Raw genomic sequence first — 105,065 nt, 5'->3', positions numbered from 1 at the left:
TGGTTCCGCGCCGACAATGTAGCGGGGCTCAAGCACACCGCCGAAGCTGTGGCATTCACATTTCAACCTCGCTTGGACTTGATTCCTTGTGCAGGTGTGTGGATGGGTAGGGGAGCGTCGTGCCGGGGGTGAAGCAGCGGGGTGACCCAGCTGTGGACGCGGCACGAGTGAGAATGCAGGCATGAGTAGCGAAAGAAGGGTGAGAAACCCTTCCGCCGGATGACCAAGGGTTCCAGGGCCAGGCTAATCCGCCCTGGGTGAGTCGGGACCTAAGGCGAGGCCGAGAGGCGTAGTCGATGGACAACGGGTTGATATTCCCGTACCCGCGAAAGAGCGACCCTGATGAACCTCGTTGTGCTAACCATCCGAGCTGCCGGACGTCTTCGGACTGATGGTGGTGAGCGTGGGAACCTGACGGGTAGTAGTCAAGCGATGGGGTGACGCAGGAAGGTAGCTGATCCCGGCCGGTGGTTGTGCCGGGGTAAGCGTGTAGGCCGTACCGTAGGCAAATCCGCGGTGCACATAGGCTGAGACGTGATGCCGAGCCGATTCAGGTGAAGTCAGTGATCCTATGCTGCCGAGAAAAGCCTCTAGCGAGTTCTTAGCGGCCCGTACCCCAAACCGACACAGGTGGTCAGGTAGAGAATACCGAGGCGATCGGGCGAACTGTGGTTAAGGAACTCGGCAAATTGCCCCCGTAACTTAGGGAGAAGGGGGGCCGGAGACGTGAAGCCCCGCGCGGGTGGAGCGTTGTATGGCCGCAGAGAGCAGGGGGAAGCGACTGTTTACTAAAAACACAGGTCCATGCGAAGAAGTAATTCGATGTATATGGACTGACGCCTGCCCGGTGCTGGAACGTTAAGGGGACCTGTTAGCTCTTCGGGGCGAAGCGGAGAACTTAAGCGCCAGTAAACGGCGGTGGTAACTATAACCATCCTAAGGTAGCGAAATTCCTTGTCGGGTAAGTTCCGACCTGCACGAATGGCGTAACGACTTCCCCACTGTCTCAACCACAGGCCCGGCGAAATTGCATTACGAGTAAAGATGCTCGTTACGCGCGGCAGGACGGAAAGACCCCGGGACCTTTACTATAGCTTGACATTGGTATCTGAATTAGCTTGTGTAGGATAGGTGGGAGCCGGTGAAGTCCATACGCCAGTATGGGTGGAGGCAATCTTGAAATACCACTCTGGTTGATTTGGGTATCTAACTTCGGACCGTTATCCGGTTCAGGGACAGTGTCTGGTGGGTAGTTTAACTGGGGCGGTTGCCTCCTAAAGGGTAACGGAGGCGCCCAAAGGTTCCCTCAGCCTGGTTGGCAATCAGGTGTTGAGTGCAAGTGCACAAGGGAGCTTGACTGTGAGACTGACAGGTCGAGCAGGGACGAAAGTCGGGACTAGTGATCCGGCACTGGCATGTGGAAGCGGTGTCGCTCAACGGATAAAAGGTACCCCGGGGATAACAGGCTGATCTTCCCCAAGAGTCCATATCGACGGGATGGTTTGGCACCTCGATGTCGGCTCGTCGCATCCTGGGGCTGTAGCAGGTCCCAAGGGTTGGGCTGTTCGCCCATTAAAGCGGTACGCGAGCTGGGTTTAGAACGTCGTGAGACAGTTCGGTCCCTATCCGCCGTGCGCGTAGGATACTTGAGAAGGGCTGTCCCTAGTACGAGAGGACCGGGACGGACGAACCTCTGGTGTGCCAGTTGTCCCGCCAGGGGCACGGCTGGTTAGCTACGTTCGGAAGGGATAACCGCTGAAAGCATCTAAGCGGGAAGCTCGCTTCAAGATGAGGTATCCCACCCACATTTGTGGGGTAAGGCCCCCAGCTAGACGACTGGGTTGATAGGCCGGAAATGTAAGCCCGGTAACGGGTTCAGTTGACCGGTACTAATAGGCCGAGGACTTGACTACCAAGCTGCTACGCGTCCACTGTGCAACTCTGAACAAACACCACCCATCGGGTTGGTTGACATGTTCATAGAGTTACGGCGGTCATGGCGGAGGGGAAACGCCCGGCAACATTCCGAACCCGGAAGCTAAGCCCTCCAGCGCCGATGGTACTGCACTCGGGAGGGTGTGGGAGAGTAGGACACCGCCGGACAATCTTCAGCTCAGGGCCACCCCTCACGGGGTGGCCCTGACGCATTTCCGGGCACCGGCACCGATACCGCGACCTCCGAAGTGGGGAGACGGCCCCGCGAGAGGTCGGGCTGCCGGTGAGCCGGCCCGACCTTCCCGGGTCACCGGGTCTGGATGCCCTCGCGGAGCCGGCGGAACAGCGCCGCGGAGTCGTCCACCGCTCGGCCGGGGAACATCCCCATCACCACGCTGCCGTGGTCGGCCCAGCCGCACACCGCGAAGTCGCCGCCGTCGCCGCTGGTCGTACCGCACTTCATCACGCCGCCCAGCTGGCCCGCGTCCACCTCACGCAGCCCGGCGACCTTGCCGGTCTCGTCGGCCATCAGGCCGAAGAGCGTGTCCAGGTCCCGTTCGGGTTGCCAGAGCAGGGTGGTGCCGCCGAAGAGCAGCACCGACCGCTTGGCGTCGGCCGGGTCGGTGTAGACCGCGCCGAAGCTGCGATCCAGCTCGATGTCGGCGGCGAACCCGTCGCGCAGGTAGTCGGCGGTGCTGCGGGCCCGGTCGCTGTCGTCACGGGTGAGGCCCGCCACGTCGGCCGGCGGGGTCAGCCGGGTGTCCTTCTCCTGGACCACCCGCCATCCGCCCAGCCCGATGGCGCCGGCGCCGGCGAGGCCGGCCGCCAGCAGGGCGGCCAGCACGATCTTCCGGCGCCGTGACACGGGTCGCCGTTCGGGCTCCAGCGCGGGGTCGCGGCGGCTCAGCTGGATCGGCTCCTCGGTCAGTTCGACCGGACCGTGACCCCCGTCGACCGGACGCTCGGTGAGATGCGCGTCGGACATGCCCGCCACCGTACGCGAATCACCGGTGGCGCACGTCAGGTCTCCGAAAGCGCTCCGTAGACTTTCAGGGTGACCGAGAGACTGGATGCCCACCGCCCCGACGCCCCGACCCTTGCCGGCCAGTACCAGCCCGGCGAGGTAGAGCAGCGACGGTACGAGCAGTGGGTAGCCGGCGGGCACTTCCGGGCGTCGGCGAGCAGCGACAAGCCGCCGTTCACGATCGTCATCCCGCCGCCGAACGTCACCGGGTCGCTGCACATGGGCCACGCGTTCGAGCACACGCTGATGGACGCGCTCACCCGGCGCAAGAAGATGCAGGGATACGAGGCCCTGTGGCTGCCCGGCATGGACCACGCCGGCATCGCCACGCAGAACCTGGTCGAGCGGCAGCTCGCCGGTGAGGGGCTGTCCCGGCACGACCTGGGGCGGGAGAAGTTCGTCGAGCGGGTCTGGCAGTGGAAGGCCGAGTCCGGTGGCGCGATCCTGGGCCAGATGCGCCGGCTCGGCGACGCGGTCGACTGGGACCGCGAGCGCTTCACCATGGACGAGGGCCTCTCCCGGGCCGTGCAGACCATGTTCAAGAAGCTCTTCGACGACGGCCTGATCTACCGGGCCAACCGGATCATCAACTGGTGCCCGCGCTGCCTCACCGCGCTCTCCGACATCGAGGTCGAGCACACCGACGACGAGGGCGAGCTGATCTCGATCCGCTACGGCGACGAGGTCGTGGTGGCCACCACCCGGGCCGAGACGATGCTCGGCGACACCGCGGTCGCGGTGCACCCGGACGACGAGCGCTACCGGCACCTGATCGGCACCGAGGTGGCCCTGCCGCTCACCGACCGGCGCATCCCGATCGTCGCCGACGAGCACGTCGACCCCGCGTTCGGCACCGGCATGGTCAAGGTGACCCCGGCGCACGACCCGAACGATTTCGAGATCGGCCAGCGGCACGACCTGCCCTCGCTGACGATCATGGACGAGCGCGGTGTCATCACCGCGCCCGGTCCGTTCGAGGGCTTGGACCGGTACGAGGCCCGGCCGGCGATCGTGGCGGCGCTGCGCGAGCAGGGCCGGATCGTGGCCGAGAAGCGGCCGTACCTGCACGCGGTGGGGCACTGCTCGCGGTGCAAGACGACGGTCGAGCCGCGGCTGTCGCTGCAGTGGTTCGTCAACACCGGTCCGCTGGCCAAGGCCGCCGGCGACGCGGTGCGCGACGGTCGGGTGAAGATCGAGCCGGCTGAGCTGGCCAAGCGCTACTTCGCCTGGGTCGACAACATGCACGACTGGTGCATCTCCCGCCAGCTGTGGTGGGGCCACCGCATCCCGGTCTGGTACGGCCCGGCCGGCGAGATCGTCTGCGTCGGCCCGGACGAGACGCCGCCGACCGGCGAGGGCTGGCGGCAGGACGAGGACGTGCTGGACACCTGGTTCTCCAGCGGTCTCTGGCCGTTCTCCACCCTCGGCTGGCCGGAGCACACTCCGGACCTGGCGAAGTTCTATCCGACCAGCGTGCTGGTCACCGGCTACGACATCCTGTTCTTCTGGGTCGCCCGGATGATGATGTTCGGCCTGTACGCGATGGACGGCGTGCAGCCGTTCGACGTGGTGGCGCTGCACGGCATGGTGCGCGACGAGCACGGCAAGAAGATGTCGAAGTCGTTCGGCAACGTGGTCGACCCGCTGGACTGGATCGACCGGTTCGGCGCCGACGCCACCCGGTTCACGCTGGCCCGCGGCGCCAACCCCGGCCAGGACGTGCCGGTCAGCGAGGAGTGGTGCCAGGGCTCCCGCAACTTCTGCAACAAGCTCTGGAACGCGACCCGGTTCGCTCTGCTCAACGGGGCGCACACCGACGGGCCGCTGCCGGCCGCCGCTGACCTCTCCACCGTCGACCGGTGGATCCTGTCCCGGCTGGCGCACGTCACCGCCGAGGTGGACGAGCAGTTCGAGGCGTACGAGTTCGCGAAGGTCTGCGACCTGCTCTACCACTTCGCCTGGGACGACGTCTGCGACTGGTACGTGGAGCTGAGCAAGCCGGTGCTCGCCGAGGGCGGCCCGGCGGCGGACGCCACCCGCCGGGTGCTCGGGCACGTGCTGGACCAGCTCCTGCGGCTGTTGCACCCGGTGATCCCGTTCGTCACCGACGAGCTGTGGGTCGCGCTCAACGGCGGCGAGACGGTGTTGACGTCGGCCTGGCCGGTCGCCGACCGTACCCTGGTCGACGACGCCGCGGAGGGCGAGGTCGGCACCCTCCAGCGGGTGGTGACCGAGGTCCGCCGGTTCCGGTCGGACCAGGGCCTGCGCCCGACCCAGCGGGTCGCCGCGCGGCTCGACGGCCTGGCCGGCGCGGGCATCGCGGCGCACGAGCCGCTGGTCCGCTCGCTGGCCCGGCTCGACGCGCCCGGCGACGACTTCCAGGCCAGCGCCACGCTGGCGATGCCCGGCGCGGTGAGCGTCGCGCTGGACACCCGTGGCTCGATCGACGTGGCCGCCGAGCGTGCCCGGCTCACCAAGGACCGGGCGGCGGCCGAGAAGGAGGCCACCCAGGCGCGGGCGAAGCTGGACAATCCGGCCTTCGTCGGCAAGGCGCCCGAGCCGGTGGTGGCGAAGATCCGTGAGCGACTGGCGGTGGCCGAGGCGGACCTGGTCCGGATCGACGCCGCCCTGGAGGCGCTGCCCTCATGAGCGACCGTGCCGACCACGCCGCGTTCGCCGAGGTGGAGGCCGCGCTCAACGCGCGCGGCTTCACCCGGATGCACTTCGAGCTGGAGAAGATCGAGAGCCTGCTCGACCTGCTCGGCAGCCCGCAGCGGGCCTACCCGTCGATCCACCTGACCGGCACCAACGGCAAGACCTCGACGGCCCGGATGATCGACTCGCTGCTGCGGGCGTTCGGGTTGCACACCGGCCGCTACACCAGCCCGCACCTGGAGACCGTCCGGGAGCGGATCAGCCTGGACGGCGAGCCGGTGAGCGAGGAGCGGTTCGTGGCCACGTACCGCGAGATCGCGCCCCTGGCCGAGCTGGTCGACCAGCGGTCCGCCGAGCCGCTGACCTACTTCGACATGACCACCGCGCTGGCGTTCGCCACGTTCGCCGACGCCCCGGTCGACGTCGCGGTGGTGGAGGTCGGGCTCGGCGGCGCGGAGGACGCGACCAACGTGATCCAGGCCGGTGTCGCCGTGATCACCCCGATCGGGCTGGACCACACCGAGTGGCTCGGTGACACGATCGAGGACATCGCGCTGCACAAGGCGGGCATCATCCACGCCGGCGCCACGGTGATCGCGGCGGCGCAGGAGGAGGAGGCGGCCCGGCCGATCCTGGAACGCTGCGCCGAGGTCAACGCCACCGTCGCCCGCGAGGGCGCCGAGTTCGGGGTGCTGCGCCGGGCGGTCGCCGTCGGCGGCCAGGTGTTGACCATCCAGGGCCTGGGCGGGGTGTACGAGGAGATCTTCATCCCGCTGCACGGGGCGCACCAGGCGCAGAACGCCGCCGTGGCACTGGCCGCGGTGGAGGCGTTCCTCGGCGCCGGGGCGCGGCGGCAGCTGGACATCGAGGCGGTCCGCGAGGGCTTCGCCGCGACCAGCTCGCCGGGCCGCCTGGAGCGGGTCCGCACCGCGCCGACGGTGCTGCTCGACGGCGCCCACAACCCGCACGGGATGGCCGCGACGGTCGCCGCGGTGCAGGAGGAGTTCGCGTTCAGCAAGCTCGTCGGCGTGCTGGCGGTGCTCGGCGACAAGGACGCCGCGAGCCTGCTCGAACTGCTCGAACCGGTGCTCGACTCGGTCGTGGTGGCGGAGAACAGCTCGCCCCGGGCCATGCCGGTCGACGAGCTGGCCGAACTGGCCCGGGAGGTCTTCGGGCCGGACCGGGTCCAGGTGGCCCGGGAGATGCCCGACGCCATCGAGGCGGCCGTGGCGGAGGCCGAGTCCGACGTGCCGGGCGAACTGTCCGGGGTGGGCGTGCTGGTCACCGGATCGGTGGTGACCGTGGCCGACGCCCGCCGGCTGCTCAAGCGATGACGGACCCGCAGCGGCACCCGGACGCCGAGCCGGGGCCGTCCGGCCCGGACGCGCGGCGGTCGTCCCGGCCGGGCGCCGGGGCGCAGCCGGCCGGTCCGGAGCAGCCCGGCGGGCCGACGTCGGAGGGCGGGCGCCGCTCCGGCCTGCGCAACCCGGACAAGGCGGTACGCGGGCTGGGCGCCGGCACGCTCTCGTTGGAGGCGTTGGTGCTGCTGCTCGCCATCCAGCCGATCCGGGTGGTCGGCGGCGACCTGGGCGGCGCGGCGATCGGCGTCATCGTCGCGCTGGCGGTGGCCTGCGTGGTGCTGGCCGGCATGATGCGCCGTCCCTGGGCGTGGCACGCCGGGACCGTGCTCCAGGGACTGCTGCTGCTCTCCGGGCTGCTGCACTGGTCGCTGTTCGCGCTCGGTGTGATCTTCGCGCTGGTGTGGGCGTACGCGCTGCACGTCCGGCGGGTCATCCTCGGCTGAGCGCCGTCCCCGTTAAGAGGGGCCCCTTCCTATCGCTCAGGCGTTAAGAAGGGGCCCTTCCTTGGGTTCGGTGAGGGTGCGCCACTGGGTGAGCGCCACGCCGTGACCGTCCGGGTCGCGGAAGGCCGCCGCCCACACCTCCAGCTTGGTGCCCCGGTTGACCACACGTGGGGCGTAGGTGAACCGCACCCCGGACTCACGCAGCCGCTCGTACGCCGCCTGGATGTCGTCGACCTCCAGGTTGACGTGCACCAGCCGGCGGCTGATCGGGGCGGCGCCGGTCACCCGACGCAGCACCAGCCGGGTCGGCCCGGAGGAGAGCACGGCGTTGCCCTCGCCCCGGTCCAGCTCGTCGAAGCCCAGCTCGCGATAGAAGTCGAGGGACCGGTCCAGGTCGGTGACGAGCAGCGTGATGCCGACACCGCTGATCGGGCTGGCCAGCTCGTCCGGCTCCGGGTCGGCGGACGGACCGAAGATGGCCTCGTCCAGCTTCTCGGCCGTGGGCGGGGCGTCGGCCCGCGCGGTCGGGTCCGACGGCTCGTCCGGCGCGTCCAGCGGGACGTCGATCGGGTCGACCGGCACGGTGCCGACCGGCACGGTGTCGCGCTCCTCCGCCGGTGCGCGGGGCGCCGGGGCGCGGCGGGGGAGCGGATTGGCGGCGGCCGGCTCGACCAGCTGCCCCTCCAGCACGACCGGGCCGCCGGGGCGCTGGTGCACCACCACCGGCTCGCGGTCCTCCGGGCGGGGCGGGACGTCGTCCAGGAACGGGTCCGGCGCGGGTGGGTAGTCGTCGCGGAACTCGTCCTCCGGGGCGCGCCCGGCCCACGGCGGCGCCTCCTGCGCGATGAGCGGCTCGTCGAGCGGGTCCGGGCCGGCGTACTCGGGCGGGAGGTCGGCGACCGCGGCGGCCGTCTCCGCGTGGGTCGGCACCTCGTCCCAGAGCACCCGCACGTGCCGCTGGTCGTCGAGGGCCACCCGGACCGGCAGCGCCTGGCCCAGCGAGGGCCACTTGGCGACCGGCACCCGGGGCTCGATGATCTTCTTGGAGCGGGGCGGCAGCCCGGGGGCGTCGATCACCAGTTGCAGCTCGCAGCGCCCGAACGCGTACTGGGTGGGTGGTTCGGAGGCGCTGTGCACGTGCCCCAGGCCGACCACCCAGGTGCGGCCGCCGCCACGCACCGTGGCCAGGGCGATCGCCAGCACCAGCAGCGCGACGCCGAGGGCCACGATCGCCCAGCTGGTCATGCCGAGACCGAACACGGTCACGAAGGTGGCCACGGTGCCGAGCACCGCGCCGATCAGTTTGCGTACCGGCGCGATCGTGCGGTTCCCGCCATTCGCCACAGTGGACCTCCCAGGGGTTCCAGGGCCAGGCTAGGCCGCCGCGGCGGGCCAGGGAAGACGCAGCCGCCGCGCCGGCGCCGGGACCGGGTCGCTACGCTGACCGTACCCAGCCCGACCCCGTTTGAGTGCGCAGGAGGAAACCAGCGTGTCCAGCAGCAGCCCGGACGAGCGGACGCTCGTACTGATCAAGCCCGACGCGGTGCGCCGTGGTCTGGTGGGCGAGATCCTGTCCCGTTTCGAGCGCAAGGGCCTGCGGATCGACGCGATGGTGAGCCGGACCATGGACGGCGACTTCGCCGACCAGCACTACGCCGAGCACGTCGACAAGCCGTTCTACCCGCCGCTGAAGACGTTCATGACCGGTGGCCCGCTGGTGGCGCTGGTGCTCTCCGGCGACCAGGTGATCGACGTGGTGCGCGGGATGATCGGCAGCACCGACGGCCGCAAGGCCGCCGCCGGCACCATCCGCGGCGACCTGTCGCTGTCGAACCGGGAGAACCTGGTGCACGCCTCCGACTCGACCGACAGCGCCAAGCGCGAGATCGCCCTCTGGTTCCCCGAGCTGGGCTGACCGGAACCGCCGACGGCCCCGGCCCGCACCTCGCGGACCGGGGCCGTGGCACGTCCGGCGTCAGTCCAGCGCCGGCGGCTGGGTCCGGCAGGTCACCGAGACCCGGTTCCACACGTTGATGGTGGCGATCGCCGTCACCAGGTCCGCGAGTTCCTTCTCCGACCAGACCTTCGCCGCGGCGTCCCAGACGTCGTCCGGCACGCCGTGGTCGCCCAGCCGGGTCACCGACTCGGTGAGGGCCAGCGCGGTCCGCTCCCGCTCGTCGAAGAACGGCGCCTCCCGCCACGCCGCGACGGCGAACAGCCGCCGGCTGTTCTCCCCGGCCTCCAACGCCTCCCGGCTGTGCATGTCCACGCAGAACGCGCAGCCGTTGAGCATCGACGCCCGGAGCTTGACCAGCTCCAGCACCGTGTGGTCCACGTTCGCCCGGACGTACTTCTCCAGCCCCAGCACGGCCCGGTACGCCTCCGGCGCCACCGCCGCCATGTCGATCCGGCTCATCGCCGCCTCCTCGAAATTCGGGTACGCGGACAGGACGGTCCACGGCCGGCCGGGTGTGACGCGGTGTGACGCCGCTCATGCCGGGCTCTGGACAGCCGTCGTTGAGGTGCCGGTCACCTCGGGCCACGTCCCCGGCCATGTCGGGTCGGTAGACCGGTCTGGCGAGTTCGTCGAGACCGGGAGGACCCATGACGCACATCGACCGACGTACGCTGCTCCGCGCCGGACTGGTCGCCGGGGCGGGGGCCGCCGGCGGGGCGCTGCTCGGCGGAGCCGGCGCGCCGGCCGCCCCGGCGTGGCGGCCGAGCGGGCGGCCGTCGCTCACCCACGGCGTGCAGAGCGGCGACGTGACCGCCGACTCGGCGCTGGTCTGGACCCGGGCGGACCGCCCCGGCCGGATGCTCGTCGAGGTCAGCCGCCGGCCCGACCTGCGCGGCGCGCGGCTGGTGCGCGGCCCGGTGGTCGACCCGGACGGCGACTTCACCGGCCGGGTCCGGCTGCGCGGCCTGCCGGCGGGCGAGCGGCTGCACTACCGGGTACGGGTGGAGAGCCTGGACCGGCACGGCGTGTGCAGCGAGCCGCTGACCGGCTCGTTCGCCACCGCCCCCGGGCGGCACCAGCGGCGGGACGTGCGGTTCGTCTGGACCGGTGACATCGTCGGGCAGGGCTGGGGGATCAGCCCGGACTTCGACGGCCTGGCGATCTTCCGGGCCATGCGCGAGCGGCGCCCCGACTTCTTCCTGTGCAGCGGGGACACGGTGTACGCCGACGGCCCGCTCGCCGAGCGCGTCACGCTGCCCGACGGGCGGCTCTGGCGCAACCTGGTGACGCCGGAGAAGAGCAAGGTCGCCGAGACGCTGGCGGAGTACCGGGGACAGTTCGCCTACAACCTGCTCGACGAGCACCTGCGGGCCTTCGCCGCCCAGGTGCCCCAGATCAACCAGTGGGACGACCACGAGGTGGTCAACAACTGGTACCCGGGGGAGATCCTGGTCGACGACCGGTACACCGAGAAGCGGGTGGACGTGCTCGCCGCCCGGGCCCGGCAGGCGTTCCACGAGTGGCTGCCGACGCCGGCCGGCGGGCCGCTGTACCGACGCCTGTCGTACGGGCCGCTGCTGGACGTCTTCGTGCTGGACATGCGCACCTGGAAGGACCCGAACGACGGCAACACGTACGCCGACCCGGAGCGCGGCCTGCTCGGCCGGGCCCAGCGGGAGTGGCTGGTCCGGGAACTGCGCGCGTCCCGGGCGACCTGGAAGGTGATCGCCAACGACCTGCCGATCGGTGTGGTGGTGCCGGACGGCCCGGGCGCGCAGGAGGGGGTGGCCCAGGGCGACCCGGGCGCGCCGGCCGGCCGTGAGCTGGAGTTCGCCGAGGTGCTGCGCGCGGCCCACCGGGCCGGGGTGACCGGCCTGGTCTTCCTCACCGCCGACGTGCACTACACCGCCGCCCACCACTACGACCCGGCCCGCGCGGCGGTGGGCGACTTCAGCCCGTTCTGGGAGTTCGTCTCCGGCCCGGCGCACGCCGGGGCGTTCGGCCCGAACGCGCTGGACGGTACCTTCGGCCCGAAGGCCGTCTTCGTGCACGCCCCGCCGGCCGCGAACACCTCGCCGGCGGAGGGCTTCCAGCACTTCGGCGAGGTCGACATCGACGGGGAGTCGGGCGCGTTGACCGTGCACCTGCGCGACCGCGCCGGCGCCTCCCTCTGGAGCACCACGCTGCCGGCGCCCACCCGCCGCTGAGTGTGAGGAGGGGCCCCTTCCTATCGCGTGGGCGATAAGAAGGGCCCCCTCCTTACTCGGAGGCGGAGCGGGGGGCGGGGCGGGTAAGCTTGGGCGCACAGGCGACGACCCGGCCATCACCGGTGAGCCTCCGGAAGAACAGCCGGGCAACCGGCCCAGTAGAACCGGACGGGACGGCCCGTCACAGCCGACCGATGAGCGGGCGGTCGATCCTGACCGCCAAGCGGGGTGGTACCGCGGACCACCCGGGAGCGCCGTTCCAGGCGTACCCCGGACGGTTCGTCCTCGCAGACCCACCGACGAGTGAGCTGCGCGAGGAGAGCGACCCCCGATGGCCTATCCGTTGCACGACCCGACCGGCGCCGGCGTCCCGGCGAGCCCGGACCTGCCCGCGGTCGAGCGCCGGGTGCTGGAGCACTGGACCGCCGACAAGACCTTCGAAGCGTCCGTGGAAGCCCGCCCCGCCGGGGCCGACGGCAAGAACGAGTACGTCTTCTACGACGGCCCGCCGTTCGCCAACGGCCTGCCGCACTACGGCCACCTGTTCACCGGCTACGTCAAGGACGTGGTGCCGCGCTACCAGACCATGCGCGGGCGGCACGTCGAGCGCCGCTTCGGCTGGGACTGCCACGGGCTGCCGGCCGAGGTGGTGGCCGAGAAGCAGCTCGGCATCACCAGCAAGGCCGAGATCCTGGACCTCGGCGTGGCCCGGTTCAACGACGCCTGCCGCACGTCGGTGCTGGAGTTCACCCACGACTGGGAGCGGTACGTCACCCGCCAGGCCCGCTGGGTCGACTTCGCCAACGACTACAAGACGCTCGACCTGGACTACATGGAAAGCGTCATGTGGGCCTTCAAGACCCTGCACGACAAGGGCCTGGTCTACGAGGGCTTCCGGGTGCTCGCGTACTGCTGGCGGTGCGAGACCCCGCTGTCCAACACCGAGACCCGGATGGACGACGTCTACCGGGACCGGCACGACCCGACGCTCACCGTCTGGTTCGAGCTGACCGCCGACGAGACCGCGCCGGAGCCGCTGCGCGGGCCGGTCAAGCTCGGCGTCTGGACCACCACGCCGTGGACGCTGCCGTCGAACCTGGCGCTCGCCGTCGGCCCGGACATCGAGTACGCGGTGCTGGAGCGCGACGGCGACCGCTACGTCGTCGGCGCCGCCCGCCTCGGCGCGTACGCCAAGGAGTTGGAGGGATACGAGCAGGTCGGCACCGTGTACGGCCGCGACCTGGTCGGACGCCGCTACACGCCGCTGTACGACTTCCTGGTCGAGCCGGCCGGGCCGAACGCCTACCAGGTGCTCGGCGCGGACTTCGTGACCACCGAGGACGGCACCGGGATCGTCCACCTGGCCCCCGCCTTCGGCGAGGACGACCAGAACACCTGCAACGCCGCCGGCATCCCCACCGTGGTCACGGTGGACGACCACACCCGGTTCACCGCGCTGGTGCCGCCGTACCAGGGCGAGCAGGTCTTCGACGTGAACAAGCCGGTGATCCGGGAGCTGAAGGAGCGGGGGGTGGTGCTGCGGCAGGACGTCTACACCCACTCGTACCCGCACTGCTGGCGCTGCGACACCCCGCTGGTCTACAAGGCGGTGTCGTCGTGGTTCGTCGCGGTGACGTCGTTCCGGGACCGGATGGTCGAGCTGAACCAGCAGATCAACTGGACGCCGGGGCACATCAAGGACGGCTCGTTCGGCAAGTGGCTGGCCAACGCCCGGGACTGGTCGATCAGCCGGAACCGGTTCTGGGGCTCGCCGATCCCGGTGTGGAAGTCGGACGACCCGAACTACCCGCGCGTGGACGTGTACGGCTCGCTCGCCGACATCGAGCGGGACTTCGGCGTACGCCTGACCGACCTGCACCGGCCGGCGGTGGACGACCTGGTCCGCCCCAACCCGGACGACCCGACGGGCCGGTCGATGATGCGCCGGGTGCCGGAGGTGCTGGACTGCTGGTTCGAGTCCGGCTCGATGCCGTTCGCCCAGGTGCACTACCCGTTCGAGAACCGCGAGTGGTTCGAGCACCACTACCCGGGTGACTTCATCGTCGAGTACATCGGGCAGACCCGCGGCTGGTTCTACACCATGCACGTGCTGGCCACCGCGCTGTTCGACCGGCCGGCGTTCCGCAACTGCCTGAGCCACGGCATCCTGCTCGGCTCGGACGGGCGCAAGATGTCCAAGAGCCTGCGCAACTATCCGGACGTCTACCACGTGTTCGACTCCTACGGGTCGGACGCGATGCGCTGGATGCTGATGTCCTCGCCGGTGCTGCGCGGCGGGGACATGGCGGTGACCGAGACGCTGATCCGGGACGCGGTGCGCCAGGTGCTCCTGCCGCTGTGGAACGTCTGGTACTTCTTCTCGCTCTACGCCAACGCCGACGGCCACACCGCGCGTCGTCGCACCGACTCGGCGAACGTGCTCGACCGGTACGTGCTGGCGAAGACGAACGAGCTGGTGGCGACCGTCGGCGCGCAGATGGACGCGTACGACATCTCCGGCGCCTGCGCGACCGTGCGGTCCTACCTGGACGCGCTGACCAACTGGTACGTGCGCCGCTCGCGGGACCGGTTCTGGGCCGGCGACGCGGACGCGTTCGACACGCTCTGGACCGTGCTGGAGACGCTCTGCCGGGTGGTGGCGCCGCTGGCGCCGCTGACCGCCGAGGAGATCTGGCGTGGGCTGACCGGCGAGCGGTCGGTGCACCTGACCGACTGGCCGTCCGCCGAGGAGTTCCCGGCCGACCACGAGCTGGTCTCGGCGATGGACAACGTGCGGGCGGTCGCCTCCGCGGCGCTGTCCCTGCGCAAGGCCAAGGGCCTGCGGGTGCGGCTGCCGCTGGCGAAGCTGACCGTGGCCTCGCCGGTCGCGGCCCAGCTCCGGCCGTTCGCCGACCTGGTCGCCGACGAGGTCAACGTCAAGGAGGTCGTGCTCGCCGACGACCTGGACGCCTACTGCCAGCAGGTGCTGACCGTGGTGCCGCGGGCGCTCGGCCCGCGCGTCGGCAAGGCGGTCCAGCAGGTGATCAAGGCGGTCAAGGCGGGGGACTGGGAGCTGCGTGACGGCGCCCCGGTGGCGGCCGGGGTCACCCTCGCCGAGGGCGAGTACGAGCTGCGCCTGGTCGCCGCCGACGCGGAGCACTCGGCGCCGCTGCCCGGCGGTGAGGGCGTGGTGGTGCTGGACACCGAGGTCACCCCGGAGCTGGCCGCCGAGGGTCTGGCCCGGGACGTGGTCCGGGTGGTGCAGCAGGCCCGGCGGGACGCCGACCTGGACGTCTCGGACCGGATCGCGGTGGCCGTCTCGGCCTCCGAGGAGGTGCGCGCGGCGGTCGCCGCGTACACCGGGTTCGTGGCCCGGGAGGTGCTGGCCGACACCGTCGACTTCGCCGACGGGCTCGAGGGCTTCGTCGGCGAGGCGGGCGACGGTGAGCGCGTGGTGGTGAGCGTCCGCCGCGTGTGAGATGTAAGGAAGGGGCCCTTCTTAACGCTTTCGGTATAGGAAGGGCCCCTTCCTAACACGTGCACCGGCGGGTGGACTGCGGGCCACCCGCTCGGCCGGGGGTGGCAGCGTCGGCTACCGTGACAGCGCCTGTCTCACGTACGACCGCCGGAGGACCCGTGCCCCTGCTCTACACCATCGGCAAGCTCACCGTGGCGCCCGCGCTCCGGTTGGCCTTCCGTCCGCACGTGGAGGGGTTGGAGCACATCCCGGCGACCGGCGGGGCGATCTTCGCGGGCAACCACCTCTCCGTCGCCGACGAGCTGCTCCTCGGCACGGTGGTCCCCCGGCACCTGGCGTTCTGGGCCAAGTCGGAGTACTTCAACGGCACCGGGATCAAGGGCGGCTTCTCCAAGTTCGTGCTGACCGGGCTCGGCGCCATCCCGGTCGAGCGGGCCGGCGGGCGGGCCGCGTTGTCCGCGTTCGACGCGGCGATCCCGGTGCTCAAGGCCGGCGACCTGGTCGCCGTCTACCCGGAGGGCACGCGCTCGCCGGACGGTCGGCTCTACCGCGGCCGTACCGGCGCGGCCCGGCTCGCGGTGGCCGCCGGAGTGCCGATCATCCCGGTCGGCGTGACCGGCACCGACAAGGCCCAGCCCATCGGCACGCGGGTGCCCCGGCCCGGTCGCGCCAAGATCACCATCAGGTTCGGCAAGCCGCTGGACTTCACCGGCCGGCCGGACGACCGCACCTCACTGCGCGCCATGACCGACGAGATGATGTCGGAGATCCAGAAGCTCACCGGCCAGGAGTACGTCCCGCGCTACGCCCCGAAGCGCAGCGAGCAGACGCCGGGTGAGGCGGCCGCCTGAGCGAGACGCTCAGGACTGCTTCGGGACCACGACCCGCTGGCGCAGCTCGTCGAGGAGCCGGCCGCTGTCGTCCACCGACAGTCGGGTGAACACGCCGGTGGTGAGGCTGCCGTGGTCGACCGAGGTGCACACCACCACCGCGTCGCCGTCCGCCCGGCCCACCGCGCAGCGCTCGTGCCGGCCGCGTACACCGGTGTCCACGGTCACCGAGGGTTGCAGGTCGTAGTCGCCGGCGAGGCGCTTCAGCTCGGCCTCGGCGTCGGACTCCGGGGTGAACCGGAAGCCGGTGCTGCCGAACAGCGTCACCCGCTTGCCGTCGTTCGTGGTGTAGATGCCGGCGAACGTGTCCTCGGCGAGCCAGTCCGCCTGGCGTACCCGGCTCTTCAGGTCCTCGGCCGCCGCCTGGCTGCCCTGGTCCTGGCGCAGCCGCATCGAGTCGAGCTGGTCGGGGAGGCTGGCGCTGGCCGGGTACTGGCTGGACAGCGGCTGGGCCCACCACAGCGGCACGCCGCAGCAGCACGCCACGGAGAGCAGCAACAGCCAGGGCCAGCGACGCCGCCGGCGTACCGGCACCGGCACGTACCCCTTGGGGGCCTGCCAGCCCGGCGGCGGCGTCACCGGGGGCGGGGTCCTGCCCCGGCGCTGTTTCGGCGGGCGCGTCTGCTTCGGTGGCCGCGGCGGGGCGACCGGGGCCGGCGGCGGGGTGTGCGCCGGCGGTGACACCGGCCGGGCGGCCGGCGGACCCGGGTACGGCGGGGTGTGCGCGGGTGGTGACACCGGTCGGGCGGCGGTCGGGTGCGGCGGCGGCCCCGGGTGGGCGGCGGCCGGGTGCGGCGGCGCCGGGTGGGCCGGCCAGGGCGCGGTGTAGGGCAGCGTCGGCGGCAACGCCGGAAGCTCGACCGAGTGCAGGTCCCAGCCGGTGGTGTCCACGCCCGCCCACGGGTCGACCGGGGTGGCGTGCTCGGGGGACTCGACCGGCGGCACCGGCGTGGGCTCGGCCGACTCGCCCCAGGCACGCCGCCGGGCCGGCGGGGGCGGGACCGCGGCGGAGCCGCTCCAACGGGGCGCGGTCTCGACCCGGGTGGGGTTCGGCCCGTGCTCGACCTTCGTCCGGTCCGGCGCGTCCTCGGCGCGGGTGGGGGCCGGCGCGTCCTCGACCCGGGTCGGGTCGGGGGTCGACGGGGTCGGCGCGGCGCGGCCCGGCACGGCGGCGGAGCCCCGGGCGCGTCCGGCCGGCGCGGGCGGGGTGTCGTCAGCGTCCGTCCCCCGCGGCGCGGCGACGGGGTCGTCCGATACCGCGGGCGCCTCGGCGGCGTCGGCCGCTCCCGGCGGGGCGGCGTCGTCCGGGTCGGGGCGGCCGGTGTCCTGCGGACCCGGACGGGCGGTGTCGTCCGGGTCGGGCAGCTCAGGGGTGGCGTTCGGGTCCGGCGGTGCGGTGTCGGCCGGGGGTGCGGTGGCGGCGTTCGGGTCGCTGTCCCCGTCCGTCGGCGGCTCCGAGCCCGGCGCGTCGCGCTCCGGCGCCGACCTGTCCGGGGCGGGGTCGGCGAGCTGGCCGGCGGCCTCGGCGGAGCCCTCGGCGTCGACCTGCTTCGGCACGGGCGACGGCGGCTCGGCGACGACCCGTTCCTCGGTCCCGTCGGCCGGCCGGCCCGCCCCCGGCTGCGGCTGCGACATCGCGGCAATCTCCTCTCGCGCCCGTTGCGAGGTTAGTACCGCCCCGCCACCTCCGCCGAATCCCCGCCCACCCCCGACCCTCGCCCCCGCTTCCGCTCCCGCCGGTGACCAAGGAGTTCGCGTGGGCCGGGAGCGCGGATCGGCGCGCCAACTCCTTGATCAACGGGCGTGGGGTGGGGGAAGGGTGGCGGTGGGGGAGGTCGGGGCGGGGGACCGCGTACCCTTGGGCATCATGAGTGCCCCGTCCACGACCCCACGTCCCACCGCCGACAACTCGGTCTGGCCCCGGCTGGAGCCGCTGCTGCCGCAGGTGACCAAACCCATCCAGTACGTGGGCGGGGAGCTGGGCGCGGTGGTCAAGGACTGGGACGCGGCGACCGTGCGCTGGGCGCTGATGTACCCGGACGCGTACGAGGTGGGCCTGCCCAACCAGGGCGTGCAGATCCTCTACGAGGTGCTCAACGAGCTGCCCGACGTGCTGGCCGAGCGGACGTACGCGGTCTGGCCGGACCTGGAGAAGCTGATGCGCGCCCACGGCGTGCCGCAGTTCACCGTCGACGCCCACCGGCCGGTGCGCGACTTCGACGTGTTCGGTGTCTCGTTCTCCACCGAGCTGGGCTACACCAACCTGCTCACCGCGATCGACCTGGCCGGCATCCCGCTGCTCGCCGCCGACCGCACCGACGCCGACCCGGTGATCGTCGCCGGCGGGCACGCCGCGTTCAACCCGGAGCCGATCGCCGACTTCGTCGACGCCGCCGTGCTCGGCGACGGCGAGGAGGCGGTGCTGGAGATCACCACCATCGTCCGGGAGTGGAAGGCCGAGGGCTCCCCGGGTGGCCGGGACGAGCTGCTGCTGCGGCTGGCCCGCACCGAGAGCGTCTACGTCCCGCGCTTCTACGACGTCGACTACCTGCCCGACGGCCGGATCCAGCGGGTCGTGCCGAACCGCCCGGACGTGCCGTTCCGGGTGCACAAGCGCACGACAATGGACCTGGACGCCTGGCCGTACCCGAAGAAGCCCCTGGTCCCGCTCGCCGAGACGGTCCACGAGCGGTACGCGGTGGAGATCTTCCGGGGCTGCACCCGGGGCTGCCGGTTCTGCCAGGCCGGCATGATCACCCGCCCGGTGCGGGAGCGGTCGATCACCACCGTCGGCCAGATGGTGCAGCAGGGGCTGGAGTTCTCCGGCTTCCACGAGGTCGGCCTGCTGTCGCTGTCGTCGGCCGACCACTCCGAGATCGGCGACATGTGCTCCGGCCTGGCCGAGCAGTACGCCGGCACCAACGTCTCGCTGTCGCTGCCCTCGACCCGGGTGGACGCGTTCAACATCGACCTGGCCCAGGAGCTGTCCCGCAACGGGCGCCGGACCGGCCTGACCTTCGCCCCGGAGGGCGGGTCGGAGCGGATCCGCAAGGTGATCAACAAGATGGTGTCGAAGGAAGACCTCATCCGTACGGTGGTCACCGCGTACTCCAACGGCTGGCGGCAGGTGAAGCTCTACTTCATGTGCGGCCTGCCCACCGAGACCGACGAGGACGTCCTGGAGATCGCCGACATGGCGCACGAGGTGATCCGGGCCGGCCGGGCCGCGACCGGGTCCAAGGACATCCGCTGCACGGTCTCCATCGGCGGGTTCGTGCCGAAGCCGCACACCCCGTTCCAGTGGGCCTCGATGGAGCGGCCGGAGGTCATCGACGGCCGGCTCAAGCTGCTCAAGCAGGCCATCAACAGCGACCGGTCGCTGGGCCGGGCGATCGGCTTCCGCTACCACGACGGTGAGCCGTCGCTGATCGAGGGCCTGCTGTCCCGGGGCGACCGCCGGGTCGGCGCGGTTATCCGCAGGGTCTGGGAGAACGGCGGCCGGTTCGACGGCTGGAGCGAGCACTTCTCCTACCAGCGCTGGGTCGACGCCGCGACCGAGGTGCTGCCGGCGTACGGGGTGGACCTCGACTGGTACACCACCCGCGAGCGCGAGGAGCTGGAGGTCCTGCCCTGGGACCACCTCGACTCCGGCCTGGACAAGGACTGGCTCTGGCAGGACTGGCAGGACTCGCTGTCCGAGTACGAGCAGGACGACTGCCGCTGGACGCCCTGCTTCGACTGTGGCGTCTGCCCGTCCATGGACACCGAGATCCAGATCGGCCCGACCGGCCGGAAGCTGCTGCCGCTGACGCCGGTCGGCGGGTTGAAGCAGCCCGCCGCCGCGCAGGGCTGACGGCGCCGAACCACCGCGGAGCGCGGGAACCCCTCGGGGTTCCCGCGCTCCGTCGTCTTTCGCGGCAACCGCGCGCCGCCCCGGGGTGGGGGTGCCCGCAGTGGTGCATCCTCGATACGCTGCGTCCGTATTGGACCGGCCGGGGGCCGGTAGCGGGGAGGACAGCAGCATGGGCATCACGCCGCCGGACACCGGCGATCTGCACGTCAGCGTCGAGGACCTGGACGCCGCCGCGGAATACGTCGAGCGCCTCAAGCAGTACGTCGACGACACCATCGGCTACGAGATGGAGCGCATCAAGGAGCGGATGAAGGGCGACGGCACGAACGCCCAGACGGTCGCCAACGGCACGCCGTTCGGCGCGTACGAGGACGCCCGGATGCAGTGGGCGGCGCTGACGAAGTCCACGGCCAACATGGAGGCCCACCTGAAGGACATCTCCCGCAAGTTGGCCGGCCTCAAGCAGGGCACCGAGGACATCGCGAAGGCGTTCCGCGACGCGGAGGCCCGCAACGCCGCCAACGGCAAGCAGATCGAGCGGTTGCTGGAGTCCGCGGCGCCGCCGCCGGAGGCCGGGCAGCAGCCCACCTACCCGTACACGGCCTGAGGGGGAGACGGTCATGGCAGGAGGCACCTGGGAGCGCTGCGTCCGTGAGGTGACGCTGTCGGCGGACCCGGAGACCGTCGGGTCCGTGGGGGCGGGCTGGAGCAATCTCTCCACCGCGCTCGGCTACCTGCGCGACTCGCTGGTCGGGCGCTCGTTCGTCGGCCCGATCGCGCCCGGTCAGGAGCGCCCGCACAGCGGCGGGCTGCCCGGCCTGCTGGCCGGGTGGAAGGGCAGCGGCGGCGACGCCTACCGCGAGCACCTGACCACCATCGGCAAGGACATCGAGGAGCTGATCACGCACGCCAGCGGCGTCAGCGGCGCGCTGTCGCGGATCGAGGGCGACATCCGCACCGCGGTGGCCAGCATCCCGATCCCGTTGATGGACGACTTCGGCTGGAACGAGTGGAGCCTGCCCGGCGGCACCGAGCTGGACGACGCCCGCGACGGCGAGAGCCAGTCCGGTTTCCTCGCCGCGCTGCGTAAGGACTACCAGGCCAACCAGGCGCTCTACGCCGACGGCGCGTTCCGCGACAAGGCCGACGACCTGGAAGCCACCATGAAGGTCGACGGCAACGCCGGCGACCAGAAACGTGGCGGCTGGTGGGACACGAAGTCGCATCTGGACAACTGGTACCGGGACAACCAGGAGGCGGCCAACAAGGCGATGTCGCCCCTGCCGGTCGCCGTGGAGACCGAGCGCCCCAAGCTGGCCGTACCCGATCCCGGGGGCCACTCGGACGGCTACCGTCCGGACACCCGGGTTCCCCCGTCCGGAGTGCCGGACACCGGCCTGCCCGGTGGTGGAGGTGGTGGTGGCGGCGGTGCCGGCGGCAAGATGCCCTCGCTCGGCAGCACCGGCATCGGCGGTGGCGCCGGCGGCGGAGGTGGTGGCGGCTCGTTCACGCCCCCGCCGACCATCGGCGGCGGCTCCGACCTCGGCGGTGGTTCCGGCTCGTACACCCCGCCGGTCACCGGCGGCATTCCCGGTTCCGGCAGTGGCTACCCGGGCTCCGGCGACCACGACTACGGCACCGGCCTGGCCGGCGCGGGCGGTCCGGGCACCATCACGGCCGGCGGCCCGGGCAGCGGCTTCGGCGGCGCCGGTGGCGGGCTGAGCGGCGGTGCCGGTGGCGGCTTCGGCGGCGGTGGGGCCGGTCTCGGCTCCGCCGGCGGCATCGGTGGCGGCGGCCTCGGCGCGGCCGGCGGGATGGGTGTGGGCGCGCTGCCCGGCATGGTGGGCGGCGGCAACGGCAAGGTCCCGCCGCTGACCAGCGCGGCCAACGCGTTGCGCAGCGCCACCGGCGCGGGCGGCATGGGCGCGGGCGGCGCCCGCGGCGGCACGGCCGGCGCCGGGATGATGGGCGGCGGCATGATGGGCGGGCACGGCGGCGCCGGGCACGGTGGCGGCGGTGGCGAGCACTCGTCGTGGTTGACCGAGGACGACGATCCGTGGGGCGCCGGTGACGGCGCGACCCCGGGCATCCTGCGATGAGGACGGGCGGATGAGGGTCAACGTCGGCGCGCTCCGGCCGGTGGCGGCCGGGGTGCTGGCCGGTCTGATGGTGCTGGGGGCCGCCCAGCCGGCGGCCGCCGCGCCGCGCCGGGCCGAGCAGTGGTACCTGGACGAGCTGCGGATCGACCGGGCGCACCAGATCTCCACCGGTCGGGGTGTGGTGGTCGGGGTGGTGGACACCGGCGTCGACGCCGGCCACCCGGACCTGCGCGGCCGGGTGCTGCGCGGGGCGAGCACCCGCGACACCGGCGACGGCCGGCGCGATCCGGACGGCCACGGCACCCACATGGCCGGGATCATCGCGGCCAACGGCGCCGGAGTGGACGGCATCGCGCCGGACGCTCGGATCCTGCCCATCCGCAAGCCGCCCGGCGACTCGTTCACCGTTGAGGACTCCGCGACCGGCATCCGGATGGCCGTCGACGGCGGCGCGAAGGTGATCAACCTGTCCTACGGGCACGCCGGAGCCTCCGACGAGAATGAGCAGGCCGCGGTCCAGTACGCCCTGGACCATGACGTGGTCGTCGTTTCCGCGGTCGGCAACGTCAGGCAGCTCGGCCCGGATGTCACCGCGCCGGCCCGGTACCCCGGCGTGATCGCGGTGACCGGCACCAGCCAGGGCGGCGGCTTCTGGAACGGCTCGGCGCAGGGCCCGGAGGCGGTGATCGCCGCGCCCGGGGACGAGGTCTACAACATCGGCCGGGACCGGGGTTACGGCTGGGGCGACGGCACCTCCGACTCCAGCGCCATCGTGGCCGGCGTCGCGGCGCTGATCCGGTCGAAGTACCCGAAGCTCTCCGCGCCCGACGTGATCAACCGGATCATCCGTACCGCGCGGGACGCCGGCCCGCCCGGCCGCGATCCGCGGTTCGGGTTCGGTCGGATCGACCCGGTGGCGGCGCTGACCGCCGACGTCCCGTCGGTGTCGGCGAACCCGTTGCTCGGCGCCGCCGCGGCCGCGCCCAGCGCGGCCGCGCCACCGGCCGCGGCCGAGGACGACAACTTCGACGTGACCAAGTACGGCGACCGCGGCGGACCCACCGACCAGCAGGTGATGGTCGTCGGGATCGGCATCGCGGTGGCGCTGGTGGTGCTGCTGGCACTGGTGGGGTTCCTGATCTGGAACCGGCGCCGGCACCGTCGTGAGCTGGCCCGGGCGGGTGACATTCCGGACGAGGTGCTCGACCGGATGGGCGGCGGCGGGCACGGCCCGCCGGTCCCGGCCGGTCACCCGGCCGCCCCGTCGGCCGGCTACGCCCTGCCCGGCACCCACTCCGCTCCGGGCACCCACCCTCAGCCCGGGCAGTACCCCCGGCCTGGCCCCTACGCCCAGCCGGGTCCGGACGCCCACCCGCAGCCGGCTCACGGGCAGCAGTTCCCACCCGGCCAGAACCCGTGGGCCCCACCGCCCGCCGCCCCCGGCCCCACCCCGCCGGACACCCCCCGCTGACCCCCGCACCCCGCACCCCGCCCCCACCCCACCCCACCTCCCGCCCACCCCTCCCGCGTCGATCATGAGGTTGACGGCACCAATGGAGATCCACTTCGCCGCCAACCTCATGATCGACGCCGGGAGTGGGGGACGGAGGCCGGACGCCGGAGGCCGGACGCCGGGGGCGGGGGTGGGAGGGTTCGGGGGGGTTTGACCCGGGGTGTGGTGGCCCCGGTCGCGGGGTGCGGCCGGGGCTGCGCCAGGATGGGGCGGACACGCAGGCACAGCCGAGGAGTTCACGATCGCCAGAAAGCCTCAACCCGAGGGCGGCCAGGCCCCCGTCGTCCAGCGGGTCCGCATCCGGTACGCCAAGCGGGGGCCGCTGCGGTTCACCTCGCACCGGGACTTCGCCCGGGCCTTCGAGCGCGCGTTGCGCCGGGCCGGCGTACCGATCGCCTTCTCCCAGGGTTTCACCCCGCACCCGAAGATCTCCTACGCCTCCGCGGCGCCGACCGGCGTGGCCAGTGAGGCCGAATACCTCGAGATCGGGCTGCGGGAGCCGGTCGATCCGGCGGCGCTGCGGACCGCCCTGGACGCCGCGCTCTCACCCGGGCTCGACGTGCTCGACGCGGTCGAGGCCACCGGCGGCAGCCTGGCCGACCGGATCGAGGCGTCGCGCTGGCGGATCGAGCTGCCCGAGGTGGAGCCGAGCGTGCTCGGCGCGGCCGTGGCGGCGTTCACCGCCGCGGAGGAGATCCAGGTCGAGCGGATGACCAAGCAGGGCCGGCGGACGTTCGACGCCCGCGCTGCGGTGATCGCCATCGATGCGGCGACGTCGTCTGAGACGCCTTCCGGGGCGGCGGCGGCGCCATGTGCGATACTCGAACTGGTCGTGCGGCAGGTCACCCCGTCCGTACGGCCCGATGACGTCCTTTCCGGCCTCCGCGTGGTGGCCGACCTGGAGCCGCCGGTCACCCCGAAGGTGATCCGGCTGGCGCAGGGCACGCTGACCGCGCAGGGCGAGATCGTCGATCCGTTGGACGCGGATCGCGACGGGGCAGCCATCGGAGAGCACTGACCGACGGTCAGCGCTCTGGCAGGCAGACTTCGGCGGTCGCGCACCTGCGCGCCCGGCGGAAACACCTTTGCGGCAACCCTGCGTGGCAGCGCTCAACCGCGCCCGGGGCAGCCAGAACTGGAGAACGTCCATGCTCGAGAACGAGCCCGAGGGCGGCGAACGGACCGGCGCAGAGCCGGCCGAGGCGTCCGCCGCGACCACCGACAGCACCGCCACCACGGACGGCACCGCCGAGGCGAAGCCGCCGGCCCGCAAGCGGGCCACCCGCCGCAAGGCGGCCCCGCTCAACCAGCCGGAGCAGACCGACGCGCCGGTCGAGGCGTCCGCCGCGGCCGTGGGCAGCGGCGAGTCGCCGCAGGCCGAGGTGTTCGCGCCGGTGGCGGGGGAGTTGGACACCGCGCCGAAGACCACCCGCCGGCGCCGCAAGGCGACCCCGGCGAAGGCGGTCGAGGAGCCGGTGGCGGCTGCCGGGGTAGAGGCCACCTCGGCCGAGGTCGTGCCGCCGGTCAAGGTGACCCGTACCCGTCGTCGCAAGACCACGCCGCCCGCGGCGGAGGCCGCGCCCGCGGTCGAGTCGCCGACCGAGGCGCCCGCCGAGGCCGTCGGGCCGGCGGTGGAGCCGCACGCGGTGGCCGAGCCGCAGCCCGACGCCGTGGTCGACGGGCCGGTCTCGGCTCCCGGGAGCGCGGGTGAGATCGCCGAGGGCCGGGCCGCCCTCGCCGCCGAGGAGGACGCGATCGGCGAGGACGCCGAGGACGAGCCCACCCCGGACGAGGCCGCGCTGCCCCGCACCGACGAGGCCACGCTGGCCCGGGCCGGTGGGCTGTCGGACGCCACCGGCGCGGTGTCGACCGGGGCCGCCGTTCCGGGCGCCGCCGAGGAGCCGGCCGAGGCGCTGGCCGAGGAGCGGCCGACCACCGGCCGCCGTCGTCGGGCCGCGCTCAGCGCGCCGACCGTCCTGTTCATGCCCCCGCAGCCCGACGAGGTACCCGCCGTCCGGGTCACGTACCCGGTCGCCGAGGAACCGGTGGAGGAGCCGGCCGAGACCGGTCGGCGCCGGCGGCGTGGCCGCCGGGAGGCCGAGCCGGTCGAGGCCGAGGTCGAGGTCGAGGCCGCCGAGGAGGAGGCCGCCGAGGCCGAGGAGATCGACGAGGACGACGAGGCCGCCGCGGCCCGTCGCCGTCGTCGCCGCGGTCGTCGCGGCCGGGGCCGGGGCAAGGGCGGCGCCGAGGAGTCCGAGGACGAGGACGTCGAGGAGTCCGGTACGGCGGAGACGGCCGAGGCCGAGGAGGCCGCCGAGGACGAGGAGGCGGAGGGCGAGGGGATGACCCGTCGCCGTCGTCGCCGCCGTCGTCGGGGCGCGGGCGAGGCGGAGACCGCCACCGAGGACGGCGTGCCCACCGTCGTCAAGATCCGTGAGCCGCGCAAGCCGGTCGACGAGGTGCAGGGCGTATCCGGCTCGACGCGGCTGGAGGCCAAGCGGCAGCGTCGGCGGGACGGTCGCGAGCAGCGGCGCACCCGGCCGCCGATCCTGAGCGAGTCGGAGTTCCTGGCCCGCCGCGAGGCGGTCGACCGGGTGATGGTGGTCCGCCAGCGCGGCGACCGTACCCAGATCGCCGTGCTCGAGGACGGCGTGCTGGTCGAGCACTACGTCACCCGCAACTCGTCCGGCACCATGGCCGGCAACGTCTACCTGGGCAAGGTGCAGAACGTCCTGCCCAGCATGGAGGCGGCGTTCGTCGACATCGGGCGCGGCCGCAACGCCGTCCTGTACGCCGGCGAGGTCAACTGGGACGCCACCGGCCTGGAGGGCCGGGCACGCTCGATCGAGCAGGCGCTGCGCTCCGGCGACTCGGTGCTGGTGCAGGTGACCAAGGACCCGATCGGACACAAGGGCGCCCGGCTGACCAGCCACATCGCGCTCTCCGGCCGGCACCTGGTCTATGTGCCCAACGGCAACGCCTCCGGGATCAGCCGCAAGCTGCCGGACACCGAGCGCAAGCGCCTGCGGGACGTGCTGAAGAAGCTGGTGCCGGACGGCGCCGGGGTGATCGTCCGGACCGCGGCCGAGGGCGCCAGCGAGGACGAGCTGGCCCGCGACGTCAAGCGCCTCCAGGCGCAGTGGGAGGACATCCAGGCCAAGGCGGCCTCCGGCGGCGCCCCGGTGCTGCTCTACGAGGAGCCGGACCTGGTCATCCGGGTGGTGCGGGACCTCTTCAACGAGGACTTCCGCGAGCTGGTGATCGAGGGTGAGCCGGCGTACGACGTGGTCGAGTCGTACCTGTCGCACGTCTCGCCCGACCTGGTGGCGCGGCTGCGCCGGCACGTCGGCGTCGCCGACGTGTTCGCCGAGTACCGGATCGACGAGCAGATCCTCAAGGGCCTGGACCGCAAGGTGTTCCTCCCCTCCGGCGGTTCGTTGGTGATCGACCGGACCGAGGCGATGACGGTCGTGGACGTCAACACCGGCAAGTACACCGGCTCCGGTGGCAACCTGGAGGAGACGGTCACCCGCAACAACCTGGAGGCGGCCGAGGAGATCGTGCGCCAGCTGCGGCTGCGTGACCTCGGTGGCATCGTGGTGATCGACTTCATCGACATGGTCCTGGAGTCGAACCGGGAGCTGGTGCTGCGCCGGCTCACCGAGTGCCTCGGCCGGGACCGCACGAAGCACCAGGTCACCGAGATCACCTCGCTCGGCCTGGTCCAGATGACCCGCAAGCGGATCGGCGCGGGCCTGCTGGAGGCGTTCAGCGAGACCTGCGAGTGCTGCAAGGGCCGGGGTGTGATCATCCACACCGAGCCGGTGCCGGAGAAGCCGCGCGGCGGTGGCGCGGGGGACAAGGTCAAGGCGGTCGCCTCGGCGGTCGCCACCGCGCCGGTCGAGGAGAAGAGCCGTCGCCGGGGCCGCAAGGCCGCCGCGGAGAAGCCGGCCGCGGAGGCCGCTCCGGAGCCGCCCGCCGAGTCGCCGGCCGCGCCGGAGCGGACCGTCGCCGAGGTGGTCGAGTCCACCGACGACGACTACTACGACACCCAGGGTTACGACCTGTCCCGGTTCGAGACGGACACGCCGGCCGCCCCGGCGGTCGCGGACAGCCAGGAGGGCGACTCGGCCCGGCTGGCCGCGGCCGACGACCCGGACGCGATCGGTGACGGGGAGAGCGACGACGAGGGCGCCGAGGGCGGCACCTCGCGGCGGCGGTCCCGCCGTGGCGGCGCCCGGCGACGTACCCGGCCGTGAGCCGCTGACCTGCGTGGCGTTTGACAGGGCCCCCGCTCCGGCAACAGAGTGCCGAGCAGGGGCCCTGCCGTTTCCCCGTCGACCCCCGGTCGGGCCGGCTCGCCCCGGAGGGAGGACCCATGCGTCGGGTGTTCGTGGTCACCGCGCTGACCGGACTGCTGCTGGCGGGCGCGGGCTGCGCCGACCGGAGGGACGACCCCTTCGCGGTCGGCTTCGCCTCGCCGGCCCCGGCCGCCACCTCGCCCGCTCCGGCTCCGACCGCGACCGGCGACGCCGGTGTCTGCGCCCGGGCCAAGCAGGCCGGCTCCACGGCGGTGCAGACGTACGTGTTCAAGCTGGCGGAGATGCTGCGGGCGGGCGGCACCGGGGACCGGAGCCGGGCGGACGCCGCCGAACGGGACGCGGAGGCCGCGCTGGCGGGTTGGCGGGACGTGCTGCGGGAGCAGTCGGGGCGGGCCACCGACCCGCGGCTGCGGACCCTGCTGGCGGACCTGGCCACCGAGGTGGGCGGGCTCGGCACGGACGTGCGGGCGATCGACGAGACGGAGTTCGACCGACTCCAGGGGCGCCTCGACCAGCTCTGCCCGGCCTGATCGGCGGGCCCGGTTTGGGCGGCGGGCCGGGTATGGCGTACGCTTGCCTGCGGCGCACTTTGGTGTGCCGAGTTCCCGCGTGCCCGCGCCGCCGGTGTCACGGCTCCCGGCGAGACGCCGTGGGAACGACCGGCCGGTGACGGTCGGTGAAGACGCCAGTAGCCTCAACGACAGGGAGTCCGCCTCCGATGTACGCGATCGTCAAGACCGGCGGCAAGCAGTACAAGGTCGCCGAGGGCGACGTGATCGAGGTCGAGAAGCTCACCGGTGCCCCCGGTGACGCGGTGAAGCTCACCGCGGTGCTCCTCGTCGACGGTGACGACCTGGTGACCGACGCGGCGAAGCTTGCCAAGGTCGCGGTGTCCGGCGAGATCGCCGCGCACACCAAGGGCCCGAAGATCCGGATCCACAAGTTCAAGAACAAGACCGGCTACCACAAGCGTCAGGGTCACCGGCAGCCGCTGACCCAGATCAAGGTGACCGGCATCTCCAACAGCGGGAAGTAGGTCGTCCTCCAATGGCTCACAAAAAGGGTGCGTCCAGCTCGCGTAACGGTCGTGACTCCGCGGCCCAGCGGCTCGGCGTGAAGCGCTTCGGTGGTCAGGTCGTCAGCGCGGGTGAGATCCTCATCCGTCAGCGTGGCACCAAGTTCCACCCCGGTGACCTGGTCGGCCGTGGCGGCGACGACACGCTGTTCGCCCTCGCCGCCGGTTCCGTGCAGTTCGGCACCAAGCGCGGTCGCAAGACCGTCAGCATCGTGCCGCAGCAGTAGTTCGAAGGCGAAGCGGGCCGCGGACCTCGGGTCCCGGCCCGCTTCGCTTTTCCACGTGCGGGGCGGACCCCGCTGGAAGGATTGGCGTCGTGACGACGTTCGTTGACCGGGTCGTCCTGCACATGCAGGCCGGCGACGGCGGGCACGGCTGTGTCTCGATCCACCGGGAGAAGTTCAAGCCCTTCGGCGGCCCGGACGGCGGCAACGGCGGCCACGGCGGCAGCGTGTCGCTGGTGGTCGACGCGCAGGTCACCACGCTGCTCGACTTCCACTTCCGGCCGCACCTGAAGGCCGAGAACGGCAAGGGCGGGGCCGGCTCGAACCGGGACGGCGCCAACGGCCGCGATCTGGTCATCAAGGTGCCCAACGGCACCGTGGTGCAGAGTCTCGACGGCGAGGTGCTGGCCGACCTGGTCGGGGTGGGCACCACCTTCGAGGCGGCCCGTGGCGGCCGGGGCGGACGGGGCAACGCCTCGCTGGCCAACGCCCGCCGCAAGGCGCCCGGCTTCGCCGAGCTGGGTGAGCCCGGCGACAAGCTCGACGTGGTGCTGGAGCTGAAGAGCGTCGCCGACGTCGGCCTGGTCGGGTTCCCGTCGGCCGGCAAGTCCTCGCTGATCTCGGTGATCTCGGCGGCCAAGCCGAAGATCGCCGACTACCCGTTCACCACGCTGGTGCCGAACCTGGGCGTGGTGCGGGTGGACAACCACACCTTCACCGTCGCCGACGTGCCCGGCCTGATCCCGGGCGCGGCCACCGGCAAGGGCCTGGGCCTGGAGTTCCTCCGCCACGTCGAGCGCTGCGCGGTGCTGGTGCACGTGGTCGACACGGCGACGCTGGAGCCGGGTCGCGACCCGCTCGCCGACATCGACGCCATCGAGTTGGAGCTGTCCCAGTACGGCGGACTCGCCGACCGGCCCCGGCTGGTCGCGCTGAACAAGGTCGACGTGCCGGACGGCAAGGACCTCGCCGACATCGTCCGCCCTGACCTGGAGGCCCGCGGCTTCCGCGTCTTCGACGTCTCCACCGCGACCCGTGAGGGGCTGCGCGAGCTGACCTACGCGATGGCCGAGCTGGTGGAGGAGGGCCGCCGCGCCGCCCCGCCGGCCGAGCCGACCCGGATCGTGATCCGGCCGAAGGCGGTCGACGACGCCGGCTTCACCATCGAGGCCGAGGTGGACGGCTCCTACACCGTCCGGGGCAGCCGGCCGGAGCGCTGGGTCAAGCAGACGAACTTCGACAACGACGAGGCCGTGGGCTACCTGGCCGACCGGCTGGCCCGCCTCGGCGTGGAGGAGAAGCTGGCCAAGGCCGGCGCGCAGGCCGGTGACCTGGTGCGCATCGGCGAGCGCGAGTTCGACTGGCAGCCGACGCTCTACGCCGGCGTCGACTTCGTTCCCGGCAACCGGGGCACCGACGTGCGCCTGGAGGAGAAGTCGAACCGCCCCTCGGCGTCCGACCGGCTGGCCGCGCGCAAGGCCCGCCGGGTACGGCCGGAGGACGAGATCGAGGCGGCCCCCGCGCCGGCGGAACCGGACTCCGAGTAGCCGTTTCGGGGTCGGTGGCGGGAAACCTCCGCGAAATCCGGCCGACCTACCGTGGCCGGATGCTGATCGAATCCCGACCCGCCACCGATCCGGAGATCGCCGCGCTCGTCGTCGCGCAGCAGCGTGAGCTGCGCGACGCCGACGGCGGGTTGGACGGGCAGGTCACCGTCGTGCACGGCGACATCCGCTACCTCGCCGTGGTGGTGGGTGGCCGGGCGGTCGGCTGCGGCGGCCTGCAGGCGCTCGACGCCGACACCGGCGAGCTGAAGCGGATGTACGTGCGACCGGCGTACCGGGGGCGGGGCATCGCCCGGCAGTTGCTGGGCGCGCTGGAGGAGTTGGCGTTCCGGCACGGGCACCGCACGGTGTGCCTGGAGACGGGCACCTACCTGCCGGCCGCGATCGCGCTCTACCGCTCCAGCGGCTACCAGCCCGTTCCGGTCTACGGCGAGTACGTCGACAACCCGTACAGCGTCTGCTTCGCCAAGCAGCTCCCGGTCGCCGCCTGACCCGCGAGGTCAGGCGCTGGTCTCGGCGTGCGCCGCGGTGACCGGCTTGGACTCGGGGCTCGCGTGCTGGCGGAGCACGATGCTGAGCAGGATCAGCACACCCACGGCCAGGAACTCGCTCTGCCAGTTCTGCATGGACTGGAACCAGAAGTCGCTGGTGCCGAGGAACTGCCAGGCGGTGATCGGGGCGGCGCCACTCTCCAGCGCCTGCTCCTGGTTGTAGGCCGCCACCCCGCCGACGAGGTGGCCCAGGAACGAACCGGTGAAGATCATCAGCAGCGCGATGGAGAGGCTGTTCCGGTAGACCACGAGGGGCAACCCGCCGACCCGGACCGGCCACGGCGAGTCGGGACGGGCGTGGTCGCGGTTGTCCTCCGGACGGTCGGTCTGCCCCTCCGGCTTCGACTCGGCCGAGCCCTTCTGCACCAGGTACGCGGTGAGCAGCACGTAGCCGCCCATCTGGAGGAACTCCGACTCCCAGTTCTCGAACACCGCCTCGGCGAAGTGCCCGGTGCCCAGGTAAGCCGACCAGCTCAGCGGCGCGACGCCGTACCGGCTCAGCTCCTCGTTGTGCACCTGCCAGCCGAAGACGCTCTGCAACAGCAGGAAGACCAGGAACGCGCCGAACATGGCGACCGAGAGCGCATTGTTCCGCAACCACCGTGGCATAGCCGGACCTCCTCGTCCCGCCGGGTGTGCCACCCGTGGTGGCCCTCCTGCCCCCGGTGGATGCCCGACAAACGCCGGCTCGGCGTGTCGCCCCTGGTCAGGGCCGGTCGATCGGGGTGTCCAGACGGCTGCCGGTGCCCATCTCGTTGTTCAGCAGCAGGCCCGAGGCGAGCATGCCGAAGCCGAGGAACAGGTGCAGCCAGTTGTCGGCGTCGTTGAGCGGGATGACGTTCGCGGAGGTCTCCCGGTCGATGACGAAGCCGTAGAGCCACAGCACCAGGTAGAGCGCGCCGCCGCCGGCCAGGAACACCCGCGCGCCGGCCAGCCGCCGCGCCATCACCAGGCCGACCAGCCCGAACAGCAGGTGCAGCAGGTTGTGCAGCACCGACACCTGGAACAGGCCGAACAGTTTCGCCTCCGAGTGGTGCCCGGCGAACGCCAGGTCCCCGTAGTGGGTGGTGACGCCGGGCACGAAGCCGAGCACGCCGATCAGCGTGAAGACGGCCGCCGCCGCGAGCGCCACCTTCTGCACCGCCGGCCGGGCCGACGGACGTCCGCGCACGTCACGTGCCATCCCTGTCACCCCCGTGAGCCCACGCCGCCCGGGCGGGCAGGCACCCCATTCTGTGACCGGGGCGGGTCGGTTCCGCAGAGAAATGACGAATCAGGCATGGACCCGACGACCGGGGGTAGGGCCCTTGTCACGCGGAAAGCAATTCGCGTGACCCCCCGAAGACAACCGCGAGGAACGCACGAGCGGAAGGGACACCATGACTCACGATCTTTCCCCCACGTCCGCCACGTACGAGTCGACGAACGGCGGCGGCGTGCGCGACCAGGCCCGGCAGGTCGGCTCCGACGCCGCAGGCGCCGGTGGCGCGGTCGCCCAGACCGCCAAGCAGCAGGGCCGGGAGGTGGTGGGCGAGGCCAAGCGGCAGGCCCGCGACCTCTACGGCGAGGCCCGCAACCAGGTCACCTCCCAGGCCGGCCAGCAGCAGCAGCGCGCCGCCAGCGGCCTGCGGTCGCTGGCCGACGAGATGCGCTCGATGGCGCAGCAGGGCGGCGGCTCCGGCCCGGTCACCGAGCTGGCCCACCAGGCGGCCGAGCGGGTGCACGGCGTCGCCGGCTGGCTGGAGCAGCGTGAGCCGGGCGACCTGCTCAACGAGGTGAAGGGCTACGCCCGCCGCAACCCGGGCACGTTCCTGGTCGGCGCCGCGCTGCTCGGCGTGGTCGCGGGCCGGCTCACCCGGAACATCGCCGCTGTCGGCAACGACGACGGTGGCGTGCGGCCGGGGTACGACCCGGACCGCACCGCGGTCCTCCCGACCACGCCGACCGTGCCCGCCCAGACCCCGCCGGGCGGCTACCTCGACCCGACGCCGGGCAGCTACGCCGAGCCGGACCCGGGCTACTCCGCGCCCGGCGCGGCCTACCCGGGTGGCGGCGCGCCGAACACCTGGGCCGACCCGGCCGGCGGCACCGGCCAGCCGCTGCCGCCGCCGAGCCAGACCGACCCGCTGCCGGGCGTGCCGTCGACCGGCGCTCCCCGCCCGTGAGCGGCCGGACCGGCAGAAGGGAGACCACGGCATGACCGTGCCGACGCAGGACCCCGGCTACCAGGCGACGGGCGCGCCGCACCACGCCGACGAGGTGCGGAGCAGCTCGATCGGTGAGCTGATGAGCCAGGTCACCGGCGACCTGTCCACGCTGATGCGACAGGAGGTCGAGCTGGCCAAGGCCGAGATCCGCCAGGAGGGCAGGAAGGCGGGCAAGGCCGCCGGCTTCTACGGCGGCGCCGGCTTCGGCGGCTACATGGTGGCGCTCTTCGTCTCCATCGCGGTGTGGCAGTTCCTCGACAACGTCATGGACTCCGGTCTGGCCGCGCTGATCGTGGCCGTGATCTGGGCCGTGGTCGCCGCCGTCCTCTACTCGAAGGCGAAGCGGAACGCCGAGCAGATCCGTGGCCTGAAGCAGACCAACGACAGCGTGCAGCGCATCCCCGACGCACTCAAGCCGCACCCGGAGGGAGTCACCCGATGAGCACCGATCCCGACCAGATCCGCCGGGAGATCGAAGCCACCCGCAACAACCTCAGCTCGGACGTGGACGCCCTGGCGTACAAGGTCAGCCCGGGCCGCATCGTCGACGACCGCAAGCAGCGCGTGCGCAGCGCGCTGACGAACGTGAAGGACAAGGTGATGGGAACCGCTTCCGACCTCGGCCACAGCACCGGCCACGCCGCCCACTCGGTGGGCGACCACGCCTCCTCGACGGCGTCCACGGTGGGCGACAAGGCCCACTCCGCCGCCTCCGCGGTGAGCGACGCCGCGCACCGCGCGCCCCAGGTGGTGCGGCAGAAGTCCGAGGGCAACCCGATCGCCGCCGGCGTGATCGCCTTCGGTGTGGGCATGCTGGTCTCCTCGCTCATCCCGGCCACCCGGCGGGAGCAGCAGCTCGCCGCGCAGGTCAAGGAGAAGGCGACCGAGCACGGCGGCGTGGTCAAGGAGAAGCTCGGCGAGGTCGCCGGGGAGCTCAGGGAGGAACTGCGCGAGCCGGCGCAGCACGCCGCCGAGTCGGTGCGGTCCACCGCGCAGGAGGCCGCCCAGGCGGTCAAGGACGACGGCCGCAGCGCCGCGCAGGACGTGCGGGAGAGCGCCCACCAGGCGCGCTCCTGACGGAAGCTCCCGCGTCAGGCGGGGGTCCTTCCTGTCGCCCAGGCGACGGGAGGGGCCCCCGCCTGTCTCGTCGATGTCGTCAACGCGGCGCGGCCCCGTTCTCCACCCAGAGCACCAGGTCGTCCGGGCGCCGCCGCGCCGACCGCCGGCGCAACGTCCGGGTGGAGTGGGCCGCCACCCGCAAGCGGCTGTCCGCGTAGGGCACCCCGCCGCGCAGCCGCCGGCCGACCGCGAGCCACGCGCACACGCCCCGTTCCAGCAGCCAGACCGGCGCGGCGAGCGTCGTGTGCGCCGGGAAGACCTGGGCGCCGCCGGCCCGGCGCCGGCCGACCTCCGCCACCGCCACGGTGACCAGCCCGGCCCGCAGCAGCAGCCCCGGCCGCCGGGCGGCGAGCGCGACCGCCGTCGCAGGCAGCACCGCCAGCGCGGCCAGCAGCCACGCCGGTCGGGCCGTCTCGTCGTACGCCTGGCGCACGCGCTGCCCGAGGAAGTGCCCGGCGGCGGGCGGGAGTCGCCGCACGTACAGCCAGGCGGGGGCGGCCTCGCTGCCCCCGTACGCCCGGACTGTCCGGACCAGCTCCAGGTTCTCGAAGAGCACGTCCGGGTCGTAGCCGCCCATGGCCAGGAACGTGCTCCGGCACACCGCCAGGGTGCCCGGCCAGTCCCCGCCGAACGCCCGGGCCAGCAGTGTCCTTCCGGTGTCCCACCAGGCGTGCCAGGGCAGCGGGTCGAAGTGGTTCTGCGGCCGGACCAGGTCCACCCGGTCGAGCAGGTCGTGCACGGCGCACAGCGCCGGCAGGTCGTAGCGGACGTCGTCGTCGGCGACCACCACGTGCTCGTGCCGGGCCAGCGCCACCCCGGTGAGCACCCCGAGCACCTTGCCGTTGCGCCCGCGCAGCGCCGGATCGGGCGGAACGTGCCGGACCAGCCCCCGCCAGGCGGCGGCGTGGCGGGCGAACAGCGCCGGCGCGGACCCGTCGACCGCCACCACGTCGACCCATCGGCTCAGCTCGCGCAGGTAGCCGGTCAGCTCGTCCAGACCCCGGTCGTCGTGGGCGCGCACCGGCAGGACGTACGCCATCGGCAGCCGGACCGGCGCGGACCGCACGTCGGTCCGGTCCGGTCGGCGCGGGTGCGCAGCGGTGTCCGTCACGTCGTCTCCCGTCCCGAGAGGGATCAGCCGGGTGCCCGGAATGCGGCTCCTGAAACCGTTTCGGCCGCCCTGGGCCGGGTAGCGCAGCCGGATACGGGCGGGCGAGTCGTCCGAGGTGGAGGAGACGTGATGAGCAGCAACGGAACGAGGTGGGCGCTGGCCGGCGCCGCCGCGCTGACGGCGCTCGGGATCACCCGGACGGTGGCCCGGCGCCGGCACCGACACCAACCCGACCGGGAGGACGGCTGGTACGTGGTGCGCCGGGGCATCACGGTCGACCGGCCGGTCGACGCGGTGATCGGCTTCTGGACCGACCGGGAACGGCTCGACCGGGGCCTGGCCGAGTGGGCCACCCTGGAGCAGTTCGACGACAACCGGTGGCGCTGCGTGGCCGCGGACCCGGCCGGCGGCGGCACCGAGTGGCGGGCCGAGATCACCGTCGAGGGCCCGGGCCGGTTCAGCTGGCGGGTGACCGACGGGCCGGTGGCCCAGCGGGGCCGGGTCGAGCTGGTCGCCGCGCCCCAGGACCGGGGCACCGAGATCCGCGCCGAGCTGCGGTGGCGCTCCGGCCCGCTGCGCCGGGCCGTCGGCCTGGTCGGCGGGAACGAGCCGGACTTGGCGCTGCGCACCGCGTTGCGCCGGATCAAGTCGCTCGTCGAGACCGGTCAGGTGCTGGACACCCGGCACGACCCGTCGGGGCGCAGCCCGCGCCAGGAGCGGGCGACGGACAAGGTACGCGAGAAGCTGATCGTGGGAGGACGGCCGTGAGGGCGCTGTGCTGGGAGGGCGTCGGCAAGCTCGCCGTGCGCGACGTGCCGGAACCGACCGTCCGGTCGGCCGGCGACATCATCGTCAAGGTCCGGGCCAGCAGCGTCTGCGGCTCCGACCTGCACCTGATCAACGGCTACCTGCCGGCGATGCGCGAGGGGGACGTGCTCGGCCACGAGTTCATGGGCGAGGTGGTGGAGGTTGGCCCCGAGGTCCGGCGGATCTCCGTCGGCGACCGGGTCGTGGTCGGCTCCGTGGTGGCCTGCGGCAGCTGCTGGTACTGCCGCACCGAGCAGTACTCGCTCTGCGACAACTCCAACCCCCAGCCGGTCTTCACCGAGAAGCTGTGGGGCCACTCGCCGGCCGGCATCCTCGGCTACTCGCACGCGGCCGGTGGCTACTCGGGCAGCCACGCCGAGTACATCCGGGTGCCGTTCGGCGACGTCGGCGCCTTCACCGTGCCGGACGGCGTGCCGGACGACTCGGTGGTGTTCGCCTCCGACGCCATGCCGACCGGCTGGATGGCGGCCGACTTCTGCGCCCTCAAGGGCGGCGAGGTGGTGGCGGTCTGGGGCGCCGGCGGCGTCGGCCAGATGGCCGCCCGGTCCGCGCAGATCCTCGGCGCCGAGCGGGTCGTGGTCATCGACCGGCTGCCGGAGCGGCTCGACACCGCGGCCCGGCGCCTCGGCGTGGGGACGATCAACTACGCGGAGACCGACGTGCTGGAGGCGCTGCGCGAGCTGACCGCCGGCCGCGGCCCGGACGCCTGCATCGAGGCGGTCGGCATGGAGTCGCACGACGTCGGCCCGGCCTACGCGTACGACAAGGCCAAGCAGACGGTACGGCTGCAGAGCGACCGTCCGACGTCGGTCCGGCAGGCGATCATGGCGTGCCGCAAGGGCGGCACGGTGAGCATCGTCGGGGTGTACGGCGGTCTGGTGGACAAGTTCCCGCTCGGCGCGGCCATGAACAAGGCGCTGGTGCTGCGGATGGGGCAGATGCACGCGCAGCGCTACATCCCGATGCTGCTGGACCGGGTCGCGGCCGGCGAGATCGACCCCGGCTACCTGGCCACCCACCCGATGTCGCTGGAGGAGGGGGCACGGGGCTACGAGATCTTCGAGAAGAAGGAGGACGGCTGCCTGCGCACCGTCCTGCACCCGCAGGCCGCCTGAGCGTGGACGGGGGTGCGGACGCGCCGCTCAGGCGGCCGGACGCACCCCGTCCACCAGCAGCCCGCTGGGCGGCAGCGTCGGCATCCGCGCGAGGTCGAGCGCGAGGTCCTGCGGCGGGACGCGGTAGCTCATCGTGCCGGTCAGCTGGGCCACCGCCCGCTTCATCAGCTCGATGGTGATCCACTCGCCGGCGCAGCGGTGCCCGGTGAGGTGGTCGCCGCCGCCCTGCGGGACCAGCCCGAACGGGTCGTCCCGCCAGCCGGCGAAGCGCTCCGGGCGGAACCGCTCCGGCTCCGGCCAGATCCGCGGGTGGTGGTTCGTGCCGTACAGGTCGAGCAGCACGCGGCGGCCCTGCGGGAACGCGTACCCCCGCCACTCGAACGAGCGACGCACGCGCGCGGCGGCGAGCGGGAAGAACGGGTAGTAGCGGCGTACCTCCTGCACGAACTGCTCGGTCGCGGCGTCGTCACCGGCCAGCCGGTCGCGCCAGTGCGGGTGGTCGTGCAACGCCAGCGCGGCGAAGACCACGTACCGGTCCACGGCGACGGTGGGGCGCAGCACGTTGAGCAACTCCACCGCCGCGATCCGGCGGGGCAGCGGCGTGCCCCGCTCGTCCCGGTGCTCGGCGACGACCCGCAGCGCGCTGCCCTCGGGCGCCGGGAGCGCGCCGGCGCGGACCCGGTCGACCTGCTCGCCGGCCCAGCGTTCGGCCCGGCGCCGGCCGAGCAGCCCGCGCCAGTGTTTCGGCCCCAGGACGGCGGGAGCCTCGATCATCGCGTGCATCTCGGCGGTCCGGCGGGCCACGTCGGCCTCGACCAGGGGCACGCCGGCCCAGGCCCAGACCGCCCTGGTGAGGATCCGGCCCACCTCGTCGTAGAGCACGACTGGGCCGTCCTGCGCCCAGGCCGGGATCCGGGCCCGCCACTCGTCGTCGAAGAGCTGCCCGAGCCGGCGGATCGCGGCCGGTGTCATGATCGACATGAACATGGCCTTGCGGGCCCGGTGCGCCTCGCCGTCGAGACCCTGGACGCCACCGACGCCGGTCAGCGTGCGTTGCCCGCGCATCGGCATGGCGCCGCGCCGGACGAACCGCTCCTCGTCGTAGAACAGCTCGGCGGCCTCCCGGCCGCGCAGGCAGATCGTCGGCTCCAGCAGCAGCCGGGTCTGGAAGACGTCGGTGCCGAACCGGTCGCAGCGGGCGCCCACGAAGCGGTAGCCCTCGCGCAGGAAGGCCAGCGTGCTGTCCGGGCTCCGGTCGCTCGGCATGGTGCTCATCTCGGCGGCTCCTGACCGGCTCGGTGGCCCTGCTCGACGTTGCGCTACCTACCCGGGCCGACGCGGCCGAATCCTCCATTACCGCAGGTCCGGCCGGTCGGGGGAGGGGCCGGCCACGCGGCCGGCCGCTGGCCCCTCCCCGGGTGCGGAAAAGCTGGTTGGCTCGGAACGCGGGTCGGCGGGCGCCGGTCCGGCGCCCGCCGGCACGGCGTCCGGTGGGCGGTCACCGACGACGGGGGAGGACCCGGATGCGCGACGAGAGGGCGGAGCGACGGCGGCGTGGGGCGGTCGCCGGGCTGCGGGGCGGCGGTCGGGAGGATCCGCTGATCGGCGGTCCCCGCCGGCCCGCGCCCCGCCCGCCGCGGTTCTTCACCGTGCACCTCGGATTCGCGGCCGCCGAGCCCGCCGTCGCGCGGGAGTTGGCCGTCGCGTACGCCGAGGCTCTCGGCCTGCTCCGCCCGGAGCTGGCACTCGGCGCGGCGGCGCTGTCCCCGGCCGACGCCTGGCACCGGGCCGAGCGGTTGTTCTGCGGGGCGGTCGGGCCCGACGGCGAGCGCTGCGCCGACGTGGCCGACCACCCCGGGTTCCACCACGCGCCCGGGCCGGGCGGGCTCGGCTGGGGTGACGGTGACTGACCGCGCGGGTTCAGTCCAGGTCGAACTCGCCGTCCTGGGCGCCCGCCACGAAGGCGTCCCACTCGGCCTGGGTGAAGACCAGGACGGGCCCCTCCGGCTCGGCCGAGTTGCGCATCCCGATCAGATCGTCGACGAAGGCCACCTCGACCGCACCCTCGGAGGTGTCTCCCTCCGCGCGCTGCCACACCGCCCGAGAGAGGTCGAAATCGCCCTTGGGGTGCTGACCCATCGTTGTTCCTCCATCGCGACGCGTAACGAGAAGGTCCGTGCGGACCTCATCGGGCAGGATAAGCGGATGCCGAGCCTCACCCGTGCAGAGGCGACCGCGCGCCGCGCGTCGATCACCGTCGAGTCCTACCAGGTGGACCTCGACCTGACCGGCGACGCCGAGCGGTTCCGCTCCGCCGTCACCATCCGGTTCCGGGCCAACCCCGGCGCCGAGACCTTCGTCGACGTCAAGCCTCGCCGACTCCTGCGGGCCCGTCTCAACGACCGCGACCTCGACCCGGCCCTGCTGTCCGACGAGCGGTTGCCGCTCACCGGCCTGGCCGCGAGCAACACGCTCACCGTCGAGGCCGAGATGGCCTACTCCAACACCGGCGAGGGGTTGCACCGCTTCGTCGACCCGGCCGACGGCGAGACCTACCTCTACGCCATGTCCTTCCTGGACGACGCGCCGCGCATCTTCGCGGCGTTCGACCAGCCCGACCTGAAGGCGCCGGTGACGCTCGCCGTCACCGCGCCGCCGGAGTGGACGGTGGCGGCCAACGGGCAGCTCGCCGACCGGCCCACGCCGGGGCGGTGGGAGTTCGCCCCCACCGCGCCGCTGGCCACCTACTTCGTCACGCTGGTCGCCGGGCCCTGGCACGTGCTGCGGTCCGAGCACGACGGCATCCCGCTCGGCCTCTACTGCCGGCGCTCGCTCGCCGCGCATCTCGACGCCGACGCCGACGAGATCTTCACCGTCACCCGGCAGTGCCTCGACCGCTTCCACCAGCTCTTCGCCGAGCGCTACCCGTTCGGCAAGTACGACCAGGCGTTCGTGCCCGAGTTCAACGCCGGCGCCATGGAGAACCCCGGCCTGGTCACGTTGCGCGACGACTACGTCTTCCGGTCCGCGGTCACCGACACCCAGCGCGAGCTGCGCGCCACCACCATCGCCCACGAGATGGCGCACATGTGGTTCGGCGACCTGGTCACCATGCGCTGGTGGGACGACCTCTGGCTGAACGAGTCGTTCGCGGAGTACCTGGGCACCCGGGTCACCGCCGAGGCGACCCGGTTCGACCGGGCGTGGACCACGTTCGCGAGCCGTCGCAAGGCGTGGGGCTACACCGCCGACCAGCGTCCGTCCACCCACCCGGTTGCGCCGCAGGAGGTGGCCGACGCCGCCCAGGCGCTGCTCAACTTCGACGGCATCTCGTACGCCAAGGGCGCCAGCGTGCTGCGCCAGCTCGTCGCCTGGCTCGGCGACGGCGCCTTCCTGGCCGGGCTGAACGCGCACTTCGCCGCGCACCGGTTCGACAACGCCACGCTTGCCGACCTGCTGGCCGGCCTCGGCGCCGCGAGCGGACGCGACCTGACCGGCTGGGCCGAGCGCTGGCTGCGTCGGGCGCAGGTGAACACGCTGCGCATCGAGACCGCGGTGGACGGCGACGGCCGGTGGACCGAGGTGGCGGTGGTGCAGACCGCCCCGCCGAGCCACCCGGTGCTGCGGCCGCACCGCATCGGCGTGGCCCACCTGACCGCCGACGCCCCGGCCCGGCGGTTCGAGGTCGACCTCGACCCGGACGCCGACGGCGGCCGTACGCCGGTGCCCGAACTGGTCGGGCAGCCGGCCACCGGCCTGCTGCTGCCCAACGCCGGCGACCTGACCTTCGCCAAGATCCGACTGGACCCGGCCTCGTCGGACGCGGTGCCGATGCTGCTGCCCGGCCTCGACGACCCGCTGGCCCGGGCGTTGCTGTGGGGTGAGGCGCTGGACGCCGTCACCGACGGGGAGCGGCCCACCGCCGCGCTGGTCGGCCTGATCGCCGCGGCGCTGCCGGCCGAGACCGAGGTGACCATCATCGAGGACGTGCTGCTGCTGACCCGGCGGCTCGTCGACCGCTACCTCGACCCACTGGCCCGCGACGCCGCGTTGCTGCGGGTGTCCGCCGCCTGTGCGGCGTTGCTCGCCGCGGCGCCGGCGGGCGGCTCGCGTCAGCTCGCCGCGGCGCGGGGGTTCATCGCCGCCACCACCGACACCGGGCTCCTCGCCGACTGGTTGGCCGGCAAGCAGGTGCCGTCGGGGCTCTCCGTCGACACCGACCTGCGCTGGGCGGTGCTGCGCCGGTTGGTGGTGCTCGGCGCCGCCGGCGCGGCGGAGATCGACGCCGAGGCGGCCGCCGACCGCAGCGCCACCGGCGCCGAGCAGGCCGCGGCCTGCCGGGCGGCGCTGCCGGACCCGGACGCGAAGCGGGCGGCCTGGGAGATCGTCACGACCAGCACCGAGCTGTCCAACCGGCTGGTCGAGGCGACCGCCGAGGGCTTCTGGCAGCCCGAACAGGCCGAGTTGACCGCCGGGTACGTCGAGCGCTACTTCACCGACATGCCGGCGGCGGCACGTCTGCGTACCGCCTGGGTGGCCGACTCGGTCACGGTCGCCGCGTTCCCGCGCTACGCGGTGGCGCAGCCGACCCGGGAGCTGGCCGCGGCGCTGCTGGCCCGCGACGACCTCACGCCCGGCCTGCGCCGGTGGGTCACCGACCTGGACGACGACCTGCGCCGGGCGCTGGTGGCCCGCACCGCGGTGGCCGCCGCGGCCGCCTGACCGGTGCCCGTGCCGGGCGGGTCGGGGCGCCCGCCCGGTACGGGCCCCGGTGACCCCGCCCGGGGGTCGCCGTCGCGCGGCCTACGATCGCGGGGTGGAGGAAGACATCCGGCGGATCGGCATCATGGGCGGCACGTTCGACCCGATCCACCACGGTCACCTGGTGGCGGCGAGCGAGGTGGCCGACCGGTTCGGCCTGGACGAGGTGGTCTTCGTGCCGACCGGACAGCCGTGGCAGAAGGCGGACGAACCGGTCAGCCCGGCCGAGGACCGCTACCTGATGACCGTGATCGCCACCGCCTCCAACCCCCGCTTCCAGGTGAGCCGGGTCGACATCGACCGCGGTGGCCCCACCTACACCGTCGACACGCTGCGGGACCTGCACGCCGAGTACGGCCCGAAGTCGCAGTTGTTCTTCATCACCGGCGCGGACGCCCTGGAGCGGATCCTCTCCTGGAAGGACCTCGACGACGTCCTCGAACTGGCCCACTTCATCGGGGTGACCCGTCCCGGTTTCGAGCTCTCCGACCAGCACCTCCCGGCGGACACGGTCAGCCTGGTGCAGGTTCCCGCCATGGCCATCTCCTCCACCGACTGCCGCGCGCGGGTGGGTCGGGGCGAGCCGGTCTGGTACCTGGTGCCCGACGGTGTGGTGCAGTACATCGCCAAACGGCGGCTCTATCAGCGGTGATCCCGCCCGTTACGTACCCGTATGCCCCGGTAACCAGCCAGAACTGCCAAGTCGCCGCGTCGCCGGGTGTGAGAGGCTTGGAGGGTCGCACGGTTGATCGAAGGAGAACGGTGACAGTTTCCGAACGCGCGCACGAGCTGGCGATGGCCGCCGCCCAGGCCGCGGCCGACAAGAAGGCACAGGACATCGTCATCATCGACGTGGGCGATCAGCTCGCGATCACCGACGCGTTCCTGGTGGCCTCGGCGCCCAACGAGCGTCAGGTGCTCGCCATCGTCGACGCCGTCGAGGAGCGCCTGCTGGAGCTGCCGGAGAAGGCCAAGCCGATCCGCCGCGAGGGCGAGCGGGGTGGCCGCTGGGTGCTGCTCGACTACGTCGACATCGTGGTGCACGTGCAGCACACCGAGGAGCGCGAGTTCTACGCGCTCGACCGGCTCTGGAAGGACTGCCCGCAGATCCCGTTCGTGGATCGCGACCTGGCCGACTCGGCCGCCGGCACCGCCACCGCCGAATGACCCGCCTGATCATCTGGCGGCACGGCAACACCGACTGGAACGCGCAGAGCCGGGTCCAGGGCCAGACCGACGTGCCGCTCAACGACCTCGGCCGGGAGCAGGCCCGCGCCGCCGCACCCGTGCTGGCCGCGCTGCGCCCCGACGCCATCGTCGCCAGCGACCTGCGCCGGGCCGCCGACACCGCCGCCGCGCTGGCGGCGGTGACCGGGCTGCCCATCCGCGCCGACGCCCGGCTGCGCGAGCGGCACTTCGGCCAGTGGCAGGGCCTGGCCCTCACCGAGGTCGCCGAGCGCTTCGGAGACGAGTACGCCCGCTGGCGGGCCGGCGATCCCGACCCCGGCGCCGGCATCGAGAACCTGGACGACCTCGGCAAGCGGCTCGGCGCGGCGTTCCGCGACGCGGCCGACCTGGCTCCCGGCGGCACCGTGGTGGTGACCACCCACGGCGGCGGGGCCCGGCAGGGCGTCGGTCACCTGCTCGGCTGGGACCACGCGGTGCTGCGCAGCCTCGGCTCGCTGGCCAACTGCCACTGGACCGAGCTGCGCCACGACGAGGTCCGGGGCTGGCACCTGCGCGCGCACAATGTCGGGCTGATCACCCAGCCGGCGCTCACCGACGCGGTCTGAGGCGTCCGGCCCCGGCACGGCACCGCCACATCGGCTAGCGTGCCGGTCATGCCCGTAGCGGTCGTCACCGACTCCACCGCCTACCTGCCCCCCGAGCTGGTCCGCGCGCACCGGCTCACCGTCGTCCCGCTGACCGTCGTGCTCAACGGCGCCGAAGGGCTGGAGGGCGTCGAGACCTCCCCGGCCGACGCCACCCGCGCGCTGAGCGCCCGCCGGGTCTCGGTGAGCACCTCCCGCCCCGCCCCGGAGCAGTTCGCGCAGGTCTACCGCACGCTGCTGGCCGAGGGCGCCGACGGCGTGGTCTCGGTGCACCTGTCCGCCGAACTCTCCGGCACCGTCGAGGCGGCCCGGCTGGCCGCCGCCGAGGTCGGCGACCGCGTCGCCGTGGTCGACAGCCGCTCCACCGGCATGGGCCTCGGCTTCCCGGTGCTGGCCGCCGCCAGGGCCGCCGCCGGGGGAGCCGACCTGACCGGGGTACGTGCGGCGGCGCTGGACGCGGTCGGCCGGACCACCATCTTCTTCTACGTCGACACGCTGGAGTTCCTGCGCCGGGGCGGCCGGATCAACGCGGCCGAGGCACTGCTCGGCACCGCCCTCTCGGTCAAGCCGATCATGCACATGCCGGACGGCGCGATCGTGGTGAAGGACAAGGTCCGGACCGCCAGCCGGGGCGTCGCGCGCCTGGTCGACCTGGCGGTCGAGGCGGCGGGGGACGCCGAGGTCGACCTCGGGGTGCACCACCTCGCCGCCCCGCAGCGCGCCGACCAGCTGCTGGTCGCGTTGACCGAGCGGTTGGGCGACCGGCTGCACGACACGTACGTCAGCGAGGCCGGCGCGGTGGTCGCCGCGCACGCCGGACCCGGACTGGCCTGCGTGGTCGTCCACCGCCGCCCGTGAGCCGGTGTCCGGGCCCCGTGCCCGCCACCCGGTGCGTCCGATGAGGGCCCGGTCGTACGTCGTCACCGGGGGCGGCCGGGGCGTGGGGCGGGCCGTCGTGGAACGGCTGGTCGACGACGGCGGCACCGTGGTCGTCGTCGAGCGGGACGCGGACGCGCTGGACTGGCTGGCCGGACACCCCGCCACCGAGCGGTTGCGCGCCGTGACCGGGGACGCCGCCGACGAGGCGGTCACCGAACGGGCCGCCGACCGGGCCGAGGCAGCGGCCCCGTTGGCCGGCTGGGTCAACAACGCCGCCGTCTTCCGTGACGCCGCGCTGCACACTGCCCCGGCGGGCGAGGTGTTCGACCTGATCGCGGTCAACCTGCGTCCCGCCGTGGTCGGCGCCGGCACCGCCGTACGCCGGTTCCTGGCTGCCGGCAGCGGCGGCGCGATCGTCAACGTCTCCTCCCACCAGGGCCGCCGGGCGGTCCCCGGCGCGTTGCCGTACGCCACCGCCAAGGCGGCGGTGGAGGGGCTGACCCGGGCGCTGGCGGTCGACTACGGTCCGCACGGCATCCGGGCCAACGCGGTAGCGCTCGGCTCGATCCACACCGAGCGGCACGCCGCCTTCCTCGCCGGGCTGGACCCGGCCGGGGCGGACCGGGTGGAGGCCGAGCTGGCCCGGCTGCACCCGGTGGGCCGGATCGGGCGCGCCGCGGAGGTGGCCGACGTGGTCGCGTTCCTGCTGTCGACGCGGGCCTCGTTCGTCAACGGCGTGACGCTGCCGGTCGACGGGGGCCGGGCCGCGCTCGGCCTCGACCCCGAGGCACGCTGACCCCCACCCCGACGGCCGGTAACACATCGACGGCATGATCGGGTAGCCGTCCACAGGTCGCCGTTGTCCACAGACGAGGATCCGTTGGTCGTTCCTCGGCGCGTCCTCGCCGCTAGCGTCCCGAGCCGTGTCAGACGACGAGGTGGCGACGGTGCGGCGACGGCTCGCCCGGTTGTTCACGCCGGTGGGTCGCGCGACCGTCGTACCGGCGCCCGCCGGCGGTGTGCCGCCCGCCGTCAGAGCGGCGGCCCCCGGCCCACCGTCGGCCCACCCGTTCCCGGTGCCGGAGCACGGCGGACCGCGACGCGCGCCGGCCCACCCGTTCCCGGTGCCGGAGCACGGCGGACCGCGACGCGGCCGCCCGGAGCCCGGCCCGATGCCGCTGTCCGGGGCGGACCCGGCGTCGGTCGAGGCCGATCCCGACAGCTCCGAGGCAAGGTCACCCGGCGAGCCCACGCGCGGGCCGGCGTCCCGGTTGCCGGGGCCGGGCGCGTTCGACCCGGGCCGTCGCGGTGTCCGTGCCCTCGCCGCCGTGGCCGCGCTCGTCGTCCTGGGGGCCGCCCTCTGGGCGTGGCGCTCTCGTCCGACCGCCGAACCGGTGGGTCCGGTCGCGCCGGCTGGCGTGGCCGGGGAGGCGACGCGGGAAGCGGCCGCCGCGACGACCGGGGCGGCGGCTTCGGCCGGCCCGTCCGGGCAGGTGGTCGTGGCGGTGGCCGGCAAGGTCCGCCACCCGGGGCTGGTGCGGCTACCGGCCGGCGCCCGGCTGGCCGACGCGGTGGAGGCGGCCGGCGGCGCGCTGCCCGGGGTGGACGTGGCGCTGCTCAATCCCGCCCGCAGGGTCACCGACGGCGAGCTGATCCTGGTCGGCGTCACTGCCGCGCCGGGGCAACCCGCACCGGGGCCGGCGGCCGGCGGCGGCCCGCCCGCGGGTCCGGTCAACCTGAACACCGCCACCCTGGCCCAGCTCGACGCGCTCCCCGGCGTCGGGCCGGTGCTCGCCCAGCGGATCCTCGACCACCGCGAGCAGCACGGCGGGTTCCGGTCCGTCTCGGACCTGCGCCAGGTCGAGGGCATCGGGGACGCCCGCTACGAGCAGCTCAAGGACCTGGTGACGGTGTGAGCGTCGACGGCGCGGACGCCGCGTTGGACCTGCGGCTGGCCGGGTTCGCGGTGGCCGCGTGGCTCGCCGCGCTGGCCGGGCTGCACCTCGGCGTCCGGACCCTCGCGGGGCTGTCCGCCGTCGCCGTCGCGCTCGCCCTCGTCGTGGCCCTGGGCCTGCGCGCCGGGCGGCACCACCCCGTCGAGCCGCTCCGCCGGTACGGCTGGATCGCCGTCGCCGTGCTGCTGGGCGCGCTCTGCGGGGCGGCGGCCACCGGGGCCCGGCTCGCGGTCCGGGACGCCGCCCCGGTGCGGCGCGTTGTCGGTCTGCGCCACCGGCGGGCTGCTGCTCTTCGCCCCCGGCTGGCGGGACGCGCTGCGTCGCCGAGGCGTGCCGGTGGGCCTGGCCGAGGCGCTGGCGGTCCCGGCGGCCGCGCAGCTCGCCTGCGGTCCGGTGATCGCCGGCATGTCCGCGACGGTCAGCCTGGTGGCGGTGCCGGCGAACCTGCTGGCGGTGCCGGCCGTCGCGCCGGCCACGGTGCTCGGCGTGCTGGCCGCGGTGCTGTCGCCGGTGTGGCCCGGCGGGGCCGAGTTCCTCGCCTGGCTGGCGAGTTGGCCGGCCCGCTGGCTGGTGACCGTGGCGGCCCACGGGGCCGTGCTGCCGGCCGGGACCCTGCCGTGGGTGGGTGGGGTGGTCGGCGCGCTGCTGCTGGCGGTCGTGAGCGTGGCGCTGCTGCTCGCCGCCCGCAGGCGTCGGGCCCGGCGGCTGGTCGCGGCCGTCGTGGTGGCGGTGGTGCTGGGCGCGCTGCCGGTCCGGCTGCTCGCCTCCGGGTGGCCGCCGCGCGGCTGGGTGGTGGTGGCGTGCGCGGTGGGGCAGGGTGACGCGCTGGTGCTGCCGGTGGCGACCGGTCGGGCCGTGGTGGTCGACGCGGGCCCGGAACCGTCCGGCGTGGACGCCTGCCTGCGCCGTCTCGGCATCCGTGAGGTGCCGTTGCTGGTGGTCAGTCACTTCCACGTGGACCACGTGGGTGGGGTGGCCGGTGTGTTCCGGGGTAGGCGGGTGAGCGCGGTGGTGAGCCCACCCTGGCCCGAGCCGGCCTACGGCGTCGCCCAGGTGCGCGAGGCGGCCCGCCGGGGCGGCGCCTCGCTGGCCCCGGCGCCGGCGGGATGGCGTTGGGGGCAGGGCGCGGTGCGGCTGGTCGCGGTCGGGCCGCCGTACCCGCTGCGCGGCAGCCGGTCCGATCCGAACAACAACTCCCTGGTCCTGACCGCCACCGTGTCCGGGGTGCGGATCCTGCTGGCCGGGGACGCCGAGACCGAGGAGCAGCGGGCGGTGCGGGAGACGCTCCCGACCGACGCGATCCGCGCCGACGTGCTGAAGGTGGCGCATCACGGGTCGGCGTACCAGGATCCGGAGTTCCTCGCCGCGGTCCGCCCGGCGGTCGCGCTGATCTGCGTGGGTGTCGACAACGACTACGGGCACCCCCACCCGGCTCTGCTGGGCCGGTTGGCCCGGGGCGGTGCGCGGGTGGTGCGGACCGACACCGACGGGGACGTGGCGGCGGTCCGGACCGCGACCGGCCTGGCGGTGGCGGTACGCGGCGCCGCCCCCGGACGGCCCCGGTGACCCGATGACGGACAGGAGGGAATCTTGGTGGGATAGGCGAGGATCAAGGCAAATGTCTGGATTTGCGTTGAGTGCGGGCTGTGCCGTCACAGTCCCCGATGAGCAGGCACGATCGGGTCGGAGGGCGTGCGAGTATGGGCGACGTGACCCCCGCCAGCCTGCCTCCTATTCTGCTCGTCCTCGGTGACGAGGAGCTGCTCGCCACGCGCGCGGTCACCGAAGCCGTGGCGCGGGCCCGTGAGGTGGACGCCGACGTGGACGTCCGGGAATACCAGGCCGGCTCCCTGACGGTCGGCGAGATCGACGAGATGTTGAGCCCGTCGCTGTTCGGCGGCCGGCGCGTGTTGGTGCTCCGCTCCGGCCAGGACGCCCGCAAGGACCTGTCGGCCGCGCTGCTGGCGTACGCGAAGAATCCCGACCCGGACGTGCAGCTGGTGGTGCTGCACCTCGGCGGGGCCAAGGGCCGGGCGTTCGCCGACGGGCTGCGGTCCGCGGGCGCCACCGTGGTGCCGGCGGCCAAGCTCAAGGGGCACCGCGACCGGGTGGCCTTCGTGCGGGAGGAGATCCGCCGCAACGGTGGCACGTGCACCGAGGACGCCGCCGAGGCCCTGATCGCGGCGGTCGGCGCCGATCTGCGCGAGCTGGCGGCCGCCTGCTCGCAGCTCGTCGCCGACACCGACGGACGGATCGGGGCCGACACGGTCTCCCGCTACTACCGGGGTCGGGTCGAGGTGACCGGCTTCACCGTGGCCGACGCGACGATGGTCGGCGACGTTCCCGGCGCACTGGAGGCGCTGCGGTGGGCGCTGCACGTCGGGGTGGACCCGGTGCCGATCGCCGACGCGCTCGCCGACGGCGTACGGACCGTGGCCCGGGTCGCCTCGGCCGGCCGGGGCAGCGCCTACCAGCTCGCCAGCAGCCTCGGCATGCCGGCGTGGAAGATCGAGCGGGCCCAGCGCCAGGGTCGGGGCTGGACGCCGGAGGGCCTGGTCGAGGCGATGCGCGTGGCCGCCGAGTGCAACGCGGCGGTCAAGGGCGGCGCCGACGACCGGGCCTACGCGCTGGAACGGGCCGTCTTCTCGGTGGCCGCGGCCCGGCGGGGCGGCGCCCGGTGACCCGAGCGTGGTCGACCGTGCCGACGGACGAGGAGCGGTTCCGGCCGCTCTACGCCCGGGTGCTGGGCCTGCGCTTCGTCAACCCGGGCGGGGTGCTCTGCTTCCTCTTCTTCGAGGGGGCGGCGGCGCTGGCCGTGCTGCTCGCCCTCGCCGAGCTGGTGAGCTGGTGGGCGGTGCTGGTCCTGCCGACCGCGGTGGCGGTGATGGTCAAACTCAACGACGTCGTGGCCGAGATGGTCGTCCGCACCGCCGCCCAGGTCCCCGAACAGGAGCGGGACCGGTTCCGCCGGCAGATGGAGCCGGTCGTCGGGCGGGCCCCGGTGCCGACCACGGCCCGGGCGCTGCCCGGCGGCCCGGGCCTGGCCGAACCGGGGGCGCCGCGCCCGGCCGTTCCCTACCACCAGCCGGGACGATCCACGCTGCCGTTCGACCGGGCCGGTGAGCGGAGACGTGGGACCGAGCCGGGCGTGACCTGGCCGGACTCCTTCCGTTGACGACGGCACGCGCGGCACCGCAGGGCCGAACGTCGGGTGCGGGGACAGCTCGCCCGCATGCCGGCGAGCTCCGCTGACGTCGGTGCCGGTGGCCCGTGCGCCCGGGCCGACGAGGACCCCCACGGCGCGGACGTGACCTGCCACCATGGATCTCCACGCGGGCAGCGGAACGGCCGGCGTGCGGGGCAGGGGAGGCGACACGGTGCAGGTGGCGGCGAGCGACCGTTCGGGGCTGGCCGGGGGCCATGGCTGACGAGCGTCGGTTTCGCTCGTTGCAGGAAGCGGCCCGCTTCATGGAAGCCGAGATCGACCGGCCGGTGACACCTCGGGTGACCGACCTGGGCAACTCTCTCGTGTTGCGCACCCGATCATTGGCCTTGACCGGCGGCCAGTTCACCAACGTCTACGACCTGAGCTGGGCGTCGAGCAGCAGCACCGCGGCGCTCCGTTTCACCCCTCGCCCCACCGCGGCCGTCGATGCGGCGCAGCACGCTCCGGCCACGTCCAGCGCCGCGTTCTTCACCCTGCTCGACGAGGCCTCCGGCCTGCCCGCGCAGACGAGCCTGAACCTCGCCATCGAGCAGGGCCGGGTGCTCAGCATGCCGGTGGTCGACCGTGAGGCGTTGGTGTCTCGGGCCGGGGCACTGTCGCTGTGCGATCTCACCGCAGCCGGCCACGTCGCCCTCAACGGTACCCAGCTGACCTGGACGGGCAGCCTGACCGACCGGCAGGCCGAGTGCTACGTCTTCGGTAACGGCAACATGGTGATCGACCGCCGGAACGATCCGGAGAAGGGCAGCGTGCGCGTCCTGGACGAGGCCTCACGCGTGACGCCCGCGCTGCCGCCGCGGGCCGACCGGGTCGATGTCGGTTTCACGCTGACCGGCGGCCGCGAGTTCCGGTCCACGGGCGTCGCCGTGGACGGCGGGCTCGACATCTTCGCCCACGACCTCGTGCTGAGGTGCTCGGCGCGGCACGTCGACCTGCGCGGTGACAACCTTCTGGAGATCCGCAGCGTCGGTGAGCTGCACGCGGACGCGTGGCCCGACTCCGCGGTCACGGTCGGGCCGTCGCTGGACGTCACCGACTTCGCCGCACACCCCATCAACACGGACCGGTCACTCGATGTCGCGCCGCCGTTCGCGCCCAGCAGGAGGGCGCGCATGGTGGTCTTCGAGGACCGGGTGGGCCGCACCCACCTGCGGCTGTTCGACGGCCGGCCAGGATCGCGGGTGTTCCAGGGTGTCACTCCGCAGGAGGTGCGGGACTCCGTCGCCGCCGATCCGGGATTCCGCTGGGGCTGCTTCATCGACGGTGGGCAGACGGCCAAGATGTGGGTCGCCCTCGACGGCGAACTGACCAGCTTCGGCAACCGGCACTACCTCCGGTGGCCGAAGGCCGACGAGGACGAGTTCGTCTGGGTGCCGGACACCGGCCGTCCGATCTCCAGCATCATCACCCTCCAGCACCGGAGCGAGACGCAGCGGGCGGTCGACGCGGCCAGAGCGGCGTCCCTGGCCCTTCCCCCACGCCCTCCCGTGGCCCGGACCGACCCGGACCTCTCCTCATCCTCCCGCCCGTCCGCGGCGGGGCCACCTCACCGGGGTCGGGACCGTGACGCCGGCAGGGGCAGGTGACACCCCCGGCTGACGGCGGGCGGGCGGCGCCGGGTGCTCAGATGATCGGGTGCCGATAGCGGTCGGACAGGAGGCGGAGATCGGGCTCGCCGAACCTCTCCACCAGCGCCGCGAACCGGGCCACCTTGTCCGCACCGAACCGCCGCACCCCGGCGGCGTAGGACGCCGCGGTCACGAACGTGGGCGGTGTCGTCTTGCTGTGGAACTTGTCCGCGTACAGCACCAGCTCTTCTTCCGGCGTGTCGGCCGTGTAGTCGGCCACCGGCAGTGGCAGGCACTGCCGCAGCACGTCCTCGCGAGTGAGCCCGACCCCGGTGTGGTGGGAACAGAACCTGCTCACCCGCTCGGAGAACCCGAGGTCGCGCAGGAGCGCATGCCCGAGCACCCCGTGGCGGACGTAGTTCGCGTGATCGAGTTCCCCGGTCGCCCCGTACAGGCGGTAGACACCGATGTCGTGCAGGAGGCTGCCCGCGCGGACCAGCTCGACGTTCAGATCCGGAGGGCACCTGTCGAGCAGCTGCTCGACCACGGCGCACACGATCCGGCAGTGGGTGTAGACGAGCGTGAAGGCTTCCTCGTGGGGTGCGATCCGTTCGTGCAGCGCCCGAATCTGCTCGTCCGTCGGGACTGCCAGCGCGTGCTCGACGGTCACGTGTCGACACCTGCCCGGCAGGGCCGCCACCAGTAGCCCGCGGCGCCGTTCGGGCCGAGGTTGCGGTAGCGGCTGCCCTGATCCGGTGTCGCCATGCGCAGCACGTCGAGCCAACGCACCTGGTGCAGGGTCTCCAGCAGGGACACGGGGGTCTCCGGATCGATCCACCAGATCTGACCGGGCCCGGCTACCCGGGGCTGGTCCCGATCCCCGAGCGGCCGGTAGAACGAGGTCACCAGCACCAGAGGCACGACACCGTTCCAGACCTCGGGGCCGGCCGCGCCCTGATCCCCGAGGAGGACCTGCCGCTGCTCATCGGTGCTCCGCTCGAACACCTCACCGGCATTGAGCAGTGCCTGGACCACTTCCCGGGCGTGCAGCGCCAGCGAGAGACGGGCCCGCATCCGCTCGGGCCCCGGCGCGAGATCCGGATAGCCGTCGATGATGAGGCCGAGGGCATCCTCCGCGCTGGGGGCGGAGACGAGCCGTCCGTCGTGGCGCAACTCCAGCGGCGACGAGGAGTCGCCCGGAGGCGAACCAGCAACCCGTACGACCACGCACTCTCCTGACAACCGTCGACCACAGCGCCGGGCTCAGGCCGCCAACTCTAACGGCAGCGCGCCGCGTCGACGGTCCCGCCCGGTCCGTCCCGGGCGGAGGACTCCGGGGAACGCCGACAGCCGGAAGCCCCGGGGCGTTGCCCCGGGGCTTCCGGTCGGGTCTACGGCGTTGGTCAGGCCGAGAACGACGCGACGCGCTTGGCGATCGCCGACTTCCGGTTGGCCGCCTGGTTGGCGTGGATGACGCCCTTGCTGGCGGCCTTGTCCAGCTTCCGGGTGGCCTCGCGCATGAGAACGCTGGCCTTCTCGGTGTCGCCGGCCTCGGCAGCCTCGTTGAACTTCCGGATGGCGGTCTTCAGCGACGACTTGACCGACTTGTTACGCAGCCGGCGCTTCTCGTTCTGCCGGTTGCGCTTGATCTGGGACTTGATGTTCGCCACGCGACAGCCTCGTCTTGATAGCTCGGGTTGGTCTGCATTCGCGCACGACGAGCATGCGTCATCGCCGCGCGAATAGCCAGGCTACCAGGTCGGTCCCGGACGAGCCAAAACGCCTCCGGGCGACCCCGCCACCAGCATGCCGTCGCAACCCGGGATCACGCAGATCGGCACCACCTCGGGGAGGTGGTGTGGTCCGGGCCCGTGCGACACCGCCACTTCCCCGAGCTGGTGTGGATCAATGAGCTGGGGTGGATCCAGCGGGGCGCGCCCAGGACCAGCCTTGCCGCTCGGCCAGCCAGGTGAGCGCCTGCTCGCCGCTCCAGCGCCGGTGGGCGCGCAGGTGCGCAGACATCGTCGACGGCCCGGCGGCGGCGCCGGTCAGGTGGTAGCCGGCCAGCGCGGCGAGCGTCACGTCCAGCGCGTCCTCGGGCGCGCCCGCCACGGCCGGGTGGCGGGCGAAGGCGGCGTCCGCGTCGAGGCCGCTGGCGTACGCGGTGAGCAGCAGGCCGGCCAGGTCGAACCAGGCGGGCCCGTGGCAGAGCCAGGTCCAGTCGCACAGCCAGGCGCGACCGGCGGGGTCGAGCAGGAGGTTGTCCACCCGCAGGTCGCCGTGGGCCAGCCCGGGGGCGGCGTCGGCGTAGCCGGGGAGGCGGGACTCCAGCGCGACCAGCTCCGCCAGCGGGGCCCCGGCCGCCGGGGCGGGGAGTGGTTCGCGGCCGGCGGCCACCTCGCCCCACCAGAGGATGTCCTCCCGGGCCAGGTCGGCGAGGCGGGGCAGCCCGAGCGCGGCGAGGTCACCGGGCGGGTCGGCGAGCGCGGCGGCCACCTCGGCGTACGTGGTGAGGGCGGCGTCCAACTCGGCCGGGTCCCAGGGCAGCCGGGGGACGCGCCCGTCGATCGCGTCGAGGGCCAGGGCGTACCAGCCGGCCGCGGTCAGCGCCCAGCGCGGCCGGGGCACCGGCAGGCCGGCGGGGAGCCGGGCCAGGACGGCGGCCTCGTGGGCGTGCCAGTCGACCAGGTGCCGCTGCCCGTCCAGCGCCGCCGCCTTGACGAACACCGGGTCGCCGCCCGGGCCGGTCAGCACGGCGGCGAAGCCGCGGGTGAAGCCGCCGCCGGCCACCCGGACCGCCGCCGGCGGGCCGCCGAGCCGGGCGGCCAACGCGTCGCGCAGCCCCGGCGGCAGGTCGACCCAGTCGGGCCGCTCGGCCGTGGCCCCGTACGCGACGGGGGGTAGCGAGATCGCACGCACCGCACCATGCTGCCGCACCGACGGCGCCCGGTGTGGGCCGCGGCGTCGGTGGGCTCTGCCAGACTGCCTGACCATGAGGACCGACGAGTTCTGGCAGTTGATCGACGACGCCCGGAGCGGGGCCGGGGGAGAGCCCGACGCGGTCGCCGCCCGGGCGGTCGCGCTGCTGGCCGAGCGCGACCCGGAGGAGATCGTCGGGTACGCCCACCACCAGCGGCGGGTGCTGGCCGCCTCCTACCGGGTCGACCTGTGGGGCGCGGCCTACCTGATCAACGGCGGCGCGTCGGACGACGGCTTCGAATACTTCCGGGGCTGGCTGATGACCCAGGGCCGGTCGGTCTTCGCCCGCGCGGTCGCCGAGCCGGACTCGCTGGCCGAGCTGCCCCGGGTGCGGGCGGCCGCGCTCAGCGGCGAGGAATTCGAGTGCGAGCCGATGCTGGCGGTGCCGTGGGAGGCCCACCGGAAGGCCACGGCGAGCGAGTTGCCGACCGACCGCGACCCGGTGCCGGAGCCCGACCTGAACGACTTCTGGGACTTCGACGACGAGGAGGAGGCCCGGCGTCGGTTGCCGAGGCTCGCCGCGCTCTTCGTCGAGCCGCCCCAGGAGTGACGGGGGAGCCCGGGCGAGCGCCGGGCGACGTGGGAGCATAGAGGGGGCCGGCGACGCGCCGGCCCGCTCACGTCAGCCGACCAGAACGGACCGCTGTGCCACCGACGCTCGATCCCGGCGCGAACGCTCCTGGTGCCACCGACCCGGCGCGCATCCGGAACTTCTGCATCATCGCCCACATCGACCACGGGAAGTCGACCCTGGCCGACCGGATGCTGCAGCTCACCGGCGTGGTCGATCCCCGGCAGATGCGCGCGCAGTACCTGGACCGGATGGACATCGAGCGCGAGCGCGGCATCACCATCAAGAGTCAGGCCGTCCGGATGCCGTGGACGATCCGGGAGGGCGACCGGGCCGGCGAGACCGCCGTGCTCAACATGATCGACACCCCCGGCCACGTCGACTTCACCTACGAGGTGTCCCGCTCGCTGGCCGCCTGCGAGGGCGCGATCCTGCTGGTCGACGCCGCGCAGGGCATCGAGGCGCAGACGCTGGCCAACCTCTACCTGGCGCTCGAGAACGACCTGCGCATCATCCCCGTGCTCAACAAGATCGACCTGCCGGCCGCCCAGCCGGAGAAGTACGCCGAGGAGCTGGCCCACCTGATCGGCGGTGACCCGGCGGACTGCATCCGGGTCTCCGGCAAGACCGGTGAGGGCGTGCCCTACCTGCTCGACGAGATCGTCCGGCAGTTCGTGCCGCCGGTCGGCGCGGCGGAGGCCCCGGCCCGCGCGATGATCTTCGACTCGGTGTACGACGTCTACCGCGGCGTGGTCACCTACGTCCGGGTGGTCGACGGCCGGATCTCGGCGCGGGACCGGATCAAGATGATGTCCACCGGCGCCGTGCACGAGCTGCTGGAGATCGGCGTCATCTCGCCGGAGATGGTGAAGGCCGACGCGCTCGGCGTCGGTGAGGTGGGCTATCTGATCACCGGCGTGAAGGACGTCCGCCAGTCCCGGGTCGGTGACACGGTCACCATCAACGGCAACCCGGCCAAGGAGGCGCTCGGCGGCTACAAGGACCCGAAGCCGATGGTCTACTCGGGTCTCTATCCGATCGACGGCTCCGACTACCCGAACCTGCGTGAGGCGTTGGACAAGCTCAAGCTCAACGACGCCGCGTTGGTCTACGAGCCGGAGACGTCCGGGGCGCTCGGCTTCGGTTTCCGCTGCGGCTTCCTCGGCCTGCTCCACCTGGAGATCATCCGGGAGCGGCTGGAGCGGGAGTTCAACCTGGATCTGATCTCCACCGCGCCGAACGTGATCTACCGGGCCCTCACCGAGGACGGCCAGGAGATCGTGGTGACCAACCCGAGCGAGTACCCGACCGGAAAGATCGCCGAGGTGTACGAGCCGACGGTGCGGGCCACCGTGCTGACGCCCAACGACTACGTCGGCGCCGTGATGGAGCTGTGCCAGGGCCGGCGGGGCAACCTGCTCGGCATGGACTACCTTTCCGCCGACCGGGTGGAGCTGCGCTACACCCTGCCGCTGGCCGAGATCATCTACGACTTCTTCGACCAGCTCAAGAGCCGCACCAAGGGCTACGCCTCGCTCGACTACGAGACCTCCGGCGAGCAGGCTTCCGACCTGGTCAAGGTCGACATCCTGCTGCACGGCGAGCCGGTGGACGCGTTCAGCGCGATCGTGCACAAGGACAAGGCGTACAACTACGGCACCACGATCGCGGCGAAGCTGCGTTCGCTGATCCCGCGCCAGCAGTTCGAGGTGCCGATCCAGGCGGCCATCGGCAGTCGGGTGATCGCCCGGGAGACGATCCGCGCGATCCGCAAGGACGTGCTCGCCAAGTGCTACGGCGGTGACATCAGCCGTAAGCGCAAGCTGCTGGAGAAGCAGAAGGAGGGCAAGAAGCGGATGAAGATGGTGGGCCGGGTGGAGGTCCCCCAGGAGGCGTTCATCGCCGCGCTCTCCTCCGACTCCGGCGACGCCAAGCCCGCCGGCAAGAAGTAGCCGCAGAGCCGTACCGCCGGCCGGTGTCCTCGTCCGAGGGCGCCGGCCGGTGCGCGTACTCAGGAAATTTTCAGCTGCGGACGACGCTCCCACCTGCGGTTTCGGGCCGCCGCGGCGGCTGGAGGGGCTCGGACGGCACGGAGGTCGGTTTCGGTTTTCGGCGGGTCGGGAACTTAGCGGTCACGACAGGAACCGCACAGAACGTGCGAAACCGCTTATAGGAGGACCGACCGTGGAGTTCACCGTCTGGGGCATCATCACCGCGCTGATCGTCGGCCTGATCGTCGGCGCGCTGGGCCGCCTGGTCGTGCCGGGCCGTCAGAACATGCCGATGTGGCTGCACATGCTGATCGGCGTCGGCGCCGCGCTGCTGGGCACGATCGTCGCCCGGGCCTCCGGCTTCGCCGAGACCGCCGGCATCGACTGGCGCGAGCTGCTGCTGCAGGTGCTCTTCGCCGCCATCGCGGTCGCGCTGGTGGCGGGCGTCGGTCGTCGGCGGGGCGTCACCCACCACTGATCGCGCACCCCTGCGCCTCGACGGGCGCCCGGCCTCATCGGCCGGGCGCCCGTCGGCGTTTCCGCATTGAACCCGGTCGGTTCCTTCGCGCTCTCGTCGGGGGCCGTCGGGCTGGGGTTTTGGGGGAGAAACCCCAGCTCACTGCCCGTCCGAACAATTAGTCACCGAAGTCGGTTTGGATTTTTGGCGGGTCGGGAACCTATCGATCACGACAGTGAACACACGACATCGTGTGACTTGATCCGAAGGAGGAGGGCGACCATGGAGCTCACCGTTTGGGGCATCATCACCGCGCTGGTCGTTGGTCTGATCGTCGGCGCGCTGGGCCGGCTGGTCGTGCCGGGCCGGCAGAACATGCCGATGTGGCTGCACATGCTGATCGGCGTCGGCGCCGCGCTGCTGGGCACGATCGTCGCCCGGGCCTCCGGCTTCGCCGAGACCGCCGGCATCGACTGGCGCGAGCTGATGCTGCAGGTGCTCTTCGCCGCCATCGCCGTCGCCCTGGTGGCCGGCGTCGGTCGTCGGCGCAGCGTCTCGCGTTACTGACCCCCGCACCACAGCGCTCGACGGGCGCCCGGCCACCGGCCGGGCGCCCGTCCGCGTACGCCCCCTCTGAGCTGCCCGGACGGCACCCCTGCCGGCCGGGCGTCCGGCTGCGATACGGTCGCCTCGGCCGCCCGCCGCGAACACCCCCTGTTGTAAAGGAAATTTTCCTACTAAGGTGCGGCGGAGAAGGTTAGTGCCAAACGGCCCTGAGGGAGATATGGCGTGAACAGGTGGAAGCGGCTGGCTCCGGTCACCGCCATCGTGGCGTCGGCCGCGCTGGTGCTGACCGGTTGCGGTGGCTCCGGCGACGACGACAAGGCCGCCGACAACAGCAAACTGACGGTCTGGATGATGGGTGAGGGCGGCGACGCCCAGACCGCGTTCCTCGACACGGTCGAGGCGGAGTTCAAGAAGAAGCACCCCGAGACCGACGTGGTGGTGCAGTACATCCCCTGGCTCGAGGCGCCGAAGAAGTTCCAGGCCGCGCTCGCCGGTGGGGAGGGCCCCGACGTCACCGAGCTGGGCAACACCGAGACCCAGGGCTGGGCGGCGCAGGAGGCGCTCGCCGACGTCACGGACAAGTTCAACGGCTGGTCCGAGGGCAAGGACATCCTGCCCGACCTGGTGAAGAACGCCCAGCTCGACGGCAAGCAGTACGGCGTCCCGTGGTACGCCGGCGTGCGCGCCGTCTACTACCGCACCGACTGGTTCGCCGAGGCCGGCGTGAAGCCGCCGACGAACTGGGACGAGATGATCGCCGCCGCCAAGGCCGTCCAGGCCAAGAAGCCCGGCACCTACGGCATCGCCCTGCCGGGCAACTCCGAGCTGCCGTTCTACTCCTTCCTGTGGGGGGCCGGCGGCGAGATCGCCACCAAGGAGGGCGACACCTGGAAGTCCGGCTACAACACCCCCGAGGCGCAGAAGGCGGTCAAGTTCTGGACCGACCTGGTGACCGTGCACAAGGTCGCCCCGCCCGCCGCCGCCGGCTGGAACGAGGTCGACGCCCGGACCCAGTTCGCCACCGGCAAGGCCGCCATGGCCTTCGCCGGTAGCTGGCAGGGCGGCGCGATGAAGAAGGACAACCCCGACATCGAGAAGGTGTGGGGCACGTTCCCGATCCCCGGCCCGGACGGCAAGGCCGCCCCGGCGTTCGCCGGCGGGTCCGACATCGCGGTCTGGAAGGACAGCGAGCGGCAGGCGCTGGCCTGGGACTACATGACCGTGCTGCTGAGCAAGCAGAAGGACCAGGAGTTCGCCAGCAGCCTCGGCTTCTTCCCGGTCTACAAGGACCTGGTCAGCGGCGGCAACTACGCCGACGACAAGGTGATGGCCGCGTTCGCCACCGCCATCCAGAACACCAAGCTGACCCCGCTCACCCCCAAGTGGGTCGAGGTCAGCCGGACCAAGACGGTGACCCAGGCGATGAACAGCTCGGTCATCAAGGGCCAGAAGACGGTCGAGAAGGCAACCGCCGACGCGGCCACCGAGATGGAAAGCATCCTCAACGCCAAGTGACCACGCTGACCGAGGCCACCGACGAGGCCGCCGTGCGGGAGAAGACCCCCGCGCGGCGGCCCCGCCGAAAGGTGGACCGCCTCCCGTACCTGCTGCTCCTGCCCTGCCTGGCGATCATCGCCGTGCTCCTGCTCTGGCCGCTCGGCCAGGTCGTGATGATGTCCTTCTACAAGTTGGACAGCGTCCGGCAGCTCCGGGGGGACCGCGAGTGGCCGTGGGTCGGCCTGGCCAACTACGCGCAGATCCTCGGCGACCCGTTCTTCCGTACGGTGTTGCGCAACACCGTGCTGTTCGCGGTCGCCAACGTGGCCCTCACCATGGTGCTGGGCACCCTGGTCGGGCTGCTGCTCAACCGGCTGGGCAAGAAGATGGCCACGTTCGTGGCGAGCTGCGTGATGCTCGCCTGGGCCACCCCGGCGCTCACCGGCACGATCGTCTGGAAGTGGATCTTCGACGACACGAGCGGGCTGGTCACCTGGCTGTTCAACAAGCTCCCGGACGGGCTCTCCACGACACTGTTCGGGCGCAGCGACTGGACCGGCTACGGCTGGTTCAACGACCCGCTGATGTTCTTCGGCATCCTGACGCTGGTGGTGGTCTGGCACTCGTTCCCGTTCATCGCGGTGAGCGTGCTGGCCGGGCTCAAGAGCGTGCCGACCGAGCTGCAGGAGGCGGCCCGGGTCGACGGCGCCGGACCGTGGAAGGTGTTCTGGTCGGTCACGTTCCCGATGCTGCGGCCGGTCTTCGGCATCCTCGTGGTGCTCTCCACGATCTGGGACTTCAAGGTCTTCACCCAGCAGTTCGTGCTGGCCGGCGGCACGCAGGACCGCTCGACGTTCATGCTGTCGATCTACTCGTACGCGGAGGCGTTCTCGCCACCGCCCAAGTACGGCCTCGGCTCGGCCATCGCCGTCATCCTCACCGTGATCCTGCTCGTGGTGACCGCCCTGTACGTCCGCATGGTGCTCAAGCAGGAGGACGAGTCGTGAAGAAGATCGCCCTCAACGGTGCCGGCCTGCTGGTCGCGCTCTTCGCCGCGTTCCCGGTCTACTGGATGGTGGCGACCTCGCTGAAGCCCAACCGGGAGATCTTCTCGTCCACGCCGCGCCCGGTGCCGGCGGAGCCGACGCTGGAGCACTACCGGGAGATCCTCACCGGCAACCTCATCCCCGGCGTGACGTTCGTCGACTTCTTCCTGAACAGCGTGCTGGTCGCGGTGGCCACCGTGCTGCTGAGCGGTCTGGTCGCGCTGCTCGCCGCGACCGCGGTGGCCCGGTTCCGGTTCAAGCTGCGCACCAGCTTCCTGATCCTGCTCCTGGTGGTGCAGATGATCCCGCTGGAGGCGCTGGTCATCCCGCTGTTCCTGATGATCCAGCGGCTCGGCCTCTACAACACGCTGCCCAGCCTGATCCTCACCTACCTCGGCTTCTCGCTGCCGTTCGCGGTCTGGATGCTGCGCGGCTTCGTCGCCGCGGTGCCCAAGGAACTGGAGGAGGCCGCCGCGATCGACGGGGCCAGCCGGGCCCAGACGTTCCGCAAGGTGCTCTTCCCGCTGGTCGCACCCGGCCTGGTGGCGACCAGCATCTTCTCCTTCATCACCGCGTGGAACGAGCTGATCTTCGCGCTGACCTTCATCAACGACCAGGAGAAGTACACCCTGCCGGTGGCGATGACGTTCTTCTTCGGTCGGGACGACACGGCCTGGGGCTCGGTCATGGCCGCGTCCACGCTGTTCACCCTGCCGGTGATCGTGTTCTTCCTGCTGGTCCAGCGTCGGATGGTCTCCGGCCTGGTCGCCGGCGCGGTCAAGGGCTGAGCCTAGGCTGATCGCCATGACGGGCAGGCTGGTGGCGGTGAACCTCGGCACGGTCACCGAGGCGGAGTGGGCGGGCGACGCGAGCGGTCGCAGCGGCATCGACAAGCGTCCGGCCGAGGGCCGGGTGCCGGTCACGGCCGCCGGGCTGGCCGGCGACTTCATCGGCGAGCCGGCCCACCACGGCGGCCCCGACCAGGCGGTCTACGCGTACGCCGAGGAGGACGCCGCCTGGTGGGCCGCGGAGCTGGGGCGGCAGCCCCGCCCGGGCGTCTTCGGGGAGAACCTCAGCACCTGGGCCGTGGACGTGACCGGCGCGGTCGTCGGCGAGTGCTGGGCGGTCGGCTCCGCGTTGCTCCAGGTGACCAAGCCGCGCACGCCGTGCCGGACGTTCGCCGGCTTCTGGGGCGTACCGGACCTGATCAAGCGGTTCACCCTGCGGGGCGCGCCCGGCGCCTACCTGCGGGTGCTGCGCGAGGGTGAGATCGGCGCCGGCGACCCGGTCGAGGTGGTCGACCGGCCGGCGCACGGGGTGACCGTCGGCGAGGTGTTCCGCGCGACCACGCTGGAGCCGGAGCTGCTGCCCCGCCTGCTCGACGCGCCGGAACTGCCCGGGCCGCTGCGGGAGAAGGTCCGCCGCCGGCTCGCCGGCTGACCGGCGCCGGCCGGATCACGTCGCGGCGAAGACCTCGGCCAGCACCTGCGTGGCCGGGTCACCCTTCACCCGGTCCCAGGTGCCCTGCTCGGCCGTCCACTCCAGGTTCGCGAAGCGGACCCGCTTCACGCCGTGGTCGTCGGCGTGCGACACCAGCCAGTGCGCGTAGCGCCAGCCGTCGCGGTCGTCGCCGGCCGGCACCGTCAGCCCGGTGAGGTCGGTCCCCGCGGTCAGCCGGGGCAACCCCCAGTCGAGCGTGAGCCCCTCCAGCAGCGCACTGGCGGCGGCCGGGCCGCGCATGGTCGGCGTCGAACCGACGGTGCAGGCCACCGCGCCGGTCGCCTCACCCAGCAGGGCGCGGGTCAGGACCTGCGACTCGTCCGCCCACTTCTGGTACGCCTCGGGGTAGGCCGACCGCTGCACCCGCTGGGCGGCCTCGGTGACCCGCATCCGCTCCCAGCCCCTGACCTTCTTCAACGCGGCGTAGAACTTGTTCGCCGCGTAGCGCGGGTCCTGGATCTCCTCCGGCGTGCCCCAACCCTGGCTCGGGCGCTGCTGGAACAGGCCCAGGGAGTCCCGGTCGCCGTGCGCGATGTTGCGCAGGTGCGACTCCTGGTAGGCGGTGGCCAGCGCCACCACCACCGCCCGCTCGGGCATCCGGCGCTGCACGCCGATGGCCGCGATGGTGGCCGCGTTCGCCATCTGGTCGGCGCCGAGCACCACCTCGCCGTCGGCCTGCACCGTGCAGGTCCGGCTGGCCACCGGCAGACGCAGGTGGTGACCGAACTGCTTGGTGACGAACCAGATCGCGAGCAGGGCCAGCACACACACCGCCACACCAGATGCCACGATCGCCGCTCGCGTCCGCACCCGCACCCCCAGTCCCGACAGTCCGACCAGCGTACGTCGGCCACCTCACCTCCCGGCTCGGCCGACCGGCTGTCTCACCCCGGCGTCACCGGGCCGCCACGTACCGCGCCGATGTGGCCGCCGGTGAGCGGCGCTCCCGCCCCTCAGTCTCCGGCCGGCACCCACGACGCGGGACGCTTCTCCCGGAACGCCAGGACCCCCTCGCGCCCTTCGTCGGAGAGGAAGTACCCGGTGGAGAGCGCCGCCAACTCGGCGATCTCGGCCCGCAGGTCGGTGGCGGCCGGGCGGCGCAGCAGCTCCTTCGCCCCGGCCAGGGCACGAGGCGCCCCCCTGACCAGGGAGGCGCAGTACCGCTCCACGGCGGCGTCCAGCCCGTCCGCCGGCACCGCGGCGGTGACCAGGCCGATCTCGGCGGCCCGCCGGCCGTCGAAGGTGTCCCCGGTCAGGTACAACTCGGCCGCCGCCCGGGGGCTCAGCCGGGGCAGCACGGTCGCCGAGATCACCGCCGGGATCACCCCGATCCGCACCTCGGTGAACGCGAACGTCGCCTCCTCGGCGCAGACCGCCAGGTCGGCGGCCGCGATCAGGCCCAGCCCGCCGGCCCGGGCCGGCCCGGCGACCCGGGCCAGCACCGGCTTCGGGCACTCCCGCACGGCGACCAGCACGTCGCCGAGCATCCCGGCGGGCACGGTCCCGCTCGCGTACGCGGCGGCGGTCTCCTTCAGGTCGGCGCCGGAGCAGAAGACCGGACCGGTGTGGTCCAGCACGATCGCCCGGACCGTGTCGTCGGCGACCGCGGCGGCCAGCCCGGCCAGCAGCTCGGTCATCAGCGCCGTGGAGAGCGCGTTGCGGTTGTGCGGGCTGTCCAGGGTGAGGGTGGTCACCCCACGGGCCGTGGCGACCCGCACGAGAGCGTCCGGAGAGGTCATGCCGGGCACACTAGTGGCCATGCCCGGCGTCCTTCCAGAAGGCGAACCCGTCCCGCGCGACGGCTCGCTGCCCGCCGCCGCCCGCCGCGCCGTCGGCGCCCGCGGTTTCGGCGTGTACGTGCACGTCCCGTTCTGCGCCAGCCGGTGCGGCTACTGCGACTTCAACACGTACACCGCGTCGGAGCTGGGCGGCGGGGCGAGCCGGGAGACGTACGCCGACAGCGTGCTGGCCGAGCTGGCGCTCGCCGCCCGGGTGCTCGGCGACACGCCGCCGCCGCGGGTCGACACCGTCTTCGTCGGCGGCGGCACGCCCACCCTGCTGCCCGCCGACGACCTGGCCCGGATCCTCGACGGCATCGACCGCACCTGGGGGTTGGCCGTCGACGCCGAGGTGACCACCGAGGCCAACCCCGAGTCGGTCACCCCGGAGTCGCTCAAGACGCTGCGGGCCGCCGGCTACACCCGCATCTCGCTGGGCATGCAGTCCGCCGCGCCGGGGGTGCTCGCGGTGCTCGACCGCCGGCACAGCGCCGGTCGGGCCACCGCCGCCGCCCGGGAGGCGCGCGACGCCGGATTCGACCACGTCAACCTGGACCTGATCTACGGCACGCCGGGGGAGACGGCCGAGGACTTCGCCGCCTCGCTGGCGCAGGTGGTCGAGGCGGGGGTGGACCACGTCAGCGCGTACGCCCTGATCGTGGAGGACGGCACCCGGCTGGCCGCGCGGATGCGCCGGGGTGAGCTGCCGTACCCCTCCGACGACGTGGCGGCGGACCGCTACCTGGCCGCGGAGGAGGCGCTCGGCGCGGCCGGCTTCTCCTGGTACGAGGTGTCCAACTGGGCCCGCTCGGCGGCGGCGGCGTGCCGGCACAACCTGCTCTACTGGACCGGCGCCGACTGGTGGGGCCTGGGCCCGGGCGCGCACAGCCACGTCGGCGGGGTGCGCTGGTGGAACGTCAAGCACCCGACCGCGTACGCGGCGCGGCTGGCCGAGGGTGCGTCACCGGCGCTGGCCCGGGAACGGCTGACGCCCGACGAGCAGCACATGGAGGACGTGATGCTGCGGGTGCGGCTCGCCTCCGGGCTGCCGCTGGGCGTGCTCGACGAGGCCGGCCGGGCCGGCGCCGAACGGGCCCGGGACGCGGGGCTGCTGGACGCCGGGGCGTACGCGCGGGGCCTGGTGGTGCTGACCCTGCGCGGCCGGCTGCTGGCCGATGCGGTGGTCCGCGACCTGCTGCCCTGACCGGCGCCGGCCGGCCCCGTCGCCCGGGACCGGCCGGAGCGGATCACTTGATCAGGCTGGCCGACATCGGGTAGCGGTAGAGCTGACCCTCGTTGGCCTTCACCCCGGCCAGGATGCCGAAGACGATGCCGACGATCATGGCGCCGAAGCCGATCACCAGGCCGATCAGGATGCAGGTGAGGATCCAGCCGACCAGCGCGATGACCGACCAGATGAGCTGGAAGTTGAGCGCGGCGATCGCGTGCGCCCGGACGGTGGGCGACTGGTTGCCCCGGGCCAGCAGCGCCACCAGCGGCGCGATCCAGCCCAGCACGCCGCCACCGATCAGCATCCCGGCGGCGCCGCCGAAGTGCGCGACCAGGGCCCAGGTCTTGTCGTCGTTGTTGGCGTAACCGGCCGGCGGGCCGTAGCCGCCGCCACCGGGGTAGCCGGCGCCGTAGCCCGGCGCGCCGCCGCCCGGCGGGGGATAGCCACCCGGCGGCGGGTAGCCGCCGCCCGACGGGGGTTGGCCGCCCGGGGGCGGATAGTCACCGGGCGGGGGATAGCCGCCCGCCGCCGGTGCCCCGGACAGTGGTGCGGTGGGCGGCTCACCGGCGGGCGAGGAGCCGTAGGGCGCCGACGGCGCGGTCGGGTCGGGCTGGGGGCCGGGGTCCCCCGCTCCGGGAGGGCGAGGAGGTTCAGTCATGCACGTCACGGTAGGTCCCGCCGGCAAGTGGCACCAGGGCTGTTCGGCCCCGGCGCGTCGACGGAGGGCGGTGGGGCGCACCGGAGGTCCGTCGCTGATCATCGCGTCGGCGGGGGTGCCGACGTAGACTGGCACTCGCTACAGTCGAGTGCCAGCCGCGTCAGGAGGTGGGGGACATGGGTCTCGACGACCGGAAGCTCGCCGTGCTGCGCGCGATCGTCGAGGACTACGTCGCCACGCAGGAGCCGGTGGGCAGCAAGGCCCTGGTCGAGCGGCACCAGCTCGGCGTCTCGCCGGCGACCGTGCGCAACGACATGGCGGTGCTGGAGGAGGAGGGCTACATCCGGCAGCCGCACACCAGCGCCGGCCGGGTGCCCACCGACCGTGGCTACCGCCTCTTCGTCGACCGGCTGTCCCGGGTCAAGCCGCTCAGTCCGGCCGAGCGGCGGGCGATCGAGCGCTTCCTGGTCGGCGCCGTCGACCTCGACGACGTGGTGCACCGCACGGTCCGGCTGCTCGCCCAGCTGACCCGGCAGGTCGCCGTGGTGCAGTACCCGAGCCTGGCCCGCTCCAAGGTGCGCCACCTGGAGCTGGTGCCGATCTCCACCACCCGGCTGATGGTCGTCATGATCGCCGACACCGGGCGGGTCGAGCAGCGGCTGGTCGAGCTGCCCGCCCCGGTGCCCGCCGACGACGTCACCGCCCTGCGCCGGCTGGTCAACGAGAAGCTGGTCGGCTGCCAACTGGCCGAGACGCCGCCGCTGGTGCAGGCGCTGGTCGAGGAGTCCGCGCCCCAGCTGCGCCCGGCCATGACCACGCTCTCCACCGTGCTGCTGGAGACGCTCGTGGAACGGCACGAGGAGCGCATCGCGCTGGCTGGCACGGCCAACCTCACCCGCGGTGGCCTGCTCGACTTCCAGGGCTCGCTGCGCCCCATCCTGGAGGCGCTCGAGGAGGAGGTCGTGCTGCTCAAGCTGATCGGCGAGACGGAGCCGAGCACCACCCGGGTGCTCATCGGCGACGAGAACGAGATCGACAACCTGCGGGCCGCCTCGGTGGTCAGCACCGGCTACGGCCCGGGTGCCACGATCGTGGGTGGGCTCGGCGTGCTCGGGCCGACCCGGATGGACTACCCCGGCACCATCGCCACGGTGAGGGCCGTGGCACGCTACGTGGGCGAACTGCTGGCCCAGAACTGACCAGTCAGGGCCGACGGCCGGCCTCGGCCGACGACCGGCGTGACGCGAGACGAACATGAGGACACCGAACGCAGTGGCCAGGGACTACTACGGCATTCTCGGCGTGAGCCGGGACGCCTCCGACGACGAGATCAAGCGCGCCTACCGCAAGCTGGCGCGGCAGTACCACCCGGACGTGAATCCGGACCCGGAGGCACAGGAGAAGTTCAAGGACATCAACGCCGCGTACGAGGTCCTCTCGGACGACCGGAAACGGCAGATCGTCGACCTGGGTGGCGACCCGCTCGCCCCGGGCGGCGGGGGCGCCGGCGGTCCGGGTGGTCCCGGTGGCGCCGGCCCGTTCGTCGGCTTCCAGGACATCATGGACGCGTTCTTCGGCGGCGCGGCGGGCGGCAGCCGGGGTCCCCGGCCGCGCACCCGTCCGGGTGCGGACGCGATCCTGCGGCTGGAGCTCGACCTCAACGAGACCGCGTTCGGCGTCGAGGCGCCGATCACCGTCGACACCGCAGTGCTCTGCACCACCTGCTCGGGCGCCGGCACCGCCGCCGGCACCCACCTGGCCACCTGCGAGGCGTGCGGCGGTCGGGGCGAGGTCCAGTCGGTGCAGCGCACGTTCCTCGGCCAGGTGGTCTCCGCCCGCCCCTGCACCGTGTGCCAGGGCTACGGCACCACGATCCCGCACCCCTGCCCGACCTGCGCCGGCGACGGCCGGGTGCGCACCCGTCGCTCGCTGACCGTCAAGATCCCGGCCGGGGTCGAGGACGGCATGCGGATCCGCCTGGCCCAGCAGGGCGAGGTCGGTCCGGGCGGCGGCACCGCCGGCGACCTCTACGTCGAGATCCACGAGCGGCCGCACGACGTCTACTCCCGCAAGGGCGACGACCTGCACTGCCGGGTCACCGTGCCGATGACCGCCGCCGCGCTCGGCACCCGGTTGACCATCAAGACGCTCGACAGCGAGGAGACCGTCGACGTCAAGGCGGGCACCCAGCCCGGCAGCACCCTGCGCCTGCGCGCCCGGGGCGTGCCGCACCTGCGCGGCACCGGTCGCGGCGACCTCTACGTCCACCTGGACGTGCGGACCCCGACCAAGCTCGACGCCGACCAGGAGCGGATGCTGCGCGACTTCGCCAAGACCCGGGGCGAGGAGGTCGCCGAGCTGACCAAGCAGGGCGGCTTCTTCTCCCGGATGCGCGACGCCTTCAACGGGCACGCCTGAGGTGTCCGCCCCGCTGTTCCTGGTCGAGGCGCTGCCCACCGGTGACACGCTGACGCTGGACGGCCCGGAGGGGCACCACGCGGCCACCGTGCAGCGGCTGCGCGTCGGCGAGGAACTGCTGCTCGCCGACGGCCGGGGCGGCACCGCCGCCGCGGTGGTCACCGCCGTCGGCCGGGGCACGCTCGACCTGCGGGTCACCACCCGGGGGTACGCGGACGCGTGCGTCCCCCGGCTGGTGGTGGTGCAGGGCATCGCCAAGGGCGACCGGGGCGAGCTGGCCGTGCAGGCGATGACCGAGGTGGGCGTGGACGAGATCGTGCCGTGGGCGGCGTCCCGCTCGGTCGTGCAGTGGCGCGGCGACCGGGGCGTACGGGCCCGGGAGAAGTGGGCGGCCACCGCCCGCGAGGCCGCCAAGCAGGCCCGCCGACCGTGGCTGCCGGTGGTGGCGGGAGCACCTGACGAGTCCACCGGCACGGTCACCCGACGGATCGCCGGCGCGGCGGCCGCCTTCGTGCTGCACGAGGAGGCCGAGGAGCGGCTGACCACCGCCGAGCTGCCGTCGACCGGCGAGATCGTGCTGGTGGTCGGCCCCGAGGGCGGCATCGCCGACGCCGAGCTGACCGCGTTCACCGACGCCGGCGCCCACCCCGTCCGCCTGGGCCCCTCGGTGCTCCGCACCTCCACGGCCGGCGTGGCCGCCCTCTCCGTCCTCTCCGCCCGCCTGACCCGCTGGTAACCCCCACCCACCCACCCCACCCCGCCGATCTTGCGGTTCGTGCCCCGGCAAAGGCGGTGAAACGCCCAGGACGAGGGCCGCAAGTGCAAGATCGCGGGAAGGGGTGGGTCAGGTGCGGAGGTAGGAGGCGCCGTTGAGGTCGATGATGGTGCCGGCGGCCCACTCCGCCTCCGGGGAGGCCAGCCAGTGCACGGCGGCGGCGATCTCCTCCGGGCGGGCCACCCGGTGGAACGGGGACTGGGCCCGGACCGCGTCGCCGCGCTCGCTCTTGAGGTGCTCGTTGGTCATGTCCGTCTCGACGAAGCCGGGAGCCACGCAGGCCACCCCGATGCCGTACGGGGCCAGCGCCACCGCCAGCGACTGCGCCATCGCGTTCATCCCCGCCTTGCTCGCGCCGTACGCCGGGTTCGCCGGCTCACCGCGGAACGCGCCCCGGGACGAGACGTTCACGATCCGGCCGCCCCGCTCCCGCATGTGCTGGGCGGCGCACCAGGCCGCGTTCGCGGCGCCGACCAGGTTGGTGTCGAGCACCTCCCGCCACCGCGCCCGCCACTGCTCGTAGCTGCTGCCGAAGACCGGGTGCGGCGGGTCCGCCGGGCCGAAGACACCGGCGTTGTTGACCAGCACGTCGAGGCCCCCGAGCAGTCGGGCCGCCTCGTCCACCATGACCCGGACCGCGTCCGGGTCGGCCAGGTCGGCGCGGACCACCACGTGCCCGTCGCCGGGCAGCTCCACGCGCAGCGCCTCGGCCAGCTCGGCGGAGTCCCGGTGGTGGATCGCCACCCGGTCCCCGCCGGCCGCGAACGCCCGCGCGACCGCCCGCCCGATGCCCCGCGAGGCCCCCGTCACCAGCACCGCCCGTCCCGCCATGCCGGCCATCCTGCCGCACCGCGCCGAGGGGCCGGCCGGGGCCCCGTCGGTCACCGCCCCTCCCTAGACTGCGGCGATGGGAGTCGACTGCCTGTTCTGCCGGATCGTCGCCGGGGAGATCCCGGCCACCATCGTCCGTGAGACCGCCACCACCCTCGCCTTCCGGGACATCGACCCGAAGGCGCCCACCCACGTGCTGGTGATCCCCAAGGAGCACTACGCGGACGTGGCCACGCTCGCCCAGGGCGACCCCGGGCTCGCCGGCGAGGTGCTCCACACCGCGGCCGTGGTGGCCGAGGAGGAGGGCCTGACGGTGGACGGCTTCCGGCTCATGTTCAACACCGGCCCGTACGGCGGCCAGGAGGTCTTCCACGTGCACGCCCACCTGCTCGGTGGCGCGCCGCTCGGCCCGATGCTCTGCCGGTGACCATGACCGGGATCTCCGACCGGCTCGACCGGATGGTGCGGCAGGCGCAGGCGAAGGGCCGGATCCCGGCGGTCTCGGCGGCCCTGCACCGGGCCGACCGGCCGCTCTGGACCTGCGCGGTGGGTGGCACCGGCAACGACACCCCGCTCGACGCCGAGACGGTCTTCCGGATCGGCTCGGTCACCAAGACCTTCACCGCGACGCTGGTCCTGCAGTGCCGCGACGACGGGCTGCTCGACCTGGACGACCCGATCGGGCGGCACCTCGACCTCGCCGCGCACGGCGAGCTGACCGTGCGCCGGCTGCTGTCGCACACCGCCGGCCTGCAACGCGAGCCGCACGGCGACGTGTGGGACAGCCTGCGCGCGCCCGCCGTCGACGAGCTGCTGGCGGACCTGGCCCGGGTCGAGCGGGTGCTGCCCACCGGCCGGCGGTTCCACTACTCCAACCTCGGCATGGCGTTGCTCGGCGAGCTGGTCGCCCGGCTGCGGGGTGGCTCCTGGACCGAGGTGCTCGCCGAGCGGGTGCTCGACCCGCTCGGGTTGACCGCCACCGGCGTCCGGCCGGGGGAGCGGGCGGCGACCGGTTTCCTGGTCGACGAATACTCCGACGAGGCGCACCCGGAACCGCCCACCGACTTCGGCGCGGTGGCGCCGGCCGCCCAGTTGTGGAGCACCGCGCCGGACATGGCGCGCTGGGCGGCGTTCCTGGCCGACCCGCGGGCGCTGGACCCGGCCGGCGCGGTCCTCGCCCCGGCCACGGTCGAGGAGATGCGCTGGCCGCTGACCACGACCGACGAGTCGCTCTGGGCGGCCGGGTTCGGGCTGGGGCTGATCCTGGTGCCGCAGCCGGCCCGGGTGACCCACGTGGGGCACGACGGCGCGATGCCCGGCTTCCTGGCCGCCGTCTACGGCCGGCGCGGCGGGGACGGCACCCCGGGCGCGATGGGCGCCGCGGTGCTCGGCTCGTCCGGCGCCGGGGTGGAGGTGTTCGACCTGGTGCACGACCTGCTCGCCGCCGCCGCCGAGCACGACCCGGCGGAGATCGAGCCGTGGCGCCCCGGTCCACCCGCGCCCGACCACCTGCGCGGGATGCTGGGCCGCTGGTGGGGCGAGGGCTTCGAGTACGTCTTCTCCTGGCACGACGGCGCGCTGCGGGCCCGCGGCGCGGGCGACCCGGCCGGTAAGCCCTCGGCGGTGTTCGCGCCGCTGCCGGACCGGCCGGACGTGTTCCGCACGGTCTCCGGCCGGGAGGTGGGCGAGCTGCTCCGGCTGACCCGGGACGAGAAGGGCGTGGTGGTCCGGATGCACTGGGCGACCTACCGGTTCACCCGCCGCCAGGAGACCTTCGACGGCTACGACTTCCGGGTCGGCGGCTGAGCGCCGGAGCACCGGAAATGGACGCGGTGCGTACGGTGCCGACCCGATACGATGGGAGCAACCGTACGCCGCGCCAGCAGGGCCCGGCGCCGAGATCGGAGAGCAGGTGGCGCAGGGCCCGACGGCCCGACCTATGACCGGCACCCCACCTCCCGGCCCGCCCCGCGTGCAGACCAGGATCACGGTCCCCGACCAGAAGATCATGGTTAACCTGCTCGGCGCGGGTGACGAGATCCTGCGACTCGTCGAACGCTCGGTCAACAGCGACGTCCACGTGCGCGGCAACGAGATCACCATCACCGGCGCGCCCGCCGACAACGCCCTCGCCGAGCGCCTCTTCAGTGAGCTGCTCGAACTGATCGAGAAAGGCGAGACCCTGACCACAGACGCCGTCCGGCGTACCGTCGGCATGCTCGAGCAGGGCAGCGCCGAGCGGCCCGCCGAGGTCCTGACGCTCAACATCCTCTCCCGGCGCGGCCGCACCATCCGTCCCAAGACGCTCGGGCAGAAGAAGTACGTCGACGCGATCGACGCGCACACCATCGTCTTCGGTATCGGCCCGGCCGGCACGGGCAAGACCTACCTGGCCATGGCGAAGGCCGTCCAGGCGCTCCAGGCCAAGCAGGTCAACCGGATCATCCTGACCCGGCCGGCCGTCGAGGCGGGCGAGCGGCTGGGCTTCCTGCCCGGCACCCTGAACGAGAAGATCGACCCCTACCTGCGCCCGCTCTACGACGCGCTGCACGACATGCTCGACCCGGAGTCCATCCCGAAGCTGATGGCCGCCGGCACGATCGAGGTCGCCCCGCTGGCATACATGCGCGGGCGGGCGCAGCCCTACGACGCGCGGGTGCTGACCCCGGAGGGGTTCCGGCCGTTCGGGTCGCTCCAGGTCGGTGACCTGGTCATCGGTTCCGACGGCACACCCACCCCGGTGATCGGCATCTATCCGCAGGGCCCGAAGCAGGTCTACCGGGTCACCACGCAGGACGGGGCGTCCACGCTCTGCTGCGGGGAGCACCTGTGGACCGTCGCCACGCCGGACGACAAGCGTCGCGGGCGCCGGCGGACGATCGAGACCCAGGAGATGATCGGCAAGGAGTGGCGGGGCCACACCCGCCGCTACGAGCTGCCGCTCGTCGCGCCGGTGCAGATGGAGCCGCGGGCCGTCCCGCTCGACCCGTACGCGCTCGGGCTGCTGCTGGGTGACGGCGCCTTCTCGTCGCGAGCGACGCCGGCCTTCTGCACCGCCGACCCGGAGTTGGCGGCCGCGTTGGAGGAGTCGCTGGTCGACATCCAGCTGGTCCGCAAGAACGACTACGACTACGTCCTTCGGCACGTCAACGGGCACCGTGGCGGCGTGATCGTCGTCAACCCGGTGACGGCGGCGCTCCGTGAGCTGGGCCTGGCGGGAGCGAAGTCGGGCGCGAAGTTCGTCCCCGAGGTGTACCTGAACAACAGCGTCGGCGTCCGGCTGGCGGTCCTGCAGGGGCTGCTGGACACCGACGGCGGTCCGGTCGTCCAGGCCGGGCGTGCCTGTCGGGTGCAGTACACGACCACCTCCGCGCGGTTGGCGGACGACGTCGTGCACCTGGTCGAGTCGCTCGGCGGGGTGGCGACGGCCCGGGTCCGTGAGGCCGAGGGTCGCAAGCCGGGTCTGGCGATGGGCCGGCCGGTGCCGTACCGTGCCGACGCCTACGTCGTGGAGATCAGGCTGCCGGCCGGTGTCGCACCGTTCCGGCTGTCGCGCAAGCGCCGGACCTACGACGAGCGCGGCGGTGGCCGGCCGATGCGGTTCATCGACTCGATCATCCCGGCCGGGGTGCAGGAGACGATGTGCATCCAGGTCGCGGCGGCGGACTCGCTCTACGTCACCGACGACTTCCTGGTCACCCACAACACCCTGAACGACGCGTTCATCATCCTGGACGAGGCGCAGAACACCACGCCCGAGCAGATGAAGATGTTCCTCACCCGGCTCGGCTTCGGTTCCAAGATCGTGGTCACCGGTGACGTCACCCAGGTGGACCTTCCGGGCGGGACGACCAGCGGCCTGCGCGTGGTCCGGGAGATCCTGAACAACGTCGAGGACGTGCACTTCGCCCAGCTCTCCAGCTCGGACGTGGTCCGCCACAAGCTGGTCGGCGACATCGTCGACGCGTACGCCCGCTGGGACGCCGAGCGGGAGAACCAGCAGGCGCAGAGCGTGCACGCCGTGCCGGGGCGGACCGCCCAGGGCGGCCGGGCCGGCCGGCGCCGCTAACCACCAGAGGAAGACAGAGTTGTCCATCGAGATCGCCAACGAGTCCGGTGTCGAGGTCGACACCGACGCCGTGCTCGCCGTGGCCCGGCACGCCCTCGACGAGATGGGGGTCAACCCCCTCGCCGAGCTGTCCGTGCTGCTGGTCGACATCGAATACATGTCGGAGCTGAACCACCGCTGGATGGGTGGCGACGGTCCGACCGACGTGCTCGCGTTCCCCATGGACGAGGGCAGCGTCGACCACGGGCCGGGGGAGAGCGCCCCGGCCGGCGGCGAGCCGGCCCTGCTCGGCGACATCGTGCTCTGCCCGGAGGTGGCGGCCAAGCAGGCGGCCGCCGCCGGGCACTCCGCCGCCGACGAGCTGCACCTGCTCACCGTGCACGGCGTGCTGCACCTGCTCGGCTACGACCACGCCGAGCCCGAGGAGGAGCGGGAGATGTTCGGTCTCCAGGCCCGGCTGCTGGCCAGCTGGCGGTCGACCCGGTCGCGGTGATGGTCACCCTGGCGGCGGTCGGCGCTCCGGCCGACCTGCCCGATCTTCAACTCCTGGTCTTCGCGGCCGGGCTGGTGGTGCTCGCCGGCCTGATCGCGATGACCGAGGCGGCGCTGGCCGCGGTCTCCCCGGCGCGCGCCGCCGAGTCGGCCCGGGACGGCGCGCGCGGCGCGCGCGCCCTCCAGGCGGTCGCCGGTGACGTGGTACGTCACCTCAACCTCCTGCTCCTGCTGCGCCTGCTGGCCGAACTGACCGCGACCACGCTGGTCGCGCTGGTGGCGGTGGACACGTTCGGCGCCGGCTGGCGGGCCGCGCTGGTGACCGCCGGCGCGATGACCGTGGTGAGCTTCGTGGTGGTGGGGGTGGCGCCGCGCACGCTGGGCCGGCAGCACGCGTACGCGGTGGGCCGGGCGGTGGCGCCGCTGGTGCGCTGGCTGGGCCGGGCGTTGAACCCGCTGGCCTCGCTGCTGATCCTGATCGGCAACGCGGTCACCCCGGGCAAGGGCTTCCGGGAGGGGCCGTTCGCCACCCAGGTGGAGTTGCGTGAGCTGGTCGACCTGGCCGAGCAGCGCGGCGTGGTGGAGCACGGCGAACGCCAGATGATCCATTCGGTGTTCGCGCTCGGCGACACCATCGCCCGGGAGGTCATGGTCCCGCGCACCGAGATGGTGTGGATAGAGGAGAGCAAGACGCTGGCGCAGGCGCTGGCGCTCTTCCTGCGCTCCGGTTTCTCCCGCATCCCGGTGATCGGGGAGAACGTCGACGACGTGCTCGGCGTGCTCTACCTGAAGGACCTGATCCGGCGTATCCAGGGCGACCGGGGCGCGCGGGAGATGCCGGTGGCCGAGCTGATGCGCCCGGCGACGTTCGTGCCGGAGTCCAAGCCGGTGGACGACCTGCTCTCCGAGATGCAGGCGGCCCGCAACCACCTGGTGATCGTCGTCGACGAGTACGGCGGCACCGGCGGGCTGGTCACCATCGAGGACATCCTGGAGGAGATCGTCGGCGAGATCACCGACGAGTACGATGTCGAGCGCCCACCGGTCGAGCACCTGGCGGACGGGGCCGTGCGGGTGACCGCCCGGCTGCCGGTGGAGAATCTGGGCGAGCTGTTCGACACCGAGCTGCCCACCGACGAGGTGGAGACGGTCGGTGGCCTGCTCGCCCAGGCGCTCGGTCGGGTGCCCATCCCGGGCGCCGAGGCCGAGGTGTCCGGCCTGCGGCTGATCGCCGAGGGCACCACCGGCCGGCGCAACCGGATAGACACCGTGCTGGTGAGCCGGGCCGAGCCGGGCGCCGCGTCGGAGGGCGCGGGGCGCGGCGAGCAGTCCGAGTCCCGTGGCAACAACAACCGTTCCGAGGAGAGGCAACCAGCCGATGCCTGAGTCAGCCGCCGTGCCGGCCGCACTGCCCACCCCCGCCGATCCGGCCGAGCTGAGCGCCGAGGACGGCAAGCTCGTTGTCCTGGCCCGGGGCGCGCGGGGCCGGGTGGGGGCCGTGGAGGGCGCGGCGGTCCGCGACCAGGACGGCCGGACGTACGCGGCGGCCAGCGTGGCGCTGCCGTCGCTGACCCTGACCGCGCTCCAGTTGGCGGTGGCGTCGGCGGTGGCGGCCGGCGCGAGCCGGCTGGAGGCGGCGGTGGTGGTGACCGAGGCGTCGACGCTGGACGGGGCCGGGCACGCCGCGGTGCGTGACCTCTCCGCCGACGCGCCGATCCACGTGGCGGCGCCGGACGGTGCGGTCCTCGGCACGGTGGTCGAGTGACCACGTCCCAGGAGCGTCCCTACCGGGCCGGTTTCGCCTGTTTCGTCGGTCGGCCGAACGCCGGCAAGTCGACGTTGACCAACGCGATCATCGGCACCAAGATCGCGATCACCTCGAACAAGCCGCAGACCACCCGGCACATCATCCGGGCCGTGCTGCACCGGCCGGAGTCCCAGCTCGTGCTGGTCGACACGCCCGGCCTGCACCGTCCCCGCACGCTGCTCGGCGAGCGCCTCAACGACCTGGTCCGGGAGACCTGGAGCGAGGTCGACGTGATCGGGCTCTGCGTCCCGGCGAACGAGCCGGTCGGTCGGGGTGACCGGTTCATCACCGGCGAGCTGGCCAGCCTGAAGGCCACGGTGCTGGCCGTGGTGACCAAGACCGACCTGGTCGACAAGAAGCGGCTGGCGGAGCAGTTGCTGGCGGTCAGCGAGCTGGGCGAGTTCGCCGCCGTGGTGCCGGTGAGCGCGGTCTCCGGGCACCAGGTGGACACGCTGGTGGACGTGATGACCGGCTACCTGCCGGAGTCGCCGCAGCTCTACCCGGACGACATGCTCACCGACGACCCGGAGCAGGTGCTGGTCGCCGAGCTGGTCCGGGAGGCGGCGCTGGAGGGGGTCCGGGACGAGCTGCCGCACTCCATCGCCGTGGTGGTCGAGGAGATGATCGCCGAGGGCAACCTCACGAAGATCTACGCCGACCTCTACGTGGAGCGGTCGAGCCAGAAGGCCATCGTCATCGGGCACCGGGGCAGTCGACTCAAGCACGTCGGCACCACCGCCCGACGGCAGATCGAGGAGCTGCTCGGCACCCGGGTCTACCTGGACCTGCACGTCCGGGTGGCGAAGGACTGGCAGCGCGACCCGAAGCAGTTGCGCAAGCTCGGCTTCTGACCGGGGCCGGGGCGCGCCCCGGTCCCGGATGATCCGGATCAGTCAGTCCTATGGGACATCTCACGTTCCACGGACGTCCGTGGCTGTTTCGCGGCTCGCCGGAGCAGGGTAGGGAACCATGTCCCCGCCCCCGGACACGGCTGCGAGCTGATGCGAAACCGCTACCTCGACCTGCTCCGTTTCCTGGCCATCGTGCGTGTCGTCACCTACCACGTCACCGGCTACGCCACGCTCACGCTGGTGTTCCCGGCGATGGCGGTGATGTTCGCGCTGGCCGGGTCGCTGATGGCCGCCTCGCTGGACCGCACCGGGGTGCCCGCCGTCGGGCGCCGCCTGCGCCGTCTGCTGCCCTCGCTCTGGGTGCTCGCCGCGGTCTTCGTGCCGGCCATGCTGCTCACCGGGTTGCCGCTCACGCCGAAGGTGCTCCTCTGGCTCTTCCCGATCAGCGACCCGCCGGCCAACTACTGGGGCGGGCTGGCGCTGAGCCCGATCTGGTACCTGCGGGACTACCTGTGGTTCGTGCTCGCCTCGCCGTTGGTGCTGTGGCTGTTCCGCCGGGCGCCGCTGCCCACGCTGGCCGCCCCGTACGCGCTGCTGGCGGCGATCGAGTTCGGTGTGCTGGCGAACCCGCCGGCCGTGCTGCGGGAGTTCGGCCTCTACTTCGGCGCGTGGCTGCTCGGCTTCGCCCACCACGACGGTCTGCTGCGGCGCATGCGCAACCGGGTGCTGCTGCCGGTCGCCGGGGTCCTCGGCGCCGCCGGCCTGGCCTGGATCGCCACCCACCCGGGTCCGCGCGGCTACGACATCAACGACATCCACCTCGGCAACGCGCTCTGGTCGGCCGCGTTCATCCTGGTGGCGATCGGCCGCGCGCCCACCGGCGCCGACTGGGTCGACCGGGTTCCGGCGCTCGGCCGCGCGGTGACGGTGGTCAACCGGCGGGCGCTGACCGTCTACCTCTGGCACATGCCGTTCGTGGTGGCGCTCACCCCGCTGGTCGGGCTGGTCGGCTGGTCGTCGCGTGACCCGGTCGGCCTGTGGCTGCGGGTGGGACTGGTGTTCGTGCTGGTCGGCGTGGTGACGCTGCTGGTCGGGTGGGTCGAGGACCTGGCCGCCCGGCGTACCCCGGAACTGGTTCCCGGCGGGACCCGGCGGACCGTGGCCGACCGGGCGGCGGCCGCCCCGGCCAGCCCGGCCCCCGCGGGCGCGGCGGGCGGACTGGTCGGCGCCGGGGTCCGGGTGCCGACGCCCCGCGACGGCGAGCGCGTCGCGGAGGGCGCCCGCTGGCTCAGCGCGCGGTGACGGTGACGTTGCCGCTGGTGGCGGAGACGTCGAGCAGCACCGACGCGCCCGGGTCGTTGGTCACGGTGACCTCCGTGTCACCGGACTTCGCGTCCGCCCGCACCCGGTAGCGGCCGTCCGGCACGACCAGGTCGACGTCCCCGCTGGTGGCGTGCAGCCGGGCCGGCGCGGGCTGGTCCAGCTCGACGGTGAGGTTGCCCGAGGTGGCCTCCGCGTCGATCGCGGAGGTCAGCCGGCGGGCCTCGATGTCGCCGGAGCGCGCCCGCAGCCGCACCGGGTGGGTCGCCTCCACCAGCCGGATGTTGCCTGAGCTGGTCGCGGCGCGGACCTCACCGGTCGCCCCGCTGACGGTCAGGTCGCCGGAGCTGAGCGTGAACTCGACCGCGCCGACCCCGCTGAGGTCGACGTTGCCGGAGCCGGTGCCGCCGCGCACCGCGACGCCGGGTGGCGCCGTCACCTCCCAGGAGATGCTGCACCGCTGGCCGCAGTCGGTGGGCAGCACCAGCTCGTCGCCCCTGATCTCGTACCGGCTGTTCGGCTCGCCGCCCTGGTAGCGGACCACCCGCTTGATCCGTACCTGGTCGGCCGGGCCGTTGGCGCGGACCATCACGTCCCCCGACCCGCCGTCGTCGACGGTGATCCGGGCGATCTTCGTCCGCTCGGTCTGGTCGTAGTCGAGCCGGCGGAACGACAGGGTGTCACACCCGGCGAGGACGATCAGCGTGGTGGCCGCGGTCGCGGCCACCACCCCACGCGGCGATCGGAGAGCGGTGCGCGGCCGGAACGCCGTTCGGAGCGAAGCCATGGCCAGCACACTAGGGCCGGCCGGGCGGCCGACACATCGGGGATCGCCCGCCGGCGCACCCCGAGCCGACCCTGAGATCGCACCCCGAGGGAGAATGGCCTGATGGCCGGATACCGCCGACAGCTCTACCGCGACGACGCGGTGGTGCTGCGCGTGCAGAAGCTGGGCGAGTCCGACCGGATCATCACGCTGTTCACCCGCCGGCACGGCCGGTTGCGCGCGGTGGCCCGCGGCGTCCGGCGCACCTCCAGCCGGTTCGGCGCCCGGCTGGAGCCGTTCGGGCACGTCGACCTCCAGCTCGCCGGTGACCCCAAGGGCAACCAGGGCAGCTCGCTGCACACCGTCAGCCAGGTCGAGGCGATCGAGCTGTACGGCAAGCGGTTCCTCGGCGACTACCCCCGCTACACGGCGGCCAGCGCGATCGCCGAGACCGCCGAGCGGCTGACCCCGGTCGAGCGGGAACCCTCGCTGCGGCTGTTCCAGCTCACCCTCGGCGCGATGAAGTCCCTCGCCCGCGGCGACCACGCCACCACGCTGGTGCTCGACGCCTACCTGCTGCGGGGCATGGCGTTCGCCGGCTGGGCGCCCGCGCTGAGCGCGTGCGCGGTCTGCGGCGAGCCGGGCCGGCACCGCGCGTTCTCGGTGCCGGCCGGCGGCGCGGTCTGCCCGGACTGCCGACCCCCCGGCGCCGCCCACCCCGCGCCGGCCACGCTGGCGCTGATGTCCGCGCTGACCACCGGCGACTGGGCGTACGCCGACGCCGCCGACAACGGCGTCCGCCGGGAGTGCAGCGGGCTGGTCGCGGCGCACCTCCAGTGGCATCTGGAACGCGCGCTACGCTCGCTGCCGCTGGTCGACCGGGGTGGCCCGGCGACCGGCGCGGTCCCGCCGCCGGACGGGGCGGGACCGGGTGTGGTCCCGCCGCGCGCCGGCTCCGGGCCCGCAGCCGCCGGTGTGAACAGGGAGATGACCGAGTGATCCGATCGACGAGGGCGCGCCGCCGCGAGCCGGTGCCGCCGACCCCGCACCCGTCCGGCGCGCGCCCGCCGGCGTTGCCCGCGGGCGCGCTGCCCCGGCACATCGCCATCGTGATGGACGGCAACGGCCGCTGGGCCAAGGAGCGCGGGCTGCCCCGCACCAAGGGGCACGAGCAGGGCGAGCACAGCCTCTTCGACACCATCGAGGGCGCGATCGAGCTGGGCATCCCCTACCTGTCGGCGTACGCGTTCTCGACCGAGAACTGGCGGCGCTCGCCGGACGAGGTCCGCTTCCTGATGGGCTTCAACCGCGACGTCATCCGCCGCCGCCGCGACCAGCTCGTCGACCTGGGCGTGCGGGTGGTCTGGTCGGGGCGGGCCGGGCGGCTCTGGAAGAGCGTGATCTCCGAGCTGCAGACCGCCGAGGAGATGTCCCGCGACAACTCGACGCTGACGCTGCAGTTCTGCGTCAACTACGGCGGCCAGGCGGAGATCGCCGACGCCGCCGCCGCGATCGCCCGTGACGTGGCCGCCGGCAAGCTGCACCCGGACAAGGTCACCGAGAAGACGGTGGCCCGCTACCTCTACCACCCCGAGGTGCCCGAGGTCGACCTGTTCCTGCGTCCCTCCGGCGAGCAGCGCATCTCCAACTTCCTGCTCTGGCAGACCGCCTACGCCGAACTGGTCTACCTGGACACGCTCTGGCCCGACTTCGACCGCCGTCACCTCTGGTACGCCTGCGAGCTGTACGCCCAGCGCGACCGCCGCTTCGGCGGGGCGCTGCCCAACCCGGTGGCCCCGGGAGTCTGAGGTCACGCTTAGCGACGCGCCGCGCTGGGTACGGGTATCCACAGCAGCCAACGCGGAGGTGAACCACATGATTCAGAAGCGGATCGCGCAGTGGGCGGTCATGGCGGTCGCCGTGCCGCTGGCGGCGGCCGGCGCGCGCCGGCTCAGCCACTCCCTGGAGGCCCGTCGTGGCCCGACCGGGGTGAGCCGCCTGCTGACCAAGGGCGCCGACATGATCCGGCCGCAGAAGGCCAAGCGGCGCCGGTTCTTCTGACCCCGACGGCCGGCCCCGTGCCGGCCGTCCCGCGGACGCCCCGCATCCGGCTTTCCGGCCGGATCGCGGGGCGTTCCGCTTACGATCGGCGCAGGGCGCGCCGCCGGGACGCGCCGCCACGGGGGTGGATGATGCGCGATCTCCGGTACGAGATGACGGCCGCCCTGGCCGGCGCCGACCTGGTGGAGCCGAGCCGCCGCGAGGCGGTCGCCGAGCTGTGCGCCGGGGTGGCCGAGCGCTGGTGCGCCGACGTCGGGCACACCCCGGCGGTCCGCTCCGGCGAGATCGGTGAGCTGGCCGCCGGTGAGCCGGCCGCCGACTGGGCCCCCGAATCCGGGTCGGCTCCGGCCCACCGCCGTCCGTCGCCCGAGCGGGCGTGGTGAGGCTCAGGCCTCCACTTCGGATCGGTCGCCCGCCCAGCGGGTGTGGAACGAGCCGTCCCGGTCCACCCGGTGGTAGGTGTGCGCGCCGAAGTTGTCCCGCAGCCCCTGGATCAGGGCGGCCGGCAGCCGCTCGGCGCGCAGCGCGTCGAAGTAGGCCAGCGACGACGCGAAGGCCGGGGCCGGCACACCCGCGCGGGCCGCGTCGGCCACCACCCGCCGCCAGGCCGGGACCCCGGCGCTGACCCGGTCGGCGAACCAGGGGGCGACCAGCAGCGTCGACAGGTCCGGCTCGGCGTCGTACGCCTCCCGGATCCGGTCCAGGAAGCGGGCCCGGATGATGCAGCCGCCGCGCCAGATGGTGGCCGTGCCACCCAGGTCGATGTCCCAGTCGTACTCCCGGCTGCCGGCCCGGATGTGGTCGAAGCCCTGGGCGTACGCGACGATCTTGCTGGCGAGCAGCGCCCGGCGGACGTCCTCGACGAACGCGTCCCGGTCGTCGACCTGCCACTTGTCGCCGGCGTCGGCGAACACCCGGCGGGCGGCCTCGCGCTGGTCGGCGTGCCCGGACAGCGACCGGGCGAATGTGGCCTCGGCGATGCCGGTGATCGGGATGCCGAGGTCCAGCGCGCTCTGCACGGTCCAGCGGCCGGTGCCCTTCTGCTCGGCCTGGTCGAGCACCACGTCCACGAACGCCCGGCCGGTGGCGGCGTCGGTGTGGCCGAGCACGTCGGCGGTGATCTCGATGAGGAAGGACTCCAGCTCGCCGCCGTTCCACTCCCGGAAGATCTCCGCGATCTCCGCCGGGCTCGCCGACAGGCCGGCCCGCAACAGGTCGTACGCCTCCGCGATGAGCTGCATGTCGGCGTACTCGATGCCGTTGTGCACCATCTTCACGAAGTGCCCGGCGCCGTCCGGGCCGATGTGCCGGCAGCAGGGCGTCCCCTCGACCTGCGCGGCGATCTTCTCGAAGATCGGGCCCAGCTTGCGGTAGGACTCCGCCGAGCCGCCGGGCATGATGCTCGGGCCGCGCAGCGCGCCCTCCTCGCCGCCGGAGACGCCGGTGCCGACGAAGTGCAGCCCGTGCGCGCGCAGCGTCTCCTCCCGACGGCGGGTGTCGGCGAAGTGCGCGTTGCCGCAGTCGACGACGATGTCCCCCTCCTCCAGCAGCGGGACCAGCTCGTCGATCACGGCGTCGGTCGGCGCGCCGGCCTTCACCATCACGATCACCGCACGCGGCCGCTCCAGCGAGCCGACGAAGTCGGCCAGCGACTCGGACGGCACGAAGGTGCCCTCGTCGCCGTGCTCGGCGACCAGGCTGCGGGTGCGTTCCGGCGAGCGGTTGTGCACCGCCACGGCGAAACCGTTGCGGGCCAGGTTCCGGGCCAGGTTGCGACCCATCACCGCCAGACCGGTGACCCCGACCTGCGCCGTCGCCTGTTGTGCCATGCGTACCGCCACCTCTCGTCCTCGCTGCCGTGCTGCGACCGTATCGCGGTCGCCGGGGGAGTGGGCCGGGACGTCGACGCCGGGTGAGTGGCCGGTGGCGGTGCGTTCTGCGGTAATTCGGATGCGCGACCGGTTCGGGGCGGGATAGCCTTCCGGCATGCGTAACTGACGCCCTTCTTCCGAGCCCGGTCCACCGCCGTACGTGCCGTGGACCCGTCCTGCTCCGGGCGTCCGCATCCTCTCCCGCTGCCGTGGTTCGCGGTGTCTGTCGTGGTCGGATCGCACCCGGGGCGTACCCGCTCGGCGCGTCCGTGGTCGGCGCGCCCGCCAGACAGGAGGACCGCGGATGCCCGCGAAGCGCAGCCCGAAGAAGTCCCGCAAGCCGTCGCCGTCGCTGCGGGAGGTGACCCCGAGGGATCTCGACGCGCTCACCGTGGCGCCGTCGACGCCGGTGTCCCTGCCGACGGAGCAGGCCCCGGCGCCGCCCACGGCCGGCCCGCCCGCCGGTCGCCAGGGGCGGGTGACCGGGCGCAGCCAGCGCGCCGGCCAGACCCGCTTCTACGCCTTCCGCCGCAGCTGACCGCCCGAGCCCCGGACGCGCCCGCTCCCCGGGCCCCCACCCTCCCCAACGGCGTCGATCATGAAGTTGGCGGCGACAAATCGGACGCCGAACGCCGCCAACTTCATGATCGCCCCATCGGGGGTGGGAGGCGGTGCCCCGCCTCGTCGGGGAGATCTTGGAAGCTGGCGGCCCCGCTGAGGGCCCTCTTCTTCCAAGATCTCCGTTGAGCGCTGTTGACCATGAAGTTGGCGGCGACATTTCGGGCACCGAGTGCCGCCAACTTCATGATCGACCACGTGGGGCTGCGCTGGGGTGGGTCAGCCGATGAGGGGGCGGAAGGTGCCGAGGAGGATGCTCGTGGTCAGGGCGGCGCCGGCCAGGAGCGCGGCGGTGACCACCAGCAGGGCGTCGGCCCGGGTGAAGTGCTGCCGCCGGGCCACCGTGCGCGGCGTCCCGGCGTCGAAGCCCCGTGCGTCCATCGCCACCGCCAGCCGGGTACCCCGCCGGATCGCGCCGACCAGCAACGCGAACGCGGTCGACGCGAACAGCCGCAGCTTCGCCAGCGGGTTCCGGCCGGCGTCCACGCCCCGGGCCCGGCGGGCCATGCTGATCATCCGCCACTCCTGTTCGAGCAGCGGGACCATCCGGAACGCGGCCAGCGCGCCGATGGCGAACCGGGCCGGCGCCTTCGCGTTCTGGATCAGCGCGTCGGCCAGCTCGGTCGGATCGGTGGTGGCGAAGACGACGATCCCGGGCAGCGCCACCGCGAGCATGCGCAGCACCAGGCCCAGCGCGGTGACCAGCACACCCTGGGTGACCAGCACCGGGCCGGCGTCGAGCAGCACCGGACCGGACCGGTCGGCGGCGAAGAGCACCAGCGTGACCAGGATGCCCACGGCTCCGGCCAGCAGCGGCCAGGCCCGCCGGGCCAGCACCCGGTAACGGACGCCGAACAGCGGCAGCACCGCCAGCTCGATCGCGATGGCGATGGCCGGCGCGACCGGGTCCAGCGTCGCCACCAGCACGAGCGTGAAGACCAGCGCGGCGGCCACCTTCGCCACCGGGTTGCGCCGGGCCAGCGGGGCGTCGGGCGCCGCGACCGGTTCGAGATCGATCACGGTGCGCCCGCCCCTCGCGGCGGGGTCGACGGTGGCTCGTCCGCGCCGTGACGGCCGGGCGGCGACGGCGACCCCTCCGTGCGGTGAGGGCCCGGCGGGGACGCGGGCGGGCGGTCCAGGGTGAGCGTCCGGTCGGCCAGCGCGGCGACGAAGTCCGCGTCGTGCGTCACCGCGACCACGCCGTGGCCGGCGTCGCGCAGCTCGGCGAGCAGGTCGACCAGTTCCAGCCAGGTCCGCCGGTCCTGGCCGAACGTGGGTTCGTCGCAGATCAGCAGGCGGGGCGCGGTGGTCAGGGCGGTCGCCACGCTCAGCCGCCGCGCCTCGCCGCCGGAGAGGGTGTACGGATTGGCGCCGGCCAACCGGTCCAGTCGCAGCCGGTGCAGCAGCGCGTCCACGGTGTCGGTGACGTCCGCCTCGGACCGGCCGGTACGGCGTGGGCCGAGCGCCAACTCGTCCCGCACCGTGCCGGTGACGAACTGGTGTTCCGGGTCCTGGAACACCGAACCGATCCGGCGCGCCAGCGCGGGCGCCCGCCAGCGGTGCGGGGGAGTGCGCGCGTCCCGGCCGGCCAGCTCGGCGGAGGCGGTGAGCGCACCGGTGCCGGGGCGCAGCAGGCCGCCGAGGAGCAGCGCCAGCGTGGACTTGCCGGCGCCGTTGGGGCCGAGGACGGCGAGTGCCTCGCCGGCGCGTACCCGAAGGTCGGTGGGGGTCAGCCGGGGCGGCAGGCCGAGCCGGTCGGCGGTGAGCAGCACGTCGCCTGGCTCCGTGCTGGCGTGCCGCGGCGGGACGGTGTGTCCGGGCACCCAGACCCCGGCGGCGGCCAGCGCGTCGCCGTGCGCGGCGAAGACCGCCTCGGGCGGCCCGTCGGCCCGCACCCCGCCGCCGGGTTCCAGCACCACCACGCGGTCGACCAGCGGCAGCGCCTCGGCCACCCGGTGCTCGACCAGGATCAGCGTGGTGTCCGGGTCGAGCGCGTCGGCGACGGCCCGGCGGATCAGGGTGGCGCCGGTCGGGTCGAGGTTGGCGGTCGGCTCGTCCAGCAGCAGCAGGCCGGGGCGGAGCGCGAGCGTGCCGGCCAGGGCGAGGCGTTGCTGCTCGCCCCCGCTGAGGGCGGCGGTGGGACGGTTCCGGTCGTAGGGGAAGCCGACCCGGCGCAGCGCCTCGTCCACCCGGGGCCAGATCTCCTCGGCGGGTACGCCCCGGTTCTCCAACCCGAACGCGACGTCGTCGCCGGAGCGGGCCATCACCAGCTGGGTCTCCGGGTCCTGGAAGACCACGCCGACGCGTTCGCGCGCCTTGCGCGGGTCCAGCCCGTCGATCTCGACGGTGCCCTCCTGCTCGCCGGAGTCCTCCGGAAGCAGCCCGGCCAGCGCCGCCAGCAGCGTGCTCTTGCCGGCCCCCGAGGCGCCGAGCAGCAGGACCCGTTCCCCGCTCTCGACGCGCAGGTCGACGCCGCGCACCGCCCAGGCCCGGCGCCCCCCGTGCCGCCACCCGAACCCGCGGAGAACCACCCCGCTCACCGTCGCACACCCCCTTCCGTTCCGACCCCAGCCTGGTTGATCAAGGAGTTCGCGTCAGGGATATCGCCCGCCGCCGACGCGAACTCCTTGATCAACATGGCGGGAAACCGGTCAGACCAGGGCGCGGTCGCGGCCGGCGGGGAAGCGGTCCAGGACGCCGGTGTTCGCCAGGGCCCGGGTGAGCAGGTGCGCGCCGAGGCCGGCCACGACGGTGGCGCTGACGATCGTGATCAGGGCGTAGGGGATGCGGTAGGAGGTCAGCTCGTAGGCCTTGTTCCAGTAGACGAAGTCGAAGATCGCCGCGCCCAGGCCGGTCAGCGCGCCGGCCAGCACCGCCACCGGCAGCCGGAACGAGCGGTAGCGGAACGCGGCGAACGCCAGCTCGGCGCCGATGCCCTGCATCAGGCCCTGGAGGATCACGATGCTCGCCCACTGGCTGCCCAGCAGCGCGGAGACGATCGCGGCGACGGTCTCGCAGTAGAGCGCCGCGCCCGGCTTGCGGATGATCAGGCCGGCGAGCACCGCCGGGATCAGCCAGACGCCGTAGAGCAGCGCCTGCGCCGGCGGGAAGAACGCGAACGCCGCGTCGGTGGCGCTCCAGAGCAGGCCCCAGGCCCAGAAGACGACGCCGAAGGCGACGGCGATCACCGAAGCGACGACGATGTCGACCGTACGCCAGCGGTTGCTGTCGGTGTGGCTCATGACGGACTCCCAGTTCAGATGAGGAACCAGGAGAAGACGCACGCCGCGCCCGGAACGCCCGGACGGCGGCGCGGCTGGAGGTCGACCGAACTCCCTGCGCTGGCATTACCCAGATCAGGTTCGAGGGTCTGCGGGCCTCGGCCCGCACTCTCAGCGCTGTGCGCTCCCCTGTCGGATGTGAAGTTGTCTCGTCGCAGACGCTAGCACCGTCGCCTGCCCCGGGCCCAGCAGGGCAACTGTCGGCTACGGTGGTGATCATGCGGGTCGAGGCGCGGGGACTGACGTTCGAGGTACGCACCGGCGGCCCCGAGGACGGCGACCCGGTCCTGCTGCTGCACGGCTTCCCGCAGCACTCCGGCGAGTGGGACGCGGTCACGCCCGCGCTGCACGCCGCCGGGCTGCGCACGTACGCGCTGGACCAGCGCGGCTACTCGCCCGGCGCGCGGCCGGCCGCCGTCGAGGCGTACCGGATCCCGGAGCTGGTGGCCGACGCGGCCGGCGTGCTGGACGCGCTCGGGGTGACCCGCGCGCACCTGGTCGGCCACGACTGGGGCGCGATCGTGGCCTGGGGGCTGGCGGCGGCGCACCCGCAGCGGGTGCGGACGCTGACCGCGGTCTCGGTGCCGCACCCGGCGGCGATGGGCCACGCGCTCGCCGCCGACCCCCGGCAGAAGGCGAAGTCCGCCTACATCGCGCTGTTCCGGATGCCGGGCAAGGCGGAGAAGGTGCTGCTGGCGCTGCGCGGCGCCGCGCTGCGGCGGCTGCTCGGCGGGGTGGGGGACGCCGACGCGGTGGCCCGCTACGCCGAGCCGATGCGCGAGCCGGAGGCGCTCACCGCGGCGCTCAACTGGTACCGGGCGATGAGCGGGACGGACATGAAGGCCGTCGGACCGGTGGGCGTGCCGACCACGTACGTCTGGAGCGACCGGGACGTGGCGATCGGCCGGACGGCCGCCGAGGCGTGCGCGGCGCACGTCACCGGGGACTACCGCTTCCTGGTGCTCGACGGCGTCAGCCACTGGATCCCCGACGAGGCGCCCGGCCCGCTGGCCGCCGCGATCCTCGCCCGGTGCACAGGAGCGGAGGAAGCATGACGGTGAGCGCCGAGGACTACCTGGCGGTGGTGACCGAGACGATGGGCCGGGTGGCCGCCGAACAACGGCGGAACGTGGCCGCGGCGGCCGACCTGATCGCCACGGCGCTGCGCGCCGACGCGGTGGTGCACGCCTTCGGCACCGGACACTCCGAGGCGCTCGCCATGGAGATCGCCGGAAGGGCCGGCGGGCTGGTCCCCACCAACCGCATCGCACTGCGTGACCTGGTGCTGCGGGGCGGGGAGCCGGCCGACGTGCTCGGCCCGAAGCTGGAACGTGAGCCGGCCGTGGCGCACCGCCTCTACGAGCTGGCCCCGATCCGGCCGCAGGACGTGTTCGTGCTGGCCTCCAACTCGGGCGTGAACGGGGCGATGGTGGAGTTCGCCGCCATCGTGAAGGAGCGCGGGCACGGGCTGGTGGCGATCACCTCGGCCCAGCACTCGGCCCGGATGACGTCCCGGCACCCGTCCGGCCGCAAGCTCGCCGACTTCGCCGACGTCGTGCTGGACAACGGCGCCCCGTACGGCGACGCGACGCTGCCGCTGCCCGGCGGCGGCGCGGTCGGCGCGGTCTCCTCGATCACCGCGGCGCTGCTGGCCCAGCAGATCGTCGCCGAGGTGGTGGCCCGGCTGCTGGCCGCCGGCGAACGGCCGCCCGTCTACCTTTCCGCCAACATCACCGGCGGCGACGAGCACAATGCGGAGTTGGAGGCACGGTACGAGGGCCGCATCCGCCGCGGAGCGTGAAGCGCGAGGAGTGAGCCGGGGTTGCGAGCCCCGCAGTCGCGAACGAGCTGGCACTGTGAAGCGCGAGGAGTGAGCCGGGGTTGCGAGCCCCGCAGTCGCGAACGAGCTGGCACTGTGAAGCGCGAGGAGTGAGCCGGGGTTGCGAGCCCCGCAGTCGCGAACCAGCGAGGGCCGTGAGGGCGTTTCGCGATCACTCGGACGGGGCACTGGCGGTCCTGCCGGCGGGCGTTCACCCGCCGGCCGTGCCGTCTTCACCGGAGGTTCGCGAGTTGTCCAAGGAATCCGAGAAGCAGCGCTGGCAGCGCAACTTCGCCGACCTGCTGCAGGAGCTGCGCGTCGCGCAGACCGGCGTGCAGATCCTCTTCGCCTTCCTGCTGACCCTGCCGTTCAGCAACGGGTTCACCCGGACCACCGAGTTCCAGCGCGACGTCTACATCGTGGCGCTGCTGGCCGCCGCGGCGGCCACCGCGATGATCATCTCGCCGGTCGCGTTCCACCGGGCGCTGTTCCGCCAGGGACGTAAGCCGGAGCTGGTCCGGTTCGCCCACCGGATGGCCACCGGCGGCCTGTTCTTCATGCTGATCGCGATGGTCAGCGCGGTGCTGCTGATCACCGACTTCGTGCTGCCCCGGCCGATCGCGTTCGTGCTCAGCGCGGTCACCGGGATCTGGTTCCTGACCTTCTGGGCCATCCTGCCGTTCGCCCGGCGCAACTGGGGTGAGGACGACATCGACGACGAGGACGACGACCCGCGGACGCTGTCCGGCGACTGACGGTCCGCCAAATCGGGCGTGCACGCGACGCTACCCCTGGGTAACACCCGGGGGTAGCGTCGTTTTCGTCGAGCGCGTCGACCGCAGCCGGACCGACCATCCAGGAGGCAGCCGTGACCACGACACAGAACAGCCGGCCCGAGTCCGCCGACGGCGCCGGGCCGCTGCCCGCCGAGGCGGGCCAGGTCTCGGAGAAGGAGGCCCGCCAGGTCGCCGAGGCGGCCCGCGAGGCTGCCTGGGACCGGCCCAGTTTCGGCAAGGAGTTGTTCCTCGGCCGGTTCCGGCTCGACCTGATCAACCCCTGGCCCCGGTCCGATCCGGACGACGTGGCCCGCGCCGACGAGTTCCTCGGCGCGTTCGGCGCCTACCTGGGGTCCGAGGTGGACGGCGCGGCGATCGAGCGCGACGCGCGCATCCCCGACGAGGTGTTCCACGGGATGGCCCGGCTCGGCGCGTTCGGCATGAAGATCGACCGGAGGTACGGCGGGCTCGGGCTGAGCAACCTGCACTACTGCCGGGCGTTGATGCTCGCCGGTTCGGTGAGTCCGGCGATCGGCGCACTGCTCTCCGCGCACCAGTCGATCGGTGTGCCGCAGCCGCTGAAGATGTTCGGCACGCCCGAGCAGAAGGAGCGCTTCCTGCCCCGGCTGGCCGCCGGCGAGGTCTCCGCGTTCCTGCTCACCGAGCCGGACGTCGGCTCCGACCCGGCCCGGCTGGCCACCACCGCCGAGCCCACCTCCGACGGCACGGGCTACCGGCTCAACGGGGTCAAGCTCTGGGCCACCAACGGCACGGTCGCCACCCTGCTGGTGGTGATGGCCCGGGTGCCGGCGGCGGAGGGGCGGCGGGGCGGCATCACCGCGTTCGTGGTGGAGGGCGACAGTGACGGCATCACCGTGGAGCGGCGCAACGCCTTCGTGGGGCTGCGCGGCCTGGAGAACAGCCTCACCCGGTTCCACGACGTCTTCGTGCCGATCCAGAACGTGATCGGCGGCGAGGGCAAGGGGCTGAAGATCGCCCTGACCACGCTGAACACCGGGCGGCTCTCACTGCCGGCGATGTGCGTCGGCGCCGGCAAGTGGGCACTCAACGTGGCCCGGGAGTGGGCCGCCGACCGGGTCCAGTGGGGCCGGCCGGTCGGTGAGCACGAGGCGGTGGCGAAGAAGCTGTCCTTCATCGCGGCCACCACGTACGGCATGGAGTCGATGCTCGACCTGTCCTGCCTGCTCGCCGACGACGACCGCAACGACATCCGGATCGAGGCGGCGCTGGTCAAGCTCTACGCCAGCGAGATGGCCTGGCGGATCGCCGACGAGCTGATCCAGATCCGGGGCGGGCGCGGCTACGAGACCGCCGACTCGCTGGCCGCCCGGGGCGAACGTCCGGCCGCGGTCGAGCAGCTCCTGCGCGACCTGCGGATCAACCGGATCTTCGAGGGCTCCACCGAGATCATGCACCTGCTGATCGCCCGGGAGGCGGTCGACGCGCACCTCTCGGTCGCCGGCGACATCATCGACCCGGACGCGGGGCTGGGCCGCAAGGCGAAGGCCGGCGCACGGGCCGGCGCCTTCTACGCGAGGTGGCTGCCCACGCTGGCCGTCGGCCGGGGCCAGGCGCCCGGGGCGTACCAGGAGTTCGGGCCGCTGGCCGGGCACCTGCGGCACGTCGAGCGGACCTCGCGCAAGCTGGCCCGCTCCACCTTCTACGCGATGTCCCGCTGGCAGGGGAAGATGGAGCGCAAGCAGGCGTTCCTCGGCCGGGTGGTGGACATCGGCGCCGAGCTGTTCGCGATGTCCGCGGTCTGCGTCCGGGCCTACGCCGAGCTGGCCGAGCATCCGGAGAACGTCGAGCTGGCCGACCTGTTCTGCCGCCAGGCCCGGCTGCGCGTCGACGAGCTGTTCACCGGCCTCTGGTCGAACACCGACTCGGTCGACGTGGCCGCCGCGAAGCGGATCGTCGCCGGCCGGTACGCCTCGCTGGAGACCGGGGTGGTCACCCCGCCCGCCGACCTGCCCTGGGTGGCCCGGTGGCAGCCCGGCCCGTCCACCGCCGAGGACGTCCGCCGCCGCCTGTAAGGAAGGGCCCCCTGTCAACGCCTCCGGTAGAGGAGGGGACCCCTCTTAACAGCCGCTCAACCGCGGGCGATCGCCCACGCGATCACCGCCGCCAGGATCAGGCCGTTGAGGGCGGCCAACACCAGGTACGCCGAAGGCGGGATCTTGCGACCCTTACGGACGAAACTCACCAGCACGCCCGCGTAGCCCAGCAGCAGCACGGCGACGACGATCAGGAAGTACAGCACCGGCACACCCTACCGGCCGGCCCGCAGCCCCAGCCTGCGCAGCTCCAGCGCGGCGAGCGCGTCGACGGTCTCGTCGTCGCCGCGCCGCCACGCCTCGGCCACGTCCGGCGCGATCCGGGTGAGCTTCGACAACGGCTGGCCGGCGAGCGCGCGCAGCGCCAACAGGTCCCGGCCGGCGGGCACGGTGGCCATCGCCTTCGCCGCGCCGGCCCGGCGCATCCAGCGCAGCCGCAGCGGCAGCCAGCCGAACAGCACCAGGCCGAGCGGGAACACCAGCACCGCGATGGTCAGCGCGAGCGCCAGCTGGCCGACCAGCTCCTGCTGGTCGCGGCCGGCCTCGGCGACCGCGCGGGCGGCGTCCGCGGCCCGGGTGAAGGGGGCGGTCAGCTCGTCGCCGACCAGCGGCACCCGGCCGACCTTGCCGCCGGCGTCGGCCAGGTTGTCGGCGAGTCCGCCGCCGGCCCCCTCCAGCTTCCGCCCGGGTACGGCGAGCTTCTCGACCAGGTCGTGCAGCCACAGCGCGAAGCGGATCGCCGCGTACACCCAGACGACCACGAGCAGATCGGTGAGGAACTGGCGGACGGCGGTCGGAAAACGGTCGGCGTAGATCTTCACGCCGGACAGCCTGCCACGGGGGGTGGGCATCGGCACAGGGCCGATCCGCGACTCAGGACGACCCTTCGCCGGCGTGGCTCACCGCGTCCGCCACGATGTGCGCGACGTGCTCGTCGACCAACGCGTACGCGATCTCCCGGCCGCGCCGCGAGCCGCGCACCACGCCGGCGCCGCGCAGCACCCGCAGGTGTTGGGAGACCAGCGGCTGGGGGGCGCCGAGCTTCTCCACCAACTCGTGTACGCACCGCTCGCCCTCGGCCAGCTCGCTCACGATCGCCAGCCGGATGGGGGCCGAGAGCGCGCGCAGCAGGTCACCCGCGCCCTCGAAGGCGTCGTACCCGTTCGTGCCGGTCACCCCGTAACGGTAACCAATGCCAGCTGCGCCGGCCGGCGCGGCCTCATCCCAGCAGCACCTCGTGCTCGGCCGGCTCGGCCACCGGGGCGGACGGGACCGTCCGGCTGCGTCGGCGCACCGCCCGGACGCCGGCCGCGCCGAGCGCCACCAGCAGGAACGAGCCGATCGCCACCAGCACCACCGAGGCGCCGGGCGCGGTGTCGGCGGTGGCCGCCACCCACACCCCCGCGCCGGCGGCGAACAGGCCCAGCGCCATCGCCGCCGTCATGGTGGACCGGAAGCCCCGGGTCACCTGCTGGGCGGTGGCCACCGGCACCACCATCAGGGCGCTGATCAGCAACACCCCGACCGCCCGCATGGCGATGGTCACCGTGACCGCGGTGCCCACCGCGATGAGCAGGTTCAGCGCCCACACCGGCAGGCCGGAGACCCGGGCGTACTCCTCGTCGTGGCAGACCGCGAACAGCGCCGGGCGCAGCACCAGCATGGTCACCAGCAGCACCGCGCCGAGCACGCCGATGGTGACCAGGTCGGCCTGCGACGTCGTGGTCAGCGACCCGAACAGGTACGCGTTGAGCGACCCGCTGCTGGCGTCGGAGAGCCCGACCAGCATCACACCGCCGGCGATGCCCCCGTAGAAGAGCAGCGCCAGCGCCAGGTCCCCGGAGGTGCGCCCGTACGCGCGGACCAGCTCGATGACGACCGCGCCGAGCGTGGCCGCGAGCACCGCCACCAGCACGGGGGAGCGGTTCAGCAGCAGCCCCGCGCCGACGCCGGTGAGTGCCACGTGCCCGATGCCGTCGCCGATCAGCGCCAGCCGGCGCTGCACCAGGTAGATGCCGAGCGCCGGCGCGGCCAGCCCGATGACCAGCGCGCCGACCAGGGCGCGGAGCATGAAGTCGTACTGGAAGAGGTCCATCTCAGATGCCTGTCCAGAGCCCGGCGGGCTCCTCGTCGCAGTGCGGGTGCACGTGCTCGTGGTCCGGGTCGGCGTGGTGGCCGGCCGGCTCGGGCACCGCGCCGTCGTGGGCGATTCCGCCCTGGTGCACCACCACGGCCCGGCTGATCAGCGGGCGCAGCGGGCCCAGCTCGTGCGCGACCAGCAGCACCGTGCCCCCGCCGTCGCGGAACGCGCGCAGCGCCCCGGCGAACGCCTCCTGGCTGGCCGCGTCGACCCCGGCCGTCGGCTCGTCGAGCACCAGCAGCTCCGGCCCGCCGGCCAACGCGCGGGCGATCAGGGCGCGCTGCTGCTGGCCGCCGGAGAGCGTGGCCACCGGGTCACCGGCCCGGTCGGCCAGCCCGACCGCGCGCAGCGCCGCCGTGACCGCCTCCCGGTCGGCCCGCCCGGCCGGCCGGAACACGCCCCGGCGGGCCAGCCGCCCGGACGCCACCACCTCGCCGACCGTGGCCGGCACGCCGCCGCCCGCGCCGAGCCGCTGCGGGACGTACCCGATGCGGTGCCAGTGCCGGAAGCGGCGCTGCGGCGTGCCGAAGAGGGCGACCGACCCGGCGCCGAGCGGCACCAGGCCGAGCGCGGCGCGGACCAGGGTCGACTTGCCGGACCCGTTGGCGCCGAGCACGGCGACCACCTCGCCGGCGGTCACGGTCAGTGAGACGTCACGCAGGACCGGCCGGCCGTCGTAGCCGACCGTCGCGTGCGCGATCTCGATCACGGGTGAGGTCATGAGCAGTCCAGAGCGGTTCGCAGGGTCTGCAGGTTGGCCCGCATGGCGGAGAGGTAGTCGCCCTCGGCGGGCGGGCCCTCGATCGGGTCCAGGACCGCGGTCTTCGCCCCGACCTCCCGGGCGATCGTCTCGGCGACCTTCGGGCTGACCAGCGTCTCGAAGAAGATCGTACCGGCCTGGTGCTCCCGAGCCTCCTTCGCGACCTCGGCGAGCCGCTGCGGGGAGGGCTCCGACTCCGGGGTGAGGCCGCTGATGCCGATCTGCTCCAGCTTGTAGTGCTCGGCCAGGTAGCCGAAGGCGGTGTGGCTGGTCACGATCTCCCGGCGCTGGCAGGTGCGCAGGCCCTCGGCGTACGCGGTGTCCAGCGTCGTCAGCTCGGTGCGCAGCGCGCCGGCCCGCGCGGTGTAGTCGGCGGCGTGGTCCGGGTCGGCCCGGCCGAGGCGCTCGGCGAGCTTGTCGCCCACCGTGGCCAGCCGGGTCGGGTCGAGCCAGAGGTGCGGGTCCTTGCCGCCGCCCTCCTCCTCGTGACCGGCCTCGTCCTCGTGACCGGCCTCACCCTCGTGCTCGTGCCCGCCGGCGGCGGCGTCGAGCAGCGGGGCCACCCCGGCCACGTCGAAGGCCCGGTCGCCGCCGTTCTGCTCGACCGCCTCGTCCACCGCCGGCTGGAAGCCGGTGAGGTAGACGATCAGCTCGGCGTCGACCACCTGGCCCACCTGGCGCGGGTTCAGCTCCAGGTCGTGCGGCTCCGCGCCGGGCTTGGTCAGGTTGCTGACCGCGACCCGGTCGCCGCCGATCCGCTCGGCCAGGAACTGCAGCGGGTAGAACGCGGCCACCACGTCGACCTTGTCCGGGTCCTTCCCACCGCCGTCGCCGGTCGAGCAGGCGGCGAGACCGCCGACGGTGAGCAGGGCGGCGGTGGCGGCGGCGAGGGCACGGGGCGTGGCACGAACGGTCATGGGATCAACTGTCCGTGACAACGAAAATTATTGTCAAAAACGCATGATTGCATGTCACCGCAGGTCAGGCCGCACGGATCAGCCGACCATCAGCTTGGCCAGCGCGACCGCGATCAGCAGGGTCAGCATCAGCAGCCGGAGCACCCGGGTCGCCGGCGCCTGCACCGGCCAGGTGACCGTCATCAGCCAGACCAGGCCGGCGGCCAGCACCAGCAGCAGGACACCGCCGGCCGGCCCGGGCGCGAACAGGCCGACCAGCACCAGGACCAGCGCGGCGAGGAACACCGTCGTCGGGTTGAGCCGGGCCAACCGGGACAGCACGGGACTCTGCGTACGCTGCATGCCACAAACTCTACGAGGAGGAACGCCGTGCTGGTCACCAACCGGTTCGTGGTGGACGCCGAAACGGCGGACGAGTTCACCCGGGAGGCGCACGCGGCGCTCGCCGCCCTCGCCGCCCGGCCCGGTTACCTGCGCGGTGACCTGCTGCGGGCGCTCGACGACCCGGCCCACTGGTGCCTGCTCACCGAGTGGGAGTCGGTCGGGGCGTACCGGCGGGCGCTGGGCGGGTTCGACGTCAAGGTCAGCGCCGTGCCGCTGCTCGCCCGATCGGTGGACGAGCCGTCGGCGTACGAGACGCTCGCCAGCGCCGCCCCGCAGGGCGAGATCGTCGTCGTCGCCAGTGATCGTGCCGCAGGTCCTTACCGCTGAGTCCCGGGGCACTACCCTGGCGCGTATGACCGCTCCCGGACCGGCCGCACCACCCCCGTCGCCCGTGCCGCCCGGCGCCCCGCCGGCGGACCCGGGCGTGCCCGCGCCGCCGCCCGGTCCCGGCGTCGCCCCGCCGTTCGCCGCCCCGCCCACCGAGGGCGGGCGGTCCCGGCTCTGGCTCGGCCTCGGGGTCGGCGCGCTGGCCGTGCTGCTCTGCTGCGGCGGAGGCGGCGCGGCCGTGGTCGGACTGGCCGTGAGCAACGTGCAGGCGGTCGGGGAGCAGGGTCGGGCCGTCACCGACGACTACTACCAGGCGCTGGTCGCGCGGGAGTGGTCCAAGGCGTACGACCAGCTCTGCGACGACGCCCGGCGGCGCGAGTCCCGGCCGGAGTTCGAGCAGCGGGTCGCCACCGAGCCGCAGATCTCCGGCTACCGGGTGGGCGACGTCGACACCGCCTCGCTGACCGTGCCGGTGGACGTGACGCTGGCCGGCGGCCGGCGGGAGGCGCAGACCGTCACGCTGGCGCCCGACCGGCAGACCGGTGGCATGGAGGTCTGCGGGGTGAGCTGAGGCGCTCCCCGGTATTCTGCTGGGCCCGGGACCGACGCGGTCGTACCGTTGTCCCGAACAGCCCGGTTCCATCCATCTCAACCGCGCCGACCGCCAGCCGGCGTAGGAGGAAACATGCCAGCCGACCGTATCGACGCCGTCGTCAGCCTCGCCAAGCGCCGGGGCTTCGTCTTCCCCTCCAGCGAGATCTACGGGGGCACCCGGTCGGCCTGGGACTACGGTCCGCTCGGCGTCGAGCTGAAGGAGAACGTCCGCCGGCAGTGGTGGCGGACCATGGTCCAGCAGCGCGACGACGTCGTCGGCCTCGACTCGGCGGTCATCCTGGCCCGCAAGGTCTGGGAGGCCAGCGGCCACATCGCCGAGTTCGTCGACCCGCTCACCGAGTGCCAGTCCTGCCACAAGCGGTTCCGGGCCGACCACCTGGAAGAGGCGTACGAGGCCAAGCACGGCAAGCCGCTGACCTCGCTGACGGAGCTGAACTGCCCCAACTGCGGCAACAAGGGCACCTTCACCGAGCCGAAGATGTTCAACGGCCTGATGAAGACCTACCTGGGCCCGGTGGAGAGCGACGAGGGCCTGCACTACCTGCGCCCGGAGACCGCCCAGGGCATCTTCGTCAACTACAAGAACGTGGAGACGGTCGCCCGCAAGAAGCCGCCGTTCGGCATCGCGCAGACCGGCAAGTCGTTCCGCAACGAGATCACCCCGGGCAACTTCATCTTCCGGACCCGCGAGTTCGAGCAGATGGAGATGGAGTTCTTCGTCGAGCCGGGCACCGACGAGCAGTGGCACGAGTACTGGCTGCAGGAGCGCTGGAACTGGTACCTCGACCTGGGCCTGTCCGAGGAGAACCTGCGCTTCTACGAGCACCCCAAGGAGAAGCTCTCCCACTACTCGAAGCGCACCGTCGACATCGAGTACAAGTTCCGGTTCGGCGGCACCGAGTTCGCCGAGCTGGAGGGCATCGCCAACCGCACCGACTTCGACCTGTCCACGCACAGCAAGCACTCCGGCGTCGACCTGTCGTACTTCGACCAGGGCAAGGGCGAGCGCTGGATGCCGTACGTGATCGAGCCGGCCGCCGGCCTCACCCGCGCGGTGCTGGCGTTCCTGCTGGAGGCGTACGACGAGGACGAGGCACCGAACACCAAGGGCGGCGTGGACAAGCGCACCGTGATGCGCTTCGACCCGCGGCTGGCCCCGGTCAAGGTGGCCGTGCTGCCGCTGTCCCGCAACGAGGCGCTCTCGCCCAAGGCCAAGCAGCTCGCCGCGGACCTGCGCAAGCGCTGGGTGGTCGAGTTCGACGACTCGCAGGCGATCGGCCGTCGCTACCGCCGGCAGGACGAGATCGGCACGCCGTTCTGCGTCACGGTCGACTTCGACACGCTCGACGACAACGCCGTGACGGTGCGGAACCGGGACACCATGGCGCAGGAGCGCGTCGCGCTGGACCAGGTCGAGCGCTACCTGATCGAGCGCCTCCCCGGCTGCTGAGCTGTGTAAGGAAGGGCCCCTTCTTAACGCCTGGCGTAGAGAAGGGGCCCCTTCTTAACACCCGTCATCCGGGGGAGATCGGCTCCGCCCGTACGCCGGTCACGGTCCCCAGCCCGTGCCGTGCCTCGTACGCGTCCTCCACCATGCGTCGCACGCGGCCCGGCTCCCTGCGGATCTGCGCCGGGGTGAAGTGCAGGATGAGCACCCCGTGCCGGCTCAGCTCGTTGTGCCGGTCCAGCGTCCGCGTCCAGTCGGTCGGGCTGAGGTGGTACTCCCGCGAGTCGACCTCCAACGCCAGCGCGCCGTCGGCGAGGTAGCCGTCCGGCGTCGGCAGCCGGGAGCCGTCGGCCGCCGACAGTCGCGGGTTCCACAGGATCTCGGCGAGCACGCCGCTGCTGCTCAGGCACTCCCGCAGCTCGGTCTCCGGCGCCGAGCGGACCCCGTCGGTGATCTCTGCGAACGCCTTCCGGATCAGCGCGGTGCGGCTACGCCTGGCTCGCCGGATCTCCCGGTCCAGGCTGGCCAGGTCGGTGAAGCCGCGCTGGACGGCTTCGGCCACGGTCGCCCGTACCGGCCGCAGCTGGCGCAGGTCGCGGGCCGCGTCCACCACCGCGCGCGCCGGCGAGCACACCGGATACAGCGCGGTCCGCCGGGCCTGCGGATCAAGCTCCAGGGCACGCGCGATCACCGCGTGACCGGCCGAGCGGCGCCGCACGTGGTGCGGCAGGATCAGGTGTACGTCAGTGGTGCGCGGGCTGTGCCGGAAGCCGTACCAGATCAGGGCCGCCAGACCGGTCAGCTGTGCGTCGCCGCCCGCGTAGAGCGCTGCCGAGATGCGTCGTTGCTCGTCGGTGAGGGTGCCGGTGACGAGCGCGTACGTGGCCGGCAGAACGCGCTGCCACAGGCCGCGCCGGGTCTGCCGGTACAGGTACATGTCGTCGAATCCGACGCCGAGAAGCTGCGTCCGCGTGACGATCTGCTGCTGGCGTTCCGCCAGGTCGCTGAGTTCGGGTGGCTGTTCGGGCATACCCGGCAGCGTGCGGGTCCGCCCGATCCGTGTCCTGCCCCTGCGCCCGACCTGTGGACAGCCGTCGTCGTTGTGGAGGACCGTCTGCTGGCGGGCCGACTGTGATATGGGCCCTGTTAAGAAGGGGCCCCTGCTCTACCGGAGACGTTAACAGGGGGCCCCTCCTTACACTTGTCCGGTGGATGCGCTGAAGATCGGGCCGCACGAGGTGTGGCCCCCGGTGGTGCTCGCGCCGATGGCCGGGATCACCAACGTCGGTTTCCGACGGCTCTGCCGGGAGCAGGGCGGCGGCATCTACGTCTGCGAGATGATCACCACCCGGGCGCTGGTCGAGCGGAACCCGAAGACGCTGCGGATGATCGCGTTCGGCGCCGAGGAGCGGCCGCGCAGCCTCCAGCTCTACGGCACCGACCCGGAGATCACCGCCGCCGCGGTGCGGATCGTGGTCGAGCGCGACCTCGCCGACCACATCGACCTCAACTTCGGCTGCCCGGTCCCCAAGGTGACCCGCCGGGGCGGCGGGTCCGCCCTGCCGTGGCGGCGCCGGCTCTTCGCCCGGCTGGTCAGGGCCGCGGTGGCCGCCGCGTCGCCCGCCGGGGTGCCAGTCACGGTCAAGATGCGCAAGGGCATCGACGACGACCACCTGACGTACGTCGAGGCCGGGCTGGCCGCCCAGGACGCGGGTGTCGCCGCGGTCGCCCTGCACGGGCGTACGGCCGCGCAGCGCTACTCCGGCACCGCGGACTGGGACGCCATCGCCACGCTCAAGGCGGCGCTCGACGTGCCGGTGCTCGGCAACGGCGACATCTGGGAAGCCGACGACGCGCTGCGGATGGTCGCCCACACCGGCGTGGACGGCGTGGTGGTCGGGCGCGGCTGCCTGGGCCGGCCGTGGCTCTTCGCCGACCTGGAGGCCGCCTTCGACGGTCGCGCCGAGCGGCGGCTGCCCTCGCTGGGCGAGGTGGCGCTGACCATGCGCCGGCACGCCGAGCTGCTGGTGGACCAGTTCGTCGCCGGCGCCCGGAACCCGGCCCGGGGCGAGCGGGACGGCTGCACCGACTTCCGCAAGCACGTGGCCTGGTATCTGAAGGGCTTCCCGATCGGCAGCGAGCTGCGTCGGTCGCTCGCCATGATCGAGAGTCTGGCGCAGCTCGACGACCTGCTCGGCAAGCTCGACCCGGCGGTGCCGTTCCCGGTGGAGAACCTCGGGCAGCCGCGCGGCCGTACCAACTCCCCGGGCAAGGTGTTCCTGCCCGACGGTTGGCTGGCAAGCCGCGACGACGACACCCCGCCGGACGGCGCCGAGCTGGACGACTCCGGCGGCTGACCCCGGACACGCCGAAGGGCCCGACCCCCCACGGGGTCGGGCCCTTCGTCATGCGGTCAGGAGCTGTAGCCGCGGCTGGCGATCCAGTGCGCCAGGGCGTCCACGTCCATGCGGTAGGAGGCCTGGTCCGGGTTCGCCGAGTCGGCGATCGTCACGATCTTCCCGCCGTCGCGGTAGCCCACCACGCTGATGTAGTGGCCACCCTCGAAGGAGTGGGTGGTGCCGTCGGTGTCGGTCGCGGTGCCGGCGATGTTCGCCACCACGGCCCGGCCGTCGTCCACCGCGCGCACGATGTCGGCGCGCAGCTTGTCGGTCTTCTCGCCGGCCTTGTCCACGGGGATCTCGGTGGACTTGTAGACGTCCTTGCCGGTCTCCTTGTTCAGCACCGGGGTGATGTCGTTGATGGAGTTGGTGCCGTTCTCGGTGGTGCCCATCTCCTTGGCCATCGCGTCCACGTCGATGTTCTTGCCCTGCACGCTGAGCGCGTTGCGGGCGGCGGCGGGGCCGCAGAAGTAGAAGTTGGGCTGGGCCTCGTAGCGCACGCCCAGCTCCCGCTCACCGTGACCGTGGCGGTCGGTCTGCACCTGCGCGGCGCGCTCGGCCGGGGTGGCCTGGGCGGCGATCGCGGGGCCGGCGATGCCACCGGCGGTGGCGGCGATGCCGGCGACGGTCAGGGCGGTCTTGCGCAGCAGAGTGGTAGCCATGATCAGTTGCCTCTCTGTCGGGGGTACGCGGCGATGGGGGATGCCGCGAAGAAAGATCAGGTGGCTCGCTCGGGCGGCGGGGTGGCCTGCTCCGGCGGCTCGGGGATGTAACGACCGGGGGCCCGGGGTCATTCCCGGGGGCGCTACCCGGCGGTGGGCCGACCCGGCAGGCGCTGTCGGCCTGCTCGGCGGCTCCGGGGATGTAACGACCGGCCTTCCGGCCTGATTCCCGGCCCGCTGGGCGGGCGGTCGGCGGTGCGGCGCGGTCTGCCATGTACAACGCCGCGCCCCCACCCCCGATTCCACCCCACCGGTGACCCCGACCACCCGGAAACCGGACAACCACCCCACCACGGCAGCCCGCCCGCTCTCACCGCCCCCGGCCCCCGCACGGCCGCCCCTCGCCACCTCGTTGATCAAGGGGTTTGCGTCGTGCACCGGCCTCAGTCGGACGCAAACTCCTTGATCAACGAAGTGATGGAGGGGAGTGCGGCGCCTTGCTGCGTGTTTCGGCGCTGGCGGGGTCAGCTCGGGAGATCTTGGTACGTCCGCGCCCCTCCGGGGACCGTGTCGTACCAAGATCTTTGACGGCGTGGGCGTTTTGGGCGGTCTGGCCGGTCTTGGCGTACTGCGGTCGGGCGGGCATGGGCGGGCGCGGAAGCCCAGGAAGGAGGACGCCGGCCGGCGCGGGGAGCTGCGGCCGTGCCGAGCACCTGCGGACCGTGACGGCCCGCAGGTGCTCGTGTCGGTGGGGGTGCCCGATCCCGTTCCTGGCCGGGATGGGTGCGGCGATCATGAAGTTGGCGGCGGTTCGTGTCCGGTTTGTCGCCGTCAACTTCATGATCGACAGGGTTGGGGGTCGGTGGGTCAGGGGGTGATGGGGGTGGGCTGGGTGGGGATGTGGGGCGGGGTGGGGGGCCAGGGGATGTCGGGGGAGGGGTGGAAGGTGATGCCGGCGGTGGCCCAGCGCGGGCCGTGGGCGGCGAGCCGGCCGCGGAACCGGGACCAGTCGTGCGTCTCGCGCGGTGACCAGCCCAGCTCGGCGACGGCGGGCAGACGTGGGAAGGCCATGTACTCGATCTCGGCCAGCGTGGTGACCGACTCGGTCCAGAGTGGGGCCTCCACCCCCAGCACCGCCTCGGCCGGCACGCCGTGCACGTGGGTGCCCGGATCCCAGTCGTACGCGCGTCGCACGTCGATGAGGCCGGCCCAGTCGTGCCCGATCGGGGTGTCCGGGGCGTACTTCATGTCCAGGTAGGCGTGGTTGCCGGGGGAGAGGATGAGCCGGGCGCCCCGGCGTACCGCGGCCGCCGTCGCCGGGTCGTCGCCGTTCGTGCCCCACCACTGCAGGACGCGCCCGTCGACGTGCTCCGCCGGGGCGAGCTGGTGCCAGCCGACGACCGTCTTCCCGGTGGCCGCGACCAGTTCCTGCGCCCGTGCGACGAAGGCGCGGTAGCTCTCCGCGGGCACCTTGAACGCCTCGTCGCCGCCGAGGTGAAACCAGGGCCCGGGGGTCAGCGCGGCCACCTCGCCGACCACGTCGGCGACGAAGGCGTACGTCCGCTCGTCGGCCGGGTCGACGTAGCTGAACCCGACCTCGGTGCCGGTGTACGGCGGCGGCGCGGTCTTGTCGGGGGCCAGCTCGGGGTAGGCGACCAGCGCCGCGTTGGTGTGGCCCGGCAGGTCGATCTCGGGCACCACGGTCACGTGCCGGCGGGCCGCGTACGCGACGATCCGCCGGTAGTCGTCCCGGGTGTACCAGCCGCCCGGGCCGCCGCCGACCTCGGTGGCGCCGCCGACCTCGGTGAGCCGGGGCCACGAGTCGACGGCGATCCGCCAGCCCTGGTCGTCGGTGAGGTGCAGGTGCAGGTGGTTGAGCTTGTACCGGGCCAGGTGGTCGATCACCCGCAGCACGTCCTGGACGCCGAAGAAGTGCCGGGCGACGTCGAGCATCACGCCCCGGTAGGGGAAGCGCGGCCGGTCGACGATCGTGCCGCCGGGCACCACCCAGCGCTCGGTGACCGGGGTGGCGCTCTCGACCGCCGAGGGCAGGAGCTGCCGCAGCGTCTGTGCGCCGTGGAACAGGCCGGCCGGACCGGCGGCGGTGATCCGGACGCCGGTGGTGGTGACGTCGAGGCGGTATCCCTCGGCCCCGAGTTCGGCGATCGCCGGGTCGTCGGCCCGCGCGGCGCCGCCCAGGGCGGCGTCGGCCGGGGACAGGGTGAGCGTCAACCGGCCCTCGGTCGCCCCCGCCGTGTCGGTCACCGGCAGCGGGAAGCCGGTGGCCGGGCGCAGCCAGTCGGCGAGCTGGTCGGCCACGTCGCGGCCGGCGGGATCGACGCGCAGTGCCGCGTCCGGGGTGAGGGCGTAGTCGCCGGCCGGGTCGGGGAGCACCCGCTCGGGGGCGGGCACCACCGCGTCCAGGCGGACCGGCGCGGGCGGGGCGAGCAGGCCGGCGGCCCGGTCGGCGGCGACGCGGGCCAGCTCGGCGGCGGTCGGCGACAGCTCGGGGAGGTGGTCGGCCGGCGGGCGGGCGGGCGACGGGAGTTCGGTCGGCTGCGGCCCGTTCTCGGGGGCGGCGGGGATGGTCGGCACGGCGACGGCTCCGAGGGTGTATTTGCGCGGGATATGGCAAAGGTCAGGTTCGGCGATATCCAGTGCCGTCAAGAGTACGAGGGGAATCGGAATTGCGTGTTCCTGCGCGTGGAAGCGTTCCCAAAAACCGGTACGGACGCGGGCAGTGGTGACCGTTGTGCCGATTGTCACCGAACGGTCCCAGGCCTCGCGAAGTTCGCTTAACCTTCGCCCACCGATCGCTGACGAGCCGGGATTACCGGTGGTCGCTCCCGGGGTATGTCCGAACTGAACCTTCGTTAAGTGTCAATGGCGCGCGTGGGAGGCTCTGGTGGCAGCGCAAGAGACGGTCGAGCACAAGTACGTCTACGACTTCGCCGAGGGCAACAAGGACCTCAAGGACCTGCTCGGTGGCAAGGGTGCCAACCTGGCCGAGATGACCAACCTCGGTCTGCCGGTCCCGCCCGGCTTCACCATCACCACCGAGGCCTGCAAGGCGTACCTGACGACCGGCCGTGAGCCGGACGGCCTGGCCGGTCAGATCGAGGCCCACCTGGAGTCGCTGGAGCGCGAGATGGGCCGCCGCCTGGGCGACCCGGACGACCCGCTGCTGGTCTCCGTACGCTCCGGCGCGAAGTTCTCCATGCCCGGCATGATGGAGACCGTCCTCAACGTCGGCCTCAACGACCGCAGCGTGGTCGGCCTGAGCAACCAGGCGGGTGGGAACGACAGGTTCGCCTGGGACTCCTACCGCCGCCTGATCCAGATGTTCGGCAAGACCGTCTGCGAGGTGCCGGGCGAGGAGTTCGAGCACGCGCTCGACGAGGCCAAGCGCGCCAAGGGCACGCAGAACGACCTCGACCTGGACGCCGACGACCTGCGCGGGCTGGTCGACGCGTACAAGCAGATCTTCGCCAAGCACACCGGTCGCGAGTTCCCGCAGGAGCCGCGGGAGCAGCTCGACCTGGCCATCCGCGCGGTC

At 73.1% G+C, this 105,065-nt stretch carries 99 protein-coding genes, 2 rRNA genes, 5 pseudogenes and 1 riboswitch (2 of these 107 only partly in view); of the genes and pseudogenes, 73 read left to right on the top strand and 33 right to left on the bottom strand.

Translation table 11 applies throughout. The features are described 5' to 3' along the window. Both COO58_RS21730 and rrf read left to right on the top strand, forming a co-directional pair. Positions 1-1,913: ribosomal RNA gene (locus tag COO58_RS21730) — 23S ribosomal RNA — on the top strand; it begins 1,197 nt to the left of the window's first position. Between the two features lie 73 nt (positions 1,914-1,986). Continuing rightward, positions 1,987-2,103: ribosomal RNA gene (rrf, locus tag COO58_RS21725) — 5S ribosomal RNA — on the top strand. Positions 2,104-2,242: 139 nt separating this feature from the next. Here rrf and COO58_RS21720 read toward each other — a convergent pair. Beyond that, positions 2,243-2,920: a hypothetical protein gene (locus COO58_RS21720; RefSeq protein WP_098746974.1), complete on the bottom strand. Its 678-nt coding sequence runs from the start codon at positions 2,918-2,920 to the stop codon at positions 2,243-2,245. 69 nt (positions 2,921-2,989) lie between these two features. On the opposite strand from COO58_RS21720, the gene COO58_RS21715 reads away from it, so the two are divergent. The 3 genes from COO58_RS21715 to COO58_RS21705 are packed head-to-tail and all read left to right on the top strand — an operon-like array spanning position 2,990 to position 7,418. Beyond that, positions 2,990-5,608: a valine--tRNA ligase gene (locus COO58_RS21715; RefSeq protein WP_091571850.1), complete on the top strand. Its 2,619-nt coding sequence runs from the start codon at positions 2,990-2,992 to the stop codon at positions 5,606-5,608. Then, positions 5,605-6,948, top strand: coding sequence for a folylpolyglutamate synthase/dihydrofolate synthase family protein (locus COO58_RS21710; RefSeq protein WP_091571855.1), 1,344 nt, complete (start codon positions 5,605-5,607; stop codon positions 6,946-6,948). The genes COO58_RS21715 and COO58_RS21710 overlap by 4 nt, the downstream gene beginning before the upstream one ends. Continuing rightward, positions 6,945-7,418: a DUF4233 domain-containing protein gene (locus tag COO58_RS21705; RefSeq protein ID WP_098746973.1), complete on the top strand. Its 474-nt coding sequence runs from the start codon at positions 6,945-6,947 to the stop codon at positions 7,416-7,418. Before COO58_RS21710 ends, COO58_RS21705 begins: the two co-directional genes overlap by 4 nt. Positions 7,419-7,454: 36 nt before the next feature. Here the strand turns inward: COO58_RS21705 and COO58_RS21700 are convergent, their stop codons facing one another. Further along, positions 7,455-8,762, bottom strand: coding sequence for a VOC family protein (locus COO58_RS21700; protein WP_098746971.1), 1,308 nt, complete (start codon positions 8,760-8,762; stop codon positions 7,455-7,457). Between the two features lie 145 nt (positions 8,763-8,907). Here COO58_RS21700 and ndk point away from each other — a divergent pair, with 145 nt between their 5' ends. After that, positions 8,908-9,333, top strand: coding sequence for a nucleoside-diphosphate kinase (gene ndk / locus COO58_RS21695; protein ID WP_091571867.1), 426 nt, complete (start codon positions 8,908-8,910; stop codon positions 9,331-9,333). A gap of 60 nt (positions 9,334-9,393) precedes the next feature. Here the strand turns inward: ndk and COO58_RS21690 are convergent, their stop codons facing one another. Next, a complete protein-coding gene (locus tag COO58_RS21690; RefSeq protein WP_091571870.1) occupies positions 9,394-9,834 on the bottom strand; it encodes a carboxymuconolactone decarboxylase family protein in 441 nt (146 codons plus the stop codon). Between the two features lie 188 nt (positions 9,835-10,022). Between COO58_RS21690 and COO58_RS21685 the strand changes: the two genes are divergently transcribed. The 3 genes from COO58_RS21685 (at position 10,023) to COO58_RS21675 (ending at position 15,911) form a co-directional block, all read left to right on the top strand. Then, on the top strand, positions 10,023-11,582 hold the full coding sequence (locus tag COO58_RS21685; protein ID WP_098746969.1) for an alkaline phosphatase: 1,560 nt from the start codon (positions 10,023-10,025) through the stop codon (positions 11,580-11,582). A gap of 331 nt (positions 11,583-11,913) precedes the next feature. Next, complete coding sequence (gene ileS, locus COO58_RS21680) at positions 11,914-15,060, top strand: isoleucine--tRNA ligase (protein WP_091571876.1); 3,147 nt, start codon at positions 11,914-11,916, stop codon at positions 15,058-15,060. A gap of 158 nt (positions 15,061-15,218) precedes the next feature. After that, on the top strand, positions 15,219-15,911 hold the full coding sequence (locus tag COO58_RS21675) for a 1-acyl-sn-glycerol-3-phosphate acyltransferase (RefSeq protein ID WP_091571880.1): 693 nt from the start codon (positions 15,219-15,221) through the stop codon (positions 15,909-15,911). Between the two features lie 9 nt (positions 15,912-15,920). Here COO58_RS21675 and COO58_RS31140 read toward each other — a convergent pair whose 3' ends face one another. Beyond that, positions 15,921-17,585 carry a hypothetical protein gene (locus COO58_RS31140; protein ID WP_098746967.1) on the bottom strand — a complete coding sequence of 555 codons (1,665 nt, stop codon included), beginning with the start codon at positions 17,583-17,585 and terminating at the stop codon, positions 15,921-15,923. 232 nt (positions 17,586-17,817) lie between these two features. On the opposite strand from COO58_RS31140, the gene COO58_RS21665 reads away from it, so the two are divergent. The 11 genes from COO58_RS21665 (at position 17,818) to COO58_RS21615 (ending at position 31,092) form a co-directional block, all read left to right on the top strand. Beyond that, positions 17,818-19,803: a TIGR03960 family B12-binding radical SAM protein gene (locus COO58_RS21665; protein WP_091571887.1), complete on the top strand. Its 1,986-nt coding sequence runs from the start codon at positions 17,818-17,820 to the stop codon at positions 19,801-19,803. Positions 19,804-19,972: 169 nt separating this feature from the next. Beyond that, entirely contained in the window at positions 19,973-20,410 is a 438-nt protein-coding gene (locus tag COO58_RS21660) for a hypothetical protein (protein WP_091571890.1), read from the top strand. 13 nt (positions 20,411-20,423) lie between these two features. Beyond that, positions 20,424-21,902 carry a hypothetical protein gene (locus COO58_RS21655; RefSeq protein WP_091571895.1) on the top strand — a complete coding sequence of 493 codons (1,479 nt, stop codon included), beginning with the start codon at positions 20,424-20,426 and terminating at the stop codon, positions 21,900-21,902. Positions 21,903-21,912: 10 nt separating this feature from the next. After that, positions 21,913-23,373, top strand: coding sequence for a type VII secretion-associated serine protease mycosin (mycP, locus tag COO58_RS21650; protein WP_091571898.1), 1,461 nt, complete (start codon positions 21,913-21,915; stop codon positions 23,371-23,373). Positions 23,374-23,713: 340 nt separating this feature from the next. Then, entirely contained in the window at positions 23,714-24,433 is a 720-nt protein-coding gene (locus tag COO58_RS21645; protein ID WP_091577067.1) for a TIGR03936 family radical SAM-associated protein, read from the top strand. 130 nt (positions 24,434-24,563) lie between these two features. Further along, positions 24,564-27,674 carry an Rne/Rng family ribonuclease gene (locus tag COO58_RS21640; RefSeq protein WP_091571902.1) on the top strand — a complete coding sequence of 1,037 codons (3,111 nt, stop codon included), beginning with the start codon at positions 24,564-24,566 and terminating at the stop codon, positions 27,672-27,674. A 119-nt stretch (positions 27,675-27,793) separates the two neighbouring features. Next, positions 27,794-28,267, top strand: a complete 474-nt coding sequence (locus COO58_RS21635) for a hypothetical protein (RefSeq protein WP_091571906.1) — start codon at positions 27,794-27,796, stop codon at positions 28,265-28,267. 188 nt (positions 28,268-28,455) lie between these two features. Beyond that, complete coding sequence (rplU, locus tag COO58_RS21630) at positions 28,456-28,773, top strand: 50S ribosomal protein L21 (RefSeq protein ID WP_091072401.1); 318 nt, start codon at positions 28,456-28,458, stop codon at positions 28,771-28,773. Positions 28,774-28,784: 11 nt separating this feature from the next. Next, positions 28,785-29,039, top strand: coding sequence for a 50S ribosomal protein L27 (gene rpmA, locus COO58_RS21625; protein ID WP_013288010.1), 255 nt, complete (start codon positions 28,785-28,787; stop codon positions 29,037-29,039). Positions 29,040-29,128: 89 nt separating this feature from the next. After that, a complete protein-coding gene (gene obgE / locus COO58_RS21620) occupies positions 29,129-30,583 on the top strand; it encodes a GTPase ObgE (RefSeq protein ID WP_091571909.1) in 1,455 nt (484 codons plus the stop codon). Positions 30,584-30,642: 59 nt separating this feature from the next. Further along, positions 30,643-31,092, top strand: coding sequence for a GNAT family N-acetyltransferase (locus COO58_RS21615; RefSeq protein WP_091571913.1), 450 nt, complete (start codon positions 30,643-30,645; stop codon positions 31,090-31,092). 9 nt (positions 31,093-31,101) lie between these two features. Here COO58_RS21615 and COO58_RS21610 read toward each other — a convergent pair whose 3' ends face one another. Further along, positions 31,102-31,761: a DUF6766 family protein gene (locus COO58_RS21610; RefSeq protein WP_098746965.1), complete on the bottom strand. Its 660-nt coding sequence runs from the start codon at positions 31,759-31,761 to the stop codon at positions 31,102-31,104. A gap of 97 nt (positions 31,762-31,858) precedes the next feature. Then, the gene (locus tag COO58_RS21605; protein WP_091571918.1) at positions 31,859-32,335 is read right to left on the bottom strand and encodes a DUF4383 domain-containing protein; all 477 of its coding nucleotides are present in this window, start codon (positions 32,333-32,335) and stop codon (positions 31,859-31,861) included. Positions 32,336-32,531: 196 nt separating this feature from the next. Between COO58_RS21605 and COO58_RS21600 the strand changes: the two genes are divergently transcribed. Genes COO58_RS21600 through COO58_RS21590 form a run of 3 tightly spaced genes read left to right on the top strand, consistent with a single transcriptional unit; the run spans position 32,532 to position 34,436 of the window. Then, positions 32,532-33,317: a hypothetical protein gene (locus COO58_RS21600; protein WP_091571923.1), complete on the top strand. Its 786-nt coding sequence runs from the start codon at positions 32,532-32,534 to the stop codon at positions 33,315-33,317. Positions 33,318-33,348: 31 nt separating this feature from the next. Continuing rightward, complete coding sequence (locus COO58_RS21595; RefSeq protein ID WP_091571926.1) at positions 33,349-33,801, top strand: phage holin family protein; 453 nt, start codon at positions 33,349-33,351, stop codon at positions 33,799-33,801. Continuing rightward, complete coding sequence (locus tag COO58_RS21590; protein ID WP_091571930.1) at positions 33,798-34,436, top strand: DUF3618 domain-containing protein; 639 nt, start codon at positions 33,798-33,800, stop codon at positions 34,434-34,436. The genes COO58_RS21595 and COO58_RS21590 overlap by 4 nt, the downstream gene beginning before the upstream one ends. 79 nt (positions 34,437-34,515) lie before the next feature. On the opposite strand, the gene COO58_RS21585 is transcribed toward COO58_RS21590, so the two are convergent. Then, positions 34,516-35,589 carry a glycosyltransferase family 2 protein gene (locus COO58_RS21585; RefSeq protein ID WP_255292743.1) on the bottom strand — a complete coding sequence of 358 codons (1,074 nt, stop codon included), beginning with the start codon at positions 35,587-35,589 and terminating at the stop codon, positions 34,516-34,518. A gap of 129 nt (positions 35,590-35,718) precedes the next feature. Between COO58_RS21585 and COO58_RS21580 the strand changes: the two genes are divergently transcribed. Then, positions 35,719-36,357 carry a cyclase gene (locus tag COO58_RS21580; RefSeq protein WP_098746963.1) on the top strand — a complete coding sequence of 213 codons (639 nt, stop codon included), beginning with the start codon at positions 35,719-35,721 and terminating at the stop codon, positions 36,355-36,357. Next, positions 36,354-37,532 (top strand): zinc-dependent alcohol dehydrogenase, encoded by a 1,179-nt coding sequence (locus COO58_RS21575; RefSeq protein ID WP_098746961.1) that lies wholly within the window; start codon positions 36,354-36,356, stop codon positions 37,530-37,532. Before COO58_RS21580 ends, COO58_RS21575 begins: the two co-directional genes overlap by 4 nt. 27 nt (positions 37,533-37,559) lie before the next feature. Here the strand turns inward: COO58_RS21575 and COO58_RS21570 are convergent, their stop codons facing one another. After that, the gene (locus COO58_RS21570) at positions 37,560-38,807 is read right to left on the bottom strand and encodes a cytochrome P450 (protein ID WP_091571943.1); all 1,248 of its coding nucleotides are present in this window, start codon (positions 38,805-38,807) and stop codon (positions 37,560-37,562) included. 248 nt (positions 38,808-39,055) lie between these two features. Between COO58_RS21570 and COO58_RS21565 the strand changes: the two genes are divergently transcribed. Beyond that, on the top strand, positions 39,056-39,442 hold the full coding sequence (locus tag COO58_RS21565) for a hypothetical protein (RefSeq protein ID WP_091571948.1): 387 nt from the start codon (positions 39,056-39,058) through the stop codon (positions 39,440-39,442). Between the two features lie 10 nt (positions 39,443-39,452). On the opposite strand, the gene COO58_RS21560 is transcribed toward COO58_RS21565, so the two are convergent. Further along, entirely contained in the window at positions 39,453-39,671 is a 219-nt protein-coding gene (locus COO58_RS21560) for a DUF397 domain-containing protein (RefSeq protein ID WP_089158060.1), read from the bottom strand. Between the two features lie 66 nt (positions 39,672-39,737). Between COO58_RS21560 and pepN the strand changes: the two genes are divergently transcribed. From pepN to COO58_RS21525, 7 genes are all read left to right on the top strand, one after another. Next, on the top strand, positions 39,738-42,254 hold the full coding sequence (gene pepN / locus COO58_RS21555; protein WP_098746959.1) for an aminopeptidase N: 2,517 nt from the start codon (positions 39,738-39,740) through the stop codon (positions 42,252-42,254). 94 nt (positions 42,255-42,348) lie between these two features. Next, the gene (gene nadD, locus COO58_RS21550; RefSeq protein ID WP_091571955.1) at positions 42,349-42,945 is read left to right on the top strand and encodes a nicotinate-nucleotide adenylyltransferase; all 597 of its coding nucleotides are present in this window, start codon (positions 42,349-42,351) and stop codon (positions 42,943-42,945) included. Between the two features lie 110 nt (positions 42,946-43,055). Then, positions 43,056-43,460, top strand: a complete 405-nt coding sequence (gene rsfS, locus COO58_RS21545) for a ribosome silencing factor (protein WP_091571960.1) — start codon at positions 43,056-43,058, stop codon at positions 43,458-43,460. Beyond that, positions 43,457-44,086, top strand: a complete 630-nt coding sequence (locus tag COO58_RS21540; RefSeq protein WP_091571963.1) for a histidine phosphatase family protein — start codon at positions 43,457-43,459, stop codon at positions 44,084-44,086. The genes rsfS and COO58_RS21540 overlap by 4 nt, the downstream gene beginning before the upstream one ends. Before the next feature lie 48 nt (positions 44,087-44,134). After that, positions 44,135-44,983 carry a DegV family protein gene (locus COO58_RS21535; protein ID WP_098747358.1) on the top strand — a complete coding sequence of 283 codons (849 nt, stop codon included), beginning with the start codon at positions 44,135-44,137 and terminating at the stop codon, positions 44,981-44,983. A 40-nt stretch (positions 44,984-45,023) separates the two neighbouring features. Beyond that, positions 45,024-45,800 carry an SDR family NAD(P)-dependent oxidoreductase gene (locus tag COO58_RS21530; protein WP_098746958.1) on the top strand — a complete coding sequence of 259 codons (777 nt, stop codon included), beginning with the start codon at positions 45,024-45,026 and terminating at the stop codon, positions 45,798-45,800. A 127-nt stretch (positions 45,801-45,927) separates the two neighbouring features. After that, a complete protein-coding gene (locus tag COO58_RS21525; protein WP_255292742.1) occupies positions 45,928-46,920 on the top strand; it encodes a helix-hairpin-helix domain-containing protein in 993 nt (330 codons plus the stop codon). Here COO58_RS21525 and COO58_RS30960 read toward each other — a convergent pair. Then, entirely contained in the window at positions 46,887-47,234 is a 348-nt protein-coding gene (locus COO58_RS30960) for a hypothetical protein (RefSeq protein ID WP_255292741.1), read from the bottom strand. The genes COO58_RS21525 and COO58_RS30960 overlap by 34 nt on opposite strands. On the opposite strand from COO58_RS30960, the pseudogene COO58_RS21520 reads away from it, so the two are divergent. The 4 genes and pseudogenes from COO58_RS21520 to COO58_RS30955 form a co-directional block, all read left to right on the top strand. After that, positions 47,215-48,525, top strand: a pseudogene (locus COO58_RS21520) (ComEC/Rec2 family competence protein); the annotation flags it as partial. The gene COO58_RS30960 and the pseudogene COO58_RS21520 sit on opposite strands and share 20 nt — an antisense overlap. A 134-nt stretch (positions 48,526-48,659) precedes the next feature. Further along, positions 48,660-49,640, top strand: a complete 981-nt coding sequence (holA, locus tag COO58_RS21515) for a DNA polymerase III subunit delta (protein ID WP_098746956.1) — start codon at positions 48,660-48,662, stop codon at positions 49,638-49,640. Further along, the gene (locus tag COO58_RS21510) at positions 49,637-50,134 is read left to right on the top strand and encodes a hypothetical protein (protein WP_245666155.1); all 498 of its coding nucleotides are present in this window, start codon (positions 49,637-49,639) and stop codon (positions 50,132-50,134) included. Before holA ends, COO58_RS21510 begins: the two co-directional genes overlap by 4 nt. Positions 50,135-50,427: 293 nt before the next feature. Continuing rightward, on the top strand, positions 50,428-51,771 hold the full coding sequence (locus COO58_RS30955) for a hypothetical protein (protein ID WP_255292740.1): 1,344 nt from the start codon (positions 50,428-50,430) through the stop codon (positions 51,769-51,771). A gap of 37 nt (positions 51,772-51,808) precedes the next feature. Here COO58_RS30955 and COO58_RS21500 read toward each other — a convergent pair whose 3' ends face one another. The 4 genes from COO58_RS21500 to COO58_RS21485 form a co-directional block, all read right to left on the bottom strand. Beyond that, positions 51,809-52,423, bottom strand: coding sequence for an HDIG domain-containing metalloprotein (locus tag COO58_RS21500; RefSeq protein ID WP_218012410.1), 615 nt, complete (start codon positions 52,421-52,423; stop codon positions 51,809-51,811). Continuing rightward, on the bottom strand, positions 52,420-52,980 hold the full coding sequence (locus COO58_RS21495; RefSeq protein ID WP_245666157.1) for a hypothetical protein: 561 nt from the start codon (positions 52,978-52,980) through the stop codon (positions 52,420-52,422). The genes COO58_RS21500 and COO58_RS21495 overlap by 4 nt, the downstream gene beginning before the upstream one ends. Before the next feature lie 176 nt (positions 52,981-53,156). Beyond that, a complete protein-coding gene (gene rpsT, locus COO58_RS21490; RefSeq protein WP_091571988.1) occupies positions 53,157-53,423 on the bottom strand; it encodes a 30S ribosomal protein S20 in 267 nt (88 codons plus the stop codon). A gap of 235 nt (positions 53,424-53,658) precedes the next feature. Continuing rightward, positions 53,659-54,690: a phosphotransferase family protein gene (locus COO58_RS21485; protein ID WP_369700210.1), complete on the bottom strand. Its 1,032-nt coding sequence runs from the start codon at positions 54,688-54,690 to the stop codon at positions 53,659-53,661. A 55-nt stretch (positions 54,691-54,745) separates the two neighbouring features. Between COO58_RS21485 and COO58_RS21480 the strand changes: the two genes are divergently transcribed. The 8 genes from COO58_RS21480 (at position 54,746) to COO58_RS21445 (ending at position 62,301) form a co-directional block, all read left to right on the top strand. Next, positions 54,746-55,282: a DUF4240 domain-containing protein gene (locus COO58_RS21480; RefSeq protein ID WP_098746952.1), complete on the top strand. Its 537-nt coding sequence runs from the start codon at positions 54,746-54,748 to the stop codon at positions 55,280-55,282. A 95-nt stretch (positions 55,283-55,377) separates the two neighbouring features. Then, positions 55,378-57,255 carry a translation elongation factor 4 gene (gene lepA / locus COO58_RS21475; RefSeq protein WP_098746950.1) on the top strand — a complete coding sequence of 626 codons (1,878 nt, stop codon included), beginning with the start codon at positions 55,378-55,380 and terminating at the stop codon, positions 57,253-57,255. Positions 57,256-57,487: 232 nt separating this feature from the next. After that, the gene (locus tag COO58_RS21470) at positions 57,488-57,772 is read left to right on the top strand and encodes a GlsB/YeaQ/YmgE family stress response membrane protein (protein WP_091572003.1); all 285 of its coding nucleotides are present in this window, start codon (positions 57,488-57,490) and stop codon (positions 57,770-57,772) included. 261 nt (positions 57,773-58,033) lie between these two features. After that, positions 58,034-58,318 carry a GlsB/YeaQ/YmgE family stress response membrane protein gene (locus COO58_RS21465; protein ID WP_098746948.1) on the top strand — a complete coding sequence of 95 codons (285 nt, stop codon included), beginning with the start codon at positions 58,034-58,036 and terminating at the stop codon, positions 58,316-58,318. A 222-nt stretch (positions 58,319-58,540) separates the two neighbouring features. Next, positions 58,541-59,833, top strand: a complete 1,293-nt coding sequence (locus COO58_RS21460) for a sugar ABC transporter substrate-binding protein (protein ID WP_098746946.1) — start codon at positions 58,541-58,543, stop codon at positions 59,831-59,833. Next, complete coding sequence (locus COO58_RS21455) at positions 59,830-60,822, top strand: carbohydrate ABC transporter permease (RefSeq protein WP_098746945.1); 993 nt, start codon at positions 59,830-59,832, stop codon at positions 60,820-60,822. Before COO58_RS21460 ends, COO58_RS21455 begins: the two co-directional genes overlap by 4 nt. Beyond that, a complete protein-coding gene (locus tag COO58_RS21450) occupies positions 60,819-61,649 on the top strand; it encodes a carbohydrate ABC transporter permease (protein WP_091572020.1) in 831 nt (276 codons plus the stop codon). Before COO58_RS21455 ends, COO58_RS21450 begins: the two co-directional genes overlap by 4 nt. A gap of 16 nt (positions 61,650-61,665) precedes the next feature. Beyond that, the gene (locus tag COO58_RS21445; protein WP_091572024.1) at positions 61,666-62,301 is read left to right on the top strand and encodes an MOSC domain-containing protein; all 636 of its coding nucleotides are present in this window, start codon (positions 61,666-61,668) and stop codon (positions 62,299-62,301) included. Between the two features lie 15 nt (positions 62,302-62,316). Here COO58_RS21445 and COO58_RS21440 read toward each other — a convergent pair whose 3' ends face one another. Together COO58_RS21440 and COO58_RS21435 are read right to left on the bottom strand one after the other, a co-directional pair. Continuing rightward, entirely contained in the window at positions 62,317-63,177 is an 861-nt protein-coding gene (locus COO58_RS21440) for a hypothetical protein (protein ID WP_176558927.1), read from the bottom strand. A 137-nt stretch (positions 63,178-63,314) separates the two neighbouring features. Continuing rightward, a complete protein-coding gene (locus tag COO58_RS21435) occupies positions 63,315-64,100 on the bottom strand; it encodes an enoyl-CoA hydratase family protein (protein ID WP_091577083.1) in 786 nt (261 codons plus the stop codon). Between the two features lie 19 nt (positions 64,101-64,119). Between COO58_RS21435 and hemW the strand changes: the two genes are divergently transcribed. Continuing rightward, entirely contained in the window at positions 64,120-65,343 is a 1,224-nt protein-coding gene (hemW, locus tag COO58_RS21430) for a radical SAM family heme chaperone HemW (RefSeq protein WP_176558953.1), read from the top strand. 43 nt (positions 65,344-65,386) lie between these two features. On the opposite strand, the gene COO58_RS21425 is transcribed toward hemW, so the two are convergent. Further along, positions 65,387-66,028, bottom strand: a complete 642-nt coding sequence (locus COO58_RS21425) for a DUF4870 domain-containing protein (RefSeq protein ID WP_091572031.1) — start codon at positions 66,026-66,028, stop codon at positions 65,387-65,389. A 176-nt stretch (positions 66,029-66,204) separates the two neighbouring features. Between COO58_RS21425 and hrcA the strand changes: the two genes are divergently transcribed. From hrcA to COO58_RS21410, 3 genes are all read left to right on the top strand, one after another. After that, entirely contained in the window at positions 66,205-67,227 is a 1,023-nt protein-coding gene (gene hrcA / locus COO58_RS21420) for a heat-inducible transcriptional repressor HrcA (protein ID WP_098746941.1), read from the top strand. Between the two features lie 73 nt (positions 67,228-67,300). Beyond that, positions 67,301-68,446, top strand: a complete 1,146-nt coding sequence (gene dnaJ / locus COO58_RS21415; RefSeq protein ID WP_172968077.1) for a molecular chaperone DnaJ — start codon at positions 67,301-67,303, stop codon at positions 68,444-68,446. Position 68,447: 1 nt separating this feature from the next. Beyond that, positions 68,448-69,182 (top strand): 16S rRNA (uracil(1498)-N(3))-methyltransferase, encoded by a 735-nt coding sequence (locus COO58_RS21410; RefSeq protein ID WP_098746937.1) that lies wholly within the window; start codon positions 68,448-68,450, stop codon positions 69,180-69,182. 108 nt (positions 69,183-69,290) lie between these two features. On the opposite strand, the gene COO58_RS21405 is transcribed toward COO58_RS21410, so the two are convergent. After that, positions 69,291-70,052 (bottom strand): SDR family NAD(P)-dependent oxidoreductase, encoded by a 762-nt coding sequence (locus COO58_RS21405; RefSeq protein WP_091572048.1) that lies wholly within the window; start codon positions 70,050-70,052, stop codon positions 69,291-69,293. A gap of 76 nt (positions 70,053-70,128) precedes the next feature. On the opposite strand from COO58_RS21405, the gene COO58_RS21400 reads away from it, so the two are divergent. The 10 genes and pseudogenes from COO58_RS21400 to COO58_RS21365 all read left to right on the top strand — a co-directional run bounded on the left by COO58_RS21400 (position 70,129) and on the right by COO58_RS21365 (position 78,573). Beyond that, positions 70,129-70,479, top strand: a complete 351-nt coding sequence (locus COO58_RS21400) for a histidine triad nucleotide-binding protein (protein ID WP_091572052.1) — start codon at positions 70,129-70,131, stop codon at positions 70,477-70,479. A gap of 2 nt (positions 70,480-70,481) precedes the next feature. Further along, positions 70,482-71,858, top strand: coding sequence for a serine hydrolase (locus COO58_RS21395; protein WP_098746935.1), 1,377 nt, complete (start codon positions 70,482-70,484; stop codon positions 71,856-71,858). A 133-nt stretch (positions 71,859-71,991) separates the two neighbouring features. Continuing rightward, positions 71,992-72,730 (top strand): annotated as a pseudogene (locus tag COO58_RS30950) (PhoH family protein); the annotation flags it as partial. 215 nt (positions 72,731-72,945) lie between these two features. Further along, positions 72,946-73,494, top strand: a pseudogene (locus COO58_RS30945) (LAGLIDADG family homing endonuclease); the annotation flags it as partial. 261 nt (positions 73,495-73,755) lie between these two features. Beyond that, a pseudogene (locus COO58_RS30940) lies at positions 73,756-74,121 on the top strand (PhoH family protein); the annotation flags it as partial. 19 nt (positions 74,122-74,140) lie between these two features. Beyond that, a complete protein-coding gene (gene ybeY / locus COO58_RS21385) occupies positions 74,141-74,614 on the top strand; it encodes an rRNA maturation RNase YbeY (protein WP_091572065.1) in 474 nt (157 codons plus the stop codon). After that, positions 74,590-75,999, top strand: a complete 1,410-nt coding sequence (locus COO58_RS21380; RefSeq protein WP_176558952.1) for a hemolysin family protein — start codon at positions 74,590-74,592, stop codon at positions 75,997-75,999. Before ybeY ends, COO58_RS21380 begins: the two co-directional genes overlap by 25 nt. Beyond that, complete coding sequence (locus tag COO58_RS21375; protein ID WP_091071324.1) at positions 75,992-76,378, top strand: cytidine deaminase; 387 nt, start codon at positions 75,992-75,994, stop codon at positions 76,376-76,378. Before COO58_RS21380 ends, COO58_RS21375 begins: the two co-directional genes overlap by 8 nt. After that, the gene (era, locus tag COO58_RS21370; protein WP_091572072.1) at positions 76,375-77,271 is read left to right on the top strand and encodes a GTPase Era; all 897 of its coding nucleotides are present in this window, start codon (positions 76,375-76,377) and stop codon (positions 77,269-77,271) included. The genes COO58_RS21375 and era overlap by 4 nt, the downstream gene beginning before the upstream one ends. Positions 77,272-77,421: 150 nt before the next feature. After that, positions 77,422-78,573 (top strand): acyltransferase, encoded by a 1,152-nt coding sequence (locus COO58_RS21365; RefSeq protein WP_098746934.1) that lies wholly within the window; start codon positions 77,422-77,424, stop codon positions 78,571-78,573. Here the strand turns inward: COO58_RS21365 and COO58_RS21360 are convergent. Then, the gene (locus tag COO58_RS21360; protein ID WP_245666160.1) at positions 78,560-79,378 is read right to left on the bottom strand and encodes a DUF4097 family beta strand repeat-containing protein; all 819 of its coding nucleotides are present in this window, start codon (positions 79,376-79,378) and stop codon (positions 78,560-78,562) included. The genes COO58_RS21365 and COO58_RS21360 overlap by 14 nt on opposite strands. 102 nt (positions 79,379-79,480) lie before the next feature. Between COO58_RS21360 and recO the strand changes: the two genes are divergently transcribed. The 4 genes from recO to COO58_RS21340 all read left to right on the top strand — a co-directional run bounded on the left by recO (position 79,481) and on the right by COO58_RS21340 (position 81,801). Then, positions 79,481-80,356, top strand: a complete 876-nt coding sequence (gene recO / locus COO58_RS21355) for a DNA repair protein RecO (RefSeq protein WP_098746932.1) — start codon at positions 79,481-79,483, stop codon at positions 80,354-80,356. Beyond that, positions 80,353-81,165, top strand: a complete 813-nt coding sequence (locus COO58_RS21350; RefSeq protein WP_091572084.1) for an isoprenyl transferase — start codon at positions 80,353-80,355, stop codon at positions 81,163-81,165. Before recO ends, COO58_RS21350 begins: the two co-directional genes overlap by 4 nt. Positions 81,166-81,232: 67 nt before the next feature. Continuing rightward, complete coding sequence (locus COO58_RS21345) at positions 81,233-81,418, top strand: hypothetical protein (protein WP_098746930.1); 186 nt, start codon at positions 81,233-81,235, stop codon at positions 81,416-81,418. A gap of 131 nt (positions 81,419-81,549) precedes the next feature. Beyond that, positions 81,550-81,801 (top strand): thioredoxin reductase, encoded by a 252-nt coding sequence (locus tag COO58_RS21340; protein ID WP_091572091.1) that lies wholly within the window; start codon positions 81,550-81,552, stop codon positions 81,799-81,801. Positions 81,802-81,804: 3 nt separating this feature from the next. On the opposite strand, the gene gndA is transcribed toward COO58_RS21340, so the two are convergent. After that, positions 81,805-83,247 (bottom strand): NADP-dependent phosphogluconate dehydrogenase, encoded by a 1,443-nt coding sequence (gene gndA, locus COO58_RS21335; RefSeq protein ID WP_098746928.1) that lies wholly within the window; start codon positions 83,245-83,247, stop codon positions 81,805-81,807. A gap of 346 nt (positions 83,248-83,593) precedes the next feature. Between gndA and COO58_RS21330 the strand changes: the two genes are divergently transcribed. Further along, positions 83,594-83,827, top strand: a complete 234-nt coding sequence (locus COO58_RS21330) for a hypothetical protein (protein WP_091572098.1) — start codon at positions 83,594-83,596, stop codon at positions 83,825-83,827. A 299-nt stretch (positions 83,828-84,126) separates the two neighbouring features. Here COO58_RS21330 and COO58_RS21325 read toward each other — a convergent pair whose 3' ends face one another. From COO58_RS21325 to COO58_RS21315, 3 genes and pseudogenes are all read right to left on the bottom strand, one after another. Beyond that, the gene (locus tag COO58_RS21325) at positions 84,127-84,927 is read right to left on the bottom strand and encodes an energy-coupling factor transporter transmembrane protein EcfT (protein ID WP_098746927.1); all 801 of its coding nucleotides are present in this window, start codon (positions 84,925-84,927) and stop codon (positions 84,127-84,129) included. 95 nt (positions 84,928-85,022) lie between these two features. Beyond that, positions 85,023-86,447 (bottom strand): annotated as a pseudogene (locus COO58_RS21320) (ABC transporter ATP-binding protein); the annotation flags it as partial. A 111-nt stretch (positions 86,448-86,558) separates the two neighbouring features. Continuing rightward, positions 86,559-87,149, bottom strand: coding sequence for an ECF transporter S component (locus tag COO58_RS21315; protein ID WP_091572107.1), 591 nt, complete (start codon positions 87,147-87,149; stop codon positions 86,559-86,561). Between the two features lie 73 nt (positions 87,150-87,222). Then, positions 87,223-87,329: riboswitch (TPP riboswitch) on the bottom strand. Positions 87,330-87,406: 77 nt separating this feature from the next. Between COO58_RS21315 and COO58_RS21310 the strand changes: the two genes are divergently transcribed. The 4 genes from COO58_RS21310 (at position 87,407) to COO58_RS21295 (ending at position 91,837) form a co-directional block, all read left to right on the top strand. Beyond that, a complete protein-coding gene (locus COO58_RS21310; RefSeq protein ID WP_091577086.1) occupies positions 87,407-88,243 on the top strand; it encodes an alpha/beta fold hydrolase in 837 nt (278 codons plus the stop codon). Beyond that, a complete protein-coding gene (locus COO58_RS21305; RefSeq protein WP_091572110.1) occupies positions 88,240-88,989 on the top strand; it encodes a sugar isomerase domain-containing protein in 750 nt (249 codons plus the stop codon). Before COO58_RS21310 ends, COO58_RS21305 begins: the two co-directional genes overlap by 4 nt. A 269-nt stretch (positions 88,990-89,258) precedes the next feature. Continuing rightward, positions 89,259-89,762 (top strand): DUF6328 family protein, encoded by a 504-nt coding sequence (locus tag COO58_RS21300; protein WP_091572113.1) that lies wholly within the window; start codon positions 89,259-89,261, stop codon positions 89,760-89,762. A gap of 113 nt (positions 89,763-89,875) precedes the next feature. Beyond that, positions 89,876-91,837, top strand: coding sequence for an acyl-CoA dehydrogenase family protein (locus COO58_RS21295; protein WP_098746925.1), 1,962 nt, complete (start codon positions 89,876-89,878; stop codon positions 91,835-91,837). Between the two features lie 56 nt (positions 91,838-91,893). Here COO58_RS21295 and COO58_RS30325 read toward each other — a convergent pair whose 3' ends face one another. The 7 genes from COO58_RS30325 to COO58_RS21265 all read right to left on the bottom strand — a co-directional run bounded on the left by COO58_RS30325 (position 91,894) and on the right by COO58_RS21265 (position 96,017). After that, positions 91,894-92,064 carry a hypothetical protein gene (locus tag COO58_RS30325; protein WP_172967943.1) on the bottom strand — a complete coding sequence of 57 codons (171 nt, stop codon included), beginning with the start codon at positions 92,062-92,064 and terminating at the stop codon, positions 91,894-91,896. 9 nt (positions 92,065-92,073) lie between these two features. Continuing rightward, positions 92,074-92,679: a hypothetical protein gene (locus COO58_RS21290; RefSeq protein WP_091572120.1), complete on the bottom strand. Its 606-nt coding sequence runs from the start codon at positions 92,677-92,679 to the stop codon at positions 92,074-92,076. 52 nt (positions 92,680-92,731) lie between these two features. After that, positions 92,732-93,034 carry a metalloregulator ArsR/SmtB family transcription factor gene (locus COO58_RS21285; protein WP_091572124.1) on the bottom strand — a complete coding sequence of 101 codons (303 nt, stop codon included), beginning with the start codon at positions 93,032-93,034 and terminating at the stop codon, positions 92,732-92,734. A gap of 43 nt (positions 93,035-93,077) precedes the next feature. Then, the gene (locus COO58_RS21280; RefSeq protein WP_098746924.1) at positions 93,078-93,953 is read right to left on the bottom strand and encodes a metal ABC transporter permease; all 876 of its coding nucleotides are present in this window, start codon (positions 93,951-93,953) and stop codon (positions 93,078-93,080) included. A gap of 1 nt (position 93,954) precedes the next feature. Beyond that, the gene (locus tag COO58_RS21275; protein WP_098746922.1) at positions 93,955-94,719 is read right to left on the bottom strand and encodes a metal ABC transporter ATP-binding protein; all 765 of its coding nucleotides are present in this window, start codon (positions 94,717-94,719) and stop codon (positions 93,955-93,957) included. Then, on the bottom strand, positions 94,716-95,675 hold the full coding sequence (locus COO58_RS21270; RefSeq protein WP_098746921.1) for a metal ABC transporter substrate-binding protein: 960 nt from the start codon (positions 95,673-95,675) through the stop codon (positions 94,716-94,718). The genes COO58_RS21275 and COO58_RS21270 overlap by 4 nt, the downstream gene beginning before the upstream one ends. 78 nt (positions 95,676-95,753) lie before the next feature. Beyond that, complete coding sequence (locus COO58_RS21265; protein WP_091572141.1) at positions 95,754-96,017, bottom strand: DUF6703 family protein; 264 nt, start codon at positions 96,015-96,017, stop codon at positions 95,754-95,756. Positions 96,018-96,044: 27 nt separating this feature from the next. Between COO58_RS21265 and COO58_RS21260 the strand changes: the two genes are divergently transcribed. The 3 genes from COO58_RS21260 (at position 96,045) to COO58_RS21250 (ending at position 98,451) form a co-directional block, all read left to right on the top strand. Then, positions 96,045-96,386, top strand: a complete 342-nt coding sequence (locus tag COO58_RS21260; RefSeq protein ID WP_091572145.1) for an antibiotic biosynthesis monooxygenase — start codon at positions 96,045-96,047, stop codon at positions 96,384-96,386. Between the two features lie 97 nt (positions 96,387-96,483). Beyond that, positions 96,484-96,957 carry a hypothetical protein gene (locus COO58_RS21255; protein WP_091577089.1) on the top strand — a complete coding sequence of 158 codons (474 nt, stop codon included), beginning with the start codon at positions 96,484-96,486 and terminating at the stop codon, positions 96,955-96,957. A gap of 114 nt (positions 96,958-97,071) precedes the next feature. Beyond that, positions 97,072-98,451 (top strand): glycine--tRNA ligase, encoded by a 1,380-nt coding sequence (locus COO58_RS21250; protein ID WP_098746919.1) that lies wholly within the window; start codon positions 97,072-97,074, stop codon positions 98,449-98,451. Positions 98,452-98,515: 64 nt separating this feature from the next. Here the strand turns inward: COO58_RS21250 and COO58_RS21245 are convergent, their stop codons facing one another. Further along, positions 98,516-99,478 carry a type IV toxin-antitoxin system AbiEi family antitoxin domain-containing protein gene (locus COO58_RS21245; RefSeq protein WP_098746918.1) on the bottom strand — a complete coding sequence of 321 codons (963 nt, stop codon included), beginning with the start codon at positions 99,476-99,478 and terminating at the stop codon, positions 98,516-98,518. Between the two features lie 178 nt (positions 99,479-99,656). Between COO58_RS21245 and dusB the strand changes: the two genes are divergently transcribed. Further along, the gene (dusB, locus tag COO58_RS21240; RefSeq protein WP_091572153.1) at positions 99,657-100,805 is read left to right on the top strand and encodes a tRNA dihydrouridine synthase DusB; all 1,149 of its coding nucleotides are present in this window, start codon (positions 99,657-99,659) and stop codon (positions 100,803-100,805) included. Positions 100,806-100,861: 56 nt separating this feature from the next. On the opposite strand, the gene COO58_RS21235 is transcribed toward dusB, so the two are convergent. Both COO58_RS21235 and COO58_RS21230 read right to left on the bottom strand, forming a co-directional pair. After that, complete coding sequence (locus COO58_RS21235) at positions 100,862-101,509, bottom strand: C39 family peptidase (RefSeq protein WP_098746916.1); 648 nt, start codon at positions 101,507-101,509, stop codon at positions 100,862-100,864. 867 nt (positions 101,510-102,376) lie between these two features. Beyond that, a complete protein-coding gene (locus COO58_RS21230; protein ID WP_098746914.1) occupies positions 102,377-104,104 on the bottom strand; it encodes a beta-N-acetylhexosaminidase in 1,728 nt (575 codons plus the stop codon). A gap of 310 nt (positions 104,105-104,414) precedes the next feature. Between COO58_RS21230 and ppdK the strand changes: the two genes are divergently transcribed. Next, a protein-coding gene (ppdK, locus tag COO58_RS21225) for a pyruvate, phosphate dikinase (protein WP_098746913.1) crosses the window boundary here: on the top strand, positions 104,415-105,065 show its start. It continues 2,058 nt past the right edge of the window; 651 of the gene's 2,709 nt are visible here — the first part of the coding sequence; the start codon lies at positions 104,415-104,417; its stop codon lies beyond the right edge, outside the window.

The sequence above is a fragment of the Micromonospora sp. WMMA1996 genome, assembly GCF_002573675.1.
GTDB classification, from domain to species: domain Bacteria; phylum Actinomycetota; class Actinomycetes; order Mycobacteriales; family Micromonosporaceae; genus Micromonospora; species Micromonospora sediminicola.
Note: the sequence above shows the minus strand (reverse complement) of the source record. Positions and strands in the feature narration are given on the sequence as shown.

Coding starts and splice junctions, on each gene's coding strand:
- COO58_RS21720 (WP_098746974.1), bottom strand. CDS start 2,920: ATGTCCGACGCGCATCTCACCGAGCGTCCGGTCGACGGGGGTCACGGT.
- COO58_RS21710 (WP_091571855.1), top strand. CDS start 5,605: ATGAGCGACCGTGCCGACCACGCCGCGTTCGCCGAGGTGGAGGCCGCG.
- COO58_RS21705 (WP_098746973.1), top strand. CDS start 6,945: ATGACGGACCCGCAGCGGCACCCGGACGCCGAGCCGGGGCCGTCCGGC.
- COO58_RS21690 (WP_091571870.1), bottom strand. CDS start 9,834: ATGAGCCGGATCGACATGGCGGCGGTGGCGCCGGAGGCGTACCGGGCC.
- COO58_RS21685 (WP_098746969.1), top strand. CDS start 10,023: ATGACGCACATCGACCGACGTACGCTGCTCCGCGCCGGACTGGTCGCC.
- ileS (WP_091571876.1), top strand. CDS start 11,914: ATGGCCTATCCGTTGCACGACCCGACCGGCGCCGGCGTCCCGGCGAGC.
- COO58_RS31140 (WP_098746967.1), bottom strand. CDS start 17,585: ATGTCGCAGCCGCAGCCGGGGGCGGGCCGGCCGGCCGACGGGACCGAG.
- COO58_RS21665 (WP_091571887.1), top strand. CDS start 17,818: ATGAGTGCCCCGTCCACGACCCCACGTCCCACCGCCGACAACTCGGTC.
- COO58_RS21660 (WP_091571890.1), top strand. CDS start 19,973: ATGGGCATCACGCCGCCGGACACCGGCGATCTGCACGTCAGCGTCGAG.
- COO58_RS21655 (WP_091571895.1), top strand. CDS start 20,424: ATGGCAGGAGGCACCTGGGAGCGCTGCGTCCGTGAGGTGACGCTGTCG.
- mycP (WP_091571898.1), top strand. CDS start 21,913: ATGAGGGTCAACGTCGGCGCGCTCCGGCCGGTGGCGGCCGGGGTGCTG.
- COO58_RS21640 (WP_091571902.1), top strand. CDS start 24,564: ATGCTCGAGAACGAGCCCGAGGGCGGCGAACGGACCGGCGCAGAGCCG.
- COO58_RS21635 (WP_091571906.1), top strand. CDS start 27,794: ATGCGTCGGGTGTTCGTGGTCACCGCGCTGACCGGACTGCTGCTGGCG.
- rplU (WP_091072401.1), top strand. CDS start 28,456: ATGTACGCGATCGTCAAGACCGGCGGCAAGCAGTACAAGGTCGCCGAG.
- rpmA (WP_013288010.1), top strand. CDS start 28,785: ATGGCTCACAAAAAGGGTGCGTCCAGCTCGCGTAACGGTCGTGACTCC.
- COO58_RS21615 (WP_091571913.1), top strand. CDS start 30,643: ATGCTGATCGAATCCCGACCCGCCACCGATCCGGAGATCGCCGCGCTC.
- COO58_RS21610 (WP_098746965.1), bottom strand. CDS start 31,761: ATGCCACGGTGGTTGCGGAACAATGCGCTCTCGGTCGCCATGTTCGGC.
- COO58_RS21605 (WP_091571918.1), bottom strand. CDS start 32,335: ATGGCACGTGACGTGCGCGGACGTCCGTCGGCCCGGCCGGCGGTGCAG.
- COO58_RS21600 (WP_091571923.1), top strand. CDS start 32,532: ATGACTCACGATCTTTCCCCCACGTCCGCCACGTACGAGTCGACGAAC.
- COO58_RS21595 (WP_091571926.1), top strand. CDS start 33,349: ATGACCGTGCCGACGCAGGACCCCGGCTACCAGGCGACGGGCGCGCCG.
- COO58_RS21590 (WP_091571930.1), top strand. CDS start 33,798: ATGAGCACCGATCCCGACCAGATCCGCCGGGAGATCGAAGCCACCCGC.
- COO58_RS21580 (WP_098746963.1), top strand. CDS start 35,719: ATGAGCAGCAACGGAACGAGGTGGGCGCTGGCCGGCGCCGCCGCGCTG.
- COO58_RS21570 (WP_091571943.1), bottom strand. CDS start 38,807: ATGAGCACCATGCCGAGCGACCGGAGCCCGGACAGCACGCTGGCCTTC.
- COO58_RS21565 (WP_091571948.1), top strand. CDS start 39,056: ATGCGCGACGAGAGGGCGGAGCGACGGCGGCGTGGGGCGGTCGCCGGG.
- COO58_RS21560 (WP_089158060.1), bottom strand. CDS start 39,671: ATGGGTCAGCACCCCAAGGGCGATTTCGACCTCTCTCGGGCGGTGTGG.
- pepN (WP_098746959.1), top strand. CDS start 39,738: ATGCCGAGCCTCACCCGTGCAGAGGCGACCGCGCGCCGCGCGTCGATC.
- COO58_RS21540 (WP_091571963.1), top strand. CDS start 43,457: ATGACCCGCCTGATCATCTGGCGGCACGGCAACACCGACTGGAACGCG.
- COO58_RS21535 (WP_098747358.1), top strand. CDS start 44,135: ATGCCCGTAGCGGTCGTCACCGACTCCACCGCCTACCTGCCCCCCGAG.
- COO58_RS21530 (WP_098746958.1), top strand. CDS start 45,024: ATGAGGGCCCGGTCGTACGTCGTCACCGGGGGCGGCCGGGGCGTGGGG.
- holA (WP_098746956.1), top strand. CDS start 48,660: ATGGGCGACGTGACCCCCGCCAGCCTGCCTCCTATTCTGCTCGTCCTC.
- COO58_RS30955 (WP_255292740.1), top strand. CDS start 50,428: ATGGAAGCCGAGATCGACCGGCCGGTGACACCTCGGGTGACCGACCTG.
- COO58_RS21480 (WP_098746952.1), top strand. CDS start 54,746: ATGAGGACCGACGAGTTCTGGCAGTTGATCGACGACGCCCGGAGCGGG.
- COO58_RS21465 (WP_098746948.1), top strand. CDS start 58,034: ATGGAGCTCACCGTTTGGGGCATCATCACCGCGCTGGTCGTTGGTCTG.
- COO58_RS21445 (WP_091572024.1), top strand. CDS start 61,666: ATGACGGGCAGGCTGGTGGCGGTGAACCTCGGCACGGTCACCGAGGCG.
- COO58_RS21435 (WP_091577083.1), bottom strand. CDS start 64,100: ATGACCTCTCCGGACGCTCTCGTGCGGGTCGCCACGGCCCGTGGGGTG.
- hemW (WP_176558953.1), top strand. CDS start 64,120: ATGCCCGGCGTCCTTCCAGAAGGCGAACCCGTCCCGCGCGACGGCTCG.
- COO58_RS21425 (WP_091572031.1), bottom strand. CDS start 66,028: ATGACTGAACCTCCTCGCCCTCCCGGAGCGGGGGACCCCGGCCCCCAG.
- hrcA (WP_098746941.1), top strand. CDS start 66,205: ATGGGTCTCGACGACCGGAAGCTCGCCGTGCTGCGCGCGATCGTCGAG.
- COO58_RS21405 (WP_091572048.1), bottom strand. CDS start 70,052: ATGGCGGGACGGGCGGTGCTGGTGACGGGGGCCTCGCGGGGCATCGGG.
- COO58_RS21400 (WP_091572052.1), top strand. CDS start 70,129: ATGGGAGTCGACTGCCTGTTCTGCCGGATCGTCGCCGGGGAGATCCCG.
- COO58_RS21395 (WP_098746935.1), top strand. CDS start 70,482: ATGACCGGGATCTCCGACCGGCTCGACCGGATGGTGCGGCAGGCGCAG.
- COO58_RS21375 (WP_091071324.1), top strand. CDS start 75,992: ATGCCTGAGTCAGCCGCCGTGCCGGCCGCACTGCCCACCCCCGCCGAT.
- COO58_RS21365 (WP_098746934.1), top strand. CDS start 77,422: ATGCGAAACCGCTACCTCGACCTGCTCCGTTTCCTGGCCATCGTGCGT.
- COO58_RS21360 (WP_245666160.1), bottom strand. CDS start 79,378: ATGGCTTCGCTCCGAACGGCGTTCCGGCCGCGCACCGCTCTCCGATCG.
- recO (WP_098746932.1), top strand. CDS start 79,481: ATGGCCGGATACCGCCGACAGCTCTACCGCGACGACGCGGTGGTGCTG.
- COO58_RS21345 (WP_098746930.1), top strand. CDS start 81,233: ATGATTCAGAAGCGGATCGCGCAGTGGGCGGTCATGGCGGTCGCCGTG.
- COO58_RS21340 (WP_091572091.1), top strand. CDS start 81,550: ATGCGCGATCTCCGGTACGAGATGACGGCCGCCCTGGCCGGCGCCGAC.
- gndA (WP_098746928.1), bottom strand. CDS start 83,247: ATGGCACAACAGGCGACGGCGCAGGTCGGGGTCACCGGTCTGGCGGTG.
- COO58_RS21330 (WP_091572098.1), top strand. CDS start 83,594: ATGCCCGCGAAGCGCAGCCCGAAGAAGTCCCGCAAGCCGTCGCCGTCG.
- COO58_RS21315 (WP_091572107.1), bottom strand. CDS start 87,149: ATGAGCCACACCGACAGCAACCGCTGGCGTACGGTCGACATCGTCGTC.
- COO58_RS21310 (WP_091577086.1), top strand. CDS start 87,407: ATGCGGGTCGAGGCGCGGGGACTGACGTTCGAGGTACGCACCGGCGGC.
- COO58_RS21305 (WP_091572110.1), top strand. CDS start 88,240: ATGACGGTGAGCGCCGAGGACTACCTGGCGGTGGTGACCGAGACGATG.
- COO58_RS21280 (WP_098746924.1), bottom strand. CDS start 93,953: ATGGACCTCTTCCAGTACGACTTCATGCTCCGCGCCCTGGTCGGCGCG.
- COO58_RS21275 (WP_098746922.1), bottom strand. CDS start 94,719: ATGACCTCACCCGTGATCGAGATCGCGCACGCGACGGTCGGCTACGAC.
- COO58_RS21270 (WP_098746921.1), bottom strand. CDS start 95,675: ATGACCGTTCGTGCCACGCCCCGTGCCCTCGCCGCCGCCACCGCCGCC.
- COO58_RS21265 (WP_091572141.1), bottom strand. CDS start 96,017: ATGCAGCGTACGCAGAGTCCCGTGCTGTCCCGGTTGGCCCGGCTCAAC.
- COO58_RS21250 (WP_098746919.1), top strand. CDS start 97,072: ATGCCAGCCGACCGTATCGACGCCGTCGTCAGCCTCGCCAAGCGCCGG.
- COO58_RS21245 (WP_098746918.1), bottom strand. CDS start 99,478: ATGCCCGAACAGCCACCCGAACTCAGCGACCTGGCGGAACGCCAGCAG.
- COO58_RS21235 (WP_098746916.1), bottom strand. CDS start 101,509: ATGGCTACCACTCTGCTGCGCAAGACCGCCCTGACCGTCGCCGGCATC.